Genomic DNA, 88,739 nt, shown 5'->3' with positions numbered 1-88,739 from the left:
CTGGCGTTGATTTTTGGCACGCTGTTGAGTTCTCAAGGAACGGACGCTTCCTTCGTACTCACCCTCTCGGGCTTTCCTCCGGGCTTCCCTTCGGTGTCCCAAACTCTATCAGTGTTTTTCTGTCTCCCTGACCACCGTTCAGCAGGCATGCAGAACGAGACCCTGGGATAGGATCTGACAAGTTGGATGCTGCCAGGCAAAGGCACTTGATCGCGTCGCTCGGCCTCAAGCAGGAGTACGACTGTACACGGGCGCTCGGAGCACACGCAAATCGATTTCGTGGTGCCCTACGGACGTCAACCAGCGCCTCTCGTACGGAACCGGCACTTCATATGACATACGCTGCTCAACAGTGTGCCGTCCGGGACAGGCAGTGACGGCCGGTATGAATCTCCACCCCCGGGAGGCTTCCCTTGACCACCGTGACGTCCCCTCTTGCTGGACGCGCCATCGGACTGGCCGCTGTGCCGGATCCGGTCTTCTCCGGGGCCATGGTCGGCCCCGGCACCGCGATCGACCCCCTGCGTGAACCCTCGGAGGCCGTCGCCCCTGTGTCCGGAGTCATCGTCTCGCTCCACCCGCATGCCTTCGTCGTCGTGGACGACGAGGGCCACGGTGTACTCACCCACCTTGGTATCGACACCGTCCAGCTCAATGGCGAGGGCTTCGAGCTGCTCGTCAACAAGGGCGACACCGTGACGCGTGGTCAGAGCGTGGTGCGCTGGAACCCGGCCGCGGTCGAAGCCGCCGGCAAGTCGCCGGTGTGCCCGATCGTGGCGCTCGAAGCCACCGCCGATTCCCTCTCCGATCTCATCGAAGACGGCGCCGTGAAGGCCGGCGACAGCCTCTTCGGTTGGCAGTGACGTCAGCCGGACGATGACGGCAGGCAGGACAACCACCGCGGCGGCGGGACCCGCCGCACTAACGGAGACGGGTGAGATGGAGACAACGCTGCGAGGCGTCGGTGTGAGCCACGGTGTGGCGATCGGCGAGGTTCGGCACATGGGAACGGCGGTGCTCGAACCGCCTGCGAAGCAGATTCCGGCCGAGGACGCGGAGCGCGAACAGGGGCGCGCCCGCCAGGCCGTGGATGCTGTGGCCGCAGACCTGAATGCGCGCGGCAATCTGGCCGGCGGGGAAGCCCAGGCGGTGCTCGAAGCGCAGGCCATGATGGCCCAGGACCCCGAACTGATGGCGGACGTGGACCGGCGAATAGCGGTCGGGAGTACGGCCGAGCGCGCTGTGTACGACGCGTTCGCCGCCTACCGCGCTCTGCTCGCGGGTGCCGGGGAGTACCTCGCCGGTCGTGTGGCCGACCTCGACGACGTGCGGAATCGTATCGTCGCCCGTCTGCTCGGGGTGCCCATGCCCGGCGTCCCCGACAGTGACGAGCCGTACGTCCTTATTGCCCGTGACCTCGCACCCGCAGACACCGCACTGCTGGATCCCACGCTGGTGCTCGGCTTCGTCACCGAGGAAGGTGGGCCGACCAGCCACAGCGCGATCCTGGCAAGGGCCCTCGGTGTCCCCGCCGTGGTGGCCTTGCCCGGTGCGGGTGAGCTGGCCGAGGGCACGGTGATCGCCGTGGACGGCAGCACGGGCGAGATCTTCGTGGAACCCAGTGCGGAGAAGAAGGCGCAGTTGGAGGCGGCAGCAGCCCAGCGCAAGGCTGCGCTGGCAGCCTCGACCGGGCCCGGAGCCACCTCCGACGGTCACAAGGTGCCGCTGCTGGCGAACGTCGGCGGGCCTGCCGACGTACCGGCTGCCGTCGAGGCCGGGGCCGAGGGCGTCGGTCTCTTCCGTACCGAGTTCCTGTTCCTGGACGACAGCAAGAGCGCGCCGTCCGAGGCGAAGCAGATCGACGCGTACCGGCAGGTTCTCGAAGCGTTCCCCGAGGGGCGTGTCGTCGTTCGGGTGCTCGACGCGGGCGCGGACAAGCCGCTGGACTTTCTGACGCCGGCCGACGAGCCGAACCCGGCTCTGGGCGTGCGCGGTCTTCGGACCCTGCTCGATCACCCCGATGTGCTGCATACGCAGTTGACGGCGCTCGCGAAGGCCGCGGAGGGACTGCCGGTCTATCTCGAAGTCATGGCTCCGATGGTCGCGGACCGAGCCGACGCCAAGGCGTTCGCGGACGCGTGCCGTGCGGCCGGGCTGCGGGCGAAGTTCGGTGCCATGGTGGAGATCCCGTCGGCAGCGCTGCGGGCCCGCTCGATCCTCCAGGAGGTCGAGTTCCTGTCCTTGGGGACCAATGACCTCGCGCAGTACACCTTCGCCGCCGACCGTCAGGTGGGTGCGGTTTCCCGTTTGCAGGATCCGTGGCAGCCCGCGCTGCTCGACCTCGTCGCGCTGTCCGCCGATGCTGCGCGGGCCGAGGGCAAGAGCTGTGGTGTCTGTGGGGAAGCGGCGTCGGACCCGTTGCTCGCGTGTGTGCTGACTGGTCTGGGCGTCACCTCTCTTTCCATGGGTGCGGCATCGATTCCTTATGTGCGGGCGTCGCTGGCCAAGTACACGCTGGCGCAGTGCGAGCGGGCTGCCGCCGCAGCCCGGGCCGCGGACAGCGCCGAAGAGGCGCGCGACGCTGCTCAGGCAGTGCTGTCGGGCGAGTAGGCGGCCGGTCGGCGCCGAGTCGTTGAACAGATCGGCCCGGTGCAGATCTGTTCCGTTCGCCGAGGGGCGTCCCACTTCGTGTGGGGCGCCCCTCGCCCGTTGCTGGTTCAGTGAGCGTGGCCCGTGGTGGGCTCCTCTCCTCCGAGGTCGGGGGGTGTGCAGTAGTCGACGTCCGATTCCGGGGAGATCAGGTCGCCTGATTCGGCGTCGGTGCAGTAGGCGTCGAAGACCTCGCCGGCCGTCAGGGGCTCGATGCCGTTTCCGCGCAGGCGCCAGCCGTAGATGCGGTCGGTGGTGCCGGGGGCGGTGGTGCGCATGACGAGGCCTCCGGGGCTCTGGGAGGCGATCCCGAGAGCCAGGACCGTGGTGAATTCGAGGGCTTCGGCCTCGTCGAGTTCCGTGGCGCCCTCACTGTCGTCGTCCGCGTGGAGGACGGCGACCAGTGTTTCGGCTGGTGTCGTGACGCTGCAGACGAGGTGCCTGTTTCCCTGCGGGGCCGTGTCGATGATGCGGACCAGGAGGTTCGAGGCACGGGCGAAGGCCGCGTGTCCGATGTCCTCGCCGCAGGATGCGCAGGCGCCGATACGGGCCAGGAGTGTGGCGGCGTACTCCCAGGTCGCCTGCCGGACGGCCTCGTCGACGAGGTCCGGGACGAGTTCCGCGAGGGGGCGGCCGTCGTAAGGAACGGTGGGGCCCGTGGTCGCGAGTTCCGCTGTGAAGCGGGTGCGGCTGGACGGGGCGTCCGGGTCGAGGTCGGTGGCGGTGCAGAACTCGGCGTACTCCTCGGGGTCGAAGAGCGCGACGGTGGTGTGGTTGCCCTGGGCGGCAAGGCTCTTCAGGAGAGCTTCCACCTCGCGGAGGTAGGCCCTGTGGTTGTCGAAGGTGAAGGTGCGGTAGCGCCGCATCGCCCGGAAGTCGTGCTCGTCGGTGAGCAGGCCGATGGTGCCCGCGATTTCGCGGCGCAGAACGCGCCGCATGGTCGGGTGCCCGGTGTTCGCCATGATTCCCCCTGTGCGCAGTCGATCAATGCTCACTCACAGTAACCGGGGCCACTGACAATCGGGCCCGGGTCAGGCGGTCGCGGACAAGGCGGTGCTGGATCACGCAGGTCACAGCGATGCCGGCGCCGAAGCAGGTCCAGCCGAGGGGGCCGGTGGCGATGGCCGCCGTGACGGCCAGTGGACCGATGCTGCGTTGGACGGCTTGTGCGAGTCCGTGGACCCCGAGGTACGCGCCCTGAGCGCTGTCGGAGGCGAGGGCGACGGAGAGTTCCCAGGAGACGGTGGCGTGGAGCATCTCGGCCAGAGTGAAGGCGGCGGCCGAGGCGGTGAGGAACAGCGTCGCGGAGACAGCCGTACCGGTTGCCGAAAGGGCCATGGTGACGCCGCCCAGGGCGAAGACCACGGACAGCGGGAGCAGGAGCCTACGAGCGGCCTTGGTGGTGGCGCCGAAGCGGGCCAGAGGGACTTGAAAGGCAACCACCATCACGTTGTTGAGGACCATCAGCAGTGGTGCGAGGCCGGTCGGTGCGCTGCCGGTGTGGGCGATCCAGAGGGGCAGGCCGACCTTGAAGACCGCGTCGTCGAGGAAGAGGACGGTCTCGGTCGCGACGTAGGCGAGGTAGGTGCGATCGCGCCAGGGATTCGCCGGTCTGGTCGTGGGCGTGGGGTCGGAGGACGTGGCTACCGTGCGGGAGGGCGAGGGGGGTTCGGCGCAGCGGAGGGTGAGTATCGCGGTGGCGACGAACGAGAGTGCGTCGCCGACGAGAAGCCATCGGTACGCCGTGGTGGTGCCGAGGGCCAGAGCCGCGGCGGCGGCAAGGCCGCCCAGGGCCCAGCCCGCGTTGGCAGCCGTCCGGTTGACTGCCTGATAGCGGACGCGGTCCGGGCCGGCGACGCGGGCGGCATAGAGCTTCGTGATGACGCTCGACGCGCGGTCGCCGAAGCCTCCGACGGCCGTACATGCGAGGAGCACCGCGTAGTGGTCGGTCGTGAGCAGGGTGAACGAGGCCAGGGCGCGCATCACTTGGACGGCGATCAGAACGCGGGTGAGCGGAAAGCGGTCGGCGAGGCGGCCACCCATGGGTGCTCCGGCGATGCCGATGACTCCCGCGGCGGCGACGAGTGTGCCGACCTCGGTAATGGAGAGGCCCGCGACATAGGTGAAGTACAGGACGGAGACGGATGCCCACAGGCCGCTGCCGATGCGGTCGACGAGGGTGATCAGGAGCATTCTGCGGCCGTCGAGGCCTCCTGGTATGCGGTCGGTCCAGGCTGCCGCGCGGCGCAGTGGATTCACGTCTCCCCCTTGCTTCGATTTATGTACTGATACATAATCTTCAACGTGGCAACACAATATGGGATCAGTGATACGACGGCCAAGGGGATTGCCTCGTCCGTCGAACGAGGTGTGTCCGAGGGGTCGTTGGGGCCGGGGGCCGCGCTGCCTCCGGTGCGTCGGCTCGCCGATGAGCTGGGGGTGAGTCCGGGGACGGTCGCGACGGCTTACAAGGAGCTCCGACGGCGCGGGATCGTGGTCACGCGCGGCCGGGGCGGGACTGTCGTGGCGGCGGCTCCGGCGGTTGCCTCGCGGCGGCCTCCCAAAGTTCCGGACGGGCTGCGTGACTTGGCCGGCGGGCACCCGGATCCCGATCTGCTCCCCCGGCTGGTGCCGCCCTCACGCCTGTCTCCTGGTGCCCGGTCGCATCGCGCGACGCCCCGGCTGACGCGGCTGGAACACGTCGTCCGGGAGTGGTTCGGGCCCGACGGGGTGCCGACGGAGCACGTGGCCTTCGCCCACGGGGCGCTGGATCTGATCGGGCGGCTGCTGTCGGTGGAGCTGCGGCCCGGCGATGCGGTGGCCATGGAGGACCCTGGTTACCACCATCTGCTGGACCTGGTGACCGCGTTGGGGCTGCGCAACGTCCCCGTTGCCGTGGACGACGAGGGGCTGCTTCCGGAAGCGCTGCGAGAGGCGTTGCGGACGGGTGCACGGGCCGTTGTGTGCAGCCCGCGCGCGCAGAATCCGCGCGGGGGGTGTTTCTCGGCGGCGCGCAGGGACGCGCTTGTCGCGGTGCTCCGGGAGGAGCCGGAGGTGCTCGTGGTCGAGAACGATCACGCGTCCGCCGTCGCGGATGCGCCCCTGTACACGCTGGCCTCGGGCGGGCTGGCCCGATGGGTGCACGTCCGCACGGTGAGCAAGTTCCTCGGCACCGATCTGCGGTGGGCCGCGGCGGCCTGTGACCCGACCACGTTGGCCCGGCACGACGGACGGATGCTGCTGACGTCGGGCTGGGTCAGTCATCTGCTCCAGGAGACCGTCTACGGGCTGCTGACGGACGACGGCACGCGCGCGTTGGTCGAGAGTGCGCGGGAAACGTATTCGCTGCGGCGGAACGCGCTGCTGCGGGAACTCGAACGGCACGGGATCCAGGCCCAGGGGGCGAGCGGGATGAATGTGTGGGTGCCCGTGCCGGACGAGTCCGCAGTGGTGAACGGGCTGCGGTCGTACGGCTGGTGGGTCGCGGCCGGGGCGCGGTTCCGGCTCGTGTCCGGGCCCGCGGTGCGGATCGCGGTGGCTGACCTCCGGCCGGCCGACGCTGTGCGGCTGGCCTCGGACTTCGCGACCGTACTGGTCGAGTCCGAGGCCACCTACGGTGGTTGACCGCTCCTCCAGGGTGCTGGTCAGGGGCGCTTGCGGGCCAGCTCCTCGTAGAAGCGCAGCAGGTCGAGTTTGTCGACGGAGCCGGGGTTGACGGCCTTCTCCAGGGGGCTGCCCTGGAGAAGGCGTTTCACCGGGACCTCGATGCGCTTGCCGGTGAGGGTGTGGGGAACTCCGGGGACCTCGATGACCTCGTCGGGGACGTGGCGCGGGGAGAGCTGTTCACGGATGGTCTGCTTGATGCGGTGCAGCAGTGCCTCGTCGAGGACGGCTCCGGGCGCGAGGTGGACGAAGAGCGGCATCCAGTAGCCGCCGTCGGGCTGTTCGACGCCGATGACGAGGGATTCCTTGATCTCGGGGAGTCGTTCGACGGCTTCGTAGATGTCGGCCGATCCCATCCGTACGCCCTGGCGGTTGAGCGTGGAGTCGGAGCGGCCGTGGATGATCACGGAGCCGCGCGAGGTGACGGTGATCCAGTCGCCGTGCCGCCAGACTCCGGGATAGGTGTCGAAGTAGCTGTCGTGGTAACGGCTGCCGTCGGGGTCGTTCCAGAAGTGGATGGGCATGGACGGCATCGGGTTGGTGACCACGAGTTCGCCGACCTCGTCCACGAGGGGTTTGCCGCTCGGGTCCCAGGACTGGAGGTCGGTGCCCAGTCCGGGCGCCTGGAGTTCGCCGATGTGCACGGGGAGGGTCGGTACGGCTCCTGCGAAGCAGGAGCACACGTCCGTGCCCCCGCTGACCGAGGCGATCCACAGTTCGGCCCCGCTCTGCGCGAACTCGTCGTGCAGCCAGCGGAATCCGTCGGGGGGCAGCGGTGATCCGGTGGTGGCGACGCACTGCACCTTGGAGAGGTCGAAATCCCGGGCCGGGTGCACCTCGGCCTTGCGGCAGGCCATGACGTACGCGGCCGAGGTGCCGAAGAGGGTCGCGCCCGTGCGTTCGGCGATCCGCCACTGGGCGCCCGTGTCGGGGTAGCCGGGGCTGCCGTCGTACAGGACGATCGTCGTACCCGTCAGGAGGCCGGAGACGAGGAAGTTCCACATCATCCAGCCGGTGGACGTGTACCAGAAGAAGCGGTCCTCCGGCCCCAGGTCGCAGTGCAGGCCGAGTTGTTTGAGGTGCTCGACGAGGATGCCGCCCTGGGACTGGACGATGGCCTTGGGGAGGCCGGTCGTGCCCGAGGAGTAGAGCACCCACAGGGGGTGGTCGAAGGCGACCTGTTCGTAGACGGGTGTCACGTCCGCGGAAGTGAGAGCCGACCATTCCAGGGCGCCGTCGGGGGCCTCGGTGCTCAGCAGCGGGATGTGGACGACGGCGCGCAGGGTGGGCAGTTCACGGCGGAGTTCGGCGACCGTGTCACGACGGTCGTGCTCCTTGCCGCCGTAGCGGTAGCCGTCGACGGTGAACAGCACGACCGGTTCGACCTGCTGGAAGCGGTCGAGGACGCTGCGGGCGCCGAAGTCGGGGGCGCAGGACGTCCATACGCCGCCCACGGCAGCCGTGGCGAGCAATGCGACCACGGCTTGCGGAACGTTCGGGAGATAGCCGCTCACGCGGTCTCCTGGGCGTACTCCGAGGTCGCGCAGCTCGGCGGCGAGGGAGCCGACCTGGCGGCGCAGCTCGGACCAGGTCACCGGGCGTGGTTCGTGGGTCTCGTCGACGTACAGGAGAGCCGGTTCGTCCGCGCGGGTGTCCGCCGCGCGCAGGGCGTGCTCGGCGTAGTTGAGCGTCGCCCCGGGGAACCATTCCGCGCCGGGCATCGAGCGGTCGCCGAGCACGCGCGCGTAGGGCGTCGAAAAGCCGACCTCGAACCACTCGGTGACGGCTTGCCAGAACGTGTCGAGTCGGTCCACGGACCAGCGGTGCAGTGCTGCGTAGCCGCCGTCGGCGGGGGCTCCGTGCCGTTCGGCCGCCCAGGCCTGGAACTTGGTGATCCGGGCCCGGGCGACGCGTTCTCGGTCCGGCTGCCAGAGAGGCGTGGGGTTCGTGGTGGACATGGGGCGGCTCCCGGACTGTGCGCGTGACACGGCTGACACGGACCATGCCATCTGATCGACTCCGACACCAGGGTGCGCCGCGCGGGTGTCGTGTCGCAGAGATGAAGATGTGGTCATTGCCGGGGTGAACGGATACTGAACGGTACGTATATCGGCCGAAGTCAATGGCAGGCTGAACAGCATGGACGGTCGTGACCTGGTGCGTTCGGTGAAGGCGGTCGGTTCGGCGGGAGCGGCTCAGGGGCTGCGTACCGTACGGGCCGCGTGGCGCAGGAGGCGTGCCGACGCCGCCGGGCTGCCGCCTCGGGGTACCGAGCGCGCGCGGGTGCCGGGGGCCGTGCGGGACGTGGAGCCGGGACCCGGTGGGGGTGTCGTGCGGTTCGCTCGGGCCGAGCTGCGGATCACCGTCGCAGTCAACGGGGCGGTCTTCTGGGGCTGGGACGGGGCCGGTCCCGAGCCGTCCTACGCGCTCGCGGGCCGCTGTCCGGAGCCGGATCCCCGTGCCTCGCTGGAGCCGGACAAGGACGGTGGCTGGCGGGTCGTGGCCGAGCGGGTGACGGTCGTGGTCTCGCGGCACGGTGCGGTGGACGTGCTCACCCCCGGAGGGGTGAGCCTGCGTCGGGAACTGCCGCCCCGCTGGTGGGAGTCCGTGGGTGGCGGTACGAGCCGGTGGATGCAGCGCTCCGAAGTGGCCGCGGACGCGCGGTTCTTCGGGCTCGGCGGGCGCGCGTCGGGCCTTCGGCTGCGCGATGGGACGTACCGCCTGTGGAACACGGATCCCGGTCGAGCCTTCGGTCCTGGCGACGATCCGCTGTACATCACCATGCCGGTGCAGCTGGTGGTCGCCGACGCGGCGACCCACCTGGTGTTCCAGGACACCTCCTGGGACGGCACGGTGACCCTGCGGGAGGGCGAGGAGGGCGCGGGTTCCGGGCACGACCGGGCCGGGACGTGCGAGCTGCGGATGGACGGCGGTCCGATGCGCTGCTGGATGATGGTGGGCACCCCCGCGCGCGTGCTGCACACCTGGGCCATGCTCACGGGTGCGCCCGCGCTGCCGCCTTCGTGGGCGCTGGGCCACCATCACGCGCGCTGGGGCTTCGGCGGCGAGCAGGGGGTGCGGCGGATCGTCGCGGGCTATCAGGAGCGCGATCTGCCGCTCGACGCGGTCCATCTCGACATCGACCACTTCGACGGGCACCGGGTGTTCACCGTCGACCAGGACGAGTTCCCCAAGTTGCCGGTCCTCGCCGAGGATCTGCGGCGCGACGGGATCCGGCTGGTGTCGATCGTCGACCCGGCGGTCAAGGCCGAGCCGGGCAACGCCGTGTACGACAGCGGGAGCACCGAGGACGCGTTCGTACGGGACGCGTCCGGGCAGCTCGTACGGGGAGTCGTGTGGCCCGGGGAGTCGGTCTACCCCGACTTCACGCACGCGCGCGTGCGGTCGTGGTGGGGCCGGATGTACGCGGAGCGGCTCGGGCAGGGGTTCGCAGGTTTCTGGCACGACATGAACGAGCCCACGTCCTTCACCGCTTTCGGGGAGTCGACCCTGCCACGTTCGGCCCGCCACGCGCTGGAGGGGCACGGCGGCGACCATCGTGAGGCGCACAACGTGTACGCCCTGTGCATGGCCAGGGCCGCCTACGAGGGGCTGCGCGAACTGGCGCCCGAGGAGCGGCCGTTCATATTCTCCCGCTCCGGGTGGGCCGGTATGCAGCGCTACGGAGGGACGTGGTCGGGGGACGTGGCGACGGGCTGGCCGGGGCTGCGCGCGTCACTGTCGCTGGTCATGGGCCTCGGACTGTGCGGGGTGCCCTACTCGGGCCCGGATGTGGGCGGCTTCGACGGGAGCCCGTCGCCGGAGCTGTACTTGCGGTGGTTCCAACTGGGCGCCTACCTGCCGCTGTTCCGTACGCACGCGAGTCTGCGGGCGGGGCGCAGGGAGCCCTGGGAGTTCGGTGCGGACGTGCTCGCTCACGCGCGCGTGGTGCTCGTCGAACGCCGGCGTCTGCTGCCGTACTTCATGACGCTGGCGCATCTGGCGCGGCGCACGGGGGCGCCCTATGTGCGGCCGTTGTGGTGGGGGGCGCCCGAGGACCGGGCGCTGCGGGACTGCGAGGACGCCTTTCTGCTGGGTGACTGTCTTCTGGTGGCGCCGGTGCTCGACCCGGGTGCGGACCGGCGTGCGGTGCAGCTGCCGCGCGGGCGGTGGTACGACACGGTGACGGAGCAGGCGTACGAGGGGCCCTGTCAGGTGCTGATCGACGCCCCTTTGTCGCGGATTCCGGTGCTCGCCCGCGCGGGCGCCGTCGTACCCGTGCGGGGTGCCGACGGCGGCCTGGAGCTGGAGGCGTGGGCGCCCGCCCTCGGGCGTACCGGGGGCGGGCTGGTGGTGCCGGACGAGGGTGACGGGTGGGAGGAGGCGGACATCGAGCGGTACGTCACGCGTTGGGAGGGGCGACGGGTGGTCGTCGAGCTGGACGGGGAGTACGGCGTGAGCGAGCCGTCCCTCCCCGTGCGCGTGCGGGGACTCGCCGGGCGCTGAGCGGGCTCAGTAGCGGCCCTCGAACCAGGCGCGTGCGGCCACCGTGTGCAGCGGGAAGGCCAGCTCCTCGGGCCTGCGCAGAAGGTGCCAGCCGTCGGTCTCATCCGTGGCGGCGGACTGCGGCAGGTGGTCGGCGGGGCGTTCCGGCAGGACTCCGAAGAGCAGCAGGTGCCCGTCCGGTGAACTCATCGCGTCGGCGAGCCGGACGTCGCGGCTCGCCGCCTCGATGCCCGTCTCCTCCCTCAGCTCACGGACGAGGGCCTGCCGCCAGTCCTCGCGGTGGTCGACGTACCCGCCGGGCAGGGCGGTGCCCCCGCGCGCGGGGGCGATGGTTCGGGTGATGACGACCAGGGCGGCGCCCTTGGTGTCGTACACGGGCTGGAGTGCCACCGCGACGGGCAGCGGGTTGCGGTAGGCCACGGTGCCGCAGGCGGGGCAGGTGCGGGGCCAGCCGGAAACGCCCTCTCCGTAGGGCGCTCCGCAGCGCGAACAGTGGGAGCCCGGCGCGGAGTTGTCGGTTGATAGTTGATTTACGGACACGCGGCGGACTGTATCCGATCATGCGGACGGGGCCCTTCCGGGGGTTCCTCAGGACGCCGGCTAGAGGGAACTCGCGGCAACAGGGAAGTCGAAGTACGTGTCCGGAAAGAGCTCGGGCTTGAACGTGAAGTGCCACCACTCCTCGGCGAGGTTGACGAACCCGAGGTCCTCCAGGGTGTCCTTCAGGAGGAGCCGGTTCGCGCGCTGCTCTCCCTGGATGCGCGGGTCCAGGGTGTGGGAGAGGGTGTCGAAGCAGTCGTAGCCCGTGCCCATGTCCACCGAGTTGTCCGGGAAGCGCTCGCTCTGGGCTGCGTAGCAGGGCACGAGGGGTTCCCCGGGCACGTACGGCCTGGTCGGTTCCGCCGGGAGCTTCACGATCGTCAGGTCCATGGTCGAGCCCCGGCTGTGGCCCGACTTCTCCGCGATGTAACCGTCCTCGAACAGGCGGGTCTTGTCGACGTCCGGATAGAACTCGCCCTTCATGGTCTGGTCGTCGAGGTCCTCGGCCCAGCGGACGAAGTGGTCCACGGCGCGCTGCGGGCGGTAGCAGTCGTACACCTTGAGCGTGTAGCCCTGTGGGCGCAGTTTCAGCTGGGCCTGGTGGAGGGCCTCGGCCGCGGGCCTGGTGAGGATGCAGATCGGCTGCTCGTAGCCGTCGATGGGCTCACCCACGAAGTTGTGCGGGGTGAAGTAGCGCATCTCCTGGATGATCGTCGGGTCGACGGACCTCAGGGCCACGAAGTCATCGGGCGCCCCGGCTTCCGGGGTGGACCCGACGGCGGGAGCGGAGGTGGCCAGCAGCAGGGCGAGCGCTGTCATCAAGCCACGTACTGCGACAGGAAGTCGTGTCATGTCTCCTGCATTTATCAGTTGTGGATCTCGCCGCGGAAGCGATTCGATGCGATCTCGCCTGATCGAACGGCAGGAACGGCCGGAACCACCCCCGTGGGCCCCGGCCGCCCCTACCGATACGACGACGCACGGACGGGGTGTCCGGTTCTGTGCGACGGCTGCCCAATCCGAAGTGACCGTGCCACACTTCTGACGTTCCGTCAGATCCAGGTCTCTGGAGGGGATGTGACACGTACCCGCACACCTGTGGTCGCCGGGTGGTTCACCGGGGACGGTGACGGTTTCCGGCTCCTCGGCACCCGCTGCTCGGCCTGCGCCTCGGTGTTCTTTCCTCGGGAGGACGTCCACTGCCGAAATCCGGGGTGTCCGGGCGGCGAGTTGGCCGAGGTGCCGCTGTCCCGGCGCGGGCGGGTCTGGTCGTACACCGACGGCAGGTACCGGCCTCCGTCACCGTATGTGACCGATCCGGAACTTCCATGGGAACCGTACGCGTTGATCGCTGTGGAGCTGGAGTCCGAGCGGATGGTGGTGCTGGGACAGGCGGTTCCCGGGGTCACCGTCGCCGATCTGACGGTGGGCATGGAGGTGGAGATCGTCCAGGGGGTGCTCCACGAGGACGCGGAGACGACCTGGACGACCTGGCACTGGCGACCGACGGGGGCGGTGGAATGACCGGAGAGGTGGCGGTGCTCGGCGTGGGCATGCACCCCTGGGGCAAGTGGGGGCGCGGCTTCACCGAGTACGGCGTGGCCGCCGCGCGCGCGGCACTCGCCGACGCGGGGATCGACTGGCGGGACGTCGACTCGGTCGTCGGGGCGGACACCGTGCGCGGCGGCTATCCCGGCTATGTGGCGGGGGCGACGTTCGCCAAGGCGCTGGGCTGGCAGGGCGCCCGGGTGACCAGCGTGTACGCGGCGTGCGCATCCGGGGCGCAGGCGGTCGCCGTGGCGCGTGCGCAGATCCTCGCCGGGCTCGCGGAGGTGGTGCTCGTCGTGGGCGCGGACTCGGCGCCGAAGGGGTTCTTCCGGCCGGCCGGCGGGGACCGGCCCGACGACCCGGACTGGCTGCGGTTCCGGGTCCTGGGGGCGACGAACCCGACGTACTTCGGGCTGTACGCGCGGCGGCGAATGGCCGTGCACGGGGACACCCTGGAGGACTTCGCGCAGGTCAAGGTGAAGAACGCGGCCCTGGGGGCGCTCAACCCGAACGCGCGCTACCGCAAGCGGGTCACGGCCGACGAGGTCGCCGCGTCCGCGGTGGTCGCCGATCCGCTCCGGCTGCTCGACATCTGCGCCACCTCGGACGGCGGGGCGGCGCTGGTGCTGACCGGCATGGAGTTCGCGCGTCGGCAGGGGGTGGCGGAGCCGGTGCGGATCCGGGCGGTGTCGACGGTGACACCGCGGTACCCCACCACGGTGCTGGACCTGCCGGACATCGCCACGGACTCCGCGGTGGCCGTGGAGCCGACGGACGGCACCTTCCGGGCGTCGATCGCATGGGCGGCCTACGAGGAGGCCGGCGTCGGCCCCGAGGATCTGTCCCTGGCCGAGGTCTACGACCTGTCCACCGCCCTGGAGTTGCAGTGGTACGAGGATCTGGGCCTGTGCTGCGAGGGCGAGGCGGCGAAGCTGTTGCGGGAGGGCGCGACGGCTCCGGGTGGGCGCATACCCGTCAACACCAGCGGCGGTCTCGCCTCCTTCGGTGAGGCCGTGCCCGCACAGGCCATCGCACAGGTGTGCGAACTGGCCTGGCAGTTGCGGGGGGACGCCGGTGACCGGCAGGTCGCGGGGGCGCGCGTGGGCATCACAGCCAACCAGGGCCTGTTCGGGCACGGTTCGTCGGTGATCGCGGTGCGGTGAGGAAGGTAAGGCCCCGGTGGGCGGGCCATACGCATGGAGTGTGCGCCCAGTTGGGGACTTCCACGCTCCGGGATCGGCCCGGAATCGTGCGTGAACACCTCGTGAACTGCGCCCTGGCGTACAGCTGGAGCGCCGAAACGCTGCCGTGCCCTCCTGGACGGACGCCCTCCGTTTCGCCTTCCAGCCGGTCGTGAATCTGACGACTCGACCGGCGGCGTCGCGGCGCTGGAAATACTGGCCCGCCCGGAGAGCGGCGACATCCTGGCCCAGGCTCGCCATGACCCCGAACTCGACGGCCAACTGACCGCGTTGGCGGAACGGGCGGCGGCGGCCCGTTCTCGACACGCCCTGGTACGCGGGCGGACACGCCGTCACGCTGTCCCTGGCGACGGTCCTGTGCGCGCCTGGCGGCGTCGCGGACCACCGGCAGGCCGCCGCATGCCTGGCGCCGCTGGAGCAGGCGGCGAAGGCCCTCGACGGGGCGAGCCGGGTGCTCGGCCGCGCAGGTCTGCCCGGGCACGGGATCCGGCGGGGGTCGGGGCCGGCACCCGCGCAGGCGGGGTGCGGGCGGCAGGGAGGCAGTTCCGGGGGAACCGCCATCGCATCCGTGAGGGGCGCCTCAACCATTGTCGTCGGCGACCTTGACGCTCACAGGACGTCGGAGAACACTTCCGGTGTCAGTCGGCATCGCCGCACATTCTCGGCGTAATCAGGCAATGCGCCGTGCGGGCCCCAGCCGCACCACGGGCCATTCCCATGCGGGCGATCCGGCTACGACGGCACGCTCGTCACGGACGCCGGGCGGGGCGCGGGAATTCCCTGTCCTCGGCTGAAGTAGCCATGGGAACGCACCCTGCAAGGTCGACCGGGGCCGGACCGCCCCGGGCGAAGGCCTAGGAGCCGCCATGACCAATGGGGACATCTTTGTCGGCGAGATCATCGGTACAGCGATTCTGATCCTCTTCGGCGCCGGTGTGGTCGCCGCCGTCGTACTCAACTACTCCAAGGCGAAGGACGCCGGCTGGATCGTCATCACGTTCGGCTGGGGCTTCGGCGTGCTCGCCGGGGCGTACACCGCCGCACCGCTGTCCGGCGGGCATCTCAACCCCGCGGTGACCATCGGGATCGCCGTCGACACCGGGGACTGGGACAAGGTGCCCGTGTACATCGCCGGGCAGATGGTCGGCGCCTTCCTCGGCGCGGTCCTGTGCTGGCTGGTGTACTTCGCCCAATTCCGGGCCAACGCGGAGGACGAGATCGCCCAGCCGACGCTCGGGATCTTCTCCACCACGCCCGCGATCCGCAATCCCGTCGCGAACCTCGTCACCGAGATCATCGCGACCATGGCGCTGGTTCTGCCGATCCTGGCCTTCGGTCTGACCAAGGGGCTCGGTGAGTCCGGCACATCGATCCTGATCGTCTCCTTCCTGGTGGTCGGCATCGGTCTGTCGCTCGGCGGTCCCACAGGGTACGCCATCAATCCGGCCCGTGACCTGGGCCCGCGCATCGCCCACGCCCTGCTCCCGATACCCAACAAGGGCACCTCGGACTGGAGTTACGCGTGGATCCCGGTGGTGGGGCCGCTGATCGGCGCCGCACTGGCGGGGATCGTCTTCAACGCGGCCTTCTGACGCGCACGCGCGCGTGCCGGAGCCGCAGACTTCCGGAGCTTCCCACGAAGGGGACGTCATGACGGACAAGTTCGTCGCCGCGATCGACCAGGGCACCACGTCCAGCCGCTGCATCGTCTTCAACCAGGACGGCGCGATCGTCGCCGTCGACCAGCGCGAGCACCGCCAGATCTTCCCCAAGCCCGGGTGGGTGGAGCACGACGCGACCGAGATCTGGTCGAAGGTGCAGGCGGTGGTCGCGGGCGCGCTCGCCAAGGCCGGGCTGCGCGCCGACCAGCTCAGCGCGCTCGGCATCACCAACCAGCGCGAGACGACGGTCCTGTGGGACCGCGCCACGGGCAAGCCGGTCCACAACGCGATCGTCTGGCAGGACACGCGTACGGCGGCGCTCTGCCACGAACTCGGCGGCGCCGACGGGCAGGACCGTTTCCGCGAGCAGACCGGACTGCCCCTGGCCAGCTATTTCTCCGGCCCCAAGGCGACCTGGCTGCTCGACAACGTGCCGGGGCTGCGCGCCCGCGCCGAGCGCGGCGAGATCGCCTTCGGCACGATCGACTCCTGGCTGATCTGGAACCTGACGGGCGGTACGGACGGCGGGCGGCACGTCACCGACGTGACCAACGCCGGGCGCACCATGCTGATGGACCTGGAGACCCTCCAATGGGACGCGTCCATCCTGTCCGCGATGAACGTCCCCGAGGGGATCCTCCCCGAGATCAGGTCCTCGTCCGAGGTGTACGGCACCGGTGTGGGCCAGCTCGCGGGCGTCCCTGTGGCCTCCGCGCTGGGCGACCAGCAGGCCGCGGTGTTCGGCCAGGCCTGCTACGACGTGGGGACGGCGAAGAACACGTACGGCACCGGCAGTTTCCTGCTGCTCAACACCGGCAACCGGCCCGTCCCCTCGAAGAACGGCCTGCTGACCACGATGGGCTACAAGATCGGCAGCGAGGCCCCCGTGTACTGCCTCGAAGGGTCCATCGCGATCACCGGCGCGCTCGTGCAGTGGTTCCGCGACCAGCTCGGCATCATCCGTACCGCCGACGAGATCGAGACGCTCGCGGCGAGCGTCGACGACAACGGCGGCGCGTACATCGTGCCCGCGTTCTCCGGCCTGTTCGCGCCCTACTGGCGCTCCGACGCGCGCGGGGTGGTCACCGGCCTCACGCGGTACGTCACCAAGGGGCATCTGGCGCGCGCGGTGCTGGAGGCGACGAGCTGGCAGACGCGGGAGGTCGTGGACGCCATGTTCCAGGACTCCGGGGTGAGCATCACGACCCTGAAGGTGGACGGCGGCATGACGAAGAACAACCTGCTGATGCAGCACCAGGCGGACGTCCTCGGGGTGCCGGTCATCCGTCCGAAGGTCTCCGAGACGACATGCCTGGGAGCGGCGTACGCGGCCGGGCTCGCGACCGGGGTGTGGAACGACCTCGACGAGCTGAAGTCGCACTGGCAGAAGGACGTCGAGTGGACGCCTGCCATGGAGGCGTCGGTCCGCGACCGCGAGTACCACAACTGGCGCAAGGCCGTGGAGAAGAGCTTCGGCTGGGAGGACGACGGCCGGGGCTAGAGCCACCGCTCGGAACGGAAAACGTGGTCCACGCGCGCGTGCCTTCGGACCGCGGCCCGTACCCCGGTCGGCGGGGGTACGGGCCGTGCGCGTGCGGGGGTGGTGAAGGGCTGTCAGGTGGTGACGGTCGCGCGGCGGTCGGCCGCGTACGCCATCGCGTGCTGGACAACTCCGATGAGGACCTCCTTGACCGACTCCCGGTTGCGCGCGTCGCACAGCAGGAGCGGCACACTGGCGTCGAGGTCGAGCGCCGCCCGGACGGACTGCGACGGGTAACGGGCCGCCCCGTCGAAGCAGTTGACGCCGACCAGGAAGGGTATGGAACGCCGCTCGAAGTAGTCGACGGCGGCGAAGCTGTCCTCCAGACGGCGGGTGTCGGCGAGGACGACCGCCCCCAGGGCACCGGTGGCCAGCTCGTCCCACAGGAACCAGAAGCGGTCCTGTCCGGGCGTCCCGAAGAGGTACAGCACCAGGTCCTCGCGCAGCGTGATGCGGCCGAAGTCCATGGCCACGGTGGTGGTGTGCTTGCCCTCCACCCCACTGGTGTCGTCGACCGGGCGGCCCGCCTCGGTGAGCAGCTCCTCGGTGCGCAGCGGTTTGATCTCGCTGACCGCGCCGACAAGGGTCGTCTTGCCCGCGCCGAATCCGCCGGCCACGAGGATCTTGAGCGTGACGGGCTCGACCGGGGGCTTGCCGCGCTCAGAACGCCCGAAGATCATCGATCTCTTCTCCTGCTTGTTCGGGGTCGGTCGGCGGTGGGCCGTAGCCCCCGCCGCCGGGGGTTTCGATGACGAGTACGTCGCCAGGGCCGACGTCCGCCGAGTCGCTGCCGCCGAGCACGGTGACCGTGCCGTCCGCACGCTCCACGCGGTTGGCCCCCAGCGCGCCCGGCTCGCCGCCCGCCATACCGTACGGCGGAACCCTGCGGTGCTGCGACAAGGTGGAGACAGTCATCGGCTCGTCGAACCGGAGACGGCGCACCGCCCCGTCTCCACCGCGCCATTGTCCCGCACCGCCACTGCCGTGCCGTACCGCGAACTCGTCGAGCCGGACGGGCAGTCGCCACTCCAGGACCTCGGGGTCGGTGAGCCGCGAGTTGGTCATATGGGTCTGGACGACGGACGCGCCCGGAAAACCGTCGCCCGCGCCGGACCCGGAGGCGATGGTTTCGTAGTACTGGTACCGCTCGTTGCCGAAGGTGACGTTGTTCATCGTGCCGGATCCCTCAGCCTGGACACCGAGCGCCCCGTACAGGGCTCCCGTGATGGCCTGTGAGGTTTCCACATTGCCCGCGACGACAGCGGCCGGCGGCTCGGGGGCGAGCATCGAACCAGGCGGTACGACGATGTCGAGCGGGCGCAGACAGCCGTCGTTGAGGGGGATGTCGTCGTCGACCAGAGTGCGGAAGACGTACAGGACGGCCGCGTTGACCACCGCGAAGGGTGCGTTGAAGTTGCTGCTGAGCTGGGCGGAGGTGCCGGTGAAGTCGACTGTCGCGGAACGCCTTTCGCGGTCCACGGAGACACGGACCCGGATGACGGCTCCCGAGTCCGTCTCGTAGGCGAACTCGCCCTCCTCCAGGGTGTCGATCACTCGCCGCACCGATTCCTCGGCGTTGTCCTGGACGTGCTTCATGTACGCCTGGACGACGTCGAGGCCGAAGTTGTCGATCATCCGGGCGACTTCGTCGACGCCCTTCTGGTTGGCGGCGATCTGGGCGCGCAGGTCGGCGAGGTTGGTCCTGGGGTTGCGGGAGGGGTAGGGCGCCTCGGTGAGCAGCCGGAGCGTCTCCGCCTCGCGGAAGCGACCGTTCTCGGCGAGCAGCCAGTTGTCGAAGAGGATGCCCTCCTCGTCGATGGTGCGGCTGTCGGCCGGCATGGAGCCGGGGGCGATGCCGCCGATCTCGGCGTGGTGTCCGCGCGAGGCGACATAGAACAGGATGCGGTCACTCTCCGTGTCGCCGCTGCGCGTTGCCGTCTGCTCGCTGCCGAAGACCGGGGTGATCACGGTGACGTCGGGGAGGTGGGTGCCGCCGTGGTACGGGTCGTTGACGGCGTACGTGTCGCCGGGGCGCATGCCGTCGCCTCGGCGTTCGATCACCTCCTTGACGCTCGTCCCCATGGATCCCAGGTGAACGGGGATGTGGGGCGCGTTCGCGACCAGGTTTCCGTCGGGGTCGAAGAGGGCGCAGGAGAAGTCCAGGCGCTCCTTGATGTTGACGGACTGGGCGGTGGATTCCAGCCGGGCGCCCATCTGTTCGGCGATCGCCATGAAGAGGTTGTTGAAGACCTCCAGCAGAACCGGATCCACTTCCGTGCCGAGATCGGAACTCTGCGTAACCGCCACGCGTTCCATGACCAGATGCCCGTTGTCTGTCGTCGCGGCCTGCCAGCCGTCGTCGACGACGGTCGTGGCACTGGCCTCGGTGATGATCGCCGGGCCGGTGACCGTCTCGCCGGGGGGCAGTTCCTCGCGGCGGTGCATGGGTACGTCGTGCCAGGCACCGCCCGTATGGAGGGCGGCCGTCTCCGGCGCGGCGGTGCGGGGTCCGAAAGCGGTGAGGGCGGAGAGATCGGGGGGTTCGGTGATGCCAGTGGCTTCCACGGAGAGGGCTTCGACGACCACAGGGCGGTCGAGGGTGAAGGAGTACGTGGCGCGATGACGTTCTTCGAAGGCGTGTTTCATCGCGTCGGGTTCGCCGAGCCCGACGGTCAGGGTGGTGTCCGTACCGTCGTAGCGGAGCTGGGCGCGGCGGGTGACCTGGATGCGGTCCTCGGGGACGTCCTCGGCGAGGAGTTCGGCCCGGGCGGCACCTTCCAGGTCTTCGGCGGTCTTGAGAACGCCGGGCATGGAGGCGGGTTCCAGGGGCGCCTCGACGGACTGTTCGCGCATGGCCGTGGTGTCGGCGAGTCCGATGCCGAGCGCGGAGAGGACACCGGCCATGGGCGGCACCAGGACGGTCCGGATACCGAGCGAGTCGGCGACCATGCAGGCGTGCTGCCCGCCCGCCCCACCGAAGGTGGTGAGGGCGTAGCGGGTGACGTCGTGGCCCTTCTGTACGGAGATCCGCTTCACGGCGTTGGCGATGCCGGCCACGGCGATCTGCAGGTAGCCCTCGGCCACCTGCTCCGGGGTGCGGTCGTCGCCGGTCCGTTCGCGGATCTCGCGGGCGAGGGCGGCGAAGCGGTCGCGGACGAGGGTGTCGTCGAGAGGCTGGTCGCCGTCGGGGCCGAACACCTGGGGGAAATGGGCGGGTTGGATGCGCCCGAGGGCGACGTTGGCGTCGGTGACGGTGAGCGGGCCGCCGCCGCGGTAGCAGGCGGGGCCGGGGGCCGCGCCCGCGGAGTCGGGTCCCACGCGGTAGCGGGAGCCGTCGAAGTGGAGGACGGAGCCGCCGCCGGCGGCGACGGTGTGGATGTCCAGCATGGGGGCGCGCAGGCGGACACCGGCGATCTGAGTGGTGAAGACGCGTTCGTACTCGCCGGCGAAGTGCGAGACATCGGTGGAGGTGCCGCCCATGTCGAACCCGATGACGCGGTCGAATCCGGCGAGCTGGGACATGCGGGCCATGCCGACGATGCCGCCGGCCGGTCCGGACAGGATGGCGTCCTTGCCACGGAACTGGCCTGCTTCGGTGAGGCCTCCGTTGGACTGCATGAACATCAGCCGTACGTTCTCGAGGTCGTCGGCGACGTGCTGGACGTACCGGCGCAGGACGGGCGACAGGTAGGCGTCGACGACCGCCGTGTCCCCGCGCGGGACGAGCTTCATGAGCGGGCTGACCTCGCTGGACAGCGAGATCTGCGGGAAGCCGACCCGGGCGGCCAGGGCACCGATGGCCTGTTCGTGGGCGGGGTGGAGGTGACTGTGCATGCAGAGCACGGCGACGGCTCGGATCCCGTCGTCGTAGGCCTCCTGGAGCGGCCCGGCGAGGGCGTCAAGGTCGGGGGCGCGCAGGACGGTGCCGTCGGCGGCGATGCGCTCGTCGGCCTCGACGACCCGTTCGTGGAGCGGCCCGGGCAGTTCGATCCGGCGGGCGAAGATGCGGGGGCGGTTCTGGTAGGCGATGCGCAGCGCGTCGCGGAAACCGCGGGTGACGACGAGGAGGGTGCGTTCGCCCTTGCGTTCCAGGAGTGCGTTGGTGGCGACGGTCGTACCCATCCGGACGGCCTCGATGGGCTCACGGGAGTCGCCCAGGAGTTCGCGTACGCCTGCGACGGCCGCGTCGGCGTACCGTGCGGGGTTGTCGGACAGCAGTTTGTGGGTGAGCAGGCCGCCGTCCGGGCGCCGCGCGACGATGTCGGTGAAGGTACCGCCCCGGTCGACCCAGAACTGCCAGCCTGTCACGTCTCTACCCCGCTTCCGCGCTGCTCAGAGCGCCCGGAGGCCGTTGATCACATCGCGCAGAATACTCTCGTCCACCAGCTCGGCGGGGGGTACGGGGCGCGTCACATGGACCATTTCCTCGTCCACGAGGTCCCCGATGAGGACCCGCACCACGCCGATGGGGAGATTGAGTTCGGCGGCGAGTTCGGCGACCGACTGGGGGGCGTCACGGCAGAGTTCGACGATGTCCACGTGTTCCGGGGACAGCATGTGGTCCGCTTCCGGATCGTCCGCGTGCGCCTCCGTGACGACCACCGCGATCAGGTCCAGGCGGTGCTGGGCCGCATGGCTGGTGCGGCCCCGCGTCATGGCGTACGGACGGACGACCGGTCCGGCCTCGTCGTCGAACCAGTGGCTTCTGGGCTGACCGTCTCCGTTCATGTCATCTCACTACCCGCCCGCAGGCAGATCGGTGCGCGGAGCGGCCGCCAGATGCACACCGACTCGCTTCACCAGGAGAGTCATCTCGTAGGCGACCTGGCCCACGTCCGAGTCGGCGTCCGAGAGCACGGCCAGGCAGCTGCCGTCCCCGGCGGCCGTCACGAACAGAAAGGCGTCGTCGAGCTCGACGACCGTCTGGCGGACGTTGCCGGCGTCGAAGTGCCGTCCCACGCCCTTGGCGAGGCTGTGGAATCCGGAGGCCACGGCGGCCAGGTGCTCGCTGTCCTCCCGGCTGAGGTCCTTGGAGACCCCGGTGGGCAGTCCGTCGCCGGAGAGCACGAGCGCTCTGCGGATGCTGGCCACCCGGTCCACGAGGTCGTCGAGGAGCCAGTTGAGTTCGCCGGACGCCTTGTCGCTCGCGCTCTGGCCGGTCGCCTTCGGTGCGGTCATCGACCGTCCCCCTTCGTCGTTCCTTGTGCTGTGCCGTCCTGGGCGCCGTCGCCCGTGGCGTTCTCCTCACGACCACGCTGCCAGCCACGCTGCAGCGAAGCCATGCGGCTGCGGACCTGGTCGGCATCGCGGTCGAAGAGGTCGGCTTCGTCCCGGGTACGGGACTTCGCCCGTTCGGCGCGCCGCTCCGGGCCGTCCCTCAGCTGCGGAGCCAGGTTCGCCTGGCGTACGCGGCGGGGCAGCCCTGCCGTGCCGGACGCGGCCGGATCCGCCGCCACACCGGGGTGGGAGGCGGTCCCGCCGGAGCCACCGCGCCGTTCCCGCTGCGGGAGGGCCGGGGCTTCCGGCGACAGGTCGCCGAGGCCGTTGCGGCCGATCTCCGCCCGTCCGCCCGCGCCACGGGAGGGCGCGTCGGGACGGTCGGGGACGGATCGGTCGCCGAAGCGTGAGGCGGACGGTTCCATGCGATCGGTGAAGGCCCTGGCGCCTGCTGAGTCCGAGCGCCCGTCGAGACTCCGGCCGACGGTTTCCCCTCGACTGTCCCAACCGCGCACCGGAGGTTCCGTGCGGTCGCCGAACGCGTCACCCGGGCCTCCGCCGGACCGTCGGATCGGCGTCTCGCCCCGGCGCCGGGCCGGGAGCGGGGCCAGCGTGTCCGGGTCCGACGAACCAGCGTCGTCCGGCTGTTCGTCCGCCGAGGCCGGGATGCGCCGGGGCGGCTGTTCCGTGACCGGACGGCCGTGGGAACTGACGAGCTTGGGAGTCCGGCGGCGCGGCAGCGCAACGGCGTCGTCCGCCCTGCCGGCCGCACCGTCGGAGGGGGTTTGGCCCCGATCCCCGGAGAACTGCTGGCGCGGGTCGATCGGGAGGTCGCTCGTTTCGTCCGTCGCTCCGGTGATCGAGCGGCGTGGCCGAAGGAACACGCCCTGTTCGCCGTCCGCGTCGCCGAAGGAACCGGGAAAGTCGTCGAGGGCGTCCAGGTCGACCGGCGCCTCCAGCTCGACCGGGCCGTCGATGAGCGAGGCGGGCAGGCCGGGGAGGCGCACGGGTGCCGGGGAGAGCGCGGCCTTGCGGCCCTCCTCGAACGCGGCCTCCTTGGAGGGCTGGGCGCGGTCGAGGCGGAAGCCGATGCCGTTGGTGTCCGGGACGTCGTCCGTGAGGAGTGCGTCGGGGACGAAGACGACGGCCGTGGTGCCGCCGTACGGGGAGGGCTGGAGGGAGACTCGGACGTTCTGCCGCTGGGCGAGCCGGCTGACGACGAACAGGCCGAGCCGGTCCGTGTCGGACAGTTCGAACTCGGGGGTCTCGGCGAGCCGCAGGTTGGCGTCGAGAAGTGCTTCGGCCGCCATGCCCAGGCCGCGGTCATGAATCTCCAGGGTGAACCCGTTGGCGACCCTCTCGCCCAGGACCTGGATGGCCGTGTGCGGGGGTGAGAACACCGTGGCGTTCTCCAGGAGTTCGGCCACGAGGTGGGTGAGGTCGGCGACGGCCGGGCCGGTGACGGCCATCCGCGGCAGCCTGCGGACCTCGATGCGCTCGTAGTCCTCGACCTCGGCGACGGCGGCGCGTACGACGTCCATCAGCTGGACGGGTTTGCGCCACTGCCGGGAGGGGGCGGCTCCGGAGAGGATCACCAGGCCTTCGGCGTGCCGGCGCATGCGGGTGGTGAGGTGATCGAGGCGGAACAGGTCGGCGAGTTCGTCGGTGTCCTCGGTCCTGCGTTCCATGGTGTCGAGCAGGGTGAGCTGCTTGTGCAGCAGGACCTGGCTGCGCCGGGCGAGGTTGACGAAGACCTCGGAGACCCCGGAGCGGAGTTCGGCCTGTTTGACTGCGGCCTCGACGGCGGCGCGCTGGAGGGTGTTGAGGGCCTGGCCGACCTCGCCGATCTCGTTCTTGTCGTACTCCAGGCGCGGTACCTCGGTCTCCACGTCGACCTGTTCGCCGGCCGACAGACGGCGCATCACGCTGGGCAGCCGCACGCCCGATGCCTCGTGGGCCTCGAGGCGGAGCTGGCGCAGGTCGCGGATGAGGGCACGGCCGATGCGTACGGACAGGACGAGGGAGAACAGCAGGGCGACCAGGCCGAGGACGCCGGCGACGACCGCTTTGACGATGACGCCCATGACGACGGGGCGGACCCGGTCCTGATAGCGGTCGCCCGACTGGTCGTTGAGCTTGCGGAGTTCGTCGAGGACGTCGCCCGCGGTGGTGTCCCAGCTCTTCGCCGTGACGCCACGGGGTCGGCCGGACTCGGCGCCGATGGCGGCCTGTTCGGCCACCCGGAGCGGTGCGGTGGAGGCGTTCTTCCAGAACCGCTCGTAGCGTGCGCGGTCCGAGAGCGGGAGCAGCGGCAGGCTGACGTCGTACATGACAGTGCGCTGTGCCACGAGGTCGGAGATGTCGCGGGATTCGTCGCGGGAGACCTTGCCGACGACGAGGGCCGAGCCGAGCAGCGCGTCCTCGCGGGAGAGGAGTTCGCGGGCGCGGGCGGTGTTGACGAGGGCGCGGGCCTGCTTGTCCATCTCCAGGTTGTCGATGATGTGCAGGTTGGCGAGCAGGACGTAACAGGGGTCGACCAGGCGGTTGTAGAGGTCGAGGGCCTGGGACCGGGTGACGGTGCCCTCCTCGACGCTGCGGCGCAGCGGGTCGATGCCGTCGAACGCCTCCAGGACGGCGCTGAGGTGCTCGCTGTCGCTGTCGCTGATCGAGTTGCGTACGTCGGATTTATCGGCGTTGTCACGGATCTCGCCGATGACGTCGTCGGTGGCGGTGCGGCTGCGCCGAAGGGCCGCCAGCGCGTCGGAGGCACGAGGGTCGGCGAGGTAGACGAGGGTCTGCCGGCGCTCCTGCTGGAGCACGCGCACAGCGTCCTCCGTGGGGTAGCTGACCTTCTCCACGATCGACGACACATTGAACAACTCGGCCGCCTCACGACCCGTGAGCACCGTGGCGAAGCCCCAGATCGCGGTCAAGGACACCAGCGGCACGAGAAGCAGCGCCACGATCTTCCGGCGGATGGACTTCCCGCGAAAGCGCATGGCCTCCCCCAGCTCGCCCCCGCCAGTGCGGGGGTACACAAGTGCGTCAATAATCGGCGTGAGCCTACTACTGACCCACAGAGAACTCGAAGACCTGTCCGGAGGCTGAACTTCCGTCCTGCTGGCGAGAGATGGCGAGTTGTCCGATCATTACGGGAGATTGCCTCCACGAATCCGGCATCGGCCACAGGACGGCAACCGTCGGCCAACCTGACCGTTTGGCTGGATTTTTGCGTTTGATGGGAATCTTCGAGACACGTCGTTCGTCTTTGTACATAGGAAACGGGCATCGGAACCGTCAGCGGGGTCCGTAACCCGTTTCCGGGCGGCGTAGAACAGTGCAAGCCGGGCAACCACTGGGGAGCCGGTGTCCACAGACACCGGGACGGGCGGTCTTGCTGGGCGGTGGGGAGTGGCACGTGATGGGCACGGCGGAACGACGCGAAGCGCTTGGGAACGACGTTGCGGCACCCTTGGCCGCGGTCCGCGGTCCTGAGGAGGCACCGCATGACGACCTTGCGGCGGCGGACGGGCACAAGGTGCCGGTGAGCACGGGGGAAAGGAATGAGGGCGCGGTGGACGGGAGTGCCAGCGCACAGCCCTCCTATCGGCAGCTGTGGGTGGAGGAGCCCGCGCGTCGGCGCCGACTGCCGGATCCCGTGCGTACGGCGGCGGTACGGGCGGTGCTCGTCATCGCCGTCACCCTGATCCAGGCCATGGTGGCCTTCCTGTCCACGCTGGCCGGTTCCTGGCTGGCCTTCCCGATGGTGCTCAGCAGCGTGGCCAGCACGGTGGTGGCCACCTGGGCCGCACTCGACGTGTGGGTGACACGCCAGGTCTGGAACCAGCGCAACGGCGTGGTGTCGACCCCCAGCAGCACGGCACGGGCACTGCGACGCGAGCGCCGCAAGGCCCGACGGCAGGTCCGCGCAGCCACCCGGACCCAGGAGCGGATAGCCAGGCAGGGCGGCGGTTCGGGGCAGTTGTCCCACCCCTGAGTCCCCCGATTGCCGTCGCGCCTCCACGGGCGGCGGCATCGAGCTCAGCGAGGACATCCAGGCGTTAACTCCTCTCGGCAGCGCACCCCTCGGCCGACACCTCACCACCAAGTAATCGCACACACTTGCGCCCTTTATGGGTGGACGCCGCCTGCGACGGCATCGCGGTCGCGCCCGAAGGGTGGTGTGCTGGTGCCGGACGAACACCACATCGGTTCCACGGACGAAGGCACTCCCTCCGGCCGGGCACGCCGACCGCCCCAGCTGGCGTGTCGAAGATCACATTCGGCATGAACGGCCGTCGGCCGGGGAGGCGCCCAGCCGCAAGGGCGCCTTGCTACGGCGCTGACCAGGAGGAACAAGAACATGCCCGAACTCTTCATCGGTGGTGCGTGGAGGTCCGCGCTCGACGAGCGCACCCGGGAGATCCACTGTCCCGCCGACGGCTCGCTGGTCGGTGTCGTCGACGAGGCGGGTGGCAAGGACACGGTGGAGGCGATCGCCGCCGCCCGCCGTGCCTTCGACGAGGGCCCCTGGCCAGGTACGCCGGCGGGCGAGCGTGGTGACCTGCTGCTGCGCGTCGCCGACCTCATGGTCCGCGACAAGGACGTGCTTGCCCGCGCGGAGTCCCTCGACACCGGAAAGCGGTTGGTGGAGAGCGCGTACGACATCGACGATATCGTCAACTGCTTCCGCTACTTCGGGCGGCTGGTGGCGAGCGAGACCGGGCGGGTCATCGACACCGGCTCGCCGAGCGTGGACAGCCGGGTCGTGTACGAGCCGGTCGGCGTCTGCGCGCTGATCACCCCATGGAACTATCCGCTCCTCCAGACGGCGTGGAAGGTCGCCCCGGCCCTCGCGGCCGGCAACACCTTCGTCCTCAAGCCGAGCGAACTGACCCCGCACTCCGCGATCCATCTGATGCGGCTCCTGGACGAGGCCGGACTGCCCGCGGGCGTGGCCAACCTCGTCCTCGGCGCGGGTCCGGAGGCTGGCGCGCCGCTCGGCGACCATCCGGACGTCGACCTCCTCTCCTTCACGGGCGGACTCCAGACCGGCCGCCGTCTGATGGCCGCGGCGGCGGGAACGGTGAAGAAGGTCGCGCTCGAACTCGGCGGCAAGAACCCCAACATCGTGTTCGCCGACGCCGACTTCGACACGGCCGTCGACATGGCGCTCACCGCCGTGTTCCTGCACTCCGGGCAGGTCTGCTCGGCCGGGGCCCGGCTGCTGGTGGAGGACTCGCTGCACGACCGGTTCGTCGACGAGGTCGTCCGGCGGGCCCAACTGATCCGGCTCGGCGGCCCGTTCGACGAGGACGCGCAGACCGGCCCGCTGATCTCCGAGGCACATCGCGCGAAGGTCGAGGCGTATGTCGCCCAGGGCCTGGCCGAGGGCGCGGTGCTGCGCTGCGGCGGGACGCGTCCCGAGGGGCTCGACGACGGCTTCTACTACCCGCCGACGGTGCTCGACGAGTGCGACGTCCGGATGACCGTCGTACAGGAGGAGTCGTTCGGTCCGGTGCTCACCGTGGAGCGGTTCACGGACGAGGCGGAGGCCGTCCGCCTCGCCAACGACACCGTGTACGGGCTCGCCGGGGGCGTCTTCACCACCGACGAGGCCAAGGCGCAGCGGGTCGCGGCCCGCCTGCGGATCGGCACGGTGTGGATCAACGACTACCACCCGTACGTCCCCCAGGCCGAGTGGGGCGGCTACAAGCAGTCCGGCTTCGGCCGCGAACTCGGGCCCTCGGGACTCGCCGAGTACCGCGAGGCGAAGCACATCTGGCGGAACACCGATCCCTCGCCGCAGGGCTGGTTCTCGTAGCACCCGTCCCACGAGCCGTCTCACGCCCCACGTCTGCCACTCCCCTCGCAGGTCATTCCCTCCGCACGTCTTGAATGTGCGCTTTCAGATTCCGCCCCCATTGATCCCGGCACCCGCAACGAGCCGCTCCGCTTCCTCCCACTCCCCCAGGCCCACCAGGAGTCCGCTCATGGCAACGACCGAAAAACCCACAGGCCCAGGGCACACGGACGACGCCGAACTCGCCGAGTTCGGCTACAAGCCCGAACTCAAGCGCACCCTCGGCAACTTCCACACCTTCGCGGCCGGGATCAGTTACATCTCGATCCTGACCGGCACCTTCCAGCTGTTCTACTTCGGTTACGGCAGCGGCGGTCCCGCCTACTGGTGGTCGTGGCCGATGGTGTTCGTCGGCCAGTTCATGGTCGCGCTCTGCTTCGCGGAACTGGCCGCCCGCTATCCCGTGGCCGGCTCGGTCTACAACTGGTCGAAGAAGATCGGCAATCCGCATCTGGGCTGGCTGGCCGGCTGGATGATGCTGATCGCCTCGATCGTGTCCATCGCGGCAGTGGCGCTCGCCTACCAACTCACGCTGCCGCAGATCTCCGATGTCTTCCAGATCGTCGGGGACGGCACCGGAAAGTACGACGTTGCGACCAACGCGGTGATCCTGGCCACGGTGTTGATCCTGTTCACGACCGTGGTGAACGCCTTCGGCGTCAAGCTGATGGCCACGATCAACACGGCGGGCGTCTTCATCGAGCTCGTCGCCACGGTTGTACTGATCGTGCTGTTCGCCGTGCACATCACGCGCGGTCCGCAGGTGGTCATGGAGACGAACGGCACGGGTGCGGGCCACGGCGCCGGCTACCTCGGCGCGTTCCTGGTGGCCTCCCTGGCATCCGCGTACGTCATGTACGGCTTCGACACGGCCGCCTCGCTCGGTGAGGAGTCCGTGGACCCGTCCCGGAACGCACCGCGCGCGATCATCCGGGCGATCGTCGCCTCCTTCGTCCTGGGCGGCCTGATCCTTCTCCTCGCGCTGATGAGCGTCTCCAGCCTGAAGGGGGAGCAGCTGTCCACGGACGGTCTGCAGTACATCGTGCTCGACGTCCTCGGGTCCACGGCCGGCAAGGCGATGCTGTGGTGCGTGCTGATCGCGGTCACCGTCTGCGCGCTCGCCGTCCACACGGCGGCGATCCGGCTGGCGTTCGCGATGGCCCGCGACAACAACCTGCCCGCGTCCTCGCTGCTCGCGAAGGTCAGCCCGCGCTTCCAGACGCCGGTGCTGCCCGCCGTGATCGTCGGTGTCCTGGCACTGGGGATCCTGGTGGTCAACATCCGCCAGCCGCAGATCTTCACCGTCGTCACCAGTATCGGCATCATCATGATCTACCTCGCCTACCTGGGCGTCACCGGGCCCATGCTGGTAGCGCGGCTGCGCGGCAAGTGGCAGCCGGCCGGCGACGGCAAGTTCTCGCTGGGCCGCTGGGGCCTGCTCGTCAACATCGGGGCCGTGGTCTGGGGCACCGCCATGACGACCAACCTGATCTGGCCGCGCGCCTCGGTCTACAACGCGACCGCCCCCTTCCACTGGTACCTCCAGTGGGGCGCGGTGCTGTTCGTCGCGATCATCGCGGGCGGCGGCTTCGCCTACTACTGGTTCATCCAGCGGCACCGGACGGGTGTGCTCGCCGGACACCGTTTCGAGGAGCCCTCGGCCGGGCCGGCCGGTCCCCTCTCCGCTCCGGCGGCCGACTGAAGGAGGTCAACCACTCATGGACCAACCACTCATGAACACCGAAGAGTTCGACTATGTGGTGGTGGGCGGTGGCACCGCCGGGAACGTGGTGGCGGCGCGGCTCTCCGAGGATCCCTCCGTCACGGTGTGCGTCCTGGAGGCGGGCCCGAGCGACGTCGGCGACGACGACGTCCTCAAACTGGAGCGCTGGATGGGCTTGTTGGAGTCCGGCTACGACTGGGACTACCCGGTCGAACCGCAGTCCAGCGGCAACAGCTTCATGCGGCACGCCCGTGCGAAGGTGCTCGGCGGCTGCTCGTCCCACAACTCCTGCATCGCCTTCTGGGCCCCGGCCGAGGATCTCGACGACTGGGCGGCGGCGGGCTGTTCGGGCTGGAGCGCGGCCGACCTCTTCCCGCTCTACCAGCGCCTGGAGACCAACGACGCCCCCGGCGACCACCACGGCCGCACCGGCCCGGTGAAGCTCCGTACGCTGAAGGGCGAGGACCCGTGCGGCACGGCCCTGTTGGAGGCGTGCGCGCAGGCGGGCATCCCGACCACGCCCTTCAACTCCGGCACCACCGTGGTCCGCGGGGCCAACTGGTTCCAGATCAACTCCGACGAGAACAACATCCGTCAGTCGTCCTCGGTCGCCTATCTCCACCCGGTCATGGACAAGCGGCCGAACCTGGAGGTGCGGACGGGGGTGCGGGCGAAGCGGCTCGTGCTGGACGGGCGTCGCTGCGTGGGCGCCGAGTACCTCGACCCGGATCTCATCCACACGAGGACCGTTCGGGCGCGCCGCGAGGTCGTCGTGTCGTGCGGCGCGATCGACACCCCGAAGCTGCTGATGCTGTCCGGCATCGGACCGGCCGAGCAGCTGCGCGAGGTCGGCGTCGAGGTGGTCGTGGACTCGGCGGGCGTCGGCGAGAACCTTCAGGACCATCCCGAGGGCGTCATCATGTGGGACGCCAAGCAGCCGATGACCACGACGTCCAGTCAGTGGTGGGAGGCGGGCATCTTCTACGACACCGAACCGGGCCTGGACCGGCCCGACCTGATGTTCCACTACGGCTCGGTGCCGTTCGACATGAACACGGCGCGTTGGGGCTATCCGACCTCGGAGAACGCGTTCTGCCTCACTCCCAACGTGACCCGGGCGAAGTCACGCGGCACGGTGCGGCTGCGCACCCGCGACTACCGGGACAAGCCGATGGTCGATCCGCGGTACTTCACACACGAGCACGATGCGCGGGTGATGACGTACGGGTTGAAGCTGGCGCGTCGTATCGCCGCGCAGCCGGCGCTGAGCGGGTGGGCGGGAGCGGAACTTGCCCCCGGGCCGGATGTTCGGACGGACGAGGAGTTGTTGGACTACATCCACAAGACCCACAACACCGTCTATCACCCGGCCTGCACCGTGAAGATGGGCGCGGATGATGACGCGTCGGCTCCGCTGGACGCACGGTTGCGGGTGAAGGGGGTTGAGGGGTTGCGGGTTGCTGACGGGTCTGTGATGCCGGAGTTGGTGTCGGTGAATCCGTGTATTACGACGATGATGATCGGGGAGAAGTGTGCGGACCTTTTGAAGGGGGACGCCTAGGGGGTGCGGGGCGTGGGGAACTGCGGCGCCGTTGTGGCTGGTCGCGCAGTTCCCCGCGCCCCTAGCTTGCTGATGTCATCGGCCGTTTGAACATTCGCGTCGCCGTGATCTCGCTGTGTACCGCGTCCCCCTCCCCCGCCGGGGCCTGCTGAGGCAGGCCCGGGCGGAGGTGTTCCTCCACGCTGATGTACTTCAGGCCCGCGCGGAGGTCGGCGTCGTTGCGCAGGCGGATGACCAGGGGGAACTCCGCCAGGGCGGTCGTGTCGAACAGGCCGGTCGTGTAGAGGAGTTGGACGCCGAGCGCGTCGGACACGGCTCGCTGGAGTTCCAGCAGGTACGTCGCGTTGGCGCGGCCGATGGGGTTGTCGAGGAACAGCGTGCCGGCGTGCCGGTGCTTGTCGCGGCCCCGGTCGTTGCTGCGCAGGGCGGCCATCGTGCAGTACAGGGCGATGGCGGCGGTGAGCAGCTGACCGCCCGAGAACACGTCGCCCATCTGGCCGACGGGCACGCGCTCGGCGCGCAGTACGGCGTCGGGCTTGAGGATCTCGACGGCGATGCCCTTGGGCTGGAGGGCGGCGCCGACTCCCCTCAGGAGGAGGGACATGCCGTCCCGGCGCAGGTCGGAGTTCTTCTTCACGGCGGCCCGGGTCGCCTCGTCGATGACCTCGCCGAGCCGCTCGGTGAGCGTGGCCTGGTCGGGCTCCTCGAACCGGATGCGCAGGAACTCCTGCCCCGACCACTCGCCGAGCCCCTCGGGCAGCCGGGACAGCCGCTGCGCGGACCGCAGGGTGGCCAGCGCCGACTCCACCAGCCCGCGCAGCCGGTCGACGATCGAGTCCCGGTTCCGCTCCAGTTGCGCCAACTCGTCGGTCAGGACCCGGAGTCGGGGTGCGAAGGCGTCCGCCCACTTCTGGGCGTGCTCGGGCAGCGCGGACGCGGGCAGTTCGCGGATCTGCTGTCGGGCGGGGGTGCGCACCGCCTCGTACCGCGTCGAGTTGGCATGCCGTACGAGGATGTCGCTCGCCTCGCGCACGGCCCCCTCGGCGGCAGACAGGTCGGCGGCGCAGCCGCGCAGGGAGCGGCGAGCCTCGGCGGCCGACTGCCGTGCTTCCTCGGGGCTGCCGGGGTAGGGCTCCTGGGCCTCCTGCTCCTCGTCGGAGGTGTGCTCGCGCAGCAGGTCGCGGAGCATGGCGGCGATCTCGTCGAACCCGGAGGCCGCGTCCTCGGCCGCCCGGTGGGCGTCGAGCAGTTCGGCGTGCGCCTCCCTGGCCTGGGTCAACGACTCGGTGCGGGAGGCGAGTTCGGCGGTGGCGGTGCGCAGCAGGGTCTGGGCGTGCTCGGCGTCGCGCGGGACGAGTTCCTCGGCCAGCTCGGTGTGCGCCTCGCCGTCCTCGGGTGCGTGCCGCTCGGCCTCGCCGCGCAGCCGCCCCAGTTGCTCGCTGGCGGTGGACACCCGGGTCTCCAGGAGCTGCACCAGTTCCTCCGCGCGCGCGGAGGCGGCCTGCCGGGACGGCCCGTCGGACCCGTCGGGTGACAGGAGCATCTGCTCGGCGCGCGTACGCACCTTGTTGCTCAGCCGGTCCAGTTCCGCGCGCGCGGCGCTCTCGTCGCTCTCGGACCGCGCCTGCTCGGCCCGCAGATCGGCCCCGACGCCGACCTTCTCGTAGAGCTGGGAGGCGGCCCGGTAGGCCTCGCGGAGGGCAGGCAGGGACGACTTCGCGGCGTCCTCGTCGGCTTCCGGTACGTCGTCGGGGGCGCCCGCGATCTCCGCGCGCTCGGCGCGCAGGGCGCGGGCCGTGCGGCGCGCGTCGTCGGCGGCGCGCTGGGCAGCGCGCCGGTCCTCGTCGGCGGACCGGGCACGCTCCAGGCAAACCTGGGCGCGGGCTTCCGACTCGACGGCCTCGTCGGCCAGTTCACGCACCTTGACCTGCCAGCCGGCGCGTTCGCGCAGCCGGAACGCCAGTCCGGCGAGCGCGTCGGCGGCGCGGCGGGCCCGCTGGGCGGCCTCCTGCCGCTCGTCCCGCACACGGGACGCCTCGCCTGCCACCTCATCGGCTTCGGCCCGCACGGTCCGCGCCTCGGCCAGCTCGGCCTCGGCCTCCTCAGCGAAGGCCCGCGCGTCGCGAGCGGCCTGGGCCAGCTCGACGAGCCGCCCGGCCGGACAACCCGTACGCCAGGAGGCGAGCCGTGCGGCCAGCTCCCGGTCCTTCCCGAGCCGCGCCGCGAGGGTGCGGATCTCCTCCTCCCGCTCACTCGCCCGGGCCCGCAGCGCCTGCCGCTCCTCGTCGGCGGCGTGCTCGTCGTGCATGGCCGGGTTCGGCGGTACGAGGAACACGTCGCCGTCGCCCGGTCCGGGCGCCGGGGTGGGGGCGAGCAGGGCGGCTGCCGTACCGACCGCCACGGCCGACCGGGGCAGCAGGGCCGCGTCGGCGAGGGCCTCGCGGGCACGCGCGTGCGTGCCGGGGTCGGTGATGACAACGCCGTCGACCAGCTCGGGGCGGGCGGCCAGCACGCGCGCGTGGTCGGCGGGATCGACGGCCTGGGCGAGATAGCGCCAGCCGGGCAGCGCGGGGATGCCGTGCTCGCCGAGGAACTCGACGGTGGCCAGTACGTCGGGGCCGGGCGGCAGCAGTCCGCCGTCGCCGAGTGCGCCGAGGATCCTGGCGTCGTCGGCGGCGGCGGTCCGTAGTTCGAAGAGCTGCCGCTCGGCGGAGGCGACACCGTCGTCGAGCAGCTCACGGAGTTCGTCGGCGAAGCGGTCCAGTTCCTCGGGGGTGAGGGGGCCGTCGGCACCTCGCGACGTACGAGCAGTGCCTACGGCGTCGTCGGCCGCTCCCCCATCGGCACCGGCACGCACGGTCGCCCCAGTGCTGCCGCCGCCCTCGCCGTCACTCGCACCGTGCTGGTGCGGCAACGCGGCGGCCCGGCCTCGCTGCCGTGCGCCACCGGCGGACGGCAGGCTCAGCAACTCGGCGAGCCGTTCCTCGCCCGCCAGGGCTTCGGCGGTGCGCTGCTCGGCGTCGTACGCAAGCTCGGCAGCCGTGGCGGCGTCCGCCGCGCGGGCGGCCGTCAGCTCCGCGCGGGACTCGGTCGACGCTGCTTCCCGCGCGTGCTCGGAGGCCCGCCTGGAGGCCTCACGGGTGGTGTCCCAGGCCTCGACGGCCGTCTTCTCGGCGTCGCTGGCGGCGAGCGCTGCCCGCGCGGGATCCGCGTCGGGAGCGCTGTCGTCGAGCCAGCCCGCGCGTACCGCCTCGGCGGTCTCCTGCTCGACCTCGCTGAGCCGCTGCCGCAGATGCCCGACCTCGCTGCGGGCGCGCTGTGCCTCGGTGGCGGCGCCGGTCGAGTCCCGGTGCGCGGCCTCTCCGGCCTCCTGGAGGACGGCGGACCGCTCCTCCTCCTCGTTGGCGAGCGCCTCCGCGCCGTCCGCCGCCGAGTGCAGCGCCCGTACGAGGTCGACGGCGGCCTTGGCGCGGGCGGCGAGTGCCGGGGCCGCGTCGAGCTCGGCCTCGCGGATCGCGACGGCCACGCGCGCGGAGCGGTCGGCGGCGGCTCGGTGCCGCAAGAAGACCTCGGCGGCCTGCCAAGCGGAGTGCATGGTGCGCGCGTCGGCGAGTTCGCGCTTCTGCGCGGCGGCCGTCTTCTCCGCCGCCGCGAGTGCCAGTGAGGCGTGCCGGAAGGCGAGTTCGGCGGCGATCAGCGCACTGCGCTCGCGCCCGCCCTCGGAGTGGGTGACGGCGTACGCGGCGGCGGTGACCCGCTGGGCGAGATCGCCGGCCCGCACGCGCTCCTGGACGCCTCGCGCGGACAGCCGCCGGGCGAGCGTGCGCGTACGCCGCTCGGCACCCGCGTGGATGTCCCGCGCGCGGGACCGCGCTTCCGCGGCCTCGACGATCCGTCCGAGCAGGTCCACGGACCCGGCGGTGAAGTCCCGTTCGGCGATCAGTTCGGACCGTCGCCCCAGCTTGTTGCCGAAGCCGCCGACCAGATCGGCGAGCCCGTCCGTGTCCCGGGTGTCGGTGACCGCGCGCAGCAGCAGATCGGTGAAGTCGGAGTCCTTCTTGACCGCGAAGAGGCCGGCGGCCTCGCCCTCGTCGGCGTTCATCTCCCGCTGGTAGCGGAAGAGTTCGGGGTCGAGACCCAGCTCCCCGAGGTGCTCGATCCAGCGGTCGTGGATCTCCTCCCAGTGCACTTCGAGGTGCGGATACGCCTTGCCCGCCTCGGTGATCGCGTCCCGGAAGCCCTTCATCGTCCGGCGCCGCCCCTGGGCGCCGGAGGCACCCTCCACCGGCGGCCGTACGGCGGTGGACTCGGCGACGGGAAGGTTGTCGAGACTCAGCCCCGGGCCGGGCCGGAAGGAGTACCAGGCCTCGGCGAACTTCCGCGGATCGTTGGAGACCTGCCGCCCCCGCCACTCGCTCGCCTTGCCGACCACCACCAGCTCACCGGTGAGCGTGTGCTGCCACTCCAGTGCCACATGCCCGCAGTCGTCGGCGAGCAGGAACTTGCGCAGCACACCGGAGCTGGCGCCACCGAGCGTGTTGCGGTGCCCGGGCAGCATCACGGAGAAGATCAGCTTGAGGAGTACGGACTTGCCGCCGCCGTTCTCCAGGAAGAGCACGCCGGCGGGCGCGGGCCGGCGCGGCGGTCCGACGGGCTCGTCCTCGAAGAACTCCGCCTGGGTGGGCGCGGGGTCGGGCACCGGCTCGCCGACACCCCGCAGGTCAAGCACGGTGTCGGCGTAGCGCGCACCGGCAGGACCGATGGAGTAGAGACGGACCCGGGACAGCTCGTACATGGCGGACTCTCGTAGTCGTAAGGGAGTAGTCGGGTTGGGGGTGTCGGGTGTGAGGGGAGTCGGAGCGGCGGTCAGGCGTGGTGGAAGGGCAGTCCGGCGTCGGCCACCAGCTCCAGGTCGTCGGTCTCCTCGGCGGGCAGCAGCGTCGGTGTGCCGTCGGTGACCGGCACGACGCCCAGTTCCAGCAGCTCGGCCATGGCGGCGTTGCCGGCCATGTCCCGCACCTGGAGCTGGTAACGAGCCGTCGTCCGATACGTACCGCCGTTGTCGTCACCCGTCCGCTGGAGGAAGCCGGAGTCTGTGAGGAACGCGACCGCCTTGCCGACGATGCCGGTCGTCGAACCGGCCGGTCTCCGCGCGTCCTTGGTGGCCCCCGTCGCACTCCGCCTCATCCAGATGCGCCAAGCGGCCTCAAGGCCAGGGGCGTCACTGACCGGGTCGGTGTTCTCCCCCTGTGCCTCGGCCCGCTCCTCCAGCCGCCGACAGGCCTGCCGTACGAAGGCCTCGACCCCGTTGACGGTGACGCGCCCGATGTAGCCGTCGTCGGCGAGGTCCTCGGGCCGCGGAAACGCCATGGCAGCGACGGCGAGATGGGCGAGCCCGTGCAGAAACCGGTCCGACCCGTCGGCGGACGTTCGACGGGCGTAGTCGCCCATCCGCACGGCGAAGACGGAGTCCTCGGCGGCGGTGACGGCCATCCCCGCGCGCGGGGACACCTCCAGCACGATCAGCCCCAGCCCGGCGGCAACGGCGTCGGCGAGCCGGGCGAAGGCCGAGTCCTCGCGATACCGCCGCAACAACTCGGCGTACTCCTGATCCCGAGCAGCCTGAAGCTTGGGCTGAAGCCCAAAGGCCACCAGCCGAGCGGCGTCAGCGGCATCGCCAGGAGTCACGGGGGCAGCAGCGGCCGGCGCGGCAACAGCCTCCGCCTCACTCCACTCGACCTGCTCATTCACGGCTGTGACTCCTTGGGGTTCTGATAAACGAGCGGCCGGGCAGGCGCCCCTTCAGGGGCGCGGGGAACTGCGCGACCAGCCACAACGGGCCCGCAGCCAAGCGACAACATCAACCACATCACGCCGCCTCCGAACGACCCGCCGCCATCCCCACCGCATCCAGCAACGCCATCCCCACAATCAGATCGGCGCCCCCGAACTCCGGATCGTCCAACTCCGTCCCGTCATCGACAGCGAACAACAGCTTCTCCTCACCCTGCCGATAGGCCGTCCCCACCGGCGGGCTGGCCGCGTGGACGGCCAACAGAGCCACCAGATAAGGAAGCTCCGCATCCCGAAGACGCGCCTCCGCCAGCAACCCCGACAACCGCCGAGGAGCGTCCGCGGGCAGATCCAGCAACTCCATCGCCGCCGCCAACTGCTCCTCGCTGAACCGGCTGTCGTCCGGCGTGGCGATCAGGTCCGGCTCCGGCATCTCCGCCCCGAGATGCTCCCGTTCCAGCGGCGGCGTCAGCAGTATGTCGACGAGGTCGCCGACCCGGACCGACACCGGCGTACGGAGCCCCGTCCCGCGCGCGAAGAACGCGTCCGTGACCCGCACCGCCCGCTCAAGGGGCAACGGCAGCACCGGGGCGACCAGATGGCCGTACAGGTCGATCCCCGACGACGTCATCGGTGTCGCGAAGGCCTGCCGGTCCTGCTCCGCGCGGAACAGCGGTCCCGCCTCCAGCAGCCGGGACTGGAGCTGCGTGTGCCGGCGGATGCAGTCCTTGACGATGTCGACCAGCTCGGCGGCGCGCCGCTTCTGCTCCGGGTCCTCGGACTCGTCCCGGGCCTTGCGGATGTTGGTCAGGATCGCGTTCTCGTGGCGGTACCGGTCGGCCACGTGGTCGAGCGCCTCGGCGATCATGTCGGGGACGGTCTGGAGCCAGTCCACCGCGCGTACGTTCCGCCGGGTCGCGTCCAGCGCCCTGCGCAGGACCTCCGAGTACTGCACGGTCCGGTAGCGGGCCTGCTCCGCGGCGAGCTGGGCGTCGGCCAGCCTGCCCCGGCTGATCAGCACCTCCAGCTTGACCTCGGCGGCGATCTGGGCGCTGGTGACGTCGGTGTCGAGGGCGCCGACGAGTACGTTGACCGCTTCATCCGTCGTACGGAGATAGACGCTTCCGCCGTATCCGGGGACCTCTTCGATCAGCTTGAAGTCGTAGTCGCGGCGTACATACGTACCGTCCGGCGAGAACGTGCCGTATACGGCCCGGAAGCCGCGGTCGACGCTGCCGACGTTGATCAGGTTCTCCAGGACCCAGCGGGCGACGCGCTCGTGCTCGGTCACGGGGCGCTGCGGAGCCTGGGCGGCGATGCGCGGGATGAGGCGGGCGACGATCTGGTCGTGGTCGGCGCCGGTGTCGAAGTCCATGTTCAGGGTGACCAGGTCGATGGCCGCGAGGGCCACCTCCGCCATGCCGTACACCGAGTACTCGCCCGCGAGATTCGCCTTGCGCGCGTCCAGGTCGTGGAGCGGGGCGGTGCAGGCGAGCGCACGCAGGCGCCGCGCCAGTCCCTCGTCGGCGGCCGGGCCCGGAGCGGGGCGCGGCCCCGCGCTGAGCTGGGGCGGAACGCTGTCCGTCGATGCAGGCGAAGTCACGCTGCACAGACTAGGTCCTCGGTCTGACAACGGCCCAAACGACTCAGAAGCGACCCGCCGTCACCGCGCCACGAGCAGCCCGGCCCGCACCACGCGCCACCTACCCGTCCTCGCCCACCCGCCGCCGGTACACCTCGACAACCCGTTCGAGCGAGTCGTCGAGATAGACCGAAAGCAGCCCCTCGGCCCGCTCCCGGTCGCCCGCCTGGAGGGCTCGCAGTATTTGTTCGTTCCGCGCGAGATAGGGCTCGTGCAGGCGTCGCGGGTCGTCCACGACGTGGAAGGCCAGGCGAAGTTCGGCGAAGACGCTGCGCATCAGCTCGTCGGTGCGGGCGCTGCCGGCCAGCGCGACGAGTTCGCGGTGGAAGTGGATGTTGGCCGTACCCAGCCCTTTCCAGTCACCCTCGCGCGCCGCCCGCTGCCCCTCCTCGACGGCCGCGGCGAGGCTCTCCAGGGCGTACGGCGGCTCACCGAGGCCGCGGACGACGGCGCACTCGACGAGGGCGCGGGTGCGGTAGATGTCCTCGACGTCCTCGACCGTGAGGACCCGTACGAAGACGCCTCTGTTCAGCTCGTGGATCAGCAGGCGTTCGTGCGTGAGCAGCCGGAACGCCTCGCGCAGCGTGTTGCGGGAGACGCCCAGCGCGCCTCCGATGCTGTCCTCGGAGAGCCGGGTCCCGGGCGGGAAGTACCCGTCGGCGATACGGCTCCTGAGGATGTCCGAGACCCGCTCGGCGGTGCTGGTGCGCCCGAGGAGCGCGCGGTCGTCGGCCAGTCCCGTCAACTGCTCTGCCATGCCCGGAATTCAATCGTAGATACAAGAACGAAACAACATAGGTATTGAGGGATCGTTCAACGATCCTCTACCTTGCTGGACAGGCACCGCCGGATCCACGCGGTGCCGACCGCTCCCGCACTGCCTGCTCATCCCTGAAGCACCCTCCGTCCCTCAACTGCGAGGTGCCCATGAGCACGACCCCTCCACCGCAGGCCCTGACCACCGAGACCCGCCCCGGAACGGGCGAACCCGCCGTCGACGAAGGCGCGTTCGCCTGGCTGCGGGCGTTGGGCCCGCGCGGTCGCCGCGCCTTCGGCGGTGCTTTCGGCGGCTATGCCCTGGATTCGTACGACTACTTCACACTGCCGCTGAGCATGGTGGCGCTGTCCGCGTACTTCGGTCTGAACAGCGGCCAGACCGGGCTGTTCACCACCGTCACCCTGGTCGTGTCCGCGATCGGCGGCGCCGGCGCGGGCGTGCTCGCGGACCGGATAGGCCGGGTCAAAGCCCTGATGATCACGGTGATCACGTACGCGGTCTTCACCGTGGCCTGCGGTTTCGCGCCCAACTACGAGACGCTGCTGGTGTTCCGCGCCCTCCAGGGCCTCGGTTTCGGCGGCGAGTGGGCCGTCGGCGCGATCCTGGTGGCCGAGTACGCGAGCCCCAAGCACCGCGGCCGTACGCTCGGCGCGATCCAGAGTTCCTGGGCCGTGGGCTGGGGACTGGCCGTGATCGTCTACACCATGGTCTTCTCGTTCCTCGACGACGACCTGGCCTGGCGCGTGATGTTCTGGACGGGCGCGCTGCCCGCGCTGCTGGTCGTCTGGGTGCGCCGCTCGGTGCAGGACGCGCCCCGCGCGGTCGCCGAGCGCGAGAAGAACCCCAACAAGGGCTCGTTCAAGGAGATCTTCAGGCCCGGCACGGCCGAGGCACCCGGACTGCTGCGCATCACGATCTTCGCGGGACTGCTGTCCACCGGTGTCCAGGGCGGCTACTACACCCTCGCGACCTGGGTGCCCACCTATCTGAAGACGGAGCGCGGACTGTCGGTCGTCGGCACCGGTTCGTATCTCACGTTCCTGATCTCCGGGGCCTTCATCGGCTATCTGACCGGCGGTTACCTCACCGACCGGATCGGCCGCAAGCGCAACATCTGGCTGTTCGCGGTCCTCTCGGCGCTGTGCGTCCTCGCCTACGCGAACATCCCGAACGGCGCCAACACCCTTCTCCTGGTGCTCGGTTTCCCGCTCGGGTTCTGTATGTCGGCGATCTTCAGCGGCTTCGGCTCCTATCTGAGCGAGCTGTACCCGACGGCTGTACGCGGCACGGGGCAGGGCTTCACCTACAACACCGGCCGGGCCGTCGGCGCCGTCTTCCCCACCACGGTCGGCTTCCTGGCCGACAGCTGGGGTGTGGGCGGTGCGCTGGTCTTCGGTGCGATCGGATACGGCATCGCCGCCCTGGCACTGCTGGGGCTGCCGGAGACCCGCGGGAAGGAACTTCAGTGAACCGTACGGAAGACCGCCCCCTGTCCCTCGTCGACGAGCACGCGCACGCGTGGAACCCGAAATCCGCGCGAGCCCGCTTCCGTGCGGGCCTGACGGGCCCCACGGCGGGCGTCGCGGCCGGCCACACCCAGGCCAACCTGATCTCGGTGCCCGCCGACTGGGCGTACGACATGCTGCTGTTCTGCCAGCGCAACCAGAAGCCCTGCCCGGTCCTGGACGTCACGGACGCCGGCTCCTGGACCACCGTTCTCGCCGAGGGCGCGGACCTGCGCACCGATCTGCCGCGCTACCGGGTCTGGCAGGACGGCGAACTGGTGGACGAGCCCACGGACGTGCTCGCCCATTGGCGCGACGATCTGGTGACGTTCCTCATCGGGTGCAGTTTCACCTTCGAGTGGGCGCTCGCGGAGGCGGGCGTCCCGATCCGGCACATCGAGCAGGGCCGCAACGTCCCGATGTACGTGACCGGCCGCCAGTGCCGGCCCGCGGGGCGGCTGCACGGGCCCATGGTCGTGTCCATGCGTCCGGTGCCTCCGGAGCATCTGGCGGCGGCGATCCGGGAGAGCAGTCTGCTCCCTGCGGTGCACGGCAGCCCCGTACACTGCGGCGATCCGTCGGGGCTCGGCATCGACGACCTCGGCCGTCCGGACTTCGGCGATCCGGTGGACCTCGCACCGGACGACATCCCGGTGTTCTGGGCCTGCGGAGTGACCCCGCAGGCCGCGGTGATGGCGTCCCGCCCGCCCTTTGCCATCACCCACGCGCCGGGCCAGATGTTCCTCACCGACACCCGCGACGAGCAGTACCGCGTCGCCTGACCGGAGCGTGACAGGAGTCCCTGATGATCGACCTCAACGCCGACCTCGGCGAGGGCTTCGGCCGCTGGCGGCTGACCGACGACGAACAGCTGCTGTCCGTCGTCACCAGCGCCAACGTGGCCTGCGGCTTCCACGCCGGGGACGCGGTCACCATGCGGCGGGTGTGCGAGCTGGCGGCCGAACGCGGCGTACGGATCGGCGCCCAGGTCTCCTACCGCGACCTCGCGGGGTTCGGGCGGCGCGCGATGGACGTGCCGCCCGACGAGCTGACGGCCGAGGTGGCCTACCAGATCGGCGCCCTTGAGGTCTTCGCGCGTGCGGCAGGCACGCGCGTGTCGTACGTCAAGCCGCACGGCGCGCTCTACAACCGCGTCGTGCACGACAAGGAACAGGCGGAGGCGGTGATCGACGGCGTGCTCCTGGCCGACGCCGGCCTGCCGGTGCTCGGGCTGCCGGGCTCGCGCCTGCTGGAGCTGGCCGAGGGGGCGGGCCTCCCGGCCGTCCCGGAGGCGTTCGCGGACCGCGCGTACACCGACGAGGGCACGCTCGTGCCGCGCGGTCAGGACGGGGCACTGGTGACCGACCTGGAGGCGGTGGTGGCCCGCTCCGTGACCCTCGCCCGGACGGGTGTGATCGCGTCGCGCGCGGGGACGCCCCTCGCCGTCCATGCCCGCTCCCTGTGCGTGCACGGCGACACGCCGGGCGCGGTGGACCTGGCCCGCCGGGTCCGGGAGCGCCTGGAGGCGTCCGGCGTCCGCGTGGAGGCCTTCTCATGAGCGGAACGAAGGGCATGCGGGCGCTGCCCGTCGGCGACGACGCGCTGCTGGTCGAGGTCTCCTCCGGGGAGGAGGCCCAGGCCCTGCACGCGGAACTGCTGCGCCGCCGCGCGGAGGGCACCCTGGCCGTACGGGAGATCGTCCCCGCGGCCCGTACGGTCCTCCTCGACGGCCTGCCCGACCCCGCCCGCCTGGCCGCCGAACTGACCACCTCCGAAGTGCCCCCGGCGCTCTCCCGCACCGAGGAGGTCGTCGAACTCCCGGTCCGCTACGACGGCCCGGACCTCGCCGATGTAGCCGCCCTGTGGGACGTGTCCGAGGAGGCGGTGGCGGGCATCCACGCGGACACCGAGTTCCGGGTCGCGTTCTGCGGTTTCGCGCCCGGCTTCGGCTATCTCACCGGCCTCCCGGCCCGCTACGACGTCCCTCGCCGGGCGACCCCGCGGACGTCCGTCCCGGCAGGTGCGGTGGCGCTGGCGGGCCCGTACACGGGCGTGTACCCACGTTCGTCGCCGGGCGGCTGGCAGCTGATCGGTACGACGGACGCGGTCCTGTGGGACCACGCGCGCGTGCCGGCCGCTCTGCTGTCGCCGGGCACCCGGGTCCGTTTCGTCCCGGTGGGACGCCGATGACTGATCGTGCGCTCGCCGTCGTACGGGCGGGGGCGCTGACCACCGTGCAGGACCTGGGGCGTCCCGGGTACGCCCATCTCGGGGTGCCCCGCTCCGGGGCCCTGGACGCGCCCGCGGCGGCGCTCGTCAACCGGCTGGTCGGCAACCCGCCCGAGGCGGCCGTCCTGGAGACCACTCTCAACGGCTGCGCCCTGCGCCCCCGTTGCCCGGTCACCGTCGCGGTCGGCGGCGCCCCCTGCCCGGTCACAGTGGACGGCCGCCCGGTGGCCTGGGGCGCTCCGGTGCGGGTGCCCGCCGGCGCGCTCCTGGACATCGGAACGGCCCTCTCCGGGGTACGTGGTTACGTGGCCGTCTCCGGCGGGGTCGCCGTCGAGCCCGTGCTCGGCAGCCGCTCCACCGACCTGCTCTCCGGTCTGGGCCCGCCACCCCTGACGGACGGCGCGGTGCTGCCCCTGGGGCACGTGCTCGGCGCCCACGCGCGCGTGGACGTCGCTCCGCAGCCCGCGCCCCCGGCCGAACTCGTCCTCCGGGTGACCGTCGGCCCACGAGACGACTGGTTCACGCCGACGGCACTGCGGACGTTCACCACGTCCACGTACCGGGTGTCCTCAGCGAGCAACCGCATCGGGCTGCGCACGGAAGGCCCCTCCCTGGAGAGGGCCTTTTCCGGCGAACTCCCCAGCGAGGGCATGGTCCTGGGCGCGGTCCAGGTACCCCCGGACGGCAGCCCGGTGGTCTTCCTGGCCGACCATCCGACCACCGGGGGCTATCCGGTGATCGCCGTCGTCCGCACCACCGACCTGCCCGCCGCGGCCCAGGCGGCCCCGGGCACCCCGGTCAGATTCGTGCCCGTACGCCGCCGCTGACCGCCCGGGGCGGGTACGGCGGACCGTGCCGGAGACGCGGGGGTCAATCCGCCCGCCTGTGGCGTTGTCGCCGGTTGCCGACTCCGCCACGCCCCGGCTCCCCACGCTCGCCTCATTCCACTCGGCTCATCCACGTTCGGATTGGCTCGCGCGAGGGGCCCGTCGCATCGCCACGCCAACCACGCGCGCGGGGACCCCGTTCGCCCCACTCACCTCCGCGATTCCGCTCCACAGGCTCCCCCGTCCCGGTCCGCCGCCGCCCAGGCCCTACGCCACGCCCAGCTCAGCCCCGCGCTCCCCAACCATCAGGGCGGCCAGGGCCACCGCCACGGCGTGGGACGGCCCCCAGGTCGAGACGGGCACCCGCGCCCCGGGCGCCCCTACGCCTACGCCGACGAGGCGACGTAGCCGTCCTCCGACCGATCCGCCGCATGGGCCCTAAGCCACCTCCGGCTCAGCCCCACGCTCCGCAACCGTCAGGGCGGCCAGGGCCGCCGCCACCGCGTGGGACGCCCCCAGGTCAAGGCGGGCACTCGTGCCCCGCGCGCGGTGGCGGACCTCCTGGGCGGCCAGCCGGAGCAGTTGCGGCAGCAGGTCGGTGCAGCGGCGCGCCACCCAGCCCGTGCCCGCGGTGGCCAGCCAGCGCAGGCTGGCCGACCGGGTGGGCGCGGGTCGTTCCGGCGCGGCCGACGGACCCGCCCCGTCCGCGACGCCCGCCTCCGCGAGGAGCGCGTGGAAGCGGACCGCGAGCTGGCGGTGTCCCTGCTCGCCGGGGTGCAGCCGGTCCGCGCTCCACATCTCGCGCCCGCTGAGCCACTCGCCCTCGGCGGCGTGCAGATGCACGGCCCCGTAGCGCTCGGAGAGCGCGTGGACGACCGTGTTGACCGCCCGCTGCCGCCGGGCCAGCGGGTTCGCCAGGACACCGGGCAGGCCCAGCATCGCCCCGGGGTCGGGCAGACACGCCGTGAGCAGGAGCGCGCCCCGCCCGGTGAAGGCCGCGTACACCTCGTCGAGGCGAGCGGCCACCGCGTGGATGTCGAAGGTGCGGCGCAGGGTGTCGTTCACCCCGATGACGACGGACACGACGTCCGGCTCCAGGTCGAGACCGGCCGGCGTCTGCCGTTCCAGGACGTCGCGTGTCTGCGCCCCGCTGACCGCGAGGTTGGTGAACTCGACCGGCGTGTCGCCGAACCCGCCGGCGAGCAGCGCGGCCCAGCCGCGCCACCCGTCGTCCACGGGATCGCCCACCCCCTCGGTCAGCGAGTCGCCGAGTGCCACGAACCGCAGCGGTCTCATCCGACGCCCTCCGGTACGACGGGCCGCACGGGCGCCTCACCGGCGGACGGCACCCTCGCGTCGTGCGCCGCAAGGAACGCCTCGACCGCGGCCGACCAGCCGAAACACTCCGCACGCGCGCGTGCCGTCTCCCGGCGCTCGCGTTCGGGCCGCCCCAGCAGCAGCCGTACGGCGTCCGCGAAGGCCTCCCCGTCGTCGGCCGCGACAGCCCCGGCGGACCCGATCACCTCGGGCAGCGCGGAGGACGCGCTGACGACCACGGGCGTACCGCAGGCCATCGCCTCCAGCGCGGCGAGCCCGAACGTCTCCGCGGGCCCGGGCGCCAGGCACACGTCGGCGGACGCCTGGAGTCCGCCCAGCAGTGCCCGGTCGGCGACATGCCCGAGGAAGGCGACCGGCAGCCCGCGCTCCCGCGCCCGCTGCTCCAGCCGGGCCCGCAGCGGCCCGTCCCCGGCCACCACGAGCCGCGCCCGCTGCCCGCGCCGTCGCAGCGCTTCCACGGCGTCCAGCGCCGTTCCTGGCCGCTTCTCCACGGACAGCCGGGAGCACATCACCAGGAGCACCTCGTCCCCGCGCGCGTGGAGCGCCCGCAGTTCCGGGTCCCGCAGCGACGGGTGCCGCAGCACCAGATCGACGCCCAGTGGGGCCCGTACGACATTGCGCGCGCCGATCCGGACGAACTCCCGCTCGGCGAACTCGGTGGTGCACACCACGCGCGCGTAGGTGTGTGCCGTACGGACGTTGAGGGCGTCGGCGGCGCGCCGGGAGAGGTTCTCCGGCAGGCCCCAGGTGCGCAGGACGCCGTCGGCGGTCTCGTGGGAGACCATCACCGCGGGGACGCGGGCGCGCCTCGCCCACTTGCCGGTCCACCTCAGGGTCGTCCGGTCGGACACCTCCAGGCGGTCCGGCGCGAGTGATGCGAGCAGGGCGGCGACGCGGCGCTTGTCCGTGAGGACGCGGTAGCCGCCGGTGCCGGGCAGCAGCGGGCCGGTCAGGGTGATCACGCGGCCCTGTTCGGTGTCGCGGTCGCTCGCGCGCTCACCGGGGACGATCAGGACGGGTTCGTGCCCGGCGGCCCGGTAGCCGGTGCCCAGTTCGCGCAGCGCGGTGCGCAGGCCGCCCGAGGCGGGGGCGACGAAGTTCGCCAGCCTGACGATGCGCAGCGGTCCGGTCGTACCGCGTGATGTCTCGGCGTTCATGCGGCCACCACCGTCCGCGCGGTGAGTATGTCGGCGTAGTGGCCGACGAGCTGGTCGCCGACGGCCGCCCAGGTGCGGTCCTCGACCATCGCCCGCGCGGCGGTGCCGTACGCGGCCCGCAGCGCCGGGTCACCAGCGAGGGACCACACCGCGTCCCGTACGGCCGCCGCGTCGCGCGGAGGGACCAGCAGGCCGGTGCGGCCGTGGGCGACCAGGTCGAGCGGTCCGCCGGCGGCGGGGGCGACGACGGGGACGCCGCTCGCCATGGCCTCCTGCACGGTCTGGCAGAAGGTCTCGAAGGGGCCGGTGTGCGCGAAGACGTCCAGCGAGGCGAAGATCCGGGCGAGTTCGTCGCCGGTACGGCGGCCCAGGAAGACCGCGCCGGGCAGCTGCTCGCGCAGCCCCGGCTCGCTGGGCCCGTCGCCCACGACGACAACGCGTACGCCGTCCAGTCCGCAGACCCCGGCGAGGAGTTCGACCTGCTTCTCGGGGGCGAGCCGGCCGACGTAGCCGACGATCAGCTCGCCGTTCGGGGCGAGTTCGCGGCGGATGGCCTCGTCGCGCAGTTCGGGGCGGAAACGCACGGTGTCCACCCCGCGCTGCCACAGCTTGACCCGGGGCACGCCGTGCGACTCCAGGTCGTGCAGGGCCGCGCTGGACGGCGCGAGGGTCAGGTCGGCGGCGGCATGGACGGAGCGGATGCGGCGCCAGGCGGCGGCCTCGCCCGCGTGGACGTAGGTGCGGGCGTATCCGGCCAGGTCGGTCTGGTAGACGGCCACGGCGGGGATGCCGAGCCGGGCGGCGGCGGCCATGCCGCGTACGCCGAGGATGAAGGGGCTGGCCAGGTGGACGATGTCCGCGCGGTGCTCGGTGATCGCGGCGGCGACGCGTCGGCTGGGGAGGGCGACGCGGACCTGGGGGTAGCCCGGGAGCGGTAGGGAGGGGACACGGACGACGGGGCACGGCGCCGAGGCGTCGGGCCCGGTCCCGGCGGCGGTGGCCGGGGCGACGACGAGGGGAACGTGACCGCGATCGACGAGGTGCCGGGCGGTCTGGAGCGCGCAGTGGGCCACGCCGTTCACATCGGGGGGAAAGGATTCGGTCACGATGACGACACGCATAGGGGTGTTGTCGCCGTACTGGACGTGCTCGCGTCAACGTCGATCTTTCCGGCCGGGGAACGTCCCGTGAGCGTTGCGCACCGCCCCCTCGCAGGTCGGCGCGCGTCCATACGCTCCTGACCGCCGAGTCACCCCCCGTTCACACGACGGGTGGAATCAGGCCCGATGCGGCTTCTTACGGCTGTCTGGACTTCGGCCTCCTCGGCCGGGTCCGCGGCGAGTCGGCGCAGCTGTTCGACGACCCTGGCGTCGCCGGTCTCGGCGTGCCGGGCGGCGACCTCGCGGGTGGTCTCCTCGCAGTCCCACAGGCATTCGACGGCGAAGCCGGCGGCGAAGGAGGGATCGGTGGCGGCGAGGGCCCGGGCGGCCCGGCCGCGCAGATGGGACGAGGCGGTCTCTCGGTAGACATGGCGCAGGACAGGGGCCGCGCAGACGATGCCGAGCCGTCCCGCGCCGTCCACCAGGGTCCACAGGGTCGGCGCGTCGGGCCCTTCGCCCCGTACGGCCTCCCGCAGGGCGCCGAGGACGAGGTCGCTGTCCCGGGTTGCGCCCAGGCAGGCGAGCATCCGTCCGGCGGCGGCGCCCAGGGGGTCGGGCCGGTGGACCCACCCGCGCGCGCGGTCGACGGCGGCGATACTGCGCATGCGTTCGAAGGAGTCGACGGCGGCCTCCACGACGGCCGTCGTGCCGTCGGCGATGGCGCCCTCGATCAGGTCGAGGGCGTCGGGATCATTGCCGTCCGCGAGATAGCGCAGGGCCGTGCAGCGGGCGCCGTCGCCGCCGCTGCGGGCCGCCTCCAGAATCTGGGGCCGGTCCTCGGGGCCTGCCACAGCCGTGAGGCAGCGCGCGGCGGGCACATGGAGCACGGCGCCGCGGTCGATGCCCTGTTGGGCCCATTCGAAGACGGCCTGCACGCTCCAGCCCGGGCGGGGTCCTGACGGTCGCATCTGGCGTTGCCAGCGGTCGAAACAGCCGGTCTCCTGAGCGGCACGCACGCGCGTGGAGACCGATTCACGCGCATCGTCGGCCCACAGCCGCCAGGGCCGTGGCTCGAAGGCGTCGCGCACGGCGGCGGCGAGTTCGGCCTCGCCCTCCGCGTCGGTGCCGAAGCGGGCCAGCACGGGGACGGCGAGGGCACGCAGCCCCGCGTCGTCGTCCCTGAGCGCCAGTTCGTCCAGTGCCCAGGCCCAGCTGGTGCCGGTGGCGGCGTACCTGCGCAGCAGATCGAGCGCGTCGCGCCTGCCGTACGAGGCGAGGTGCCCGAGGACCGCGAGGGCGAGCCCGGTGCGTGACTCGTCAGTGTCGAGGATGTCCTCGGCGTCGAAGAGATGGGCCTCGATCTCGTCCACCTCTCCGTGGAGGTCGACATAGAGACGGGCGTAGTAAAGGGAGCGGTTCTCCACCTGCCAGTCGTGGCGGGGGTCGCGGAGCACGCAGTGGTTCAGCGCCGCGAGCGCCTCGGCGCGCGGTGCGGTGAGCGCGTGCAGCGTGCCGTCGCCGCGGCCCCTCTGGAGCAGGCCGAGCAGCGTACCGCTGGGCGCTATGACCGGATCGAACATGGGAAACAGCCTCACATCAAGCGTCGACGCAACCGGGATCTTGCTTTACCTGGCCACGTGACAACACGTCGGAGCGTCCGCCGTTTCCTGCTTGCTGTAGACCATCTTCCTCTGCCTCTCGTAGGTGGGCCCATGCGGACCGCATCACGGCCCGCGCGGTGCGGCAACACCTGCCCAGCCATCGCGTCCGTGAATCACGACGTCATGATGACCCGGCTGTTCAAGCTGCCGCGACCGTATTTCCGGCGGCCCCGTTCCGCCTCCCCCGTTTTCCGTGTCTTGGCTGGTCAGTACGTACGGCTCAGTGTGCGCCGAACAGTTCCAGCAGTTCTGTCTTGCCGAACATCCGAGCGGTGTCGACGGCCGAGGGCATCCCCGCGGCCGGATTGGCGCCACCCTCGAGGAGTGCCTGGATGACGTCCTGCGCACCCTTGAAAACAGCCCCGGCGAGCGGGGTCTGACCCCGGTCGTTCACCCGGTCCCCGTCGGCACCGCGCGCGAGGAGCGCCCGGACCGCGTCGGCGTGCCCGTGGTACGCGGCGAGCATCACCAGGGAGTCACCGCGGTCGTTGGTGAGGTCGGCCGGGACGCCAGCGTCGACGTACGCCACGAGTGCCTCGGTCTGCCCCTCCCGGGCCAGGTCGAAGATCTTGGTCGCCAGCTCCACGACATCGGGGTCGGGGGCTTCGCTCATCGGCCGGACCGCCTCTCGTTACAACCGTACGGGTGAATCGTCAGCGTACTGGCTCGGCAGGCACATGACCCGACACCTCGGCGCCAAAGATCAGCGCACCCGAACGGCACCGAATGACACCGAACAGGTCGGCCAGCGGAGTGAAATACGCCGAAATTCACTCGATTGCACCTTTTATCGTATGGATACATGCGGTGATCCTGGAAGAACTCATGGTGACTGTCCCCACCACACCAGGAGATCTCTCATGATCCTCTCCATCTCAGGCGTCGTTCTGCTCGGCATCATCGTCTTCCTGTTCTTCAAGAAGGACGGGCTGAAGGCGTCGCACGCCTTCGTGGCCGCGCTGTTCGGCTTCTACCTCGCGAGCACCGCCATCGCTCCGAGCATCAAGGCCGGCGGCGAGAGCCTGGCGAGCCTGCTCGGCGGAATCAAGTTCTGACGTCCCTCCCGCCCGCACGCACCTCCAGGAGACAGCAGTGGTCCGGCGCCCCCTCCCCCGCATCCTGAGCAACGGCAGCGCACAGATCGCCCGGAGCCGGGAGCTGGCCCGGACCGCGGCGGACAGCGCCACCGACGTCCTCCATCCGCTGATCACGATCAGCCGGGGGCTGCGCCGACTGGCTGCGGCCGGGCGGCGCAAGTGGGCGGACACGCCCAAGGACAAGCGCGGGCCGCTGCTGTTCATGGTGGCCTCGATGGTCCTGGTCGTGGCTCTCGTGCCGTACGGCCCGCTGCTCGCCGTCATCTCGGTGATGGCGGCAGCGGCCTGGCACGGCAGGGACCGCGCCCCGGCGGAGCCCGAGGGCCCCGACGAGTCCCAGACCCAGCGCCTCCAGTCCCTGTACGAGGCACTGGTCCCCTACTTCTCGACCCCCGACGACCCCGATCCCCTGTACGCCCACGGCGGCGACTGGGAGAAGACCTTCCCCGCGTACGAGTTCGACGGCACCGGCCGCGTCTCGCACCTGCTGGTGCGCTACCCGGCGTACTTCACCGACGGCGAGGCCGACTCCCGCGCGCGGATCGAGCAGTTGCTGCACGCCAAGTCGGGCCGGGGCCGCGAGTACCACTTCGCGTGGGACGAGGAGGGCAACCAGCTCACGGTCACGGTCCTGCCGCCGCTCCCCACCGACATCGCCGCGCAGCGCTTCGTCACGTCCCCGGGCGAGACGGTGCTCGGTTTCACCGACCCCACCCAGGTCCAGCGCACGCTCCCCCTCGGCCACGGCGAGGAGCAGCGGGACGTCCCGCCGGTCGTCTGGCGCACGGGCGCCCGCTCCACCGAACCGCACCTCCTGGTGATGGGCGAGCCCGGCACCGGCACCACGACGCTGCTGCGCTCGATCGCCCTCCAGGCCCTCCAGTACGGCGACGTCCTGATCGTCGACGGCAGCGGCACCGGCGAGTACGCGTGCCTGACCGGCCGGGACGGCGTCCTGGCCGTCGACTGCTCCCCGACCGGAGCCCTGGCGAGCCTCGAATGGGCCGCCCACGAAACGGAACGGCGGCTGATCGCGGCCAACCACGCCCGCCAGGCCGGTCAGCCGCTCCCCGACGACACCCGGCGCCCGCTCTGGCTCCTCCTCGACCGCCCCGGAGCCCTCGCCCACCTGGCCACCGCCGACGGCCACCGCGACCCCCAGTCCCTGCTGCAGGTCCCCCTGCGGCACGGCCGGGCGGCGAACGTCACGGTCGTGGTGGCGGAACAGTTCGACAGCGCGGACACCCTGAGCGACGCCGTACAACAGCACACGCGCGCGCGTGTCGTCCTCGGCCCCGCCTCCCCCACCCAGCTGGAAGCGGTCCTGGGCGCGCCCCCGCACACGACACCGGTCCCCCTCATGCCCCCGGGCCGCGGCTACGCCCGCCTGGGCACAGGCCCGGTCCACCGCCTCCAGGTCCCGGCCACCCCGGACCCCCACGACGACGCGACGAGCGACGCCCAGCGCCAGGCGGTGCTGGAGCTCCTGCCGCCGCGAACGAACCAGGTGGAGGCGGAACACGAGCCGGTGGCCTGAGGCACGCAGCATGCCCGCAGCTGGGTGCCTGCTACGCCACGAACGAGCGGGGAGACTCGCCTCCCCCCGACCCCCCGCTCACCACAATCCGCGCCGCCGCAGCCAACCGCACCGCCGCTTCGTCCGCCAACGCTCCCCCCACGGTGAACGGCAGCCGCACATACCCCTCGAAGGCCCCGTCGACCCCGAACCGCGGCCCCGACGGCACCCGTACCCCCACCCGCTCCCCCGCCTCCGCGAGCCGTGACCCGGACAGCCCGCCCGTACGGACCCACAGCGTGAGCCCGCCCCTGGGCACCGTGAACTCCCAGTCCGGCAGCTCCCGTCGTACCGCCGCGACCAGCGCGTCCCGGTTGTCCCGGGCCTGTTCGCGGCGCATCGCGACCGCCTGCTCCCAGCCTCCCGTGCTCAGCAACCAGTTGATGGCCAGCTGTTCGAGCACAGGCGTGCCCAGGTCGGCGTAGGCACGCGCGGCGACGAGGCTGCGGATGATGTCCGGAGCCGCCCGGACCCAGCCGATGCGCATCCCGGCCCAGAAGGCCTTGCTGGCGGAACCCACGGTGATGACCGTCGACCCGGCGGGGTCGAAGCCGCACACCGGGCGTGGCATCTCGACATCCGGGTCCAGCCACAGCTCGGTCATCGTCTCGTCGGCGACGAGCACCGTGCCCGCCGACCGTGCCGCGTCCACGAGCTGGCGCCGCTGGTCCTCGTCGGCGAGCGCGCCGGTGGGGTTGTGGAAGTCGGCGACGACGTACGCGATCCGGGGCGCAGCCTCGCGCAGCACCTGGCGCCAGCGGTCCAGGTCCCAGCCGGCGAGCCCCTCGGCCATCGCGACGGGCACGAGCCGGGCGCCCGCCTCCCGCATCAGCTGAAGGATGTTGGCGTACGAGGGCGACTCCACGGCGATGCGTTCGCCCCGGCCGGAGAAGAGATGACAGATCGCGTCTATGGCGCCCATCGCGCCGGTCGTCACCATGATCTGTTCGGGCATGGTGGGGATCCCGCGCGCGGTGTAGCGCTCGGCGATCATCGCGCGCAGCGCGGGCAGCCCGGCCGGGTAGTCGCCGTGCGTGTGCGCGTACGGGGGCAGTTCCTCCAGGGCGCCCTGGACGGCACGGGTGAGCCAGGGCTCGGGCGCGGGCAGGGCCGCCGTACCGAGGTCGATCACCGAGCCGAGTGCCTCGGGGGGCAGCGGTTCGAGCCCGCGCGCGGGAAGTGGGTTACCCGCGGGTACAGCGGTCCAGCTGCCCGCGCCACGGCGGGACTCCAGGAAGCCCTCGGCGCGCAGCGCCTCATAGGCGGCGGCGACCGTGGTGCGGCTGACGGAGAGGGAGAGGGCCAGTTCGCGTTCGGCGGGGAGGCGGGCGGCGACCGGCACCCGGCCTTCAAGGACCAGCAGGCGAATGCCGTCGGCCAGCGAACGGTAGGCGGGCGGGCGGCGGGTGCCGGGGCCCGCGGGGCGGTCCTGCTGGGAGGTGAGCAGCCGGGCGAGCTGCGCGGTACCCACCGCCGAAGTCCACTGCACCATACGAATCAGTCCACCTTCCCCGAATTGGCCATGGATACGATCCGATCCCAAGCCACAGGGTGTCATGTGCCAGGCCACTACCACCACTGGGGGACAACTCGTGAGTTCGTTGTCGGCGCAGGACCGTCTCGGGCGACGGTTGGTCCAGCTCTACGCCGGTCTCGCGCTGTACGGCGCCAGCTCGGCCCTGCTCGTCGAGTCGGGCCTCGGTCTGGAGCCCTGGGGCGTGCTGCACCAGGGGCTGGCCAAGCTGACCGGGCTGACGATCGGCGTCGTGTCGATCTTCGTGGGCGCCGCCGTGCTGCTCCTGTGGATCCCGCTGCGCCAGCGCCCGGGCCTCGGCACGGTCTCGAACGTCTTCGTCGTCGGCCTCGCCATGGACGGCACACTCGCCCTGGTCCCCGACGCGCACGCCCTCACCGCCCGCGTCCCGCTTCTGGTGGCGGGCATCGTCCTCAACGGTGTGGCCACCGGCCTGTACATCGCGGCGAGCCTCGGCCCGGGCCCGCGCGACGGCCTGATGACCGGCCTCCACCGGCGCACCGGCCGCTCGATCCGGCTCGTCCGTACGGCGATCGAGCTGGCGGTGGTGGCGACGGGCTTCGCCCTGGGCGGCACGGTGGGGATCGGCACGGTGCTGTATGCCGTGGCGATCGGACCGCTGGCGCAGCTGTTCCTGCGTGTGTTCGCCGTCCTGGCGGCACCGGGCGGCAGCACGGTCGTTGCCGCCGGTCAACCGGAAGAGGCGATACTGCGACCGTGACCACGCGGATACGCCATCCCTACCTCGACCATCCCGGCCCGATCCCCTTCGCCCACCGGGGCGGGGCGGCGGACGGGCTGGAGAACACGATGCTCCAGTTCCGGCGGGCGATCGAGGCGGGCTACCGCTATCTGGAAACCGACGTCCACTGCACGGCGGACGGAAAACTCGTCGCCCTCCACGACTCGACGCTGGACCGGGTGACCGACGGCGGCGGCCTGATCGCGGACCTCCCGTGGTCCGACGTACAGCACGCGCGCGTGGCGGGCAGCGAGCCGGTGCCCCTCTTCGAGGACCTGCTCGAAGCCTTCCCCGAGGCGCGCTGGAACGTCGACGTCAAGGCCGAGCCCGCCCTGCGCCCGCTGCTCGACCTGATCAAGCGGACCGGCTGCTGGGACCGGATCTGCGTCGGCTCCTTCTCCGAGGCACGCGTGGTGCGCGCCCAGCGGCTCGCGGGTCCGCGGCTGGCGACCTCGTACGGCACCCGGGGCGTCCTCAACCTGCGGCTGCGCTCCTGGGGTGTGCCCGTGGGGGTGCGCCGGTCGGCGGTCGCGGCTCAGGTTCCCGAGGCGCAGTCGGGCATCCCGGTGGTCGACCGGAGGTTCGTGCGCACCGCCCACGCGCGCGGGCTGCACGTCCATGTGTGGACGGTCAACGATCCCGATCGCATGCACCGGCTCCTGGACCTGGGAGTCGATGGCATCATGACCGATCACATCGACACGTTGCGCAAGGTTCTCGAGGACCGGGGCACCTGGTTCTGACGCCCCGCGCGCACCGCCTTCACGGGGAAAGCGAGGGGCACGGGTGGGCACCGACACCGTGCGGGACGAGGCGGCCGAGGAGGCCGCCGGGCGCAGGCGCGAGCAGCGCGGCTGGTACTTCTACGACTGGGCATGCTCCGTCTACTCGACGAGCGTGCTCACCGTGTTCCTGGGCCCCTATCTGACGTCGGTCGCCGAGGAAGCGGCCGACGCGGACGGGTTCGTGCATCCGCTGGGCATACCGGTCCGCGCGGGTTCGTTCTTCGCGTACTCGGTGTCCCTGTCGGTCATCGTGGCCGTACTGGTCATGCCCCTGGTGGGCGCCGCCGCCGACCGCACCGGCCGCAAGAAGCCGCTCCTGGGGGCCGCCGCCTATGTGGGCGCCACGGCGACGGCGTGCATGTTCTTCCTCGACGGAGACCGCTATCTGCTCGGCGGGCTGCTGCTGATCGTCGCCAACGCGGCCCAGTCCGTCTCGATGATGCTCTACAACTCCTACCTCCCCCAGATCGCCCCGGCCGAGGAGCGCGACGCGGTCTCCTCGCGCGGCTGGGCGTTCGGCTACGCGGCGGGCGCGCTGGTCCTCGTCGTCAACCTGGTGCTGTACACGGCCCACGACTCCTTCGGCCTCTCCGAGGGCATGGCCGTCCGCATCTGTCTGGCCTCGGCGGGTCTGTGGTGGGGCGCCTTCACCCTCGTACCGCTGCGCAGGCTCCGCGACCGCCGGGCCGCCGAAGAGGAAACGGAGGAAGGCGTCACGAAGGAGCCCACCTCCCCGGGGCTGCGACAGCTCGCGGCGACCGTCCGTGACATGCGCCGCCATCCGCTCACCCTCTCCTTCCTGCTCGCCTACCTCGTCTACAACGACGGCATCCAGACCGTGATCTCGCAGGCCTCGGTGTACGGCTCCGAGGAACTCGGGCTCGGCCAGTCGACCCTCATCGGGGCGATCCTGCTGGTGCAGGTGCTCGCGGTGGCGGGAGCGCTGGCGATGGGCCGGCTGGCCCGGGTGTACGGGGCCAAGCGGACGATTCTCGGCTCACTGGTGGCGTGGACGGTGACGCTGGCGGCGGGGTACTTCCTGCCGGCCGGCGCGCCGGTGTGGTTCTTCGTGCTGGCCGCCGGGATCGGCCTGGTCCTCGGCGGCAGCCAGGCCCTGTCCCGGTCCCTGTTCTCACATCTGGTGCCGCCCGGCAAAGAGGCCGAATACTTCTCGGCGTACGAGATGAGCGACCGGGGTATGAGCTGGCTCGGTCCACTTCTGTTCGGGATCACCTATCAACTGACCGGAAGCTACCGGGACGCGATCATCTCGCTCGTGGCCTTCTTCGTCCTCGGGTTCGCGCTGCTCGCGCGGGTTCCGGTGGGCCGGGCGATCCGCGACGCGGGCAATCCCGTTCCCGAAAGGATTTAGCATCCACGGCAAAAGAGCGGTAGTGTACGCCGTTGGCCTGCCAGGCGTACCGTTACTGCGCGTCAAAGATGATGAAGCGTTGGATGACATCTGCTTGCAGATGTGACAAACCGGGCGCTGGTGGGTACAACAAGGGGCGGCTACGACGGCGACGCATGACCCGAAACGGGACACGGGACGGGAATCTTTACCGCCGACCGGACGTTGACCGGATGACGACGACAGCGACACCTGTCCTGTGGGCGACAAGCCCGGGAGGCACGATTCATGAGTGAGCGAGCTCTTCGCGGCACGCGCCTCGTGGTGACCAGCTACGAGACGGACCGCGGCATCGACCTGGCCCCGCGCCAGGCCGTGGAGTACGCATGCGAGAAGGGGCATCGCTTTGAGATGCCCTTCTCGGTCGAGGCGGAGATCCCGCCGGAGTGGGAGTGCAAGGTCTGCGGGGCCCAGGCACTCCTCGTGGACGGCGACGGCCCTGAGGAGAAGAAGGCCAAGCCCGCGCGTACGCATTGGGACATGCTGATGGAGCGGCGCACCCGCGAGGAACTCGAAGAGGTCCTCGAGGAGCGACTGGCCGTACTCCGCTCCGGAGCGATGAACATCGCGGTACATCCGCGGGACAGCCGCAAGTCCGCGTAGCCCTCCGGGGGCTGGGCGGCATACACAGCACGCGTGATACCGCAGGTGCCGTACGTGAGGTTTGCGTACGGTGCCTGCGGTTTCGCGTTTTCTAGGCGCTGGGTGGGGGTTGCGGTTCCTGGGGCTGCGCCCCAGACCCCCTTCGCCCTTCGGGCTCGTCCTCAAACGCCGGACGGGCTGGAAATCCCAGCCCGCCGACCGGTGATCCCAGCTAGCTGCTGAGCGGCGGGCGCTGGTCGCCTCGTGCGTCCGTGCCGTCCTCGCGGATGACCTCGCCCTGGACCACCTTGCCGTCCGGGCGGTGCATACGGGCCTGCTGGAAGGCGTCGCCCAGGGTGCCCGGGGTCGCCTCCCGCAGTTTGCGTTCGAAGGTGCGTTCCGCGTAGCGGCTGATCGCCTTCTGGAGCGGGGGGATCAGCAGGAGCAGGCCCAACGCGTCCGAGATCAGGCCGGGCAGCATCAGCAGCAGGCCGCCGAGCATCATCAGGCCGTTGCCCTCGCTGCCGCCGGGGCGAGCCGTGGCCGCCGCCGGCATGCCGCCGGCCTGCTGCTGTTGCAGCGTCTCCGTGAGGTTGCGGAAGGCCCGGCGGCCGGCCCGTTTGATGACCACGGAGCCGAGCACGAATCCGGCGACCAGGAGCAGGAAGACCGTGAAGCCGCTCGCCGCGCCGGCGACCACGGTCAGCAACCAGATCTCCAGCACCAGCCAGGCGGCGATGCCCAGCGGCAGGAAGGTGCGCAGCCGGGAACGCCGCGGCCGGGCGGGATACGTGGGAATCGGTGCGCCAGTCGTCATACGTCCAGTGTGCCTGGGCCGGGCTCAGCACAGGATAAGAGGATGATCAACGGAGTCTGTGAAGTCGTACGGGCGGACCCGGGACGGGCTGCTACGGCTTCCTGGTCCTGCCGCGGGCCTTGTTCACTCGCTCCCCCACACCCCACATCGTGACCCGCCAGAGCGCCTCGACCATGATGTCCCGGCTCATCTTGGAGTCGCCGTGTTCGCGCTCGACGAAGGTGATGGGCACCTCGACCACGTGATAGCCGGTCCTGATGGCGCGGCGGGCCAGGTCGACCTGGAAGCAGTAGCCCTGCGAGGCGACCTCGTCGAGGCCGAGGCCTTCGAGGGTCTCACGGCGGAAGGCGCGGTAGCCGCCCGTGATGTCGCGGAGGGGGAGGTCCAGGGCGATCCGCGAGTAGAGGCTGCCGCCACGGGAGATGAACTCGCGGGTCTTGGGCCAGTTGACCACCCTGCCGCCCGGCACCCAGCGGGAGCCGAGGACCAGGTCGGCGCCCTTGAGGGCGGTCAGCAGGCGGGGCAGTTCCTCGGGCTGGTGGGAGCCGTCGGCGTCCATCTCGATCAGGACGCCGTAGCCGTTGTCCATGCCCCAGCGGAAGCCCGCGAGGTAGGCGGCGCCGAGCCCTTCCTTGCCCTTGCGGTGCAGCACCTGGACCTGGTCGTCGTCGACGGCCAGTTCGTCGGCGAGCTTGCCGGTGCCGTCGGGGCTGTTGTCGTCCGCCACGAGAACGTGGGCGTCGGGGACGGCCTCACGCACCCGGCCGACGATCTTCTTGATGTTCTCCGCCTCGTTGTAGGTCGGAATGATCACCAAGGCCGTGCCGAGCGGGCCGAACCGCCTCCCCTGGGCTTCTGCCGCGAGGGTCCCGTCGCCGTCGTTCACTGCTGCCCCTTCAAGTCCGTACGCAGAGGTCCACCATAGTGGCCGCAGCCTGCGCCGACGTGTCGGCACGTTCCTACAGGGGTGTCTATTCGGGAAGAGACGGGTAAGGAAGTCCGCTTCGTCACCTGTGCACGCTGCGGATCGGGGCCCGGCGCCCTTCGGGCCGACCTGGGACCCGCTGGCTGCGGGTCGACCGAAAGCCGTTGTCTACTGGACGTCCGGGCCCCACCCGGGTCACACCTTGCCGACCGGGTGGAACGTTCCGTCGCCGTGGCGCGGGCGCTGGGCCTGGCTGCCAGTGACGGTGCGCCGGTGCGGCACACCATCCCTGACCCAGCGGCGCTTGGGCGACTGCTCGGAGGTTCCCCGGTCGGGCGTCCGGTGGTGGACCCGGCCGAACCTACCGGCCACCTGCCGTCGGCTGTCAACAGCTGCTTGACCTGCGGTTCTTTCCTCAATCGCCTGGTCAACGCCGAGGATACGCAGGTCGCGCGACGGCGTGTCGGCCATCGATCCGTATCGCGCCACCCCGGGAGATCACTCGCCCGGCCGTACGAACACCGTTCGTCCGCCCACCACCGTGCGCAGACACACGGGGAGGTCGGCGCCCGGGGTGAGATCCGGCAGGCCCGGGGTACCGGAGCGGGGGTCGGTGGACCAGCGGGCGACCCGGTCGTCGGGGGCCTGGACCAGGAGGGCGCCGGTGCGCCACACGGCGTAGTCCGCGGGGGCGCCCGGCACCAGGACGCCCGCGTCGTCGCGTCCGACGGCCCGCCAGCCGCCGCGGGTGTGGGCCGTGAAGGCGGCGCGGACCGAGATGCGGTGCTCCGGGGTGCGGTGGAAGGCCGCGGCGCGGACCGTGCCCCAGGGGTCGAGCGGGGTGACGGGGCTGTCCGAGCCCAGGGCGAGCGGGACGCCGGCCTTCAGGAGGGCCGCGAAGGGGTTCAGGGCCCGCGCGCGGTCGGCGCCGAGGCGCTGGGCGTACATGCCGTCCTCGCCGCCCCACAGGGCGTCGAAGGCGGGCTGTACGGACGCGGTGAGGCCCAGCTCGGCGAAGGCGGCGATGGTCTCGGGGGTGAGCAGCTCGGCGTGCTCGACGCGGTGCCGGGCGGCGCGGACGCGGGCCAGGCCGACCTTCTCGGCGGCGGCGCGCACTCCCTCGACCACGGAGGTCACAGCGGCGTCCCCGATGGCGTGGAAGCCCGCCTGGAGCCCCGCCTCGGTGCAGGCGACGACATGGGCGGCGACGGCAGCGGTGTCCAGGTAGGCGGTGCCCGTGTGGCCCGCCTGGTCGCTGTACGGCTCGTGCAGGCAGGCGGTGTGCGAGCCGAGGGCGCCGTCGACGAACAGGTCACCGGCGGCGCCGAGCGCGCCCAGGGCACGGGCCTTCTCGACGTCCTGTTCGGCCCAGTAGCCGACGACGCGGGGGCCCGGTTCCTCGGCGGCGAGGCGGAGCAGCCCGGTGAAGTCGTCCTCCGAGGAGATCTCCGGCCCGGCGCACTCGTGGACGGAGCCGATGCCGAGCGAGGCGGCGCGCGCGAGGGCGGCCCGCTGGGCCTCGGTGCGCTGTGCCGGGGTCACCGCGCCCAGGGCGGCGGCCCGGACCGTGTGGTGGGCGTCGCCGGTCAGCGGGGCGTCGGGGCGGCCGGTGTCGCCCCGGACCAGGTCGAGCAGTGCCGTCGTCACGACCGCCGAGTGGACGTCGATCCGGCTGAGGTACAGCGGGCGTCCGCCGGTGGCCTCGTCCAGCTCGGCGCGGGTCGGCGGGCGGCCACCGGGCCAGCGGGCGGCGTCCCAGCCGTGGCCGAGCAGGACGCGGTCGGCCGGGCGGGCGGCGGCGAACTCGCGTACGAGGGTGAGGGCCGCGTCGAGGGAGGGGGCGTCGGAGAGGTCGAGGCCGGTGAGGGCGAGTCCCGTGGCGGTGGTGTGCACGTGTGCGTCGGTGAACGCCGGGGTGACGAGGGCGCCGTCGAGGTCGATCACCTCGTCCGCCGCACCCGCGAAGGCGTCCGCGGCGCCCTCCGAGCCGACCCAGGCGATGTGGCCTCGCTCGACGACCATCGCGGTCGCGAAGGGGTCGGCGGGGCTGTGGACTTCGCCGCCGCGGAGGAGGACGGTGTCGGGCTGGGCTGGGCGTTCACTCATGGGGACAGTTTCCCGCGAGCGCCCGGCTGTGCTGCACCTGGGGCCTGTTGTCATGGCACCCGGCGCTGTCGGCTGGGCGGAACTACTGCCCACAGTCAAGGCCGACGTCAGATGTTCAGATCTTCGGGGGTCTCGCCTCGTACGGTGTCGACAGGACCACCGTCGTGCGGGTCGAGACGCCTGCCAGGCTGCGGACCCTGGCCAGGAGTTCCTCCAGCTCGTGGGGGGTGGCTACGCGGACCTTGAGGATGTAGTTCTCCTCGCCCGCCACGCTGTGGCACGCCTCGAGTTCCGGGACGTCCCGGAGGCGTTCCGCGATGTCGTCCGGGGCGCTGGGGTCGAAGGGTTTCACCGAGATGAAGGCCGTCATGGGCAGCCCCACGGCCTCCGGGTCGACGACCGCGGCGTAACCGCGGATGACGCCACGCTGTTCCAGCCGGCGCACCCGCTGGTGCACGGCAGACGTGGACAGGCCCGTGGCCTTGCCCAGGTCGGTGTAACTCATCCGCCCGTCCTTGACGAGCAGCTGCACGATCTGTCGGTCCAGCTCCTCCATGGCGCAGAACCTACAGTGCCGTTGATCTCCTCCGATACCTGAGCGGTGCAGGTCACACCCTGTTCGTGATGTGACGGGGAGTGCCCTGTGAGCCGTATGAGGGACAAAAGCAACGCCACGGGCACCTGCGAACGGCATGTGACGAACGCCACAGCCCTCGAACGTGCTCCCTGATGGTCTCGCGATTACCGCCGAGACCGGGCGGGAAGTGCTTGCTGTGGTCGAGGCCGCAGCGCCTTGTCGGCCCAGCCCGAGGGGGAGTAACCCATGCAGAGTCTTAAGCGCCCTGGTCGCACCGCGCCCAAGAGGCCCCAGTTGGTCGTCGAACCCGAGCCGGAGAGCGTCGAACCCGACGCACTCGACGGCGAGGAACTCGACGACTACGACACCTTCGAGATGTTCCGGGTGATCTGCCCGGACTGCGCGCAGCCCATCGCGCTCCTCGCGGACGAGGAGATCCTTCCGGAGCATGCGCTGTGCGCTTCGCCGTGGAACCCGTTCGGGCTCACGGTCTGCGCCGGTACGGGCCGCGCGGCGGCCGACGCCCGGCCCACGGACGACGAGTCCGCCAAGCCCCAGGAGCAGCACACCGCCCTGCTGTTGACGCTCCCTCAGGGGCTCGACTGGCGGACCCAGCCCTTCTCGCACGTCGGCGGCCCGGGCTCGCGCCCGATGCGGGTCCCCGAGATGCGGCGCCACGCCGCCTGAGCGCGTCCGCTCGAACCTCCTGACCACCCCTGCACCACAGCTCGCCGGTTTCCGTGCCGTGGTGCGGGTTCGGCATGCGCGCCCTTCAGGGGCGAACTCAGAGCCGAATCCGGCGCGCGGTGACCTGATCGACCGTCACCGCGTTGCCCTGGCATGACGACCCCCACGTACGCGGCGCCGGGACGTCCGCGCCAGTCCTACGCGACCGGCTCGGCAGAATCGGTTCCGCGGAGCCGGCCGAACCCGCCGGCCCCACCCGCTCCGCCCGACCCGCCCATCTACCGTGCCCTGCTGCGCACTTGGGCCGATCGCGGCCGCACCCTGCCGGGGCGCTACGACCCGGAGTGGGTCCGGCTCGCTGCGCCGCCGGCCGGGCTCGGGATCGTGGTCGATCCGTTCAGCGTGTCTCCGGACCCGCGAGGTGACGGGCGATGACCATCCGCTGGATCTGGTTGGTGCCCTCGACGATCTGAAGGACCTTCGCCTCGCGCATGTAGCGCTCAACCGGGAAGTCCGCGGTGTAGCCGTAGCCGCCGAGCACCTGGACCGCGTCCGTGGTGACCTTCATCGCCGCGTCGGTGCACAGGAGTTTGGCCATGGCGGCCTGCTTGGCGAACGGCCGCCCCGCGTCGCGCAGCCGTGCCGCCGCGAGGTACAGCGCGCGGCCCGCCTCGATCTGCGTGGCCATGTCGGCGAGCAGGAAGCGCAGCCCCTGGAAGTCGGAGATGGGCCGCCCGAACTGCCGGCGCCCGGTCGCGTAGGCCACCGCCTCGTCGAGTGCCGCCTGGGCCACGCCGATCGCGCAGGCCGCGATGCCGAGACGCCCGGAGTCGAGCGCGGACAGCGCGATGGCGAAGCCCTGCCCCTCCCCTCCGATGCGTCGGCCGGCGTCGAGCCGGACCCCGTCGAAGTTGATCTGGGCGGTGGGCGAGCCCTTGAGGCCCATCTTCCGTTCGGGAGCTGCGGCGTTGAGTCCGGCCGCGTCGCCGGGGGCCAGGAACGCGGTGATCCCGCGCGGGCCCTCCTCCCCCGTGCGCGCCATGACCGTGTAGAAGTCGGCGATGCCGCCGTGGGTGATCCAGGCCTTGGTGCCGGTGAGCACCCAGTCGTCGCCGTCCCGGACGGCCTTCGTGCTCAGGGAGGCGGCGTCGGAGCCGGACGCGGGTTCGGAGAGGCAGTACGCGCCGAGGAGGCCGCCGCCGAGCATCGCGGGGAGGTGTTCGGCCTGTTGCTCCTTGGTGCCGTAGCTCGCGAGGGCGTGGCAGGACAGGGTGTGCACACTGGCGCCGAGTCCGACGGTGAGGCGGGCCGCGGCCAGCTCTTCGAGGACCTGGAGGTAGACCTCGTACGGCTGGTCGCCGCCGCCGTGGTCGGAGGAGTACGGGAGGCCGAGCAGTCCCGATTCCGAGAGCAGGGCGAAGACTTCGCGCGGGAAGCGTCCGGCGTCCTCCTCCTCGGCCGCCTTCGGGGCGATCTCGCGCTGGGCGATGTCGCGAACGAGCGAGATCAGGTCCCGGGCCTCGTCCGTGGGCAGTTGACGGTCCACCGGCTGCGGGGCGTGGTCGGGCATGTCGACGCTCTCCTCCCTGTTGGGCGCGACGGCACACGCGCGCCCGAGTAGGGGGCGTCCGCCGGTGTCGCTGGTCACGGCCGATGCTGGCTCTTCCGGGTCGCGGAAGCGGTCGGCGAACGGCTGTGGAGCTGCGAGTATGCCCGATCGGCGGCACCGCGTCACCGGTTAACGAGCGTTTATTCGATCACATCCCGGGACATCGGCCTCACTCCAGGATTGGTCCGAACCATTGACCACACTGGTCTAGTCCACTTACTGTGCCCGCAGTTCCTGACACCGCCTCCCCACGCTCCCCTCCCCTCCGAGGAGACAGCCCGATGCACAGACCGCACCTCCCCCGTGTCCGCTTCAAGGCCCTTGTGTCCGCCGCGTGTTGTGCCGTTCTCGGCGCCGGACTGCTGGCCGGCGCGGGCACCGCGACCGCCGCGCAGACAGCGCAGCCGGTTTCGAAGGCCGCCGCGAAACCCGCCCCGAAAGCCGCCGGCTCCAAGGTTCTCGGCTACTTCACCGACTGGGGCACATACGACCGCAAGTACTACGTCAAGAACATCGAGACGTCCGGTTCGGCCGCCCGGCTGACCCACGTCAACTACGCCTTCGGCAATGTCACCGGCGGCAAGTGCGTGATGGGCGACGCCGACGCGGCGACCGGCCGGGCGTACACCGCCGCCGAGTCGGTGGACGGGGTCGCCGACACCGCGAGCCAGCCGCTGCGCGGCAACTTCAACCAGCTGCGCGAGCTGAAGCGGAAGCACCCGAACCTCAAGGTCCTCTGGTCGTTCGGCGGTTGGACCTGGTCGGGCGGTTTCGGCGAGGCCGCGCAGAACCCGGCCGCGTTCGCCCAGTCCTGCTACGACCTGGTCGAGAACTCGCAGTGGGCCGATGTGTTCGACGGCATCGACATCGACTGGGAGTACCCGAACGCCTGCGGCCTGACCTGTGACACCAGCGGCAGGGCGGCCTTCAAGAACGTGATGGCGGCGCTGCGGGCCAAGTTCGGCTCCCGCAACCTGGTCACGGCGGCGATCACGGCCGACGCCACCCCCGGCGGCAAGATCGACGCGGCGGACTACGCGGGCGCGGCCAGGTACGTCGACTGGTACAACCCGATGACGTACGACTTCTTCGGCGCCTGGGCGGCGACCGGTCCGACGGCTCCGCACTCGGCGCTCAACTCGTACCCCGGCATCCCGCAGGCCGGCTACTACACCTCGGCGACCATCGCGAAACTCAAGGGTCTCGGCATCCCGGCCTCGAAGCTGCTGCTCGGCATCGGCTTCTACGGGCGCGGCTGGACCGGCGTGACGCAGTCGGCGCCCGGCGGCACGGCGACCGGTCCGGCGGCGGGTACGTACGAGGCGGGCTTCGAGGACTACAAGGTGCTGAAGACCAAGTGCCCCGCGACCGGCACCGTCGGCGGGACGGCGTACGCCAAGTGCGGGAGCGACTGGTGGAGTTACGACACCCCGGCGACCATCGCCACGAAGATGGCGTACAAGAACCAGCAGGGGCTGGGCGGCACGTTCTTCTGGGAGCTGAGTGGCGACACCTCGAACGGTGAGCTGATCAGGGCGATCAAGTAGGCGCACCCGGAAGGCGGTTGAGGGCGGGGACCACGAGCCTCCGCCCTCAACCGCCGTCGGCCGGTGGTCAGTTGTCCCGGCGGGCCGGTTCCGGCGTCACATACGCCGGGTCGAGCTCCTCGATGGCGCGCAGGGCGCCGCCCAGCATCTTCACGAGGAGTTCGCGCATGATGTCGCGGGGCAGTTGGGGGCGGTCGATCCAGTCGAGGGTGGCGCCCTCCACGCTGCACACCCAGCCGAACAGGCCCATGCGGGCCAGCGGGCCGATGTCCTGTCTGCCGTACGCGCCGTCGGCGATGGTCGCGACGATCACATCGCGCACCCCGTCCCGGATGGCGTGCACCTCGGCGTCGAAGCCGACGCCGCCGCTGACGATCGTGCGGTAGGCGGCCTGGTTGTGCTCGGCGAAGCGCAGGTAGGCGTCGAGGGTGCGGTGTACCCGGTCCACGGGTGCGTGGGCGAGGCCGCTGGACGCGAAGGTGACCAGGTCGGCGACCGAGTCCTCGACGATGGCGAGGTAGTAGCCGCGCTTGGACTGGAAGTAGTAGTAGATCAGCCCTTTGGCGACCTGCGCCTGACGTGCGATGTCGTCCATCGACAGTGCGTCGTACGACCGATCGGCGAACAGTTTCCGTCCGATGGCGATGAGTTCGGCGCGTCGCGCCAGAGAGCGGTCGGTGCCGCGGGCCCGCGGGCGTTCTGCGGCAGGCTGTCGACTACTGTTCAATTCGGGGCCCTGGTCTCCAACTGCGGGCGGGACATCCGAAGTATGGCAGACCGGAGCCACCTGCACGTTCGACTCCGACCGAGGGCGCCGGGGCCTGGTTCAGGGCGGATCGCACCGGCTCAGAGCAGGCCGAGCTGGGCGACGAGCATGGCGAGCACGACCACGAAGGTCCAGCCCATGACGTGCTCGAAGATCTTCGGGCCGTCGTCCTGGGGGCCGCCGGTACGGGTGCGGGCGGGGGCTGCGGCAGTGCTCGCGGTCATGGCATCTCGCTGAGGTCAGTGTGCGATGGACTCCCCCACCGTTCTGTCCACCTTGCCATTCATCGGGGCTTTCATGGCCGAGACGTTGGTCACATCCGGCCGAAAACGGACGGCCCCCGGTCTCCCGGGGGCCGTGTTCTCGTCGGTCTCGTCGGTCTCGTCGGTCTCGTCAGCCGCTTCGGACTCCTCGGCCTCTTCGGTTCAGCGCACGCCCACCGCCGCGAGCGCCGCGAGCTGGGCGGCGGTCGGCCGGGCCGGGAAGTACAGGTAGCAGACACCGCCGGTGCCGGAGGCGACCTTGCCGCTGGCGTTGTACCGCTTGGTCCGCAGCCAGATGTTCTCGAACTCGCGCCGCGCATAGACCCGGCGCACGGCCTCGTTCGTCGCCGAGAACGGGTCGTTGGCGATCACATCGCCGTCGGCGGTGAAGCCGATCACGGTCATCAGATGGCCGGAGGTACCGTAACCCGCCCCCGTCAGCTCGGTCTTGAGGAACGACTGGGACGTTATGGCCGGGATACCGGCCGCGATCAGCGTCTCCAGGTCGGTGAGCGAGCCGAGCCGGGTGACCACGCCCTGGAAGTCCTGGTAGGTCGCCGCGTAGGCCGCGTTGAAGGGCCAGTTGCCACAGCCGCCGTACTGGAAGTCGTAGGTGAAGCGGGCCGCGTGGCACACCTGCGGGTCGGCGTAGGCCGGGTCGACCCAGGCCAGTTGCTCCGCCGTGGGCTTCCGCCCCCAGTACTCGATGATCATCTGCGAGGAGGTGGGGCTGCACCAGGCCTCGCCGCCGTTGTCGTACTCGGGGTACTGGCCGCTGTGGATCTCCTGCGAGTAGCGCGGGACGACCAGTTCCTTCGCCGGGCCGGGTGTCGAGGCGGGCACGGTGAAGCGGTCCGGGACGTCGGAGCCCATCGCGCCGACGCGCCAGACGGTGGGTGTGGCCGTGGTGCCGGGCTTGCGGTGGAGGGTCAGACGCAGCCGGTACGAGACCAGGCGCAGGCCCGTGGCCGGGTCGTCGATGGCGAAGGTGTCGGTCCAGACGGTGCTCTTGTCGTCGGTCTGGTCGTCGACGGAGGTCCGCTTGATGTCCTGGTCGCCGGAGGCCCAGCGGCCCATGACGTACCAGGGGGTGGCGGTGCCGTCCGAGTACGTGCCGGTCAGCTCGATCTGGAGCCAGGTGCCGGCCGGGGTGCGCGCGTTCCAGGAGGCGATGACCTCGGTGGCGGGCACCGTGAGCCGGTGCACGGGGGACGTCCAGGTCGCGTACTCCCAGGCCGCCGTCTTTCCGGTGTGCGGATCGGTGTAGTCGACCGTGCCGGCCGGCGTACCGATCACGACCCCGGGCCGCGTGCCGGCGACGGCACGGGAGCCCTTGAAGGTGCCGCCGCACCAGTCCGCGTACGCGGTCCAGGCGCGGTTGTCGACAGGGCGGACGGGGTCGGCCTCGGCGTCGCGGCCGGTCGCGTCCGGGGTGTCGGCGGCGGCCGGGCCGGCGCTGCCCGCGACGGCGGCGGCGACCGCCGCGGCGAGGACGGTCCTGCGGGACGGTTGTTCGGCTCTGCTCATGGGCGGGTGACCCCCAGGTGTCCTAGGCGGGCGGGACAGTGCACGGATGTGCGCCAACTATGGCCGCCGGTGACCGGCTCATGCCAGCACTTCGGGCCGTGCCACGCGGACGAATATTGGTCTCGACCATTGGCGTGACCTGCGGCGCGGGCCACGGCGATGCCCGCCCGGTCCCTAGAATGGACCCTGCCAATATGTCCGAATCCCATCGCCCTCCGGGAACCGTCATCCACGACCTCGTACGCACTCTGCACCGTCTGCCGCCCTCCTGCGGCCCCGTCCGGCTGATCGCCGTCGACGGGCACGCGGGGTCCGGGAAGACCACGTTCGCCGGGCAGTTGGCCGCGGCGCTCGGCGGGGTGCCCGTGCTGCACCTCGACGACATCGCCACCCACGACGAGCTGTTCGCGTGGACGCGGCGCCTGGTCAGTGAGGTGATCGAGCCGCTGCGGCGCGGCGAGAGCGCCTCCTACGCCCCCTACGACTGGGTGTCCCGGCGCTTCGGACCGCCCAGGGAGCTGCCGGCCGCGCCCATGGTGCTGGTGGAGGGGGTCGGGGCCGGGCGGCGGGCGCTACGGCCGTTCCTGGCGCGGCTGTTGTGGATGGAGCTGGCCGACGAGGAGGCCTGGGCGCGCGGGCAACTGCGGGACGGGGCGGACCAGAGCGAGTTCTGGGCCGGATGGGTCGACGCGGAACGTCGGCACTTCGCCGCGGACCCCTCGCGTCCGTTCGCCGACCAGTTGGTACGGCAGTGCGGCGAGGGGTACGAGGTGCTGCCGGGGCCTGCCGGGACCGTTGGATCAGACCAGATTCTCACTCACCGTGACGGGCCGTCGGCTGTGTGCTGAACTTGTGAAGACCCTTGCCGTTCAACCGGCCCGCGTGCCTCAACTCGGCTTGACCGACTGGCCGTACAGGACTTACGTTCTGAATGCGCGGCCGTTCGTTGCCGCCCGCAGTCGCGAAGCCCCCGGTTGTTCCCCCGTGATCGGGGGCTTCGTTCTGCCCGCACCCCGTTTCCCGGCCGCCACGAGGCGTTTTTTGTTCACCCTCGGTGACCGCGCCGAGTGCGCCCCATCTGCTCCCACCTCGTCAAACGTCCTGTGCGGCACCCTGCTGCGGGCACGTGAAGCGCAGGTACGATGCCCTCGGTGCGACTCGGACGGCTGCTCTGCGCACCGTTGCAACTCCCGTCCGCGGCACAGCGGTTCGACCAAGCTGCCGACGGGCACCGGCCCGTCGGAGAGGCAATCGGGGGCACGGTTTGTGGGGGACGTGATGGACTTCGGCACGCAGGGCCCCGAGGCCCCGGCCGACCTCGCCTGGCTGCGAGGTGTGGACGCCTACACGATGGGCGCCTATCCGCAGGCGGAGGAGGAGTTCCGCACCGCGGTGCGGATGGATCCCGGGATGGCTGACGGCTGGCTCGGACTGCATGCGCTGCGCGTCGACACGACGACCGCGCTGCTACGGATGTTCCGGCACCGTGAGCGCTTCGGGGAGCAGCGCTCACGCCATCGCCGGACGCTCAACTCCTGGTACTGGCTGGGCTGGTGGGTGCAGCCGGTGCTGGAAAGCCCGCGCGATCTGCTGCTCGCGCACGCCTCGCACTGGCTGGACGGCCGCCATGTGCCCGAGCTGGACCGGGCGTTGGCCGGTCTGCCGCCGGTGGACACCGACCCGCAGGTCCGCTTCCTGCACGCGTGTCGCGCCTATCTCGTCAAGGACTGGGAGCAACTGGTCCGGCACACCGACCCGTTGATCAACGACGCCATGCTGGGCATCGAGGCGGGTCTGTTCGGCGGTATGGCCCGGGTGCGCCTGGAGATGTACGGCCAGGCGGAGCCGCTGCTGTCGGCCGCGCTGATGCGCTGTCGCAGCGAGCAGCCGCAGCGCAAGGAGCTGCGGTACTGGCTGGCGCGGGCCCACGAGGGCACGGGCCGCTCGGCGGCGGCGCTCCCCCTGTACCGGGCCGTGCACCGGGTCGACCCCGCGTTCATGGACACCTCGGCGCGGCTCGCCGCGATCTCCGAGGGCGACGGGTACGACGAGGCGGCCGACCTGGCGGCGATCACGCTCACCGGCATCGGGCAGGAGCTGCTCGAAAGCCCGGACGGCATCGACCCCCTGTTCGGCGGCGAGGGCCGCGACCTGAAGCTCTCAGAGCCCGAACTCCCGCCGCCCGGCGCCCCGTTGCCGTCCGCGACGGACTCGGTGCGGGAGAAGGCGGCCCTGCCTGTGCAGCCGCTGCCGACGGGCCCGACCGACCCCGGGCTGCTCGAAGAGGCCCTGGCCGAGTTGGAGCGCATGGTGGGCCTGGAGCCGGTCAAGCGCCAAGTGAAGGCGCTGTCGGCCCAGTTGAACATGGCGCGGCTGCGGGCGGGGCAGGGGCTGCCGGTCCAGCCGCCGAAACGGCACTTCGTCTTCTCCGGGCCGTCGGGTACCGGCAAGACCACAGTCGCACGCATCCTCGGCCGGGTGTTCTACGCGCTGGGTCTGCTCGGCGGTGACCATCTGGTGGAGGCGCAGCGGGCGGACCTGGTCGGCGAGTATCTCGGCCAGACCGCGGTGAAGGCCAACGAGCTGATCGACTCCGCGATCGGTGGCGTCCTCTTCGTCGACGAGGCGTACTCGCTGTCCAACTCCGGGTACGGCAAGGGGGATGCGTACGGCGACGAGGCGTTGCAGGTGCTGCTGAAACGGGCCGAGGACAACCGGGACCACCTGGTGGTGATCCTGGCCGGCTATCCGGAGGGCATGGACCGGCTGCTGGCCGCCAACCCCGGACTGTCGTCCCGCTTCACGACCCGCGTCGACTTTCCCTCGTACCGGCCGCTCGAACTCACCTCCATCGGCGAGGTGTTGGCTGCCGAGAACGGTGATGTGTGGGACGAGGAGGCGCTGGACGAGCTGCGCTCGATCGCCGCGCACGTCGTCGGCCAGGGGTGGATCGACGAGTTGGGCAACGGGAGGTTCCTGCGGACGCTGTACGAGAAGAGCTGTGCGTACAGGGATCTGCGGCTGTCGGTCTATCCCGGGATGCTGACCCGGGACGACTTGTCGACGTTGCGCCTGCCGGACCTGATGCAGGCGTACGGGGAGGTCCTGTCGGGGCGAGGGCCCCAGGACCCATCAGCCCTCTGACCCCCCGGCACCGGTGTTGTGGCCGGGGGGGTGGGTCGCGCAGCCCGGCGCTGTACGGGGTGCCGCTTTCGGTGGGACGGGAGCCGCCCCTAGCGGCACGCATGCCCGCAGCGAGGCGGGTTGACGGGGCACCGCCAGGAGGGGCACCGCCCAGCGGCACGCGCGCCCGCAGCCAGGCAGCGCGGTGCCTGCGAACTCCGCCCCGCTGGGGCGCCCCTCCAGGGGCGCGAGGAACTGCGCGCTCAGCCCCCACCCGCCCGCAGCCGAACGAACCGGGATGGGCGGGGCTTTGAGGGGCGCGGGGAACTGCGCGACCAGCCCCACCGGGCCCGCGGCAGAACACCCGCCCAACCCGCGGAGCGCCTAGCTGGCCAGCGCCTCCTCCTGCGCGTCCGCCCGAGGCTCCCTCACCTTCGGGATCGGCGGGGGCTGGCGGTGGGCCGGGTCCCGTACCTCGCCCACCAGGAGTTCCAGTACGTCCTCCATCGCCACCAGGCCGATCACCCGCCCCGACGCGTCCGCCACCTGCGCCAGGTGCGTCGCCGCCCGGCGCATCACCGTCAACGCGTCGTCCAGCGGGAGTTCCGAGCGCAGGGTCGTCATCGAGCGCCACACATGCTGCGGCACCGCCCGTTCCGAGTCCTCCAGGTCGAGTACGTCCTTCACGTGCAGGTAGCCCATGAAGGCGCCGCCCTCCGCGACCACCGGGAAGCGGGAGTACCCGGTGCGAGCCGTGAGGGCGACGACCTGGCCCGGGGTGACCGACGGGCCCACCGTCACCAGGGACTCGCGGTCGAGGAGGACGTCGGTGACCGGGCGGGAGCCCAGTTCCAGCGCGTCCTCCAGGCGTTCCTGCTCACCGGGGTCGAGCAGTCCGGCCTGGCCCGCGTCCTCCACCAAGCGGTTGAGCTGTTCGCTGGTGAAGACCGCCTCGACCTCGTCCTTGGGCTCGACGCGGAAGAGCTTCAGGACCAGGCGAGCGCAGGCACCCAGGCCCACCGTGACGGGACGGCACAGGCGGGCGAAAGCCACCAGCCCCGGGCTCAGCCACAGCGCGGTCTTCTCGGGCGCCGCCATCGCCAGGTTCTTCGGGAGCATCTCGCCGATGACCAGGTGCAGGAAGACCACGGACGCGAGCGCGATGACATAACCCAGCGGGTGGATCATGCCCTCGGGCAGGTGTGCCGCCTCGAAGACCGGTTCCAGCAGGTGGGCCACGGTCGGTTCGGCGACCGCACCCAGGGTCAGCGAACAGACGGTGATGCCGAACTGGGCCGCGGCCATCATCTGCGGCAGCCGCTCCAGGCCGTACAGCACCTGGCGGGATCTCGCCGTGCCGAGCGGTTCGATCTGGCTGCGGCGGACGGAGACGAGGGCGAACTCGGCGCCGACGAAGAAGCCGTTGGCGAGCACGAGGAGAAGGGCGAAGAGGAGTTGGAGCACGCTCATCGGGCCGCCTCCACCGCGAGGTCGGCCGGCTGCTTGCTGCCCTCTGTCCTGATCAGGCGGACCCGCTCGGCCCGGTAGTGGCCGACCTGGCGGACTGAGAGGCGCCAGCCCGGCAGTTCGGCCCGGTCACCGGGGACCGGGATCCGGCCCAGCAGGTCGGCGACGAGGCCGGCGACCGTCTCGTACGGCCCCTCGGGCACGTCGAGGCCTATGCGCTGGAGGATGTCGACCCGGCAGCTGCCGTCAGCGTCCCAGGCGGGGCGGCCGTCGTCGGCCGGGGCCGCGGCGAGTTCGGGGACGTCCTGGCCGTCGTGCTCGTCCCGGACCTCGCCGACGAGTTCCTCGACGATGTCCTCCAGGGTGACCACGCCCGCCGTACCGCCGTACTCGTCGACGACGACGGCGATGGGCTGCTGGCTGCGGAGCAGTTCGAGCAGCGGCTGCACGGGGAGCGTCTCGGGGACCAGGAGAGGGGACTGGGCGATCCGGCCGACGGGGGTGCGCAGCCGGTCCGCCGCGGGTACGGCGAGGGCGTCCTTGAGGTGGACCATGCCGACGATCTCGTCGATCCGCTCCCGGTAGACGGGGAAGCGGGACAGACCGGTGGCCCGGGTCAGGTTGACGACGTCCTCGGCGGTGGCCGACGACTGCAGCGAGCTGACCCGCACGCGCGGGGTCATCACGTGCTGCGCGGTCAGGTCGGCCAGCGACAGTGTCCGTACGAAGAGGTCCGCCGTGTCCTGTTCCAGTGTGCCTGCCTGGGCCGAGTGCCGGGCCAGGGAGACCAGTTCGCCGGGGGTACGGGCCGAGGCCAGTTCGGCGGTGGGTTCGACGCCCAAGGCGCGGACCAGGCGGTTGGCCACCGAGTTGAGTCCGGCGATCACCGGGCGGAAGAGTCGGGAGAAGGCGTACTGCGGGCCGGCCACGAAGCGGGCGACCTGCATCGGCTTGGACACCGCCCAGTTCTTGGGCACGAGTTCGCCGATCACCATCTGCACGGCCGAGGCCAGCAGCATGCCGACGATCACCGAGACGCTCGGGACGGCCCCTTCGGGCAGACCGATCGCGGTGAACGGGCCGTGCAGCAGCTCCGCGAGCGCCGGTTCGGCGAGCATGCCGACGACGAGGGAGGTGATGGTGATGCCGAGTTGGGTGCCGGAGAGCTGGAAGGACAGCTCCTTGAGGGAGTCGACGACCGTACGGGCCCGTCGGTCGCCCTCTGCGGCGGCCTTCTCTGCTTCCGGTCGCTCGACCGTGACGAGGCCGAACTCGGCTGCCACGAAGAAGCCGTTGGCCAGGATCAGCAGGAATGCCGCGGCAAGGAGCAGCAGGGGGATGGTCATGCCGCCGCCTCGGTATGTCGGGAGGGGGCGGCGCAGGTACTACAGGACGATCCGTCCATCGCTGGAGGGAGTCACTCCTCGGGTAGCAGGGGGCCGCTGAAGACCGGGGGGAACATCAGTGGCGGAGGCGCACGAAAACGCCTCCGCCAACAGATTAATCAAGACATGGGTCTGTGCGGCAGGGTGGACGGCCCTGAGTCAGCCCTGATCTTGCTCGGGGTCGCCCGCGGAGCGCGCCTCGGTGAGCGCCCGCAGGGTGCGCGCGTCCTCGATGGCGCGCTGCTTGGAGATGCCCGGCTGGATGCCGAGCGCGGGCAGACTCGTACCGTCGCTGAGGTCGAGGAACACCCAGGGGTCGCCCGAACGGAGGTTCACCCGGAGGATCTCCGCCCAGTCCAGACGCCGCTTGCTGACGATGTTGACGACCGTGACCCCGGCCTCGTCGGCGACCACCTTCGGCCGGGACAGCAGCAGAAGCACGGAGGACAGCAGCGCGCCGGTGAAGACGAAGCTGAGGCGCTCCCCCGGGCTGAGCTTCTCCAGGAGCAGCGAGATCGTCGTGATGACGACGAAGATCGCGGCGCTCGCGGAGACCAGCACGGCCCGGGTGCGGCCCGGCCGGAAAGTGACGGGCAGCGCGGGCAGGGCGGGCGGAACGGGGGTGGTGGGCGGATCCTGCATCGGCGTACGGTCCCTGTCGCTCACGGTGTCGGTCGCTTCCCGTGTCTCAGAGGCGGCAGGCGTGGATGGCCGTGGTCAGGATGGCCCGGGCGCCGATGTCGTAGAGGTCGTCCATGATCCGCTGGGCCTCCTTGGCGGGGACCATGGCGCGGACGGCGACCCAGCCCTCGTTGTGCAGCGGCGAGACGGTCGGCGACTCCAGACCGGGCGTCAGGGCGACGGCCTTCTCCAGCTGTTCGACGCGGCAGTCGTAGTCCATCATCACGTACGTCCGCGCGACCAGGACGCCCTGGAGGCGGCGCAGGAACTGCTGGACCTTCGACTCAGCGGTCTCGTCGGCCGCCGCGCCGACGCGGCGGATCACGATCGCCTCGGACTTCATGATGGGCTCGCCGAACACCTCCAGGCCCGCGTTGCGCAGCGAGGTGCCGGTCTCGACGACGTCCGCGATGACCCCGGCGACACCGAGTTCGATCGCGGTCTCGACGGCGCCGTCGAGGTGGACGACGGAGGCGTCGACGCCGTGGTCGGCGAGGTGCTTGGCGACGATCCCCTCGTACGAGGTGGCCACGGTCAGACCGGCCAGGTCCTCGATGCCCGCCGCCGTGCCGGGCTTGCCGGCGAAGCGGAAGGTGGAGCGGGCGAAGCCGAGCGGGAGGATCTCCTCCGCGTTGGCCCCGGAGTCGATGAGCAGGTCGCGGCCGGTGACGCCGATGTCGAGGCGGCCGGAGGAGACGTAGATCGCGATGTCGCGGGGACGGAGGTAGAAGAACTCGACCTCGTTCTCCGGGTCGACGATGCGCAGTTCCTTGGACTCGCGGCGCTGCTGGTAGCCGGCCTCATGCAGCATCTCCGCCGCAGGTCCTGACAGGGAACCCTTGTTGGGGACGGCGATGCGCAGCATGAGGTCGGCTTCCTTTGTGTGATGTGTGCGGGACGGAACAGTGGTGTGTACCGGTCGGGCGAGACTTACAGGTGGGCGTACACGTCGTCCAGCGAGATTCCGCGGGCGACCATCATCACCTGGACGTGGTAGAGCAGCTGCGAGATCTCCTCGGCGGCTGCTTCCTTCCCCTCGTACTCGGCGGCCATCCAGACCTCGGCGGCCTCTTCTACGACCTTCTTGCCGATGGCATGGACACCCTTGCCGACCAGCTCTGCGGTGCGGGAGGTGGCGGGATCGCCGGTGGCGGCCTTGTGCTGGAGCTCGGTGAACAGCTCCTCGAACGTCTTATTGGACATGGTGACGCCCACTTTACGCGTTGCGCCGACCGGCCTAACGCCACGGTTCGGATACTGAGCGGAGGGTGGCCGCCGTCGCCACGGCCGCCGTCACCGCCTCGTGCCCCTTGTCCTCGTTGGAGCCCTCGATGCCCGCGCGGTCGAGGGCCTGTTCCTCGGTGTCGCAGGTCAGCACACCCATGCCGATGGGGACGCCGGTGTCGACCGAGACCTGGGTGAGGCCCTGGGTGACGCCCTGGCACACGTACTCGAAGTGGGGGGTGCCGCCCCGGATGACGACACCGAGGGCGACGATCGCGTCGTAGCCCCGGCCTGCCAGGACCTTGGCGACGACCGGGAGTTCCCAGCTGCCGGGGACCCTCAGCAGGGTCGGCTCGTCGATGCCCAGGTCGCGCAGGGCGCGCAGGGCGCCGTCCACCAGACCGTCCATCACCTTCTCGTGCCACTGGGCCGCGATGACGGCGACCCTGAAGTCACCCACATTGCTTACGGACAGCTCCGGTGCACCCTTGCCGCTCACGTCTCTCCTCTGAACCTGAACCTTGAAAACCTGTCGTGCTGTTCTTACTGGCTGTTCTTACTGGTTGCCGCAGGGGGACACGGGGGCCGTGTCCAGCCAGGGCAGGTCGTGTCCCATCCGGTCCCGCTTGGTGCGCAGGTAGCGGAGGTTGTGCTCGCCCGCCTGTACGGGCATCGGCTCGCGGTCGGTGACCTCGATGCCGTGCCGGACGAGCGCGTCGGTCTTGTCGGGGTTGTTCGTCATCAGGCGCACGCTGCGGACGCCGAGGTCCTGCAGTATCTGCGCGCCGGCGCCGTAGTCCCGGGCGTCGGCGGGCAGGCCCAGCTCCAGGTTGGCGTCGAGGGTGTCGCGGCCCTGCTCCTGAAGCTCGTACGCCCGGAGCTTGGAGAGCAGTCCGATACCGCGCCCCTCGTGGCCGCGCAGGTAGACGACGACTCCGCGGCCCTCGTCCCGGATGCGTTCCAGGGAGGTCTCCAGCTGGGGGCCGCAGTCGCAGCGCAGGGAGTGGAAGACGTCGCCGGTGAGGCATTCGGAGTGGACGCGGACCAGGACGTTCTCGCCGTCGTCGGCGCCGATCTCACCGTGGACGAGGGCGACGTGCTCGACGCCGTCGACGGTGGAGCGGTAGCCGTACGCCGTGAAGGTGCCGAAGGCGGTGGGGAGCCGGGTCTCGGCCTCGCGGCGGACGGTGGGCTCGGCGCTCCTGCGGTAGGCGATCAGGTCCTCGATGGAGATGATCGTCAGGCCGTGCTTGCGGGCGAAGGGGATCAGCTCGGGCAGCCGGAGCATACGGCCGTCCTCGCCGGCGATCTCGACGATGGCGCCGGCCGGGCGCAGTCCCGCTAGGCGGGCGAGGTCGACGGCGGCCTCGGTGTGGCCGTTGCGGACGAGCACACCGCCGGGCCTGGCGCGCAGCGGGAAGATGTGGCCGGGGCGGACGAAGTCGTCGGCGCCGGCGTCGCCACCTGCGAGGAGCTGAAGCGTGGTGGCCCGGTCGGAGGCCGAGATACCGGTGCTCACACCGTGAACGGCGGAGGCGTCGACGGAGACTGTGAACGCGGTTTTCATCGACTCGGTGTTGTCGTCGACCATCTGCGGCAGCTTGAGCCGGTCCAGCTCGTCGCCCTCCATGGGGGCGCAGATGAGCCCGCGGCACTCGCTCATCATGAAGGCGACGATCTCGGGGGTCGCCTTCTCGGCGGCGATGACGAGGTCGCCCTCGTTCTCCCGGTCCTCGTCGTCGACGACCACGACCGGGCGGCCGGCCGCGATGTCCGCGATGGCCTGCTCGATGGGGTCGAGGGACCAGTCCTCGATGTTGTCGGTGCTGTAGAGGATGGGTGCCGTGCTCATGCGGGCGCTCCTTCCAGGACGGGCCGCGTGTCCTTGCGGGAGCGCAGCCACCAGTCGCGCATGCCCCACAGGACGAGTGCGCCGTAGATGACGTAGACGAAGCCGGAGAAGGCGTAGCCGTTGGCGAAGTTGAGGGGGACGCCGACGAGGTCGACGAGGAGCCAGGCGAACCAGAACTCGACCATGCCGCGTGCCTGGGCGTACATGGCGACGATGGTGCCGACGAAGATGTAGGCGTCCGGCCAGGGGTCCCAGGACAGGGTCGGGTAGGCCTTGAAGAGCAGGGCCACGGCGACCGTGCCGACGGCGGCGGCGCCGATCATGGCACCGCGCTCGCGCCAGGTGGCGAACCGCGGGGTGATGTGGCCGTCCCCGCCCTCGCCCTTGCGGCGGTTCCACTGCCACCAGCCGTAGCCGGCGACGAGCATGACGACGACCTGCTTGCCGGCACTGCCGGTGAGATGGCCGTAGAAGGCGCCGAAGAGGATGAGTCCGGAGAGGAACTGCACCGGCCAGCTCAGCAGGGAGCGCCGCCAGCCGAGCGCGAGGGCGATCAGGCCGAGGATGTTGCCGATCATGTCCGACCAGAGGATGTGCTGGTCGAGGAGGGTGAACGCCTCGGTGTTCAGCCAGTTCACTTCGCCGCCCCCTGTGGTCCGAGCAGCCGCTCGACGTACTTGGCGATGACGTCGACCTCGAGGTTGACCGGGTCGCCGGGCTGTTTGCGGCCGAGCGTGGTCAGGTCGAGGGTGGTGGGGATGAGGCTGACGGTGAAGTAGTCGGGGCCCGCGTCGACGACGGTGAGGCTGATGCCGTCGACGGTGATGGAGCCCTTCTCGACGACATAGCGGGTGAGGTCGGCGGGGAGCGAGATCTTGACGATCTCCCAGTTCTCGGACGGCTTGCGTTCGAGGACCGTGCCCGTGCCGTCGACGTGGCCCTGCACGATGTGGCCGCCGAGACGGGCGCCCAGGGCCATGGGGCGTTCGAGGTTGACGCGGGAGCCGACGGCGAGGACGCCCAGGCTGGAGCGGTTCAGGGTCTCCGCCATGACGTCGGCGGTGAACTCGTCGCCCTCGTGCTCGACGACGGTGAGACACACGCCGTTGACGGCGATGGAGTCGCCGTGGCGGGCGCCTTCGGTGACTACGGGGCCACGGAGCCGGAAACGGGAGGCATCGCCGAGGTTTTCGACGGCCGTGACTTCGCCCAGCTCTTCGACGATTCCGGTGAACACTTCCCGGGTCCTCCCTGCCTCTTCGGGCACGGACTCCGGGGCCTGTCGATGACGACAGCTGTGAACGAGCGGGAACACCGGGAACGACGCCGGACGCAACTCAGCCATGGCCGAGCGGTACGGCGGCGCGCACGAATGCCCGCTCGCCGCGCACTGCCTCCCATCCGGACTTTAACCGTCGGTCCAGGAATTCCACCTGGTCAACCGGCCGCCAAAACGCTGAGCGGACGGGTCGCGGACTATAACCGCCGGTTCGGACTTTCACCGACCCCGGAGTGCGCTGCTTCTGTTACAGGCCAGTGTGCCACGCCGCGCCGTGGTCCATGCGGGTGAGTTGTGTGGACTGACTCACAAGCACCGACGGGAATAAGTGGCGGGCGACAAGCGGCAGGTGAGGGGCGGGCAGTCAAGCCACGCAATTGGTCCATACCTATTGACCGTCAAGGTCCAGACCTCCTACCGTCGGTGCCGGACCGGCGGCGGTGAAGACGGCCCTTGCCCGCCGCCGGGCCCCCATTCCCTACCTGGCCGAGGCCCCGAACAACTCCTCCTGGGCGCCCTCCCGTGCCGTCAGCAACGCCCCGCGCAACACCGCTCCGCCGCCCAGCGCGCTCGCGTGCACCTCCGCCGGGAGGGGGGACATCCGGGCGAGCCGCTCCTCGACGCGGGCGGCGAGCACCGCACCGCCCGCCCGGCCGATCTCGCCGCCCAGCACCACGCACCCCGGGTCGAGGACGGCGACGACGGACGCGGCGCCGATCGCGACGCGGTCGGCGAGGATGTCGAGGAAACGGGCGTGGGCCGGGATGCCGGGGTCCGCGACGGCCACGCGGACCAGGGCCGCCGCGTGGGGCTCGTGGGCGTCGACGTCGGCCACCACGCCCTCCGCCTCCGCGAGCCGGCCGATCGCCGCCGCCGCCGCAAGGGAGTGGAAGCCTCCCTCGCAGTCCGTCGCCGACGGCAGCTGTCCCGTGCCCGGCACCGGCAGGAAACCGATCTCGCCGGTGCCGCCGGAGACCCCCCGGCGCAGGGTGCCGTCGAGGACCACGGCCGCGCCGGTGCCGTGGCCGAGCCACAGCAGCACGAAGGTGTCCCGGCCACGGGCGGCGCCGTCGCGCTGTTCGGCGAGGGCGGCGAGGTTGGTCTCGTTCTCGACGATCACTCGGGCCTCGGGAAGGCGTTCCTGGAGCGCGGCGACGAGTCTGCGGTGCCACTCGGGCAGGCCCGAGGAGTTCCGGAGTTCGCCGGTCGCCGGGTCGATCAGACCGGGGGCACCGATCCCGACCGTGTGCAGTCGATCCGCCCCCGCCTCCTTTGCGGCACGCTCCACGAGAGCGACCGCCTGTTCGACGGCGGGGCCGGTGCCGGTGTCGTCCCCGATGGGCACGGACGCCTCGGCCAGCACCTCCCCCAGCAGATCGGCGACGACGACGGAGACACCTTCGGTACGGACATCGAGGGCGGCCAGATGGGCGAGGTCGGCGACGATCCCGTACACCTTCGCGTTCGGGCCGCGCCGCTGCTCCCCCGACTCCCCCACGACCGTGATCAGGCCGGCGGCGGTGAGGCGTTCGACGAGGTCGGCGACCGTCGGGCGGGAGAGGCCTGTGAGCTGCTTCAACCGCGCGGCCGTCAGCGGGCCCTCCTGCTGGAGCAGACGCAGGGCGAGCCGGTCGTTGATGGCCCGGGCGGTGCTCGGGGATGCGGGCATGCCGAGATCCTTCCAGATCGGCGGGGCCGTTCCCGGTGCGGACGGCCGATATCTCGCTATCTATCAGGGAGGGTTCCTGATAGTTTACGGCAGCGCGCGGCGGAGCCTCCGCGACGCAGCTCAGAGCACGGGCGGGGAGCCGATCCGGGGAGAGGCCGCAGAATGAGTGCAGTGCTGAACGAACGACACGAGGTGAAGCGCGCCCGGTACGCCGTGGCCGCCGTCTTCGCCGTGCACGGTGCCGTCACCGGCTCGTTCGCGACCCGTGTGCCGTGGATTCAGGACCATGCCTCGGTCAGCGCGGGCCAGTTGGGGCTGGCGCTGGCGTTCCCCGCGCTGGGCGCGTCCCTCGCGATGCCGCTCGCTGGCCGGATCAGTCACCGCTTGGGCGCCCGTACGGCGCTGCGCGGGCTGATCTCGCTCTGGACGCTGGCGCTGGTGCTGCCGGCGCTGTCCCCGAACCTCCCCACGCTCTGCCTCTCGCTGTTCGTCTACGGCGCCACGGCCGGTATGGCGGACGTGGCGATGAACGCGCTGGGCGTCGAGATCGAGAACCGGCTCGGCAAGTCGATCATGTCCGGTCTGCACGGCATGTGGAGCGCGGGCGCCCTGGTCGGAGCGGCGGGCGGCACCCTCGCCGCACACCTGGGCTCGGATGCACGCCTGCATCACGCGCTCGCGTCGGCGACCCTCACGCTGCTCGGCCTGGTCGTCTGCCGCTGGGTGCTCGACCTGCGCCCCACCGAGGACGAGGAGCCGCCCCCGAGGTTCGCGCTGCCGCCCAAGTCGGCGCTGCTGATCGGCGCGATCGGCTTCTGCGCGGTGTTCGCGGAGGGCGCCAGCCTGGACTGGTCGGCGGTGTATCTGCGGGACGAGCTGGGCACGTCGGACGGTCTCGCGGCGGCTTCCACGACCGGCTTCATGCTGACGATGGCGCTGGCCCGGCTCGTCGGCGACGCGGTCGTGAACCGGTTCGGCTCGGTGCGTACGGTCCGCGCGAGCGGTGCGCTGGCCGTGGTCGGCGGTCTGCTCATCGTGGTCGCGGAACATCCCGCCACGGCGATGGCAGGCTTCGCGCTGCTCGGCCTCGGCATCGCCGTGGTCGTCCCGCTGTGCTTCGCGGCGGCGGGCCGCAGCGGCCCCAACCCCAGTCAGGCCATCGCGGGCGTCGCGACCATCACGTACACCTCGGGTCTGGTCGCCCCGAGCGCGATCGGGACGCTGGCGCAGGCGACGAGCCTGGTGGTGTCGTTCGGTCTGGTCACGGTGCTGGCGTGCGGGCTCACCGGGTTCGCGGGGGTGCTGCGCACCGGCGACCGCGACCGCCCTCGCACGAAGGTCGGCCCGCCGAGCACGGCGGTACCCGAGCGCCGGCCCTGAACCGGCGGTTCCACCGCGCACGCGTCTGCATGGCACCCAAGTGCCCCGGGCGCGGGCGCCGGGCCGGCCGACCGAGGCCCGGGTTCGCAGGCGTGCTGCACACCGTCGACCGCGACGGCCCTCGCACGAAGGTCGGCCCGCCTAGCGCGACGGCTCCCGAGCGCCCCTAAAGAACCTGTCCGTCCCGATTCGTTTGGCTGCCGGTCGGTGGGGGCTGGTCGCGCAGTTCCCCGCGCCCCTAGGAGGGCGCTCCGCGCCCGTCCCCCGCGCGTGGGGCGCTCTGCCGTTGCCCGGGCGAAGCTGGGAACCGCAGGCGAAGGTGATGACCGGCGGCACCCAGAGACCGCGCCGGGAAGCGCACGGCGGGGCCCGGAGCCGACAGACCAGTGCCCCGCGCGTGGGACGCTTCGCCGTCGGCCGGGCGAGGCCCGCAGCCGCGGGGGAAGGTGATGCCCACGGCACCGAGGCACTCCGCCAAGAGGCGCACGGCATCGGACCGGCGTCCTGTGGCCGATGCGCGGCTTCGCGGTTTCGCGACCTCGTTGCGGGAGTAGGTGCAGCTCAGCGCGCCAGATCGTAGGCGTACGACGCCGTGAACGTGCCGGGGGTGCCCTTGCAGCCGTCCGACTCGCCCGGCAGCTTGATCCACAGGTAGGCGTCGATCCGCGCCTCGCCCGTGTTGGTGGTCGGCGCGCGGCCGAGTTTGCGGCCGGCCGGGTCGCACCACTCGCCGTCGGCCGGGGCGCCGTTGCCGTTGCGGCTGGTGTCGATCACGGCGCCGAGACCGGCGGGGCCGCCGAGAGCGTCGAGGATCTGTCGGTCGTACGCGATCTCGTCGGCCGTGGTGTGGAAGTTGGAGACGTTGCTGAAGACGCCGTCGGAGGAGGCGGCCGAGGCGGCGCCCGCCTGGCGGAGCAGGGCCGCCTGTTTGGCGGGGGCGTTCCAGCCGGAGTGGCCGGCGTCGTAGTACACGCGGGCGTTGGGGTTGGCGGCCTTGAGGACGCGGCCCGCGCGGGCCAGCGAGGCGAAGCGGGCGGTGCGCTCGCCCGTGGAGAGACAGTTGGCCAGGGCTATCGAGTCGGGCTCCAGGATCACGATGACCTCGTCGGAGCCGAGGCCCGCCGCGAACGCGTCGATCCAGCCGTCGTACGCGGCGAGGTCGGGTGCGCCGCCCTGGGAGGCGCCGCCGCAGTCGCGGTCCGGGACGGCGTAGGGCACCACAACCGGAACCCGCCCTGCGCCCGCCGCGCCGGCGGTGACTGCGCGGACCCGGGCCGCGATCGTCGAGGGCGAGTAGTCGGCGAACCAGACCGCCGCCGGACGGTCAGCGATCTCCGTCTCGATGACGGGGCGGCGCGGATCGTCGCGGTGCGCGCTGACCCAGTCGAGAACCTGGGAGTCGGGGTAGCGGTAGAGGCGGGCGGACCCGGGGGCGGGCGCCTGCTTCGCCTCCGGCTCCGTACTCGTGGGACTCGTGGGCGAGGGCGTGCGGCTCGGTTTCCGCGCCTGCGTCGTACGGGCGGACGGGGACGGCGACTTCGAGGCGCTCGGTGTGGGCGAGGCCGACGACTCCGCGGGCAGCGGGGCGAGCAGCGGCGAGCTGGTCACCTCGGGCCTGGCCTCGTCGGAACCGCCACCGCCGTCGTCGAGCGCGGAGAGCAGCCCGGTGGCGGTGCCGACGGCGACCACGACCGAGGCGGCGGCGACCATGACGGAACGCCGGGCGGCGCGCCTGCGTTCGGCCCGGCGCGCGGCCAGGCGTTGGGCGCGCAAGCCTGACACGTACAGTTCCCCCTCCTCTGCCGCGGCGGGCGCGTTCCCCCGTTCTGGGGAAGCGTCCGGCCCGGCGGCACGTCCGCCAGCCTAGGACTGGGACCCTGCCCTCATGGTGCAATTGGAACAGTTCACCACTCCTGTCAACACACCGGTCGACCACGTCGTGTCCCGGATGCGCGCCCTGGAGACCCACCTGCCGCCGCGCGACGGACTGGCCGTTTTCAACCGCGTCTACCTCGCCGTCACGGAGGCCTTCGACCGGCGTCTGGACGCCGGCGCGTTCCCCGACGCGGAGGCCGCGATCACCCTGGACGTACGGTTCGCGGAGCGGTATCTGCGGGTCGCCGAGGACGACCACGCGCCCGCCTGCTGGCGCCCGTTGCTCCAGTTCCGCCGCCATCCCGGCGTACGACCGATGCAGTTCGCGCTCGCGGGCATCAATGCGCACATCGGGCACGATCTGGCGCTCGCCGTAGTGGACGCCTGTCGTACGCTCGACTGCGAACCTGCCGACCTGGAGGACGAGTTCGAGCGTGTGGGCGATCTACTCGTCTCGTTGGAGGAGCGCATCCGCGAAGAGCTGATGCCGGGCCCCGACCTCCTCCAGATCGCCGATCCGCTCACCCATCTCCTCGGCGCCTGGAGCATGGAACGGGCCCGGGCCGCCACCTGGTCGGCGGCCCGCGCGCTCTGGGCGCTGCGCCGACTGCCCGATGTCACCGAGGAGTTCACCGACCGCCTCGACGCGGCGGTCGGCTTCGCGAGCCGCATGCTTCTCACGCCATTGCCGGACTGATCCGGCCACTCCCGCGCAAGGCCCCCGCCAGAACTAAGTGAACGTTGTACGTTCGACGGTGAGAGCGTCTCTTGCGAAGGAGCACGAGCATGGCCGTCCGCCTGGGTCTGGGTCTACCGCAGTCACGCCAGTACGAGATCGGACGGGACGTCCCGGACGTGGCCCGCACCGCCGAGCGGATCGGCTACGAGAGCCTCTGGGTGTTCGAACGCGCCCTGTTCCCGGACCCCACGACCCAGGGTCTGTACGGGATGGAGGGCGTCCCCTGGCCCGACGTGTACCGCGGTCTCGCCGAACCGCTGGTGACCCTGACGCTGGCCGCCGCGGCCACCGAACGCGCCCGCCTCGGCACCAGCGTGCTGGTCGCCCCGCTGCACGGCCCCTTCCAACTGGCCCGCGCGCTGGGCACGTTGGACGCGGCGAGCGGCGGCCGGGTCGTCGCCGGCTTCGGCACGGGCTGGTCCCTCGACGAGTACGCCGCCGCCGGGGTGGCGCCCTTCGCGGAGCGCGGCCAGGTCCTGGACGAGGTCATCGACGTGTGCCGGGCGGTCTGGGGCCCGGACCCGGTCCGGTACGACGGCCGCCTGACGAAGATCGCGTCGGCCGCGGTCGCCCCCAAGCCCGCCCGTCCCATCCCGATCCTCCTGCCCGCCCACAGCAGGAAGTCCCTGACCCGCCTCGTCGAACGCGCCGACGGCTGGAATCCGATCGCCCAGGGCGCCGGGCAACTCGCCGCCCAGTGGCGGCAGGTGAAGGACTTCGCCGCCGAGAAGGGCCGCACCCGGCCGATCGAGACGGCGGTGCGGGTGAACCTCACCTACACACCGAAGGCGTACGACGGCGCCGACCGCCGCCCCTTCCAGGGCAACGTCGACCAGATCGTGACGGACCTCGCCGCCCACGCCGAGGTCGGCCTCGACGAGTTCTTCGTCGAGTTCGGCGACGCCCCGCGGAACGCCGCCGAACTCAAGGACCTGGCCGCCGAGTTGTACGAGGCGGCGCGGGCAGCCGGGATCTGATCAGCCCAATCCCCTTCAGTCTTCTCAGTCTTCCGGGAGTTCGACGGGCGCGATCTCGTCGTAGACGTCACCGGGGCCGGGGTTGGTCGGATCAGTGGTCCCGCCGAAGTGGTGCATGACGCCCCAGACCGCGTTCAGCGCGGTCTGGACGGCGCCCTCGGCCCAGCCCGCCGTCCAGGAGATGTCGTCGCCGGCGAGGAAGATGCCCCGCTTGTCGGCGGGCAGCCGGTCCTGCATGAAGTGGGTGAACAGGCGCCGCTGGTAGCGGTAGTGGCCGGGCAGGTTGGCCTTGAACGCGCCCATGAAGTAGGGCTCGTTCTCCCAGGACACGGTGACGGGGCTGCCGATGACGTGCTTGCGGATGTCGACGCGGGGATAGATCTCACCGAGCGACTTCAGCATGACCTCCATCCGCTCGTTCGCGGACAGCGGCAACCACTTGAGGCTGTCGTCGCACCAGGTGTACGAGAGACAGATGACGGCGGGCCGGTCCGGACCGTCGTCGAGGAGGTAAGTCCCGCGCGTCATACGGTCGGTGAGGGTCATCGACATGACGTCCCGCCCGGTGGGATTTCCCCTGCCGTCGACGGCCTTGTCCAGCCAGAAGGGCCGGTCGACAGGCACGAAGAGCTTGGAGCTCTCCATGTAATGGGTGCGCTCGATGGCGGTCCAGTGGTCTATCGGGAAGAGCGAGTCGTCGCAGGCGATCTTCGAGAGCAGCATCCAGGACTGGGCGGTGAAGACGGCCGCCGGGTACGTACGGATGTCGCCGCCCGCGTCGGTGACGGTGATCCGGTTGCCGGCCGTACGGTGGAGACGGGTCACGGCCGGGCGCGGTACGCCGTTCACGTGCAGGGACGCGAGGGAGGTCCCGTACGGCCAGTGGACGATCTTCCCGGGCTCGCGCTCCCAGAGCCGCAGCGGCAGTTGCTGGCTGCCGCCCACGATCCCCCGGTGATGGTCGTCGGCCTCGGTGTAGACGACGCGCAGGATTTCGAGGATCGAGTTGGGGAAGTCGGTGTCCCAGCCGCCCGTGCCGAAGCCGACCTGGCCGAAGATCTCGCGGTGCCGGAAGGACCTGAAGGCCTCGGAGTCGCAGAGGAAGCCGTAGAAGGTCTGGTTGTCGAGCTTCTCGACGAGCCGGGCCCAGATCTCACGGATGCGCGGGACGTCGCGCTCACGCAACGCCCGGTTCATGTCGGAGAAGTCGGCACCTTCTTCGAGGCACTTGCTCCAGGCCTCGGCGACATCGCGATAGACCTGCGGCAGATCATCGACCGACTCGGCGTAGTGGGACTCGCCCTTGAGGTCGACGACGGTCGAAGGGGTGCACTCCGCAAGGGGGTTGGGGAACGGCCGCGTCTCCAGGTCCACCATGTCGATGTAGTGCTGGAGGGCGGTGGAGGAGGGCGGGAAGCGCATCGCGCCCATCTCGGCGGTGAGGGAGGGATCGCAGCCGTCGAACCCGACGGTCCGCAACCGCCCGCCGATCCGATCGGCCTCGTACACGACGGGCTTGAGGCCCATCTTCATCAGCTCGTACGCGGCCACGATCCCCGACAGCCCGCCGCCGATGACGGCGACCTCGGTGCCGTGCTCGGTCGCGGGAACCTGCCCGAGGCCTGCCGGGTGGGCGAGGAAGTCGTCGTAGGCGTAGGGGAAGTCCGGCCCGAACATGGTGATCGGCGGCTGCTGCGCGTCGGCGTGCTGGACGGCGGTGGGCACCGTGGACGTCATGGGGTACGGACTCCTTGCGGGGTGAAGCAGGTAAAGGGGGTGGGGGTGCGGGTGAGCGTCGGATCGCCGGATTCAGACGAGGGAGCCGTACAGGCCGGGACGGCGGTCCTGGAGATACGGGTTCGCCTCGCGGGAAGCGGCGAGGAGGACGGGGTCCACGTCGGCGAGGAGGAGTTCCTCACCGCGGCCGGCCCGTGTACGGGCGACCCCGTCGGGCCCGGCGAGCGTGGAGAGCCCGACGAAGTCGAACTCCCCTTCCTGGCCGACCCGGTTGACGTACGCGACGTACAGCTGGTTCTCGAAGGCCCGCACCGGTACGACGGACTCGGCGACGAACTGGAACGGGTGCATCTGCGCCGTCGGGACCAGGAGGAGGTCGGTGCCGGCGAGGGCGTGGGCGCGGACGTTCTCCGGGAACTCGACGTCGTAGCAGATCATCAGGCCGACGCGGAGACCGTTCAGTTCGGCCTGTACGACGGGCTGCTCGCCCGGGGTGAAGTGGTCGCGTTCGAAGCAGCCGAAGAGGTGGGTCTTGCGGTAGTTGGCGAGACGGGTGCCGTCGGCGGAGATGAGCTGCGCCGCGTTGAAGACCTGGTCGCCGACGCGCTCGGGGTAGCCGTAGGCGATCGCGAGGCCGTGCCGCGAGGCGATCTCGGCGACCGCGTCGGCGGAGTCGCCGTCGGCGGGCTCGGCGAGGCGGCCGATGCCGTCGCCGATGGCGTACCCCGTGAGGAACATCTCCGGCGCGGCCAGCAGCGCGGCGCCCGCTGCGGCGGCCCGGTCCGCGGCCTCGTCGAGCACCTTGAGGTTGCCGACGAGGGAGCCGGGGCGGCCGGAGCTCTGGAGCAGGGCGGTGCGCATGCGGGGTCCTTGCAGGTGCTGAACGTTTTCTGGGGGCCGAATAGACGGTACGGGTGGGGGGCTGGAGCGGACAAGGAGTGGCTGTTGCGCGTCGGTGAGTGAATCGTTGCGCGGGAAGGGCGCGGGGCAGCGATTCGTTGTTCTCGCCCCCGCCGCCCCTACCCGTTCCCATCCTCGGGGGCTGCGCCCCCAGACCCCCCTTTCGGCCTGAACGGCCTCGTCCTCAAACGCCGGAC

The 88,739-nt window shown here is 71.1% G+C and carries 73 protein-coding genes, 1 pseudogene and 1 riboswitch; of the genes and pseudogenes, 32 read left to right on the top strand and 42 right to left on the bottom strand.

Going from position 1 to position 88,739, the window contains the following annotated elements; translation table 11 throughout:
* The first annotated feature begins 413 nt into the window (after nt 1-413).
* Together ACWDR4_RS31620 and ptsP are read left to right on the top strand one after the other, a co-directional pair.
* A complete protein-coding gene (locus ACWDR4_RS31620; RefSeq protein ID WP_450413527.1) occupies nt 414-863 on the top strand; it encodes a PTS sugar transporter subunit IIA in 450 nt (149 codons plus the stop codon).
* Between the two features lie 76 nt (nt 864-939).
* Complete coding sequence (ptsP, locus tag ACWDR4_RS31615; protein WP_450413526.1) at nt 940-2,610, top strand: phosphoenolpyruvate--protein phosphotransferase; 1,671 nt, start codon at nt 940-942, stop codon at nt 2,608-2,610.
* Between the two features lie 107 nt (nt 2,611-2,717).
* Here ptsP and ACWDR4_RS31610 read toward each other — a convergent pair whose 3' ends face one another.
* On the bottom strand, nt 2,718-3,611 hold the full coding sequence (locus ACWDR4_RS31610; protein ID WP_450413525.1) for a hypothetical protein: 894 nt from the start codon (nt 3,609-3,611) through the stop codon (nt 2,718-2,720).
* A 22-nt stretch (nt 3,612-3,633) separates the two neighbouring features.
* Nucleotides 3,634-4,908: an MFS transporter gene (locus tag ACWDR4_RS31605; RefSeq protein WP_450413524.1), complete on the bottom strand. Its 1,275-nt coding sequence runs from the start codon at nt 4,906-4,908 to the stop codon at nt 3,634-3,636.
* A gap of 45 nt (nt 4,909-4,953) precedes the next feature.
* On the opposite strand from ACWDR4_RS31605, the gene ACWDR4_RS31600 reads away from it, so the two are divergent.
* On the top strand, nt 4,954-6,273 hold the full coding sequence (locus ACWDR4_RS31600) for an aminotransferase class I/II-fold pyridoxal phosphate-dependent enzyme (protein ID WP_450413523.1): 1,320 nt from the start codon (nt 4,954-4,956) through the stop codon (nt 6,271-6,273).
* Nucleotides 6,274-6,293: 20 nt separating this feature from the next.
* Here the strand turns inward: ACWDR4_RS31600 and ACWDR4_RS31595 are convergent, their stop codons facing one another.
* Complete coding sequence (locus ACWDR4_RS31595; RefSeq protein WP_450413522.1) at nt 6,294-8,270, bottom strand: acetoacetate--CoA ligase; 1,977 nt, start codon at nt 8,268-8,270, stop codon at nt 6,294-6,296.
* A gap of 181 nt (nt 8,271-8,451) precedes the next feature.
* Here ACWDR4_RS31595 and ACWDR4_RS31590 point away from each other — a divergent pair, with 181 nt between their 5' ends.
* Complete coding sequence (locus tag ACWDR4_RS31590) at nt 8,452-10,818, top strand: glycoside hydrolase family 31 protein (RefSeq protein WP_450413521.1); 2,367 nt, start codon at nt 8,452-8,454, stop codon at nt 10,816-10,818.
* A 6-nt stretch (nt 10,819-10,824) separates the two neighbouring features.
* Here ACWDR4_RS31590 and ACWDR4_RS31585 read toward each other — a convergent pair whose 3' ends face one another.
* On the bottom strand, nt 10,825-11,358 hold the full coding sequence (locus ACWDR4_RS31585) for an NUDIX domain-containing protein (RefSeq protein ID WP_450413520.1): 534 nt from the start codon (nt 11,356-11,358) through the stop codon (nt 10,825-10,827).
* 60 nt (nt 11,359-11,418) lie between these two features.
* Nucleotides 11,419-12,210, bottom strand: a complete 792-nt coding sequence (locus ACWDR4_RS31580; RefSeq protein WP_450413519.1) for a M15 family metallopeptidase — start codon at nt 12,208-12,210, stop codon at nt 11,419-11,421.
* Nucleotides 12,211-12,456: 246 nt separating this feature from the next.
* Here ACWDR4_RS31580 and ACWDR4_RS31575 point away from each other — a divergent pair, with 246 nt between their 5' ends.
* From ACWDR4_RS31575 to glpK, 5 genes and pseudogenes are all read left to right on the top strand, one after another.
* Nucleotides 12,457-12,882 carry a Zn-ribbon domain-containing OB-fold protein gene (locus ACWDR4_RS31575; protein ID WP_450413532.1) on the top strand — a complete coding sequence of 142 codons (426 nt, stop codon included), beginning with the start codon at nt 12,457-12,459 and terminating at the stop codon, nt 12,880-12,882.
* Complete coding sequence (locus ACWDR4_RS31570; protein ID WP_450413518.1) at nt 12,879-14,069, top strand: lipid-transfer protein; 1,191 nt, start codon at nt 12,879-12,881, stop codon at nt 14,067-14,069. The genes ACWDR4_RS31575 and ACWDR4_RS31570 overlap by 4 nt, the downstream gene beginning before the upstream one ends.
* Nucleotides 14,070-14,214: 145 nt before the next feature.
* A pseudogene (locus ACWDR4_RS31565) lies at nt 14,215-14,405 on the top strand (diguanylate cyclase); the annotation flags it as partial.
* A gap of 569 nt (nt 14,406-14,974) precedes the next feature.
* Nucleotides 14,975-15,700: an MIP/aquaporin family protein gene (locus tag ACWDR4_RS31560; protein WP_450413517.1), complete on the top strand. Its 726-nt coding sequence runs from the start codon at nt 14,975-14,977 to the stop codon at nt 15,698-15,700.
* Nucleotides 15,701-15,758: 58 nt separating this feature from the next.
* Nucleotides 15,759-17,270, top strand: coding sequence for a glycerol kinase GlpK (gene glpK, locus ACWDR4_RS31555; protein WP_450413516.1), 1,512 nt, complete (start codon nt 15,759-15,761; stop codon nt 17,268-17,270).
* 113 nt (nt 17,271-17,383) lie between these two features.
* Here glpK and ACWDR4_RS31550 read toward each other — a convergent pair whose 3' ends face one another.
* From ACWDR4_RS31550 to ACWDR4_RS31530, 5 genes are read right to left on the bottom strand one after another with little or no spacing between them, the layout of a single operon-like run.
* Nucleotides 17,384-17,989, bottom strand: a complete 606-nt coding sequence (locus tag ACWDR4_RS31550) for a GTP-binding protein (RefSeq protein ID WP_450413515.1) — start codon at nt 17,987-17,989, stop codon at nt 17,384-17,386.
* On the bottom strand, nt 17,970-21,617 hold the full coding sequence (locus tag ACWDR4_RS31545; RefSeq protein WP_450413514.1) for a hydantoinase B/oxoprolinase family protein: 3,648 nt from the start codon (nt 21,615-21,617) through the stop codon (nt 17,970-17,972). Before ACWDR4_RS31545 ends, ACWDR4_RS31550 begins: the two co-directional genes overlap by 20 nt.
* Before the next feature lie 24 nt (nt 21,618-21,641).
* A complete protein-coding gene (locus ACWDR4_RS31540) occupies nt 21,642-22,037 on the bottom strand; it encodes a DUF742 domain-containing protein (protein ID WP_450413513.1) in 396 nt (131 codons plus the stop codon).
* A 9-nt stretch (nt 22,038-22,046) separates the two neighbouring features.
* Nucleotides 22,047-22,487 carry a roadblock/LC7 domain-containing protein gene (locus tag ACWDR4_RS31535; RefSeq protein WP_369032108.1) on the bottom strand — a complete coding sequence of 147 codons (441 nt, stop codon included), beginning with the start codon at nt 22,485-22,487 and terminating at the stop codon, nt 22,047-22,049.
* On the bottom strand, nt 22,484-25,525 hold the full coding sequence (locus ACWDR4_RS31530) for a nitrate- and nitrite sensing domain-containing protein (RefSeq protein WP_450413512.1): 3,042 nt from the start codon (nt 25,523-25,525) through the stop codon (nt 22,484-22,486). The genes ACWDR4_RS31535 and ACWDR4_RS31530 overlap by 4 nt, the downstream gene beginning before the upstream one ends.
* A 422-nt stretch (nt 25,526-25,947) precedes the next feature.
* Here ACWDR4_RS31530 and ACWDR4_RS31525 point away from each other — a divergent pair, with 422 nt between their 5' ends.
* From ACWDR4_RS31525 to ACWDR4_RS31510, 4 genes are all read left to right on the top strand, one after another.
* Nucleotides 25,948-26,523, top strand: coding sequence for a hypothetical protein (locus ACWDR4_RS31525; RefSeq protein ID WP_450413511.1), 576 nt, complete (start codon nt 25,948-25,950; stop codon nt 26,521-26,523).
* A gap of 366 nt (nt 26,524-26,889) precedes the next feature.
* On the top strand, nt 26,890-28,350 hold the full coding sequence (locus ACWDR4_RS31520; protein ID WP_450413510.1) for an aldehyde dehydrogenase family protein: 1,461 nt from the start codon (nt 26,890-26,892) through the stop codon (nt 28,348-28,350).
* Between the two features lie 169 nt (nt 28,351-28,519).
* Nucleotides 28,520-30,091, top strand: coding sequence for an APC family permease (locus ACWDR4_RS31515; RefSeq protein WP_450413509.1), 1,572 nt, complete (start codon nt 28,520-28,522; stop codon nt 30,089-30,091).
* Nucleotides 30,092-30,122: 31 nt separating this feature from the next.
* The gene (locus ACWDR4_RS31510) at nt 30,123-31,673 is read left to right on the top strand and encodes a GMC family oxidoreductase (RefSeq protein WP_450413531.1); all 1,551 of its coding nucleotides are present in this window, start codon (nt 30,123-30,125) and stop codon (nt 31,671-31,673) included.
* A gap of 61 nt (nt 31,674-31,734) precedes the next feature.
* On the opposite strand, the gene ACWDR4_RS31505 is transcribed toward ACWDR4_RS31510, so the two are convergent.
* The 4 genes from ACWDR4_RS31505 to ACWDR4_RS31490 all read right to left on the bottom strand — a co-directional run bounded on the left by ACWDR4_RS31505 (nt 31,735) and on the right by ACWDR4_RS31490 (nt 39,865).
* A complete protein-coding gene (locus tag ACWDR4_RS31505) occupies nt 31,735-36,468 on the bottom strand; it encodes a hypothetical protein (protein ID WP_450413508.1) in 4,734 nt (1,577 codons plus the stop codon).
* Nucleotides 36,469-36,539: 71 nt separating this feature from the next.
* A complete protein-coding gene (locus ACWDR4_RS31500; protein WP_450413507.1) occupies nt 36,540-37,424 on the bottom strand; it encodes a hypothetical protein in 885 nt (294 codons plus the stop codon).
* A 118-nt stretch (nt 37,425-37,542) separates the two neighbouring features.
* A complete protein-coding gene (locus ACWDR4_RS31495) occupies nt 37,543-39,069 on the bottom strand; it encodes a hypothetical protein (RefSeq protein WP_389360436.1) in 1,527 nt (508 codons plus the stop codon).
* 100 nt (nt 39,070-39,169) lie between these two features.
* Nucleotides 39,170-39,865, bottom strand: coding sequence for a GntR family transcriptional regulator (locus ACWDR4_RS31490; RefSeq protein ID WP_450413506.1), 696 nt, complete (start codon nt 39,863-39,865; stop codon nt 39,170-39,172).
* A gap of 170 nt (nt 39,866-40,035) precedes the next feature.
* On the opposite strand from ACWDR4_RS31490, the gene ACWDR4_RS31485 reads away from it, so the two are divergent.
* From ACWDR4_RS31485 to ACWDR4_RS31465, 5 genes are read left to right on the top strand one after another with little or no spacing between them, the layout of a single operon-like run.
* A complete protein-coding gene (locus tag ACWDR4_RS31485; protein WP_450413505.1) occupies nt 40,036-41,355 on the top strand; it encodes an MFS transporter in 1,320 nt (439 codons plus the stop codon).
* Nucleotides 41,352-42,173 (top strand): putative hydro-lyase, encoded by an 822-nt coding sequence (locus tag ACWDR4_RS31480; protein WP_450413504.1) that lies wholly within the window; start codon nt 41,352-41,354, stop codon nt 42,171-42,173. The genes ACWDR4_RS31485 and ACWDR4_RS31480 overlap by 4 nt, the downstream gene beginning before the upstream one ends.
* Nucleotides 42,174-42,196: 23 nt before the next feature.
* Entirely contained in the window at nt 42,197-42,949 is a 753-nt protein-coding gene (locus ACWDR4_RS31475; RefSeq protein ID WP_450413503.1) for a LamB/YcsF family protein, read from the top strand.
* A gap of 14 nt (nt 42,950-42,963) precedes the next feature.
* Entirely contained in the window at nt 42,964-43,581 is a 618-nt protein-coding gene (locus tag ACWDR4_RS31470) for a 5-oxoprolinase subunit B family protein (RefSeq protein ID WP_450413530.1), read from the top strand.
* Nucleotides 43,578-44,447 carry a 5-oxoprolinase subunit C family protein gene (locus ACWDR4_RS31465; RefSeq protein ID WP_450413502.1) on the top strand — a complete coding sequence of 290 codons (870 nt, stop codon included), beginning with the start codon at nt 43,578-43,580 and terminating at the stop codon, nt 44,445-44,447. The genes ACWDR4_RS31470 and ACWDR4_RS31465 overlap by 4 nt, the downstream gene beginning before the upstream one ends.
* A 438-nt stretch (nt 44,448-44,885) precedes the next feature.
* Here ACWDR4_RS31465 and ACWDR4_RS31460 read toward each other — a convergent pair whose 3' ends face one another.
* The 5 genes from ACWDR4_RS31460 to ACWDR4_RS31440 all read right to left on the bottom strand — a co-directional run bounded on the left by ACWDR4_RS31460 (nt 44,886) and on the right by ACWDR4_RS31440 (nt 50,316).
* Nucleotides 44,886-45,743: an SGNH/GDSL hydrolase family protein gene (locus ACWDR4_RS31460; RefSeq protein ID WP_450413501.1), complete on the bottom strand. Its 858-nt coding sequence runs from the start codon at nt 45,741-45,743 to the stop codon at nt 44,886-44,888.
* Nucleotides 45,740-46,942, bottom strand: a complete 1,203-nt coding sequence (locus ACWDR4_RS31455; protein ID WP_450413500.1) for a glycosyltransferase — start codon at nt 46,940-46,942, stop codon at nt 45,740-45,742. Before ACWDR4_RS31455 ends, ACWDR4_RS31460 begins: the two co-directional genes overlap by 4 nt.
* Complete coding sequence (locus ACWDR4_RS31450; protein WP_450413499.1) at nt 46,939-48,063, bottom strand: glycosyltransferase family 4 protein; 1,125 nt, start codon at nt 48,061-48,063, stop codon at nt 46,939-46,941. Before ACWDR4_RS31450 ends, ACWDR4_RS31455 begins: the two co-directional genes overlap by 4 nt.
* A gap of 128 nt (nt 48,064-48,191) precedes the next feature.
* Nucleotides 48,192-49,622: a HEAT repeat domain-containing protein gene (locus tag ACWDR4_RS31445; RefSeq protein WP_450413498.1), complete on the bottom strand. Its 1,431-nt coding sequence runs from the start codon at nt 49,620-49,622 to the stop codon at nt 48,192-48,194.
* A 301-nt stretch (nt 49,623-49,923) separates the two neighbouring features.
* Nucleotides 49,924-50,316 (bottom strand): ankyrin repeat domain-containing protein, encoded by a 393-nt coding sequence (locus ACWDR4_RS31440; protein WP_450413497.1) that lies wholly within the window; start codon nt 50,314-50,316, stop codon nt 49,924-49,926.
* A gap of 247 nt (nt 50,317-50,563) precedes the next feature.
* Here ACWDR4_RS31440 and ACWDR4_RS31435 point away from each other — a divergent pair, with 247 nt between their 5' ends.
* Nucleotides 50,564-50,758: a hypothetical protein gene (locus ACWDR4_RS31435; RefSeq protein ID WP_105974144.1), complete on the top strand. Its 195-nt coding sequence runs from the start codon at nt 50,564-50,566 to the stop codon at nt 50,756-50,758.
* A gap of 37 nt (nt 50,759-50,795) precedes the next feature.
* Nucleotides 50,796-52,337 carry an ATP-binding protein gene (locus tag ACWDR4_RS31430; RefSeq protein ID WP_450413496.1) on the top strand — a complete coding sequence of 514 codons (1,542 nt, stop codon included), beginning with the start codon at nt 50,796-50,798 and terminating at the stop codon, nt 52,335-52,337.
* A gap of 31 nt (nt 52,338-52,368) precedes the next feature.
* Here the strand turns inward: ACWDR4_RS31430 and ACWDR4_RS31425 are convergent, their stop codons facing one another.
* Entirely contained in the window at nt 52,369-53,868 is a 1,500-nt protein-coding gene (locus tag ACWDR4_RS31425) for an SCO1417 family MocR-like transcription factor (protein ID WP_450413495.1), read from the bottom strand.
* 64 nt (nt 53,869-53,932) lie between these two features.
* Between ACWDR4_RS31425 and yczE the strand changes: the two genes are divergently transcribed.
* From yczE to ACWDR4_RS31405, 4 genes are all read left to right on the top strand, one after another.
* Entirely contained in the window at nt 53,933-54,631 is a 699-nt protein-coding gene (gene yczE / locus ACWDR4_RS31420; protein WP_450413494.1) for a membrane protein YczE, read from the top strand.
* Nucleotides 54,628-55,395: a glycerophosphodiester phosphodiesterase gene (locus tag ACWDR4_RS31415; RefSeq protein WP_450413493.1), complete on the top strand. Its 768-nt coding sequence runs from the start codon at nt 54,628-54,630 to the stop codon at nt 55,393-55,395. Before yczE ends, ACWDR4_RS31415 begins: the two co-directional genes overlap by 4 nt.
* Nucleotides 55,396-55,438: 43 nt before the next feature.
* Nucleotides 55,439-56,809 (top strand): MFS transporter, encoded by a 1,371-nt coding sequence (locus ACWDR4_RS31410; RefSeq protein ID WP_450413492.1) that lies wholly within the window; start codon nt 55,439-55,441, stop codon nt 56,807-56,809.
* A 267-nt stretch (nt 56,810-57,076) separates the two neighbouring features.
* Nucleotides 57,077-57,451 carry an RNA polymerase-binding protein RbpA gene (locus ACWDR4_RS31405; RefSeq protein WP_003977404.1) on the top strand — a complete coding sequence of 125 codons (375 nt, stop codon included), beginning with the start codon at nt 57,077-57,079 and terminating at the stop codon, nt 57,449-57,451.
* A 211-nt stretch (nt 57,452-57,662) separates the two neighbouring features.
* Here the strand turns inward: ACWDR4_RS31405 and fxsA are convergent, their stop codons facing one another.
* From fxsA to ACWDR4_RS31380, 5 genes are all read right to left on the bottom strand, one after another.
* Complete coding sequence (gene fxsA / locus ACWDR4_RS31400; protein ID WP_450413491.1) at nt 57,663-58,247, bottom strand: FxsA family membrane protein; 585 nt, start codon at nt 58,245-58,247, stop codon at nt 57,663-57,665.
* A gap of 91 nt (nt 58,248-58,338) precedes the next feature.
* Nucleotides 58,339-59,133: a polyprenol monophosphomannose synthase gene (locus ACWDR4_RS31395; protein WP_450413490.1), complete on the bottom strand. Its 795-nt coding sequence runs from the start codon at nt 59,131-59,133 to the stop codon at nt 58,339-58,341.
* 234 nt (nt 59,134-59,367) lie between these two features.
* Nucleotides 59,368-59,643, bottom strand: coding sequence for a hypothetical protein (locus ACWDR4_RS31390; RefSeq protein WP_450413489.1), 276 nt, complete (start codon nt 59,641-59,643; stop codon nt 59,368-59,370).
* A 27-nt stretch (nt 59,644-59,670) separates the two neighbouring features.
* Nucleotides 59,671-61,278: an amidohydrolase gene (locus tag ACWDR4_RS31385; protein WP_450413488.1), complete on the bottom strand. Its 1,608-nt coding sequence runs from the start codon at nt 61,276-61,278 to the stop codon at nt 59,671-59,673.
* A gap of 115 nt (nt 61,279-61,393) precedes the next feature.
* Nucleotides 61,394-61,834 carry an Lrp/AsnC family transcriptional regulator gene (locus ACWDR4_RS31380; RefSeq protein WP_369032082.1) on the bottom strand — a complete coding sequence of 147 codons (441 nt, stop codon included), beginning with the start codon at nt 61,832-61,834 and terminating at the stop codon, nt 61,394-61,396.
* Between the two features lie 267 nt (nt 61,835-62,101).
* On the opposite strand from ACWDR4_RS31380, the gene ACWDR4_RS31375 reads away from it, so the two are divergent.
* Together ACWDR4_RS31375 and ACWDR4_RS31370 are read left to right on the top strand one after the other, a co-directional pair.
* Nucleotides 62,102-62,542, top strand: coding sequence for a hypothetical protein (locus tag ACWDR4_RS31375; protein WP_450413487.1), 441 nt, complete (start codon nt 62,102-62,104; stop codon nt 62,540-62,542).
* A gap of 153 nt (nt 62,543-62,695) precedes the next feature.
* A complete protein-coding gene (locus ACWDR4_RS31370; protein ID WP_450413486.1) occupies nt 62,696-62,977 on the top strand; it encodes a hypothetical protein in 282 nt (93 codons plus the stop codon).
* On the opposite strand, the gene ACWDR4_RS31365 is transcribed toward ACWDR4_RS31370, so the two are convergent.
* Nucleotides 62,940-64,112 (bottom strand): acyl-CoA dehydrogenase family protein, encoded by a 1,173-nt coding sequence (locus ACWDR4_RS31365; RefSeq protein WP_450413485.1) that lies wholly within the window; start codon nt 64,110-64,112, stop codon nt 62,940-62,942. The two genes, ACWDR4_RS31370 and ACWDR4_RS31365, sit on opposite strands and share 38 nt — an antisense overlap.
* Before the next feature lie 320 nt (nt 64,113-64,432).
* Here ACWDR4_RS31365 and ACWDR4_RS31360 point away from each other — a divergent pair, with 320 nt between their 5' ends.
* On the top strand, nt 64,433-65,698 hold the full coding sequence (locus ACWDR4_RS31360) for a glycoside hydrolase family 18 protein (protein ID WP_450413484.1): 1,266 nt from the start codon (nt 64,433-64,435) through the stop codon (nt 65,696-65,698).
* Nucleotides 65,699-65,765: 67 nt separating this feature from the next.
* Here the strand turns inward: ACWDR4_RS31360 and ACWDR4_RS31355 are convergent, their stop codons facing one another.
* The 3 genes from ACWDR4_RS31355 to ACWDR4_RS31345 all read right to left on the bottom strand — a co-directional run bounded on the left by ACWDR4_RS31355 (nt 65,766) and on the right by ACWDR4_RS31345 (nt 68,254).
* Nucleotides 65,766-66,425: a TetR/AcrR family transcriptional regulator gene (locus tag ACWDR4_RS31355; protein ID WP_450413483.1), complete on the bottom strand. Its 660-nt coding sequence runs from the start codon at nt 66,423-66,425 to the stop codon at nt 65,766-65,768.
* Between the two features lie 119 nt (nt 66,426-66,544).
* Entirely contained in the window at nt 66,545-66,688 is a 144-nt protein-coding gene (locus tag ACWDR4_RS31350) for an SCO1431 family membrane protein (RefSeq protein WP_450413482.1), read from the bottom strand.
* Between the two features lie 201 nt (nt 66,689-66,889).
* The gene (locus ACWDR4_RS31345) at nt 66,890-68,254 is read right to left on the bottom strand and encodes a peptidase C39 family protein (RefSeq protein WP_450413481.1); all 1,365 of its coding nucleotides are present in this window, start codon (nt 68,252-68,254) and stop codon (nt 66,890-66,892) included.
* Between the two features lie 194 nt (nt 68,255-68,448).
* On the opposite strand from ACWDR4_RS31345, the gene ACWDR4_RS31340 reads away from it, so the two are divergent.
* Both ACWDR4_RS31340 and ACWDR4_RS31335 read left to right on the top strand, forming a co-directional pair.
* On the top strand, nt 68,449-69,102 hold the full coding sequence (locus ACWDR4_RS31340) for a uridine kinase family protein (RefSeq protein WP_450413480.1): 654 nt from the start codon (nt 68,449-68,451) through the stop codon (nt 69,100-69,102).
* A 430-nt stretch (nt 69,103-69,532) separates the two neighbouring features.
* Nucleotides 69,533-71,398 (top strand): AAA family ATPase, encoded by a 1,866-nt coding sequence (locus ACWDR4_RS31335; protein WP_450413479.1) that lies wholly within the window; start codon nt 69,533-69,535, stop codon nt 71,396-71,398.
* A gap of 363 nt (nt 71,399-71,761) precedes the next feature.
* On the opposite strand, the gene ACWDR4_RS31330 is transcribed toward ACWDR4_RS31335, so the two are convergent.
* From ACWDR4_RS31330 to ACWDR4_RS31285, 10 genes are all read right to left on the bottom strand, one after another.
* Complete coding sequence (locus tag ACWDR4_RS31330) at nt 71,762-72,847, bottom strand: hemolysin family protein (protein WP_450413478.1); 1,086 nt, start codon at nt 72,845-72,847, stop codon at nt 71,762-71,764.
* Nucleotides 72,844-74,190: a hemolysin family protein gene (locus ACWDR4_RS31325; RefSeq protein WP_450413477.1), complete on the bottom strand. Its 1,347-nt coding sequence runs from the start codon at nt 74,188-74,190 to the stop codon at nt 72,844-72,846. Before ACWDR4_RS31325 ends, ACWDR4_RS31330 begins: the two co-directional genes overlap by 4 nt.
* Before the next feature lie 198 nt (nt 74,191-74,388).
* Entirely contained in the window at nt 74,389-74,871 is a 483-nt protein-coding gene (locus ACWDR4_RS31320; RefSeq protein WP_450413529.1) for a PH domain-containing protein, read from the bottom strand.
* A 46-nt stretch (nt 74,872-74,917) separates the two neighbouring features.
* Nucleotides 74,918-75,775: an ATP phosphoribosyltransferase gene (hisG, locus tag ACWDR4_RS31315; protein WP_450413476.1), complete on the bottom strand. Its 858-nt coding sequence runs from the start codon at nt 75,773-75,775 to the stop codon at nt 74,918-74,920.
* A gap of 65 nt (nt 75,776-75,840) precedes the next feature.
* A complete protein-coding gene (locus tag ACWDR4_RS31310) occupies nt 75,841-76,113 on the bottom strand; it encodes a phosphoribosyl-ATP diphosphatase (protein WP_006378313.1) in 273 nt (90 codons plus the stop codon).
* A gap of 34 nt (nt 76,114-76,147) precedes the next feature.
* Nucleotides 76,148-76,633 carry a 6,7-dimethyl-8-ribityllumazine synthase gene (gene ribH, locus ACWDR4_RS31305; RefSeq protein ID WP_450413475.1) on the bottom strand — a complete coding sequence of 162 codons (486 nt, stop codon included), beginning with the start codon at nt 76,631-76,633 and terminating at the stop codon, nt 76,148-76,150.
* A 57-nt stretch (nt 76,634-76,690) separates the two neighbouring features.
* Nucleotides 76,691-77,986: a bifunctional 3,4-dihydroxy-2-butanone-4-phosphate synthase/GTP cyclohydrolase II gene (locus ACWDR4_RS31300; protein ID WP_450413474.1), complete on the bottom strand. Its 1,296-nt coding sequence runs from the start codon at nt 77,984-77,986 to the stop codon at nt 76,691-76,693.
* Complete coding sequence (locus ACWDR4_RS31295; protein ID WP_450413473.1) at nt 77,983-78,624, bottom strand: nicotinamide mononucleotide transporter family protein; 642 nt, start codon at nt 78,622-78,624, stop codon at nt 77,983-77,985. Before ACWDR4_RS31295 ends, ACWDR4_RS31300 begins: the two co-directional genes overlap by 4 nt.
* On the bottom strand, nt 78,621-79,223 hold the full coding sequence (locus tag ACWDR4_RS31290; RefSeq protein ID WP_450413472.1) for a riboflavin synthase: 603 nt from the start codon (nt 79,221-79,223) through the stop codon (nt 78,621-78,623). The genes ACWDR4_RS31295 and ACWDR4_RS31290 overlap by 4 nt, the downstream gene beginning before the upstream one ends.
* Before the next feature lie 146 nt (nt 79,224-79,369).
* Nucleotides 79,370-79,506, bottom strand: a riboswitch (FMN riboswitch).
* 237 nt (nt 79,507-79,743) lie between these two features.
* Nucleotides 79,744-80,934, bottom strand: coding sequence for an ROK family transcriptional regulator (locus ACWDR4_RS31285; RefSeq protein ID WP_450413471.1), 1,191 nt, complete (start codon nt 80,932-80,934; stop codon nt 79,744-79,746).
* Between the two features lie 162 nt (nt 80,935-81,096).
* Here ACWDR4_RS31285 and ACWDR4_RS31280 point away from each other — a divergent pair, with 162 nt between their 5' ends.
* Nucleotides 81,097-82,314, top strand: coding sequence for an MFS transporter (locus tag ACWDR4_RS31280; RefSeq protein ID WP_450413470.1), 1,218 nt, complete (start codon nt 81,097-81,099; stop codon nt 82,312-82,314).
* 561 nt (nt 82,315-82,875) lie between these two features.
* On the opposite strand, the gene ACWDR4_RS31275 is transcribed toward ACWDR4_RS31280, so the two are convergent.
* The gene (locus ACWDR4_RS31275) at nt 82,876-84,024 is read right to left on the bottom strand and encodes a glycoside hydrolase family 6 protein (RefSeq protein ID WP_450413528.1); all 1,149 of its coding nucleotides are present in this window, start codon (nt 84,022-84,024) and stop codon (nt 82,876-82,878) included.
* 175 nt (nt 84,025-84,199) lie between these two features.
* Between ACWDR4_RS31275 and ACWDR4_RS31270 the strand changes: the two genes are divergently transcribed.
* Nucleotides 84,200-84,886: a DUF5995 family protein gene (locus ACWDR4_RS31270; RefSeq protein WP_450413469.1), complete on the top strand. Its 687-nt coding sequence runs from the start codon at nt 84,200-84,202 to the stop codon at nt 84,884-84,886.
* Nucleotides 84,887-84,975: 89 nt separating this feature from the next.
* Complete coding sequence (locus ACWDR4_RS31265; RefSeq protein WP_450413468.1) at nt 84,976-85,905, top strand: LLM class F420-dependent oxidoreductase; 930 nt, start codon at nt 84,976-84,978, stop codon at nt 85,903-85,905.
* Nucleotides 85,906-85,929: 24 nt separating this feature from the next.
* Here the strand turns inward: ACWDR4_RS31265 and ACWDR4_RS31260 are convergent, their stop codons facing one another.
* Complete coding sequence (locus tag ACWDR4_RS31260; RefSeq protein WP_450413467.1) at nt 85,930-87,642, bottom strand: flavin monoamine oxidase family protein; 1,713 nt, start codon at nt 87,640-87,642, stop codon at nt 85,930-85,932.
* A gap of 72 nt (nt 87,643-87,714) precedes the next feature.
* Nucleotides 87,715-88,503, bottom strand: coding sequence for a carbon-nitrogen hydrolase family protein (locus ACWDR4_RS31255; protein WP_450413466.1), 789 nt, complete (start codon nt 88,501-88,503; stop codon nt 87,715-87,717).
* Nucleotides 88,504-88,739 lie beyond the last annotated feature (236 nt).

The organism is Streptomyces sp. NPDC000878 (genome assembly GCF_053599695.1).
Note: the sequence above shows the minus strand (reverse complement) of the source record. Positions and strands in the feature narration are given on the sequence as shown.

Excerpts from the sequence above, each read along its gene's own strand:
- ptsP (WP_450413526.1), top strand. The coding sequence starts at position 940 with ATGGAGACAACGCTGCGAGGCGTCGGTGTGAGCCACGGTGTGGCGATC.
- ACWDR4_RS31610 (WP_450413525.1), bottom strand. The coding sequence starts at position 3,611 with ATGGCGAACACCGGGCACCCGACCATGCGGCGCGTTCTGCGCCGCGAA.
- ACWDR4_RS31595 (WP_450413522.1), bottom strand. The coding sequence starts at position 8,270 with ATGTCCACCACGAACCCCACGCCTCTCTGGCAGCCGGACCGAGAACGC.
- ACWDR4_RS31590 (WP_450413521.1), top strand. The coding sequence starts at position 8,452 with ATGGACGGTCGTGACCTGGTGCGTTCGGTGAAGGCGGTCGGTTCGGCG.
- ACWDR4_RS31580 (WP_450413519.1), bottom strand. The coding sequence starts at position 12,210 with ATGACACGACTTCCTGTCGCAGTACGTGGCTTGATGACAGCGCTCGCC.
- ACWDR4_RS31570 (WP_450413518.1), top strand. The coding sequence starts at position 12,879 with ATGACCGGAGAGGTGGCGGTGCTCGGCGTGGGCATGCACCCCTGGGGC.
- ACWDR4_RS31560 (WP_450413517.1), top strand. The coding sequence starts at position 14,975 with ATGACCAATGGGGACATCTTTGTCGGCGAGATCATCGGTACAGCGATT.
- glpK (WP_450413516.1), top strand. The coding sequence starts at position 15,759 with ATGACGGACAAGTTCGTCGCCGCGATCGACCAGGGCACCACGTCCAGC.
- ACWDR4_RS31550 (WP_450413515.1), bottom strand. The coding sequence starts at position 17,989 with ATGATCTTCGGGCGTTCTGAGCGCGGCAAGCCCCCGGTCGAGCCCGTC.
- ACWDR4_RS31540 (WP_450413513.1), bottom strand. The coding sequence starts at position 22,037 with ATGAACGGAGACGGTCAGCCCAGAAGCCACTGGTTCGACGACGAGGCC.
- ACWDR4_RS31535 (WP_369032108.1), bottom strand. The coding sequence starts at position 22,487 with ATGACCGCACCGAAGGCGACCGGCCAGAGCGCGAGCGACAAGGCGTCC.
- ACWDR4_RS31530 (WP_450413512.1), bottom strand. The coding sequence starts at position 25,525 with ATGCGCTTTCGCGGGAAGTCCATCCGCCGGAAGATCGTGGCGCTGCTT.
- ACWDR4_RS31525 (WP_450413511.1), top strand. The coding sequence starts at position 25,948 with ATGGGCACGGCGGAACGACGCGAAGCGCTTGGGAACGACGTTGCGGCA.
- ACWDR4_RS31520 (WP_450413510.1), top strand. The coding sequence starts at position 26,890 with ATGCCCGAACTCTTCATCGGTGGTGCGTGGAGGTCCGCGCTCGACGAG.
- ACWDR4_RS31515 (WP_450413509.1), top strand. The coding sequence starts at position 28,520 with ATGGCAACGACCGAAAAACCCACAGGCCCAGGGCACACGGACGACGCC.
- ACWDR4_RS31510 (WP_450413531.1), top strand. The coding sequence starts at position 30,123 with ATGAACACCGAAGAGTTCGACTATGTGGTGGTGGGCGGTGGCACCGCC.
- ACWDR4_RS31505 (WP_450413508.1), bottom strand. The coding sequence starts at position 36,468 with ATGTACGAGCTGTCCCGGGTCCGTCTCTACTCCATCGGTCCTGCCGGT.
- ACWDR4_RS31490 (WP_450413506.1), bottom strand. The coding sequence starts at position 39,865 with ATGGCAGAGCAGTTGACGGGACTGGCCGACGACCGCGCGCTCCTCGGG.
- ACWDR4_RS31485 (WP_450413505.1), top strand. The coding sequence starts at position 40,036 with ATGAGCACGACCCCTCCACCGCAGGCCCTGACCACCGAGACCCGCCCC.
- ACWDR4_RS31475 (WP_450413503.1), top strand. The coding sequence starts at position 42,197 with ATGATCGACCTCAACGCCGACCTCGGCGAGGGCTTCGGCCGCTGGCGG.
- ACWDR4_RS31470 (WP_450413530.1), top strand. The coding sequence starts at position 42,964 with ATGCGGGCGCTGCCCGTCGGCGACGACGCGCTGCTGGTCGAGGTCTCC.
- ACWDR4_RS31465 (WP_450413502.1), top strand. The coding sequence starts at position 43,578 with ATGACTGATCGTGCGCTCGCCGTCGTACGGGCGGGGGCGCTGACCACC.
- ACWDR4_RS31460 (WP_450413501.1), bottom strand. The coding sequence starts at position 45,743 with ATGAGACCGCTGCGGTTCGTGGCACTCGGCGACTCGCTGACCGAGGGG.
- ACWDR4_RS31455 (WP_450413500.1), bottom strand. The coding sequence starts at position 46,942 with ATGAACGCCGAGACATCACGCGGTACGACCGGACCGCTGCGCATCGTC.
- ACWDR4_RS31450 (WP_450413499.1), bottom strand. The coding sequence starts at position 48,063 with ATGCGTGTCGTCATCGTGACCGAATCCTTTCCCCCCGATGTGAACGGC.
- ACWDR4_RS31445 (WP_450413498.1), bottom strand. The coding sequence starts at position 49,622 with ATGTTCGATCCGGTCATAGCGCCCAGCGGTACGCTGCTCGGCCTGCTC.
- ACWDR4_RS31440 (WP_450413497.1), bottom strand. The coding sequence starts at position 50,316 with ATGAGCGAAGCCCCCGACCCCGATGTCGTGGAGCTGGCGACCAAGATC.
- ACWDR4_RS31435 (WP_105974144.1), top strand. The coding sequence starts at position 50,564 with ATGATCCTCTCCATCTCAGGCGTCGTTCTGCTCGGCATCATCGTCTTC.
- ACWDR4_RS31425 (WP_450413495.1), bottom strand. The coding sequence starts at position 53,868 with ATGGTGCAGTGGACTTCGGCGGTGGGTACCGCGCAGCTCGCCCGGCTG.
- yczE (WP_450413494.1), top strand. The coding sequence starts at position 53,933 with ATGTGCCAGGCCACTACCACCACTGGGGGACAACTCGTGAGTTCGTTG.
- ACWDR4_RS31405 (WP_003977404.1), top strand. The coding sequence starts at position 57,077 with ATGAGTGAGCGAGCTCTTCGCGGCACGCGCCTCGTGGTGACCAGCTAC.
- fxsA (WP_450413491.1), bottom strand. The coding sequence starts at position 58,247 with ATGACGACTGGCGCACCGATTCCCACGTATCCCGCCCGGCCGCGGCGT.
- ACWDR4_RS31390 (WP_450413489.1), bottom strand. The coding sequence starts at position 59,643 with ATGGCCGACACGCCGTCGCGCGACCTGCGTATCCTCGGCGTTGACCAG.
- ACWDR4_RS31385 (WP_450413488.1), bottom strand. The coding sequence starts at position 61,278 with ATGAGTGAACGCCCAGCCCAGCCCGACACCGTCCTCCTCCGCGGCGGC.
- ACWDR4_RS31380 (WP_369032082.1), bottom strand. The coding sequence starts at position 61,834 with ATGGAGGAGCTGGACCGACAGATCGTGCAGCTGCTCGTCAAGGACGGG.
- ACWDR4_RS31375 (WP_450413487.1), top strand. The coding sequence starts at position 62,102 with ATGCAGAGTCTTAAGCGCCCTGGTCGCACCGCGCCCAAGAGGCCCCAG.
- ACWDR4_RS31370 (WP_450413486.1), top strand. The coding sequence starts at position 62,696 with ATGACGACCCCCACGTACGCGGCGCCGGGACGTCCGCGCCAGTCCTAC.
- ACWDR4_RS31365 (WP_450413485.1), bottom strand. The coding sequence starts at position 64,112 with ATGCCCGACCACGCCCCGCAGCCGGTGGACCGTCAACTGCCCACGGAC.
- ACWDR4_RS31360 (WP_450413484.1), top strand. The coding sequence starts at position 64,433 with ATGCACAGACCGCACCTCCCCCGTGTCCGCTTCAAGGCCCTTGTGTCC.
- ACWDR4_RS31350 (WP_450413482.1), bottom strand. The coding sequence starts at position 66,688 with ATGACCGCGAGCACTGCCGCAGCCCCCGCCCGCACCCGTACCGGCGGC.
- ACWDR4_RS31345 (WP_450413481.1), bottom strand. The coding sequence starts at position 68,254 with ATGAGCAGAGCCGAACAACCGTCCCGCAGGACCGTCCTCGCCGCGGCG.
- ACWDR4_RS31340 (WP_450413480.1), top strand. The coding sequence starts at position 68,449 with ATGTCCGAATCCCATCGCCCTCCGGGAACCGTCATCCACGACCTCGTA.
- ACWDR4_RS31335 (WP_450413479.1), top strand. The coding sequence starts at position 69,533 with ATGGACTTCGGCACGCAGGGCCCCGAGGCCCCGGCCGACCTCGCCTGG.
- ACWDR4_RS31330 (WP_450413478.1), bottom strand. The coding sequence starts at position 72,847 with ATGAGCGTGCTCCAACTCCTCTTCGCCCTTCTCCTCGTGCTCGCCAAC.
- ACWDR4_RS31325 (WP_450413477.1), bottom strand. The coding sequence starts at position 74,190 with ATGACCATCCCCCTGCTGCTCCTTGCCGCGGCATTCCTGCTGATCCTG.
- ACWDR4_RS31320 (WP_450413529.1), bottom strand. The coding sequence starts at position 74,871 with ATGCAGGATCCGCCCACCACCCCCGTTCCGCCCGCCCTGCCCGCGCTG.
- hisG (WP_450413476.1), bottom strand. The coding sequence starts at position 75,775 with ATGCTGCGCATCGCCGTCCCCAACAAGGGTTCCCTGTCAGGACCTGCG.
- ACWDR4_RS31310 (WP_006378313.1), bottom strand. The coding sequence starts at position 76,113 with ATGTCCAATAAGACGTTCGAGGAGCTGTTCACCGAGCTCCAGCACAAG.
- ACWDR4_RS31300 (WP_450413474.1), bottom strand. The coding sequence starts at position 77,986 with ATGAGCACGGCACCCATCCTCTACAGCACCGACAACATCGAGGACTGG.
- ACWDR4_RS31285 (WP_450413471.1), bottom strand. The coding sequence starts at position 80,934 with ATGCCCGCATCCCCGAGCACCGCCCGGGCCATCAACGACCGGCTCGCC.
- ACWDR4_RS31280 (WP_450413470.1), top strand. The coding sequence starts at position 81,097 with ATGAGTGCAGTGCTGAACGAACGACACGAGGTGAAGCGCGCCCGGTAC.
- ACWDR4_RS31275 (WP_450413528.1), bottom strand. The coding sequence starts at position 84,024 with ATGGTCGCCGCCGCCTCGGTCGTGGTCGCCGTCGGCACCGCCACCGGG.
- ACWDR4_RS31270 (WP_450413469.1), top strand. The coding sequence starts at position 84,200 with ATGGTGCAATTGGAACAGTTCACCACTCCTGTCAACACACCGGTCGAC.
- ACWDR4_RS31265 (WP_450413468.1), top strand. The coding sequence starts at position 84,976 with ATGGCCGTCCGCCTGGGTCTGGGTCTACCGCAGTCACGCCAGTACGAG.
- ACWDR4_RS31260 (WP_450413467.1), bottom strand. The coding sequence starts at position 87,642 with ATGACGTCCACGGTGCCCACCGCCGTCCAGCACGCCGACGCGCAGCAG.
- ACWDR4_RS31255 (WP_450413466.1), bottom strand. The coding sequence starts at position 88,503 with ATGCGCACCGCCCTGCTCCAGAGCTCCGGCCGCCCCGGCTCCCTCGTC.